Below are 113053 nucleotides of genomic sequence, written 5' to 3'. Positions count from 1 at the left end.
TCGTGCCCCCGCAGGCCGGGTCCGCGCATGACGTCTTTCACCTCAAGATGCGCAACTTTCACCCGGTGCCGAATTTTTACCGCGAGCGGGGAACCGATGGGCTGCGCCTGATGCCCTGGTACGGCGACAATTACCGCAACCGCGTCTCCGGATGGGTGGACCGGGTGCAACGCCGCTGGAAAATCTGGAAAAGGATGGCTTGGTAGATATGCAGGATGTTCCGGTTGAAATTCAGTCCCTGAGGCAGGAGCTCAAGCAGAGAATCCTGTTTCAGAACATGCTGCTGCAAGCTCTCCTCGTCCTGTTTTCAGCCTTTGCCATCGTAGTTGCGGTGATGCCGGAAGCGTCTTCCCTGCTCCATTTCGCGTTTCAGTGCGTTGTGCTGAGTGGGGCCAGCCAATGGTGCCACCACGGTGTGCGCACGGCTCAGATCAAGGCGTATCTTCAGGAAATCAACGCCGATGAGACGCATGGACACTGGGAGAGCTGGCTGCCCGCGCATCGCCCCAAAACCTTCCTTGGGTCGCGTTGGCAGATATCCACCAAAGGCGTGTTTCTCGGTCTCGGACTGGGCATGTTCCTGCTGGACGCTGTGTTCACGGGACCGCCGGAGCTGCTGCCCCTGCTGTGCTCCGCCGCTGTCTGGAGCTTTGCGGCCTATCTTCTGATCTCCAACCCGAAGGAATAGGGATGTCCGCGTCGCCGCCCCCCTTCGGTGTTGTGATGCCGATCCGAAACGAAACCGACGCTCTGCGCAGGACGTTGCCCCCGCTGCTGCGGCAACTGAGCGGACTGCCCGCCAAACTGGTCTGCGTTTGCAACGGGTGCCAGGACGACTCGGCCCAGACCATCCGAGAGCTGGGCGGGGATCGTGTGACCGTGATCGAGCTGCCGCGCCCGGGAAAGACGGGCGCGTTGCAGGCCGGCGATGTCGTCCTTGGCGATCTCTTTCCGCGCTTCTACCTCGACGCGGATGTCGTGCTGCAAGACGGAGCATTCCAAGCGCTTCTGCGCCCGCTATGCGACGGGGAAATGGACCTTGTGGGCGCGCGGCGTGTGCACCGCACCGAAGGGGTCTCCTGGCTCTCCGCCGCGATGGCGCAGACATGGGATGCGTTGCCCCATGCACACCATGCGGGGTTTTTGGGGGCTGTCGGTCTTTCTGAGGCAGGGCGCGGCCAGTGGGGCGCGTGGCCCGAGGTTTCCGGCGACGATATCTTCGCCGCGTCTCACATCCCCGCGGACCGGCGGCTGATCCTCTCGGAGGTGACGGCAAGCACATGTCCTCCGTCTGATTTTGCCGGATGGGTTCGAATGCGCGCCCGTTGGAAACGTGGCGAACGGGAGTTGCTCGCCATGGGGCTGGAGCTCCCGCGCCCGCCCGGCCAGCGCGAGGCGCTCCTGCAGCGTATGACGACCCCCGCCCACGCAGTCGGGGCCTGGGCCTTTGCGGCGGCACGCCTCTGCGCGTCGCTGGTGCCCGATGACAACCAGACCTCCTGGATCCCCGATCGGCAGGGTTGGCGTGAACGGCAATGACGAGACGCCCAAACAAGCCCACATGACTTCCGCTTGATCGACAGGTGAGAGGCACGTTCATCGGCCGGTGTGTTCGTCATGAACCGTCAAAATACCAATTCGGACCCTCCCCCGCCTGTCACCCCAGGGGTCCCAACCACCTTTTGCCCCTCTTCGCCTTGAAGGCGATAAATCCACAGCGCGTGGGCTCTGAACCCTGCGCGGCGCGCCCTCATCTGCTCTCCGGGCACGGGGACAAACCAGAGAGAGCATACAGCAGCCTTGCGACAGGCTTGCGGCACAAGTTTTGTCAAAGACTTCGGCAATCATGCTGCCACACTAGGGTCAGGATCCATTGATTTCTCTGGTGTGTGTCACGGTCGGAAAAACGAGCGGTGAGCATGTCTGATCTGTTCTGGCTCACCGACGCCCAGATGGCGCGTTTTGAGCCCTTCTTTCCCAAAGCACAAGGTAAGCCACGGGTCGATGAACGACGTTTGCTAGGTGGGATTACCTTCATCAATCGCAATGGCTTGCGGTGGCCGGATGCCCCCACCAACTACGGGCCATATAAGACGCTCTACAACCGTTGGACACGATGGAGCGACAAGGGCATCTTCGCGCGAATGATAGCCGGTCTGGCTGCCGAGCACGGTGAGACGAAGACCGTGAAGATCGACGCAGCGTATCTCAAGCCCCACCGAACAGCGACCGGCTTGGGCATGAAAAAGGGGGGCGTTGGCGCCTGCTTGGTCGAACGAAGGGCGGCATGAACCCTTGACCGGCAGGTGATTGGAACAATCACCGAGAGGGGCCAAACTGCACGCCATCTGCGACAGCCAGGGTCGATCGCTCAACCTCTTCGTCACCGCCGGACAAGTCAGCGACTACATCGGCGCACGGGCACTTTTCGGTAGCTTGCTGGATGTCGATTGGTTGCTCGGGAACCGCGGTTATGATGCCGACTGGTTCAGAGAAGCGTTGAAAGACAAGGACATACGCGCCCGCATCCCCGGCCGTAAGCAGTGCAAGAAGCCGGCGAAATACAACACGCGCCGATACAAACGCCGGAACCGGATCGCGATCATATTCGGCCGGCCAAAGGATTGACGACGCGTTGCGACACGATACGACAGATGTCCGAAGGTCTTCCTTTCTGCCATCGCCCTCGCAGCTACCGTCATCTATTGGGTATGTGTCCCGACCCTAGCACGCAAAACCTTCGCGTACTTCTTCTTTGGATGTTTTCGCGTCCTGATGGCGGCCAACGCCTTTCGCTTCGCGTTAGATAAGATGATCCTCCATAAGGGCTTGCCGGATATTTGGATTTTCCTGCCATTGATCGCAATGATTGGGGCGGCATGACCATGCCGCCAGATCACGTGGATTGGGATGAACAGACGGACGAAACCCGGCCGTTTTCGCGCCCTGCGCCCCTGCCCCGGCGCGCCAGAACTGCGACCTTAGCGAAGATCAGATGCGCGGAAACGGCGACGCAACCTCCGCTCCTGCGACCGAGACCGGATACGGGCCACCGGTGTTTGGAAAGCTTCGCGCGATACCCCGCACAGACCTCACTTCGGGTCTCTCGGCCACGCGCGCAGAACCCATGAGCTTTGCCGAACCGTTCCTCTTTGGTTGGATCGCATGGCACGGGCCGGATACGATTTCAGGATCTGATCCGTTTCGGAAGGCACCTTGTCGGTAACCGGCTCCGTACGACGACGTTAAATGCCGACTGTCATGGTGCTTCTTCAAACACCAACTCGGGAACAATCACCTCCCATACATCTCGCTTCAGAAGGTGCAGGAACGCCTCCTCGTTATCGTATCGGTATCGCCGCAGGATGGCGGCGACTTCGCCATGCGCGAAGACGGCCCTCTCCGGGGGCGCGAAGCTCTTCTTTGCCATGCGCCCGAGAATACGCCCCTTGATATCCGCCAGAACCCAGACACCGCTTTCCTGTCGCTCCAACGTGACGGGATCCCCGATCCGGGCCTCGCGAATTGCCGCAAGCGACGGGTTGGTGTTCGCAAGGCGACCGGCAAAGGAAAGGTCGACCATACGCGCCTCGGCAGATTGAAAGAAACGTCTTGGTTTCGGGAATGCATTGATGTCCGGGGCAACGGCCCGGCTCACAATGGCCGGTGACCGCGCCGGCAGGTATTCGTGATTGTCGTTGCTCATCACGATCAGGTTGCGGCGAGCGCGCGTCATGGCGACATAAAACAGGCGCCGCGGGGCATCTTGATCCTCGTTTTTGCCCGGGCGCTCCCAGCCGCCGTCAAGAATGATCACGTCGTCAAATTCGAGACCTTTGGCGCTGTGCGCTGTCACGAGCTTAAGCCCGCGCTGTTCCCCCCATGTCTCGTCCGCCCATTCCGCCAGCCATTCGATGATGTCCTCCGCCGGCAGGGCACGAGTGTTAATCTCCCTTGCAAGAAGTCCGAGGCCTTCTCCAATCCGGTCGGTCCATCGCGAAGACGGGATCTGGTTGAGCCGAGCTGTCAGATCGCCAATGCCGAGAAGCTCACCACGAGAGGCGCGCACCGCCGCGACGAAGTCTTGCATCTCTCGCATCCGCCACAGGCGAGGGAGCCGCTCGCTGGCCAGTTCCACCGGAATGCCCAGAGCCTCTGCATAGTCCCGCACGGGTGCAAGTTTGCGCCAATCGCGTGAGATGATCGCGGTCCGCGCCCAGTTCCAATCCGGAACAAGGGTCGAGAGCCGCCGCAACTCGTCTATGGCCGCCATCGCTTGCGCGTCATTGCCGGGCGGGCATTCCAGGATTTGCACGCGCCCCTGGGCCACGGGGTCGCGCCCGGTCATCTCGCCCCCATGCGGGGCTTGTTGGCGCGCGTCATTGATGACGATGGGATGATCCGCCTTCATGCGGTCAGAGCATTGTCCGATGACGGCATTGGCCGCCGTGATGATGTGTTGCGAAGACCGATAGTTGCTCGTGAGGTAGACCGGTTTCGCGGCGTAATCCTCTTCAAACTGGCGAATGTGGCGGACGGATGCGCCTGAGAAGGAATAGATGTTCTGATCATCATCCCCAACGGCGAAGAGACTGATCCTGAGGTCGGGATCGTCCAAGCTGCGCCCGGCCACTGCGGAGATGAGGGCATATTCCTCGGGACCGACATCCTGATACTCGTCGACCAACAGCCAGCGATATCCCTGCACGAGCGTTTCGCGCAGGGCTTCTGCCGTGCTTCGGTCTGGTCCATCGCCTCGGACGAGCTTGACCGCATCCAGAAGAAGCGTGTCGAAGTCTTGCCGATCGCCGCTGGCGCGACCGGCGAAGCTGGCGCCGACAAGGCGCATGGCGAGGGCATGGATGGTCGATACAGCGACGAAGCGCGCTTCATCGCCAATCAGCTGACGGAGTCGCTCCCGGATTTCCGCAACAGCATGTCGGTTATAGGCCAGAACCAAGATGCCCCTGGGATCCTCTCGCTTGATCTTTACAAGATATGCGATGCGGTGGACGAGAACACGGGTCTTCCCGGACCCCGGCCCCGCCAGAACAAGGACGTTTGTCTGTTCGCGGTTGTCCCTTACAATCTGCTCTTGCGTGGCGTTGTTCAGCGCCGCAACGATCCGGTTCCAGGTTTCGCCCGTCGCCTGCCGACGGAACTCGGTTCCGCGCCCGGGCATCCACCTGCGCATGAAGCGATCGCGGTCCAGATCGAAGTAGTCCAGTGCCAGCCGTTCTGCGTCCGGCATGTTCTCCAAGCCCTTTTCCGCGTAAGTGGCCATGACATGGGTCTGTATGGTCTGTTCCGCGTAGTGCTCTTCAAGCGGCGCGAAATCGTCGACCGTAAAGACACCACCATTCGGATTGAGATGCAGCGTGATTGCAGGGCGGAACACCGACAATCCTTTGCCAAGCGTTGCGACATGCTGCTCGTGAAGCCACAACAGGGCTCGGTCCATCAGCTTGTTGGGGTCATTGACCGAAGCGCGCAGGATCGCGTCGCCGCTGATACCGGCCAGTAGATCCCCCAGAGTGGTCTCGACCGAGACATCCTTTCCACGAACGCCTTTCGGCACCTTGTCGGTCAAATGCGCCAGCAGTCGAGACGCCGCCTGACGCCTCAGCTCCGCAGATTTCTCGACAACATCCCAGGTCCGCTGAAGGCGAACGAAGAGGCTGCCATGCGAAGCGCGACGCACATGGATATTGCCCCGTCCGCCATCCAGATCGCGCCCATCCTGCGCCATTCCATAAAGCAAACTCGACACGATGTCGGGGCGCACTGCTGTGTACCCCTTTTCGCGGAGCGCTTGACAGGTTGCTGCCAGGTTAAAGGGGTAGAGCGCGCCGCTATCCGCGTCCGGGGCCTCCTCCCGCAGGAGTGCGATCAACTCAGCTTCGAGACGCGACGTTGCTTCCAGACGCACGCTCGAGCGGCCCTCGACGCCCACATGCACGAAGACCGTGATATTGGTGTCATCGGTTGCAAGGCCCAGCGCTTCGAGATCGGTGAGCGCCTTGCGCAAAGCCGGGAGTGACAGCCCGCTCGCTCCGCCAAGCTCATCGGTCGAGATGCCTTCTTCCTTTGGCGCATTGATGATGTGGCTGGCGACCCGGAGAAGGTCTGCGCGTCGCGTCTCGGATATCTCTGCGTGGGCCAAAACAGCTTGCGCATCCTCGAGACCCCGAACCGTCAGGGAGGCCGGAAAGACCTGAACCCGGTTTTCCTCCCGCCGAAGAAGCTTTGCCTCTTCAAGCCAGGCAATGGCCGTTTTCATCCGCGTGTCATCAGTCGCGTCATCCCGCTGAAACTCGTGGTCTCGCTCTTCCTTGACGATCTCGCCGGGCGTCGCCACGACCTCTCCGCTGCGGCGTGTGCGGCTATCCAATCGGCGCACAGCCTTCAGAATGGCGCCGATCTCGTGGCACGCAAGCCGGGAACGCGTGCTTAGACTGAATTGACGGTCCACATCCTCGGCGTTGAACAGCAGAACGCAATGGGCAGGTGCTCTGTCACGTCCGGCTCGTCCCGCTTCTTGCAGGTAATTCCCAAGGGATCCGGGCACATCGCCATGAACGACAAGCCGAATATCCGGCTTATCGATCCCCATGCCGAAGGCATTCGTCGCAGCAATAACGCGAAGCTCCCCGATCCGAAACGCTTCTTGAATATCGGTCTTCTCTTCGGCGGTGCGCTTTGCATGGTAATAGTCAGCCGCAAGACCCTGGGCCTTCAGAAACGCGGCCACGTCCTCTGCATTGCTCCTTGTGGCGCCTCAGCCAAGGCAGCAAGCGCTGGCGATGCGGCCACAAGATGGGGCAGATCGTGGCGGAGGATGTTATGCCCAATAACGTGATCGAAATCTCCGCAAAACGCATCAAGGCGTGCGAGTGCTGTGGGGATATCCGCGCGCGCAACCAGTTTGGGACCGTTCGCGTCAAATGCGACCGCCGCGAGCGCAAAGATTTGCGCCGCTTCCGGGTTCACCTCGAGATCGATCGACACGGATCGACGCAAGAGGTTTGACACAGTGATACTCGCAACCGTGTTTATAGCGATGAGTATGATGGGGTCGGACTTAACCTCGCAAGAACAGAGGTTCTTTTGACTTCAACCTGGCGTATGCGGACACGCTGGCCCTTACAGAAGATGCGCGCCGGACCGGTTGCCGTAGCCCGGGTTAACCTGCCTGAAGTAAGATCTCCGGCTGCGGGTCTGTTTGGTCCTGTGCAGCGCCTTGCGGTGGCAACACTCCGAACGGGCCCCGGGATCCGTCCGCAGAGGCGACGCGCCTGCCCTCGGCTGCGAAGGCCGACCGAGAAAAAAGATCATTGTCGGTTGGGGCGGGCATAGGAGACGCGGCGTTGCGGCTATTTGGGGACGGGGCCCGTGCACTCGGGCGCCTCGGCCCCGCCCGCTAGTGCGAGAGCAGGATGGGGATCGGCGCGTCCACCAGGATCCGTGCGGTCACACCGCCAAAGAAATCCTCGCGGAACTTCGAATGCTCGTAGGCACCCATCACCAGGGTCCCGGGCTTATGCTTCCGGCAGTACGCGAGGATCGTCTCGGCGATGCTCTTTTCCACGGCGCGCTCCGCGTGGCTGGCCTCGATCCCGTGGCGCGACAGATGCTGCAGAACCTCATCGATCGGGCGCGCGAGGCTCGGGTTTCCCACCGTGAGCACGTCGATGCGCGTTTGCCCCGTCAGCATGTCCAGCGCATCGGCCATGGCCCGTGCCGCCGCACGGCCACCATCCCAGGCGAGCACTGAGTGGCCCGATTGCCGCTCGGCGCAGCCCTTGGGGATGACCAGCACCGGTCGCCCGCTCATCAGCGCGATGCGGTCATTATGGATCGACACATGGCTGTCCGTCTCGGCGGATTGATCCTGTCCAACGACCAGCACATCGTGAACCTGCGCGCAGTCCGACAGCACCGTATCGACCCTGCCCGGAACCCTGCGAAACTGCAGCCTGTCACCCAGCTCGAGGCCCGGGCGCAGCGCCTCGAACTGCGCCTCGATCCCGTCGAGGAACTCGGCGCTGGCATCGGCGATGATCCGGGTGGCCTCGCGGGGCACCCAGGCCGCATGGCTGTTGAGAGCGTCATGGGTGGCATAGGCCAAAAGCGCCGTCACATGGGCCCCGTGGCCGCGCGCGATTCCGGCGGCATATTGCAGCGCCGAGACGGCGCTTTCGGTGCCGTTGAAGGCGACGAGAATGTTCCTGAGGCTCATGGTTCAACTTCCAAATCCGGGCCAGATCGCGGCGGGGACATAGACATGGCCCTCCGCGAGTTTGCGGGCCGTGCGCACAAGCCCAGCCGCCTGCAGGTCAAAGCCGTCCTCGGCAGAGAATTCCACCAGCACATCAATCGTGCCCGAGGGATGCTCAAGGACAAGCTGCGCCGGACTGGTCTCTGGCGGGGCCATCATGCCATCGGCGATGGTGCCGGGTGTCAGCGCGCAAGAGGCCAGACATTGCGCGCCCGTAACGGCCATGGTCGGGTGGGTCTTCCATGGCATGAAATAGCGCGCGGCGATGGATCCGGACCCGGAGGGCGGCGCCAGCAGGCCGAATTTCGGCGTCACCGAGCTGGAAACATCGCCCATTCCCATGCGGGCCCCGGCCGCGATCCGGATCGCCTCCATCCGGGCGAAAAACGCAGCGTTGTCGTCAAGTTCCTGACAGCTCTCATAGCCGCTGAGCCCGAAATCCTCCGCCCGGGCGAGAACCATGGGCACGGCCACATCCATGCAGGTCACCTCGATCCCGTCGATCCGGTCACGCAGCTGCCCTGTGGGCAGGAAGGCCCCCGTGGCGGCCCCCACGACCCCCATGAAGGTCAGCTCGATCGGCGCGGCCTGCCCCGGTACCCCGGCAATCTTGGTCTCGCCCGCATAGATCAACCGCCCCTCGGGCGTCTGGATCCGCGCCTCGATCCGGGCACCGGTATTGACCGCGTTGATCCGGATCCGCGTGACATCCATGTCCGGCTCCAGGAGCCCCATCTCGATAGCCGCAGGCCCGACCCCCGACAGGATGTTCCCGCAGGTCGGCTTGAAATCCACCAGCTGATCCTCGACCGAGACCTGCGCGAAGAAGTAGTCGATATCCGCCCAGTTATCCTTGGATTTCGACAACATCGCCACCTTGGTGGTCACGGCGGTCCCCCCGCCGATCCCATCGATGTTGAGCGCATGTCCCGACCCCACGGCACTGACCAGCACCTGCGCGAGGGTCTCACGATCCTCGGGCAGATCCTCGCGCCGGAAATAGGGCCCGCGCGAGGTACCGCCGCGCATGAAGACGAAAGGGATCCCCGTCTGTGTCATGTCAGCGGCCAGAGCAGATCGACAAGGCTCTGCAACAGTCCCGGCGGGAAGTCGCGGTTCAGCGCGCCGGCCATGACCAGCATGAACCCGATCCCGCACGCCGCCAGCAGAACCGCCTTGGTCCAGGACACCTGCGCCCGCACCCGGAAGAAGGAGACCGGGAACAGCGCCAGCGCGATGATGAACCCAAAGAGCGCCGAGAGCGCGAGCAGCCCCGCGAACCATGCAAGCGTCGACCAGAGGCCATGGGGCGCATCCGCATCCTCGCCCTGCGCTTCCTTGTCCGCAAAGATCACATCGGCCTCGGGCTTCATCATCATCTGGAACACCAGGATCAGGCAGCAGACCAGCGCAACCGACCCGGCAAAGAGCGGAAAGACCTTGTCAGTAAAGGCGTAGTTCGGAATGAACGACGCGTTGATTACGGCCACGGCCAGATAGGCGGTCACGACCAGCAGGAAAGTGACCGGCGCCCGCTTGGAGCCCGATTTAACATCACCCTCCGCCTGCAGCATCTTGGCCTGACGCAGCCCGAAGAACACCGAGAGCGCGGTAACGATCAGCAGCACGATGACGATCGGGCTGAAGATGTAGTCGATGCCCTCCTCAAAGCTCTTGCGGAAGCGGCTGGCGGCGATCTGGTAGGCCTGGTTGGTGAAGGTCTCGGCCGGGTTGGACAGCACGAAGCCGATCAGGAAGGCCGGGCGCGACCAGTCGAACCGGCGCAGGAAGATCCCGATCAGCCCGATCACGAAGAGGAGCGTCGGCACGAGGCCCCCGCCCTCCTTGGCGTTGTTGGAGCTTTCCGGACCGACAATCCCCCGGATCTCTCCCTTGCCGAACTGGCTCTTGTCCTTGGTGGTCTGCACCGCGTGGCCATAGGAGATCCAGTCGACCACGGATCCGCCGAGGCCGGGGATCACACCGACCATCACCCCGATGATCGAACACCGCATGCTGAGCCAGATATTCCTGAACCAGTCGCGCACGCCCTCCATCCAGCCGCTGCCCAAGGTGGCGCTTTTCGAGATCGAGCTGTCCTGCCGCAGGAGCGAGACGATCTCGGGCACCGCGAAGATGCCGAGACCGACGATGACCAGCTTCAGCCCGTCCGTCAGATAGGGCAGATCGTAAGTGGCCATGCGCAGGCTGCCGCCCGCATCTGCCTCGCCGATGGTCCCCACCATCAGGCCCAACCCGGCCGCCGCAAGCCCTTTCCAGACCACCCGTCCGGCGAGGATCGCCACCATGGACAGGCCCAGAATGGTCACCATCAGCATCTCGGGCAGGCCAAAAGCCAGCACCAGTGGCCGCGCAATCAGGATGAAAACCGTCAGGAAGGTCGCGCCCACAAGTCCGCCAAAGAGTGACGAGGCGAAGGCCGCCGAGAGCGCCCGCGCCGCCTCGCCCTTCTTGGCCATGGGAAAGCCGTCCAGCACCGTCGCCTGCGACGCCGATGAACCCGGGATCCCCATCAGGACCGAGGCGAATGTGTCCGAGGTGGGCACGACGGCCACCATCCCGATCATCAGAGCGAGGCCCAGAACCGGGTCCATCCCGAACATGAACGGCAGCAGCAGGGACAGCCCGGCAATCCCGCCAAGCCCCGGAAAGACCCCGATGGACAGCCCCATCACTACCCCCAGAACGAGGTAGCCGAGCACAATCGGTTGCGAGATCAGTCCGATGGCCTCGCTCAATGCCGGCAACGCGATACTCAACGTCTCCATCCTGCCCCTCCCCTAGAGCTCAAGGATCGAACCCGGCGCGCATGGCGCCGGGCATAAGGATTTTCAAAGGGTTACTTGAGGCGGACGCCGTATTCCTCTTGCAACCAGTTGGTCACAAACGTCTTCGCGCTCTCCGGGACACCCGTGGCCGTGGCCAGTGCATCCTGGGCCCCGCCCCCGACAAAGACCGGGTACTTGCCCACGCGCTTGGTCGAGATCTCGGCGAAATCGGCGCGCTCGGTGACCGCCTCGAAGGCAGCGGTGTAGGTGTCGATCACCTCCTTAGGCGTGCCGGCTGGCAGGAAGGCGAGCTTTTGCACCGGGAACCCGGCAATGAAGAAGGCTTTCCACGCATCCCAGGAATCCCCCGAAGTCTCGCAGCCCTCCGTCGCTTCGCAGACCTCCTTGAAGGTCGGGAGATCCGGGAAGGTCGGGTCACGGACAATATTGCCCTCGGCATCCGGTGCGCCCCAGGACATCATCGGCACAGCGCTGCCATCCTCGACCAGCGGCGCCGATCCCGAGAGATAGCCCGACGAGGTCTGGTAATCGATATTGGCCTCGCCGCGCTCGAACATCAGGCGCCCGTCGCCGCGCCCCTTGATGCCAAAGACCGGCTCCACGGTCATACCCAGCATCTGCCAGGCCAGCAGCGGCACCAGATCAAGGCGTGTCGCGCCCTGGCTGCCATAGACGAAATCGATCTCCTTGAGCTTGTTGGCCGAGCCATCGAACATCGCACCGGCCTCGGCATTCAGATAGGCCACGCAGCCCGTGCCCGAGGCCATCACCGCATGCCAGTCGCCATATTCATAGCGCACCCGCGGATCGCCCAGCAGATAGGGAAACTGGGTCGAGCCGGATGTCCCGAACAGCAGCGTGCCATCCTCGTGCTCTTCGCGCTGGAACCAGTTCGCCCCTTGGTCGACCCCGCACCCGGCATGAATTTCACCACCACGGTCGGCGCGCCCGGCAGGGCCTCGGACAAAAGCGGGGCAAAGAAATTCGCCCATTTGGCGGAGCCGCCCGTTTCGGAAAAGGGGATCACCCATTCCACTGTCTTGCCGGAAAAATCGACCTCTGCCAGCGCGCTGGCAGCGGTCATTCCGGTCACACAAGAGGCGGCCGCAACAAGGCGCACCGCTTTCGCGATTGAATTCATGTTATCCTCCCAGGTCACGGCTTTTGCCGCTTGTTCGTAAATCTGTCGCAGTGCTCGGAGCCCGCGCATGGCGAGCTTACACCAAGTTCCTTTCATCAACTTTTCATGGAACGAACTTGTTGCCGGTTCAGCTTCCGGGCGAATTGCGCAGGGGCAGAGTGATGGCGAACCCGGCCCCGGTGTCGCTCAGCTCCCCGGTGGCGCGGATCTCGCCGCCATGGGCGCGCAGGATCTCGCGCGCGATGGCGAGCCCGAGCCCGCTGCCCCGGCCGAAATCGAGCTGGGTGAACCGCTCGAAGATGATCTCGCGATCGGCCTCCGGGATCCCGCGGCCATCATCGCGCACGGTGATCCGCGCCTCGCCCTCGGCACTGCCAAGGATCAGGGCAATCCCGCGCAGCCCGGGGCCCGCATGGGCCAGTGCATTGTCCAGAAGGTTCTCGATGGCCTCGCCGAAAAGCTCCGGATCCCCCACGAGCGGGGCGGGCTGGTCATCCTGGTCGAACCCGAACTCCACATTGCGGTCCAATGCCCGGTCGCTGAACCGCTGCGCCACATAGAGCAGGCTGTCCGCCGCATCGAAGGGCTCGCGCTTGAAGCTTTCGGGGGAATGACGCAACCGCTCGAGCATCAAAAGCTGCTCGGCCAGTTGCGAGGTATGGCGCGCCTCCGTCAGGGTCTTGGCGACGCGGCGGGTCATCTTGTCGGTGGTCTTCGCATTGAGCGCGGATTCCGCCAAGGCCTGCACCGCAGCGATGGGATTGCGCAGCTGATGGGCGGCGTTGCTGATGAACCGGTCCCGCGCATCGATGGAGTTCTGCACCTCCTGAAACAGATCATTGAGCGTACCCACGAGGGGCTGCACCTCCTCCGGGACGGCCTGGGCATTCGGGCGCAACTCCTGCGGATTGCGTCGGCCCACTGCGCTGCGCAACTGGTTGAGCGGGGCGAGCCCGGAACTGACCCCGAACCAGACAAAGGCGATCACCGCCCCCACCAGCAGCACGATGATCACCGCCGAGGACACCGCCTGTCGGATCGCGAATTGCTGACGGACGGCCTGCTCCTGCCAGACGGTGATGGTGGCGATCCCCTCCAGCCCGGCGGAATTGACCAGCTGCCCGAGGGCCACCGCGCGCACGGGCCGCCCGAGATGGGTCGAGTCGAACAGCTCCGGCGCCGTCGCCCCCGAGAGAGGGGTGACCGCGCTGCGGGGCGGATAGCCGAACCCCGCCACATAGGCGCCGTCGGGGCCGTGGACATGGTAGAAGATCTTGCCACCGCTGGCATCGGTCAGCAAAAGCAGCGTCTCCTGCGACAGAAGCTCCACCCCGGAGGAGGCCAGATCCCGCGCCACAGCCAGAGACACGGCCGTCAGGTTGCGGTCGAAGATCTCCTTGGCGGTCTCGAACACATACCAGGTCCGCCACCCGCCCAGCGCCAGCGCAACCGCAAAGAGCGGCAGCACGATCCGGATCAGCAGGCGCAGCTTGAGCGAGCGCACGGAGTTGCGCGGCGTCAGCACTCCAGACGGTATCCGATGCCACGCGCGGCCTTGATCGAGACCCCATGGGGTCCGATCCGACTGCGCAGGCGCGAGACATAGACCTCGATCGCCGAGGCGCTGACATCCGCGCCCGAGCCATAGACGAAGCTCAACAGCGCCTCCTTGGACACGAGGCGGCCCTTGCTGTTGGCGAGGCATTCGAACACGGCAAGCTCCTTGCGCGGCAGATCCAGAGGCGTGCCCGCCACGCTGAGCGAGCGGCTCTCGCGCTCGAAATCGATGGCGCCAAAGCGCTCGGTCTCGGTGAACTTCACGCTCCGGCGCAACGTCGCCGCCACCCGCGCGACCAGCTCGGCGATCTCGACCGGCTTGCCGATATAGTCGTCGGCCCCAGCATTCAGCCCGGCAATCGCGTCCTTCGTATCGCTCTGGGCCGTCAGGATGATCACCGGCGTGGAATCCCCCCGCGCCCGCATGCGGGTCAGAACCTCGAGCCCGGCAATGCCCGGCAGACCGAGATCAAGGATCACCAGATTGACATCCTCGCGGCTCAGGAACTGGTCCGCATCGTGCCCGTTATGGATCACGTCCACCCCGTGCCCGCCATCGGTGAGAACATCGGCAATCGCCTGCGCCAGCCCTTCATTGTCTTCGACGACCGAGATCAGCATGCCGTAGCCTCCCCCAGAGCACCCCTCTCTCATAGGATAGAGGCTTTCGCTTTCATAATCCTTTCAGGTCGCGCGCCCCCGCAGCGCCCCACGCGGACGGGCCAGATAAAGCGCAGGCGCTTTGGCCATCGCGCGCGGATGCAAGGGGATGTGGTCGTCAGAGCGCGCGCGCGGGCAGGACGCGTCCGCGACAGGGGCCGAACCCGATCTGATAGCCCGCGCCCCGGGCCGCCCCGCGCAGGGTCAGCGTATCACCATCCTCGAGAAAGCGCCGGCATTGGCCATCGGCCAAGGTGATCGGCTCCGCCCCGCCCCAGCTCATCTCAAGCAGCGATCCCCGCGCCTCCGGTCCCGCCCCGGAGATCGTGCCCGATCCCAAAAGGTCCCCGACCCGCATGGGACAGCCCGAGCTCGCATGATGGGCCAATTGCTGTGCGGCGGAATAGTAAAGCTCGCGCGCATTGGTCCGTGCGAGGATCGTTTCGACGCCGTCCTCGGGTGTCAGACCGACCTCCAGCGCGATGTCGTAGAGCATCGGCCCCGGCTCTTCGAGATAGGGCAAGAGCGGCACCTCGCGCGGCGGGGCGGCCACGCGAAACGGCGCGAGCGCGGCGGCGGTGACGATCCAGGGGCTGATCGTGGTCGCGGTTGCCTTGCCCTGAAACGGGCCGAGCGGCTGGTATTCCCAAGCCTGGATATCCCGCGCCGACCAATCATTCAGCAGGACATAGCCAAAGATCGCCGCAAACCCCTCGGCCACGCTGAGAGGCCCCGATGAGGGCTGACCGACAATCGCGCCCAGCTCCAGCTCCAGATCGAACCGGGCCGAGGGCGCAAAGCGTGGCAGCGCATCGTCCGGCCCCTTGATCTGACCATGGGGCCGGATCACATCCGTGCCCGAGACCACCACGGAGGAGGCCCGACCGTTATAGCCGATGGGGATATGCAGCCAGTTCGGCGGCAGGGCGTTGTTGGCGCCGCGAAACATGGTGCCGACATTGGTGGCATGGTGCCGGCTGGCGTAGAAATCCGTGTATTCGCGCACCTCGAAGGGCAGATGCAGCTTGGCGGCGTCCATGGGGACCAGATGGGGGGCAAGCGCTGCGCGCTGGTCCGATCCCTCGGCCAGGGCTGCGGTCAGCGCGGCGCGCAACCGCGCCCAGTCGGCCTGTCCCCGCGCCATGAACCGGTTCCAGCTTGCCTCCGCGAACACGCCGCCAAAGGCCAGCGCCCCCGCAGCCTCCAATCCGGCGAGATCCAGGATCCGGTCGCCGATGGCCACCCCGCAGCGCGGCGGCGTGTTTCCGGTCGAGAAGACCCCGTAGGGCAGATTGTTCAACGGAAAGGGCGTCGCCGCGCTATTCGCGCTCTCGACCCAGCTCCGGCGTAGCTCGCTCATGACATGGCCCCCTCTCCTGTCTCGCGGGGTCTGGCCCCGGGCCGAGCATCCCCCCTGCGCCGGGCTGTTGCAATGGGCGCGTGGATCTCTCGCGCGGATGCGGCTGCCGCTACGTCACCAGACGCATAGCAGCCTTGCCACGCCCCCTCTAACCGGGCCCGGCACACGTCCCCACGTCTGTGGGAAAAGGAGTAGACCGATGCTCGACACTTATGACATGCGCAAAACCGATATGCCCGACGAGATGCGGGTCCTGCTCGACCAGTACCCGCGCGACAGCTGGGCGGCCCATCCCGGCTTTGCCGAGAAAACCCGCCACTGGCTGGGGGCGCATCAGATGTTCCGCCAACTGGCCGAACGGGTCCGGCTGGATGCCGAGGCCTGTCTCGACCGCGACCTGTCCCCCGAGACCCATGCCGAGCGGCTGATGCAGTATGGCGGTGCGCTCGTGGGCAATCTGCATGGTCATCACGGCTGGGAGGATCGTAGCTACTTCCCCGAGCTCTCGGCGGCTGATCCCCGGTTTGATGCCGGGCTCGCAGTGCTGGAACAGGATCATGTGGATCTCGACAAGGTGCTGGCGGAGTTTACCCGACATGCCAACCGGGTCCTGCAGCTGAGCCATCTCGACCCGCCCCAAGCCCGCGAGGAAGTCGCGCAGGTGCACAGCACCAGCGCCGTGATCGAAGCCTTTCTGCAGCGCCATCTCGGCGATGAGGAGGATCTGGCCGTGCCGATCATCCTGCACCACCGCCTGCGCGGCTAAGCCCGCAGTCACAGCACAGGGCCCGCCCGGACACCCTCCGGGCGGGCCATTGCGGTTCAGGCCGTCTCGGCCTTCTCGATTGTCATATCGGGGTCGATCCGACGCGCTACGGCCAGCAGAGCCCGCAATGCAAAGGCCGTGGTGACCGTATCACTTTGCCATGTGATCCGACGCCGGACCCGACCCAGGGCGCGCCCGACCTCCATCTGGATCCACTGGGTGCCGGGCCAACTGCCATCGGGGTTCTGATAGCTCAGCAACAGCTCGACCGCGCGGGCCACGGCCTCTGGCGGCAGACTGTCCGCCAACAGGGCCAGCGCAATGGCGGTATCCAGCGGGACCGCCTCCCACATCCCCCAACCACCCGCTGGATGCACGGCCTTTGCGAGGGCTGCGCGGCCTGCCTCTGCGGCGCGTATATGGCCCGTGGCCACCATCAGCTCTGCACAAAGCGCGGTGCCATAGACCGGTCCGGCATACCACGTGGCCGGCCAAAGCCCGCCGGGCGCTTGCGCCGCGGCGATGGCTGCAGCCCCGCGGGCAATCTCGGGCGCAAACCGCACCGCGTCCATCGCATGCAGGCCGAGAAAGAACCGCGCGCAAACCTCCGGATCCACCGTATCGCCCCAATGCCAGCGCACCCCGCGCCTCATCCGCTTGCGCGCCTTGGGTGGCGCGTCAGGGGCGATGATCCAGGTGCGCGGCAGCCCGCTCGGCTCGGCCCCCGCAAGCGCTATTCTGATCGGATCCTCGATCAAAGGCAGGTGCTCCGGCGCGGCCCGGGCAAAGAGGCGGATCGCCGCCCCAAGGCTGTCGAGGTCCGGTGGCAGTTCTGGCAGGTCCGGGAAATAGCTCCAGCCGCCGGGCCGGTCGGTCAGCCGCGCCCGGGCCACCCGGTCTGCCTGCCTCCGGGCCACCGCGCGCCAGCGCGCCGCCGCGGCCCCTTCGCAAAGATCCGCCGCATCAACCAGCAGATCGGCGATCACCGCCGGGGCAAAGACTTCGGCCACATGCTCCACAGACCCGCCGACGATCCCGGCCCAGCGCGGGAACCTCATGCGGTGATGCGCTTCGGGAAACCCCGCCGCCCCTTCGGCCTCGAGAAACGCCCCAGCCCGGTCGATCGCCGGGCCGAGGGCCGCGCGCAGGCTCACCCGGTCACGGTCAGCGCGTTGACGAGCGTGTGGGACGTGGTGCCGTTGACCACGGTCACATCCCGCTGCCCGGTCGGCGCGGCATTACCCACATCGAAATTCGCCTGGATCTGGGTATCGTTCAGGATCACCACCGAGTTGGTCGATACCCCGATGCCCGAGACATTGACCTGCAGGATGGCCGCGCTTGGGTCAAAGCAGCTGCCGTCGATGTTCAGCACCCCGCTCTCCCCCCGAGCCACCGAATTCGGTGTGACAGCGGTGACCTCGAAACGACGCACCTCGATGGCATTGCCAAAGACCTCGTCCGAGGCGAGAGGCCGCGACAGGATCAGATCGCCCGGCCCGAGATCCGAGGTACCGAGAATATCCACCGAAAGCTTGAGCTCCGTATCCGTGCTCGTCGGCTGGATCGAGATGCTGACCCCGCCGAGCGTGGTGCTTACCGCTGTCACCTGGGCAAGGTTCTGGCCAAACAGGCTGACCGAGACATTGTTCGCCGGGCTTGCAAATCCCCGGCAGAGTACGGTGGGCTCGACCGTGTTGACCACAGGCTTCAGTGCCAGCCCATCGAGACAACCCGGATCGACCAGCGTCTCGAAGGTCAGCGAGCCCGCCGCCCCTGCCGCGCCGATCCCGCCTTCATTGGCGTTCGAGCCAGCGCCCAGGCCCGAGGGCGGGAAGCCGGGATTGCCCGTCTCGCCATTTGAGGCCGCGTCGCATTGGTTGGTCTTGAACCCCGCCTGACCGCCGCCGCCCGGCAGGCCGCCAAAGCCCCCCAGCCCCCCGCTGCCCTCGTTGCCGCCATCATTCACATAGGTGAACTTGCCGCCGACGAAGATGCCCGAGGCGATCACATCCGCGCCGGAGGCGATGGTGATGTTGCCCGCATTTCCGCCATCGCCGCCCTGACCGCCCTTGCCGCCATCGCCGCCGCTGCCACCGTCGCCGCCATGGCCGGGCTGCCGGTCGCAGCCCTCGCCGGGCCAGCTATTGTCGGACTGGCCCTGTCGGCCATTCATGCCCTTGCCGCCCTTGCCGCCATTCTGGCCACGCTGGCCACGGCCGCCGACCTGTCCGTCAAAGTCGATGATCAGGTGACCGTCCAGCCCCTCGAACACGACCTCCAGCGCGATCAGCGCGAAATTCGGCGCGAACCGGCCATTGTCCCCCTTGTTCCCGGGATTGCCATCGGTGCCCGCGCCGCCGGTGACGCCGCTATTGCCCTGACCCTGATCCTGCCAATTGCCGAAATCCTGGCCGTCCGGCGCCTTGAGAGGGTTGGGAATGGGCTGGTCATTCACGATCAGGCGCTGCCGCCATGTGATGACGTTCTTGTTGGTGTACTGGTTGCCTGGATCCTCGGGGCCGCAAGGGTTGAGGGTGATCGGCGCGCCGCCCCCCACCACGACCAGCCGACGGCACACGACCGTGTAATCCCGGCAGTAATCCCCTTCGTTATCGTCGCGCTTCTGGGGTTCGAAGATCAACCGCCCGTTGTTCAGAAAGCGGATCTCGTCGCGGATGAAGCAGCATTCATGGACCGGGAAGTCCCCGGTTATGACCTCTGACTGCCGTGGATCCGAACCGATCAGGGTCTCGATCTCCTGGCGACAGCGGTCGCAGACCAAATCAAGAATGGGCATTATGTGTCTCCTCCTTGTAAGTCTTGGGCGTATTGTGGGGGGATGGGGGTGCCCCGAAGGGCGCCCATGGGGGCAGCTCCGGCAGGCGCAGGCCGCGCGCGGCGAGCACGCCAAGGGTGCGGGCGCGAAACCCCTGCAGATGATCCAGCGCGGCATCGAGCTCGGGCCGCCCGACATCCGGCCCGGCAAGGAGCAGGGCCATGTCCTCGGCCAGATCCGGGCAGAGCCGCGCGAATTCCGGGCCGACCCGTTCGGAGGGCCGCAGGAAGTTCTCGTCCCCGCCCGCCGCGGCCCGCGCCGCCACCAGCGGCAAACGGGTCAGCGCATAGGCGTGAAACCGCAGGTAAAACATCGCCCCCATCAGGTCGCCCCCGGCGGCGAGTTCGCGCGCGATGGCGATGCGCCAGTCGAGCTCGTCGGGGGCCGCGAAATAGCGGTACTCCCATCGGGTCATCTGTCGCATCGCCTCGGGCCAGTCGGGTTCGGGGAAACGGGCATGGAGCTGACCGTGGAAGCGCCGCAGGCGCGCGATCATCCCTTCGAGATCGCCCTCAAGCCGCAACGCCCGGGCCATGCCCGCGCGCTCGTCGCGCCCCAGCACATCATCGACCCGCCGGAGTGTCTCGGTGGGCCGCGTATAGACATTCGGACAGAGCATGCCGAGCCCATCCGCCAGCGCCGCGAGGCAGGCCGAGTGGGCCATGTGCAACCAGAACAAGGCCACTGCCGGGCTGTCCCAGCTCACCCCGATCTCGCGCACCGTGGCGAAGCCCATCTCCAGCAGCCCCGCGACCCGCCGGGCGCGCAGCTCCGGGGTCTCGAACAACCTACCGAGCTCTGCAAGGGCCGGGGCGCAGGTTCCGTCCCGGTCATGCACGAGCCGTGAGCTCAGGATCCGGTGCGGGATCAGGCCCCGCACCGCCAGCGCCGGAAGGTCCTGCAGATCGCGTTGCGGCACCCACATCACATCGATGCGGCGTTCCCCCGGCAGCGTCAGCCGCTCGGGCAGAAAGTCTTCCGCAGCACCGATTGCCAGAAAATCGAGATCCGAGTTCTCGGGGACATCCCGGTCAATGGGCGGGTCCCGCAGAAGGAGTGCATCAGCACGATGGGAGAGACGGTCTTTTGCGGCCGCGACACAGGCACCTATTTGCCCAAACTCCGTGGACATTCCAATAAACATTCAAACCTCAAATCGCCGATCAAATAAGGCACCGCGACAAACACACAGCGTTCGGCAAATAGAAACAATAATTAGATTTATACCATGTTGGCCCTAATCCGACAAGGATCGGCCCGGCCCCATCGGCGCATCTTCGCCAATCTGCACCCAGTGCCGGGCTCTGCCCTTTGGGACATGCGCGCCGGGCCTGCCCCCCTTCTCGGGCCATCCGCGGCTGCCCGCAACGCCCGTCTGCACTGGGTGGTCTAAGCGTTTGAGACAATCTCATCAGGCTCGAATGTCTGCGGCATTGTCCCGAAACACACAACAATACGGCGCCCTGCGCGCGGCCGCGCCCCGAGCTCGCGAAGCCTTCCGAGCGCTGTCGTTCGCCCGGCTTGCCGCACATGCGCATGAATGTGGCACCTGCGGCATTTTCTCAATCCTGCCATGGGGTTTTCCCGAGCCTGTCCGGAACAAAACCATTTAACTACAGGGCTATATCCCGCAGCTTCCCGAATTAAACGAAGTGGGAAAAAGCCTTAATGACCCCTAAAGACCCGAATAAACATCTGCCCGGCTATAGCCAGCCTCCGGGGCCTGTGAATATACTGAAAGGGCAATGGAGAATTGCGTAACGATCAAATCATCCCAAAGGTATTGTTGAGTAGATGCGTGTGTTGGTGACCGGTGGTGCGGGATTTTTGGGCAGCCATTTATGTCGTGCCCTGCTGGGGCGGGGCCATCAGGTTCTCGCGATGGACAACCTGCTGACCGGGCGCATGGAAACGCTCCATGATCTGCTCGACCACAAGGGGTTTTCCTTCCGCAAATGGGATGTCTCGCTGCCCTACGAGGCGGAAGTAGACATCATTTTCAACATGGCATCGGCGGCCTCCCCCCCGAAATATCAGATCGACCCGGTCCACACATTGCGCACAAATGTGCTGGGCGCGGATCACGCGCTGCGCGTGGCGCAGACTTGCGGTGCGGTGATGATCCAGGCCTCCACCTCAGAGATCTACGGCGATCCGGACTGCCACCCGCAGCCCGAGAGCTATATCGGCCAGATCGATCCGCTCAGTCCGCGGGCCTGCTACAACGAGGGCAAGCGCGCGGCCGAGACCCTGTGTTTCGACTATCACCGACGCCACGGGGTGCGCGTCAAGATCATGCGCCTGTTCAACACCTATGGCCCGGCCATGGACATCGAGGATGGCCGGGTCGTCACCAATTTCCTTGCGGCTGCCCTGCGCGATGCGCCGCTCCAGCTCCATGGTGACGGGAGCCAGACGCGCAGTTTCTGCTATGTCAGCGATACGATCGCGGGCATGCTGGCGCTGATGGACAGCGACGATACCCAGACCGGACCCTACAATATCGGCAATCCCGGTGAGATCACCGTGCGCGCCCTGGCCGAGCAGATCAAAGCTCTGACCGGCTCGGACAGCCCGGTCGTGTCTGGTCCTGCGGCGACCGATGATCCGAGGCGGCGCTGCCCGGATATCACGCGCGCCAAGGCGGAGCTCAACTGGGCGCCGTCCGTCCCGCTCGCAGACGGATTGCGGAATACGCTGGACGACATCCGCGCCCGGCTCGCAGCCCGCGCCGCACAAGGGACGGCCGGATGATCTCGCTCATCATCCCCTGCCATAACGAGGAACTCGTGCTCGGGGCGCTCCTGAGCTCACTCGCCGCCCAGAAGGACCTTGCGGCGGATCACCGGATCGAAATTCTGGTGGTGGCCAATGCCTGCAAAGACCGGACCTGCGCCGTGGCCGAAGAGGCCCGCGTGGCGCTTGAGGCGGCCGGCTTCTCCCTTGGGGTCATCGATCTTCCCGAGCCCGGCAAGGCGGGCGCGCTCAACACGGCTGATGCGCGGGCGCAGTTTGCGCCGCGGCTCTACGTGGATGCCGATGTCACGCTCGCGCCCGAGGTCCTCGCGCAGCTCCTCCCCCTGCTTCTGAGCGATGAGGAGATCTATTGCAGTGCCACGATCCAGGTCGCCCCGGCCCGGAGCTGGGTCAGCCGGGCCTATGGCCGCTTCATGCTCGCCATGCCGTTCGTGCGCGACGGCGTGCCCGGCATGGGGCTCTACGGTGTCACGGCGACCGCACGCAGCCGCTGGGGAAGCTTTCCGCTGATCCATTCCGATGACCGCTTCGTGCGTCTGCAATTCGCCCCCGAAGAGCGTCGCAAGGTCCCCGCCCCCTATGTCTGGCCCGTGCCGGACGGTCTGGGCAATCTGATCAAGGTGCGCCTGCGCTGGAATGAGGGCAATCGCGAGTTCGCAGGTCTCTATCCCGAGTTGCTGGTCAATGACGGGGCGCGCAATGATCTGCGCGCCTCGCTGCGCACGCTGCTGGCCCATCCGCTGGACGGGATCGCCTATGTGACGGTCTTTGTCTCGACCGCACTCTGGGCGCGGCTGAAACGCAAGGATAGCGCCGTGGTCTGGCGGCGAGGGCGTCCCACCGCCTGAGCCGCCCGCCCCCAGCGCCTAGCTCTTCTCGCGCCGGGCCGAGGCATAGCGCTCGGAGGCGTCGTAATAGGCGTCAAACCCGATCCGGTCGCGCAGCTCGACGAAATCCATCAGGTCCGGCCGCGCATCGGAGCGCATGGATTTCAGCGTCGTGACCATGGCCTGCATCGCCGCCGCCATCAGGGACAGGGGATAGGCGGCAATGGCATAGCCGATCTCGTGCAGCTCGGCATTCGACAGGTCCGGCGTGTCCCCGCCCTCGACGATATTAGCCATCTTGGGGCCCGGCAGGTTGCGACAGACCTCGCGCATCTCCGCCGCGCTGCGCGGCGCCTCGACAAAGAGGATATCGGCACCGAGCTCGGCGAACCTGCCCGCCCGGTCGATGGCCTCGGCCAGCCCGTGTTCGTGGCGCGCGTCGGTGCGTGCAAGGATCAGGATGTCACCGCCTGCCGCACGCAGGGCCTCGCGCTCATCGACTGCGGCCCGGATCCGGTCAAAGGCCTCGTCGCGCCCGACCACCGCCTTGCCCGGCGTATGGCCGCAGCGCTTGGGCGCGAGCTGATCCTCGATCATCACCGCCGCGCAGCCCGCCTTGGCAAAGCCCGCCACGGTTCGGCGCACATTCATCGCGTTGCCATAGCCCGTATCGCCATCCCCGATGAGCGGGATCGAGATCGCATCGGTGATGTTGCGCGCCTGATCCACCACTTCGCCATAGCTCATCAGCCCCAGATCCGGCGCGCCGATCCGGCTGGCCGAGGCGGCAAAGCCCGACATGAAGGTCAGGTCATAGCCTTCCTGCGCAATCAGCTTGGCCGAGAGCGCATCGAAACAGCAGGGCATCACATGGCAGCGGTCCTGCGCCAGCAGGCTTCGCAAGGTCTGGGCGGGGGTCGTCATCGGGTCACCATTGGAAAGGGATGTAAAGGGCGAGGCCCGGGAACGCATAGAGGATCGCCACCGTCACCAGCATCAGCGCAAGGAAAGGCCAGACCCCGCGCGCCACATTGGACAAGGTGGTGCGCGCGACGGACTGGATCACATAGAGGTTGAGCCCCACGGGCGGCGTGATCAGGGCGCATTCCACCATGATCACCATATAGATCCCGAACCAGATCGGATCGAAGCCCAACCCCATGGCCGCCGGCAGCAGCACCGGTGTCATGATCAGGATCATCGAGAGCGCCTCGAAGACGAGCCCCATCAGCAAGAGCACCAGCGACACCACGATGATGAACATGATCGGTCCGTCGATGACTTGGGCGAGAAAGGCCGAGATATCCTGCGGGATCCGGTACAGCGCGATAGCCTTGCCGAACACCTTCGCCCCCGCGACGATCAGCAGGATCGCGGCGGTGGTGATCGCGCTTTCGCGGATCGCCTCCCAGAAGGTCGCCCAGGTGAGCGTGCGCAGCCAGAGCGTTGTGATCAGCAGGGCTGCGCCAAAGCCCACCGCGGCGGCCTCGGTCGGGGTGAAGGCCCCGGAATAGAGGCCAATGATCACCAGCGCGGCGAGGGCCACCGAGGGCAACGCCCGTTTCGACGCCGCGATCCGCTCGGCCGTGGTGGCTTTGGGCACCGGCGTGTAATGCCCCGAGAGCCGGGCATGGAGCATCGCGAAGAGGACAAAGAGCGTGACCAGCACGAGGCCCGGCCCGATCCCCGCGAGAAAGAGCGCAATCACCGACTGCTCGGTGACGAACCCGTAGACGATCATCGGGATCGAGGGCGGGATCAGGATCCCGAGGGTCCCCCCCGCCGCCAGAAGCCCGTAGACGAATTTCTTTTCATAGCCGCGATTGATCATCTCGGGAATGGCCACGGTCCCGATCGTCGCCGCCGTTGCGACCGACGAGCCCGAGATCGCCGCAAACAGCGCGCAGCTCAGAATTGTCGCCACCGCGAGCCCGCCGGGCCAATGCCCGACCCAGGCCTGCACGGCGGCAAAGAGATCGCGCCCCACGCCCCCTTTCAAGAGCAGGTTCGACATCAGCAGAAAGAGCGGCACCGCCAGCAGGATGAACCCGTCCAGCGTCGACAGGATCGATTGCGGCGCCATCAGGGGCGAGAAGCCTCCGAGGATCAGCATGGCCAGCCCCATGCCCCCCAGGGCAAAGGCCACTGGCACGCCCAGCAGCAAGAGCGCGAAGAGCGCCACGAGGATCAGGATGATGGTCATTCGTGGGTCGCTCCGAGACTGGCGGCATCCCCGTGGCGCATCCGGACCAGCTCGACCACCGCCTGCACCGTCAGCAGGCCAAAGCCCACAGGCACCGAGGCCTCCGCGATCCAGACCGGCAGGTTCAACAGCGAGCCCGTGGTCCGCCCGCGCTCGAAGCTGTCATAGAAGATATCGAACCCGTAAATGGCGACGATGGCCGAAAAGAGGATCACCACCACCAGGGCGACCATCGCGCAGAGCTTCTGCGCGGCGGGCGGCAACAGGCCGGTGACCGCGTTCACGGTGATATGGCGCCGCAAGGTCAGCAGGTGGGCCATGGCCAGAAGGCAGCCCCAGATCAGGCAGAGCTGGCTGAGCTCCGCCGCCCAGATCGTTGGTTTGACAAAGAAATAGCGCGCCACGACCTCATAGGTCAGCATCACGCCGGTGGCGGCCATCAGCACCGCGCCCAAAAGGCAGGCGAGCCGGGAAACAGAGCTTATCAGGGACATGGAGACACCGTTCGGACGGCCCCGAAGGACCGCCCGAGTTCAGGTTTGGCTGACGATCGGCGTCAGGAACCGGAGCCGACACCCAGCGCGTCGAGGATCTTCTGCCCCGCATCGCCGGTTGCCGCCAGATAGCCGTCATAGACCGGCTGGGCCACGGATTGCCACTTGGCAAGCTCCTCGTCGGTGAGCTCGACAATGGTCATGCCATTGGCCTCGGCGGCGGCATAGGCCTCGGCCTCGATGGCGGCCATCCGGTCGCGCACGTCATCCTGAGCCACCTTGGCAGCGGCGTTGATATGGCCCTGGGTCTCGGCATCGAGCCCGTCCCACCACTCGCTGTTCACCACAACGACGAATTCGATATTGGCGTGGTTGGTCTTGGTGATCGTGTCCATCACCTCCCAGAGCTTGCGGGATTTCACACCCGACACGCCCGTCATGCCCACATCGACCGTGCCGCGCTGATAGGCGAGGTACTGCTCGGAGCCCGAGATCAGCGTCGGCGCCCCCCCGGCGGCAGAGACGAAATCGCCCAGCGTCTTGCCGAAGACGCGGGCCTTCTTGCCTTCCATATCCGCAGGTGTGCGGATCGGATCATCCTGGCTGAGCAGGATCGCCCCGCCATAGGCCTGCCAGTAGAGAACCTCGCCGCCGGTCTTGGCGATCTCGGTTTCCAGCACCTCGCGCACGGGCGAGCCCTCGGCCACCGCCGCGCGGACCTTGTCCTCGGTGTTGAACAGGAAGGGCATGTAGAACACATCCACCACCGGCGCGTCGCCCACATAGCGGGTCAGCGATGCAACCCCGGCCTCGATCGCGCCGGAGCCCACCGCGGCGGGCACTTCCTTATCCTTGTAGAGCGTCGCACTGTCATAGATCTCGACATCGATCTTGCCGCCAGTGCGCTCCTCCACCTCTTTTTCAAACAGGGTCAGGTTCTCGCCCAGATGGCTGGTCAGCGGCAGCTGGAGCGAGATCCGCATCTTCTCGGCAGAGATCGCCGCCGAACCCAGTACGGACGCGCACGCGGCCAAGATCAGGGTATTCCTCAACATGACATTCCTCCCAGTCGTCATTTATGTGGGGCTGCCCATGACATTACGTCGCGGCAGGGAATTAGCAACCGCCCGTTTGCCCTAAAGCCACAGCCCCGCGAAACAGAGCGATCCTCCCAGCCCACCCAGGGCAAGCCGGCGCCACCAGGGTCCGCGCCCGATCAGCCCGCGCGAGATCCCGCCAAGCCCCAGTCCGACCATCGCCATGGCCAGCAAGGCCGCGACCGGCTCGGTCGAGACCCGGATCAGCGCGTCATTGGCAATCATCGCCAGCGGGATGATATACAGCCCGACGCCCAGCGCCATCGCCGTCAGCGCCACGCGCAGCCAGTTCTCCTGCACCATGCCCGAGGCGATGAAGACCGCCCCGCAGACCGGCGGGGTTATGGTCGACAAAAGCGCGAACCAGAAAACGAAGAGATGCGCCTGCAAGGGCTCCAGCCCCAGTTCGATCAGGGCGGGCCCGGCCACCGAGACGCAGATGACGTAGGCCGCCGTCGTCGGCACCTCCATCCCCAAAAGCAGGCAGGCCAGAGCTGTCAGCATGAGCGCGGGCCAGAGCGCCCCGCCCGAGCCCGACAGGATGACGGAGGTGATCTTGACCCCCAGCCCGGTGATCCCCAGCACCCCGATGATGATCGAGGCGCAGATGATGATCGAGGCGATCATCGCCACCTGACGCCCGGCATTCAGCATCGCGTCCCCCAGCCGCGCGAGCCCCTGGGCCGGGTTCGGGCGCAGGGACACGTCGATGAACAAGAGCGCGAGCCCGGTGAAGATCGCCAGAGCGGCGGCGTATTGCGGCGTGTAGCCCAGCGCAAACATCGCGATCAGCAGGGTCGAGAACGGCACCATGAAAAATGCCGAGGTGATCAGAACCTGACGGCGCGCGGGGCGGTCCTCTTCGGGGATAGGCTGCAGGTCAAAGCGCGAGGCGAACGCGTTCAACCCTTGCCAGACCGTCGCGAAATAGAGGATGGCGGGCAGAAGTGCCGCGAGCATGATCTCGGAATAGGGCACGCCGGTCAGCTCGACCATGACAAAGGCCCCGGCCCCCATCAGAGGCGGCATGATCTGCCCGCCCGAGGAGGCCACCGCCTCCGTCGCTGCCGCCAGTCGTTTGGGATAGCCAAGCTTGGTCATGGCCGGCAGGGTGATCGCCCCGGTGGAGGCGACATTGGCCGAGGCCGAGCCCGAGATCGACCCGAAGAGCGCCGAGGACAGGACCGAGACCTTGGCCGCACCACCCGTCAGCCGCCCGGCGGCCGCGGCGGCGACATTCATGAAGCCCTGCCCCGCCTCGCCCGCATTCAGCACCGCGCCGAAAATCACGAAGATCGCCACGACCCCCACCGAGACCCCGGTGAGGCTGCCCCAGAGCCCGCCTTCGGCCACGATCAGCGTGCCGAGAAAGCTCTGCAGCGGGGTTCCCGCATGGCCGAACTCGCCGGGAATATGCTGGCCGTGGAGGCCATAGAGCAGGGCGGCCAGCGCCACCAGCGGCAAGGGCCAGCCAATGGCGCGCCGCGCGCCTTCCATGGCGACGCCAAGCAGCAGGATGGCGAGCCCCACCTGAAACTGGTTTTCGAGAAAGCCGTACTGGTTGCGCAACATCTGGTGGTTCAGCGCGATCCAGAGGCAGCCCGCGACCCCGAGCCCGGCCAGGATCGCCCCGCTGGCTCGCAATACTGGTCCCGTGGCCGCGAACAGGAAGACCCAAGGCAGGGTCAGCGCCATATGCAACGGGCGGGCCGCCAGATTGGGGACCAGCCCGTAGAAGATCAGTCCGAGATGAAAGACCGCCGTCAGCGTGCCCAGCGCGATCCAGATCCGTCGCGCCGGGATCTCCCCGTCCGTGCCGATCATCCCGGTGCGCGCTTACATATGCGCGTCGCTGAGGGCTGCGCCGATTTCCTTGTAATAGCGCAGGGCGCCCGGGTGGATCTGACTGGTGATATTGGCCAGCATGTCCACCGAGACCCCGTCCCACCACTTGGCGTCACCCGCCATGTCGGCCTTGGTCTCCCAATAGGTCTTGGTCAGGGCATAGGCCGTGTCCTCATCCATCTTAGAGGTGGTGTAGGCCACCACTGGCAGGGAGGTCGTGGTGATATCCGCGTCCTGACCCGCATAGGTGCCCGCCGGGATCGTCAGCTCGGTCCGCTTGGAGGCCGCCACCTGATCCGGCGTGAGCGAGAGCACCTTGACCCCTGTGGAGGCCGCCGCCTCGATCACATTCGGGGCCGGATAGGACCCGGCGGTGACAAAGCCGTCGATCTGGCCGTTCTTGAGCGCGTTGACCGCGTTGGACAGCTCGCTATCGGCGATCTTCACCTGATCCTTGACGCCGAAAAGGTCGAGATACTTCGCCCCCTCGCGCGCGCCGAAGGACCCGCTGCCGAGCAGAATGGTCTTGCCCGCCATATCCTCGAAACTGTCGACACCGCTGTCGGCGGACATCACGAAATGCATGGTCAAAGACGGGATCGGGAACAGCGCGCGGATCTCGTCGAAGGCCGGGTTGCCCTTGCCCTCGAACATGGCGCGCCCACCCTGGGCCAGCCCTACGAGGGCCGGCGGCGTGGTGAAAACGTAATCGCCGCCCCGCGCGCGCACCTCCATCACGTTCTGGACCGAGCCCTGGCTTTCCTCGACCGTGACCGAGATCTCGCCGCCCGAGCCCTCTTTCATGGCCTCGGCGATCTGCACCGCCATCTGGAAATAGGATGAGCCCGCCTTGGCGGATTTGTAGGTGACCCGGGTCTCGGCCCAGGCCGCGCTGCTCAGCACGCAGGCCGCCGCGGCGGTCACGGTCAGTGTCTTCAGAAATGTCATGACGATCCTCCCAAACGCATTTGCCAGACTGTTGCGCGCCGCCGGGGGGAGTGCAAGTCGATCTGCGCCCACAGGCTCGTGATCCTGTCCCGAGGCATGGGGGCTGGGAGGGCGCGGCGCACGGACTATCTGGTCGCCGGGCGGCCCGTCGCGCCCGTTCGAGGAGACCGCGCCATGCAGATAACCGACCCCGGCCAGACCCGTCATCGCCCCGTTTGGGCCCTGCTGGGGATCGTCGCACTGATGCTCGGGGCCGCGCCGGAGGCCGTCGCGGCGGACCCGAAGATCCAGGTCGTGGGCGACAGTGTCATGACCTGGAATGGGCGCAACGCTATTCCCGAGGTGATCGCACGGGCACTCGGCGAGCCCGTGGACAACAACGCGCGCGCCGGTGCCCGTCTGACCCGCAGCAGCCTGATCGCCCGCTCGGTCGAGGCGCAGTTCCGGCGTGGGAGCTGGGATTGGGTGATCGTGAATGGCGGGGCCAATGACCTGAACCGGAGTTGCGGCTGCAACCGCTGTGACGCCGAGATCGCGGCCATGATCTCGGCCGATGGGCAGCGCGGCACCTGGCCGGACCTGGTGGCGGGCCTGCGGGCGGGCGGCGCGGAGCGGGTGATGATCGTCGGGTATTATGGCCCCACCGGGCGCGGCGGGCGCACGGACCGCTGTGCCGATGAGTTGGCCATCGTGGATGCGCGCCTGTCCCAGCTGGCCGCCGCGCGGGAGGGGGTGTTCTTCGTCGATGCGGATCCGGTGATGGGGCCGCGCACGCCGGAGCTCTTTTCCTCGGACCTGATCCACCCCAATGCGCGGGGCTCGGCGGTGATCGGGGCCCATGTGGCCGAGGCCCTCTCGCGGCTCGATCCGGCGCGCTAGACCGCTTAGGTAAACTTCCGAAAGAGCTTGGTCTGATCGAAGATCTCTTCGAGCTCCTGCATCCGGTCCTTGGTGTCTTCCCAGTTCAGGGTCTGCACCGCGGCGATCATGCTTTCGACGAGCAACATGCAGGTGGCCAGCGAATCCCAGGCCGAGGGCACGATGATCCGGCTCGACAGGCAGATATCCGAGAGCCGGTGCACCGGCGAGCGCCACTGATCCGTGAACAGGATGATCTGCGCCCCGCGATCCCGGGCGATCTCGGCCAGTTTGAGCGTGTTGTTCTCATACCGGCGCATGTCGAAGATCACGAAGACATCCCCCTCCCCCGCGTTGAGCAGGTCATGGGGCCAGGTGTTCGAGGTCGATTGCACATGGATCACATCCGGGCGGATCACCTGCATGTGCAGGAAGAGATACTCGGCCAGGGTATGTGTGATCCGCCCGCCGACGATATAAAGTGCACGGTCGCGATCCGCGACCAACGCGCAGGCCCGGTCGAACTCCGCCGGGTCGATCTGGGCCAGCGAGTTGCGGATATTGTCGATCACGGCTTCGGTGAAGCGGTTCAGGATATGGCCCGAGGGCGCAGCCCCCGCCCAGGTCTCGTGCTTGGCAATGGGGCCCTTGCCGATGGCGCCCAGTTCTTCGCGCAGCTCGGCCTGAAACTCCGGATAGCCCTTGTAGCCAAGCTTTTGCACCATGCGCGCGACGGTCGGGACCGAGACCCCGGCCCCCTTGGCCAAAGCCGCGAGCGGGCCAAGGCCCGAGGCCGGGTAATTCTCAAGCACCGACAGGGCGAGTTGGCGTTCGGCGCGGGTCAGCGTGTCGAGCTGGGCCTGAATGCGGTCCGCGATGGTCTGGGCCGGAGGGGTCATGCTGCCTCTTTCTTGTACAGAAATATCATAGCGCGTCATCGAGTGATAATTATTTCACAATTCTGTTGACAGAACGCAACGCTGGCAAGAGTTTTGTGACGCAGGAGCACAGATGAATCAGCAAGACCACACCAAGCCCGATCACCCGATCGCCGTGCGCAACGCGCCGGGCGACAGTGCCATCGTGGTGGTCTGCGAACATGCCAGCGCCCATATCCCGACGCGGTTTGCCGATCTCGGCCTCGCGCCCGAGGTCCGGCAGAGCCATGCGGTCTGGGATCCGGGGGCTCTGGCCGTGGCAGAAGGTCTGGCCGAGCGCCTGGGGGCGACGCTGGTGGCCGCGACGGTGTCGCGGCTGGTCTATGATTGCAACCGTCCGCCCGACGCCCCCGATGCCATGCCCGCCCGAAGCGAAGTGATCCGGGTGCCCGGCAACGAGGGCCTGAGCGACGCGGAGCGCGCCGAGCGCGCGCACCGCTATTACACCCCGTTCCGCGAGACCCTTCGGGAGGTTGTGGCAGGCAAATCCGCGCCGATCCTCGTCACCATGCACAGTTTCACCCCGATTTATCACGGCCAGACCCGCGCGGTGGAGATCGGGATCCTCCATGACGCGGACACGCGTCTGGCCGATGCCCTGCTGGAGGCGGCGGAGGGCACCACCGCCCTGCAGGTCGCGCGAAATGAACCTTACGGTCCCGAGCATGGCGTCACCCACACCCTGCGCGATCAGGCCCTGCCCCAGGGCCATCCGAATGTGATGATCGAGATCCGCAACGACCTGCTGACCACCCCCGAGGATCAGGACAAGATCGCCGAGCTGCTGGCAGGCTGGCTGCGCGTGGCCTGCGCCCGGATCGGAGAGAGCCCATGCACGGCGTGATGCGCGGCTATATCCGCGGCGTCGATGCCGTGAACTACCGGCTCGGCCGGGTGGTGATGTATGGCATCTTCGTGCTGATGGGGATCCTGCTGTGGTCCTCGGTGTCGAAGACCTTCTTTTTGCCCTCACTCTGGACGCTGGAAATGGCCCAGTTCGTGATGGTGGGCTACTACATCCTCGGCGGGCCCTACTCACTACAGCTCGGCTCGAATGTGCGGATGGATCTGCTCTATGGCGGCTGGTCCATGCGGCGCAAAGCGTGGTTCGACGCGGTCACGGTCCTGTTCCTGATCTTCTATCTCTGCGTGATGATCTATGGCGCGGTGGGCTCGACCGCCTATTCGCTGGGATATTGGAAGACCGAGCCGTTTTCCTATTTCCTCGGCCTCGTGACCGGCAGCGAGGAGGTCGGGCGGCTCGAACGCTCCTCCTCCGCGTGGCGGCCTTATATGTGGCCGGTCAAGGCGGTGATGATCCTCGGCTTCACGCTCATGCTGCTGCAATGCGTCTCGGAGCTCTGCAAGGATATCCTGCGGATCCGGGGTGAGGAGATCTGATGCCCTATGAGCTGATCGCCACCCTGATGTTCTCGACCATGATGCTGATGCTGTTGACCGGACAGCGCGTGTTCGGGGCCATCGGCTTTGTGGCCGTGATCGCCGCGCTTCTGCTCTGGGGGGACCGGGGCGGCTATGACCTGGGCTTCGCGGCGGCGATGAAGCTGATGAAATGGTATCCGCTCCTGACCCTGCCGATGTTCATTTTCATGGGCTACGTGCTGAGCGAGAGCAAGATCGCCGATGACCTCTACCGGATGTTCCATGTCTGGATGGGCGGCCTGCGCGGCGGGCTGGCGATCGGGACGATCGGGCTGATGGTGCTGATCTCGGCCATGAACGGGCTGTCGGTGGCGGGCATGGCCATCGGGGCGACCATCGCCCTGCCGGAGCTGCTCAAGCGCGGCTATGACAAGCGCATGGTCACGGGTGTGATCCAGGCGGGCTCGTCCCTGGGCATCCTCGTGCCGCCCTCGGTGGTGCTGGTGCTCTATGCGATGATCGCACGGCAACCGGTGGGCCAGCTCTGGCTCGCGGGCGTGGTGCCGGGGCTGATGATGGCGGCGATGTTCGTGGCCTATATCGTGATCCGCTGCCGGATGAACCCGAGCCTCGGGCCCGTGCTTGACGACGCGGATCGCGACATCCCGCGCGCCGAGAAACTGCGCCTTCTGCGCGCGGGACTGCTGCCGCTGGTGATCTTCGCGGTGATGATGGTGCCCTTCGTCAATGGCTGGACCTCGCTGGTCGAAAGCTCGGCCATCGGCGCACTTGCGGCCTTCGCGGCGGCGGTCCTGAAGGGGCGGATGACGAAAGAGGTCTTCGAGAACTCCGTGCGCAACACGCTCGGGATCACCTGCATGTTCATGTGGATCATCCTCGCGGCATTGGCCTTTGGCGCGGTGTTTGACGGGCTGGGCGCGGTGAAGGCCATCGAGAGCCTGTTCACCGAAAAGCTGAACCTGAACCCCTGGATGATCCTGATCCTGATGCAGCTGAGCTTCATCCTGATGGGGACCTTCCTCGACGACACGGCCATGCTTGTGATCGTCGCCCCGCTCTATGTGCCGCTGGTCGGCGCGCTCGGCTTTGACTTGATCTGGTACGGGATCCTCTACACGATCACGACGCAGATCGCCTATATGACGCCGCCCTTCGGCTATAACCTCTTCCTGATGCGCGCCATGGCCCCGAAAGAGATCAGCCTGCGCGACATCTACAGCTCGATCACCCCCTTTGTTCTGGTGATGGTGCTGGCCCTCGCGCTCGTCATGGTCTTCCCGGGCCTGGCGACATGGCTGCCCGATTATGTTTACGGAAAATGAAATCACGAAACCGGACCAACCGGTTCACTGCTTTGAAAACAAGGAGAAATGGGATGACCACAAGACGTAAGTTTATCGCCGGGGCCGCAACTGCCCCCGCCGCCCTCGCCGCGCCCGCGCTCGCCCAGAGCACGATCAAGTGGCGGATGCAGACCTATGCGGGGGCCGCCCTTGCCGCCGAGGTGGTGGATCCGGCCATTGCCATGTTCAACAAGATCGCCGGCGACCGGATGCAGATCGAGCTCTTTTACGCCGATCAGCTGGTGCCCACGGGCGAGCTGTTCCAGGCGATGCAGCGCGGCACGATCGATGCGGTGCAATCGGACGACGATTCCATGGCCTCGCCGACCGAGGTGACCGTGTTCGGCGGCTACTTCCCCTTCGGCTCGCGCTATTCGCTGGATGTGCCGGTGCTCTTCAACCGCTATGGCCTGAAAGAGATCTGGGACGAAGAATACAGTGCCGTGGGCGTCAAGCACGTCTCGGCCGGTGCCTGGGATCCGTGCCACTTCGCGACCAAGGACCCGATCCGCTCGCTCGAGGATCTCAAGGGCAAGCGCGTCTTCACCTTCCCCACTGCCGGGCGTTTCCTGAGCCAGTTCGGCGTTGTGCCGGTGAACCTGCCCTGGGAGGATATCGAGGTCGCGGTGCAGACCGGCGAGCTCGACGGGATCGCATGGTCCGGCATCACCGAGGATTACACCGTCGGCTGGGCGGATGTGACCAACTACTTCCTGACCAACAACATCTCGGGCGCGTGGATCGGCCATTTCTTCGCGAATATGGACCGCTGGAACGAGCTGCCGGATGACCTGAAGACGCTGTTCGAAGTGTGCTGTGAGCAGTCGCATTACTACCGTCAGCACTGGTATTGGGGCGGCGAGGCCGACCTGCGCGTCAACGGCACCAAGATGGAGCTGACCTCCATCCCGGACGAGGAATGGGCCACGGTCGAGGCCGCCGGGCGCGAGTTCTGGGAAGAGATCGCCGCCGAGAGCGAGACCAAGCGCAAGGTGGTCGAGATCTTCAAGAAGTATAACGCGGATATGGAAAAGGCCGGACGGCCCTACCGGTATACCTGATCCAACCGGAACGGGGCGCAGTCACGCGCCCCGTCCACATTTTGAGCGGGGACCGACATGGCGCAGTACAAAACACCAGGCGTCTATATCACCGAAAGAAACGCCTTCCCGAGCGCTGTGGTCGAAGTGCCCATGGCGGTCCCTGCCTTTCTTGGTTACACGGCTCAGGCCTCGCGCGGGTCCGAGGATGTCACCGGTGTTCCGGAGCGGATCGCAAGCTATGCCGAGTATCTCGAGGTCTTTGGCGAGGCCCCGGCGCGGCGTTTCGCGATGTCCCGAACAGAGGACGGGGACGTGTTCTTCACCCCCGTCGGGCAGCGCTTTTACCTCGATCTGGCCATGCGGATGTTCTTCGACAACGGCGGTAACGCCTGCTGGGTTATCTCCCTTGGCGGGTTTGAGGCCGAGAGCTATGGCGCGGCGGATGCCAGCGACGCGATCTGGGACGCACTGGCCAAAGAGCCCGAGCCCGCCGCCTATGTCATGCCCGACGCCGTGGCCCTGAGCCGTGACGATCATCGCAAGATCACCGAACGGATGATGCAGGAATGCCAGAAACTGCAAGACCGCATGGCGATCCTCGACATCTATGACGGGCGCGTGCCCGCGGGCATGTCCCCCGCCGAGTTCGACTGGCATGCCGAGGCGATCAACGGTCCCACCGGGTTCCGCGCGATCGATTTGGGCGACAAAGCGAGCTTTGGCGCGGCCTATTTCCCCTGGCTCAATTCAAGCTTGATCTCAGAGCACGAGGTCAGCTTTGCGATGCTCGATGCAGACAGCCGCGCCTCCCTCGCAGCTCAGATCACAGCGGAGCTGACCCCCAAGACAAGCCCCTTGCCCTCCGACACCGAGGCGCTCCTGACGCTCTTGACCAAGTCCGAGATCAGCGCGGAGGACTGCACCAGATGCCACAAAAATCTGTCTAGCGTCTCCAAAACCTACTGGTCGGTGATGTCCGCCCTTGCGGATGAGATCAATATCATTCCGCCGAGCGGCGCAATGGCCGGTGTCTGGAGCAGTACAGACATGGACATCGGCGTTTGGAAAGCCCCGGCCAATACCGCAGTCGCAGGCACGGTCGGTCCCGCGATTACGATCAACGACACCGAGCAGGAAGATCTGAACGTGCCGCTGGACGGGAAGGCCATCAACGCGATCCGCAGTTTCAGGGGCCGGGGAAATGTGGTCTGGGGCGCGCGCACACTCGACGGAAATTCCCAGGACTGGCGCTACGTGAACGTGCGTCGCACGATGATCATGCTGGAGCAGTCCATCGCGAACGCCGCGCAGGCCTGTGTATTCGAGCCCAATACGGCGGACACATGGGGGCTCGTGAGAACGGTGATCGAGAACTTCCTGACCAACCAATGGAAGGCCGGTGCGCTGGCCGGGGCCACCGCGGAGGAAGCCTATCGGGTCAGCGTCGGTCTGGGATCGACCATGACAGGCAACGATATCCTCGATGGCTATATGCGCATTGTGGTCCAGGTCGCGATCACCCGCCCTGCCGAGTTCATCGAGATCCCCTTCCAACTGAAAATGCAGACCTCCTGACATGTCCGGTGAAATCCAAGACACCAATTGGCCCCTGCCGAAATTCTATTTCTCGGTGAAAATCGGCGCGCGCGACGCGATCGCGTTCCAGGAGGTCTCGGGCCTCGACATCGAGACCCAGATCATCGAGTACCGCGCGGGCGGCTCCAAGGTGTTTTCCACCATCAAGACGCCGGGCCTGAGCCAGACGCGCAACGTCACGCTCAAGAAGGGCGTCTGTGTGAAGGATAACCGGTTCTGGGACTGGTTCCAGCAGATCAAGATGAACACGATCAAGCGCGAGCCCGTCGAGATCTCTTTGTTGGACGAAGAGGGGAAGCCCACGATGGTCTGGAAACTGATCAATGCCTGGCCGACGAAGATCACCAGTACAGACCTGAAATCCGACGGCAATGAAGTGGCCATCGAGACACTGGAAATCGCCCATGAGGGCCTGACGATAGAGAATGGATAAGGGACACCGATGACCTTTGAAGAGCTGAAAGAGGCCGTCGCCGCGGGCGAGATCGACACCGTGCTGACCTGCTTTCCCGACATGCAGGGGCGGTTGATGGGCAAGCGCTTCCACGCGGTGAATTTCGTGGAAACGTCGTTCAAGGAGACCCATTGCTGCAACTACCTGCTGGCCACGGATCTCGAGATGGCGACGCCCGATGGCTATGCCTCCAGCAGCTGGTCGCAAGGCTATGGCGATTACATCATGGCCCCGGATCTGAGCACGATCCGCGTGCTCCCCTGGCTGGAGGGGACGGCGATGGTGCTCTGCGATATTCTCGACCACCACACCCATGCGCCCGTGCCCCATGCCCCGCGGCAGGTCCTGAAGGCGCAGATCGCCCGGCTCGAGGCGATGGGTCTGACGGCAATGATGGCCACCGAGTTGGAGTTCTTTCTCTTCGAAAAATCCTTTGACGAGATCCGCAAGGGCGGCTTCCGCGATCTGACGCCGATCTCGGGCTATAACGAGGATTACCACATCCTCCAGACCACCAAGGAAGAGGGCGTGATGCGCCCGATCCGCAACCAGCTTTACGGTGCGGGCCTGCCGATCGAGAACTCCAAGGGCGAGGCCGAGACCGGTCAGGAAGAGCTGAACATTCGTTACGCCGAAGCGCTGGCCTGCGCCGATCACCACACCATCGCCAAGAACGGCATCAAGGAGATCGCATGGCAGCATGGTGTGGCGGCAAGCTTCCTGCCGAAATGGCACCACACGAAAGTGGGCTCGTCCTCCCATGTGCACCAGTCGCTCTGGCGCGATGGGGAGCCCGCGTTTTACGACGCAGACCGGCCCCTGGGCATGTCCGAGCTGATGGAGCATTACATGGCCGGCGTGATCGCCTATGCGCCGGACTATACCGCGTTTCTGGCCCCCTACATCAACAGCTACAAACGCTTCGCCAAGGGTACCTTCGCGCCCACCAAAACCGTCTGGTCCGTGGACAATCGCACGGCGGGCTTCCGGCTCTGTGGCGACGGAACCAAGGGCGTGCGGGTTGAGTGCCGGATCGGCGGCTCGGACCTGAACCCCTATCTCGCCCAGGCCGCCATGCTCGCCGCCGGGATCAAGGGCATCGAGGACAAGATGCAACTCGCCCCGGCCACCACGGGCGATGTCTATGACGCCGCCGAGGCGCAGGACATTCCCCAGACCTTGCGCGCGGCCACAGAGACCCTGCGCGGCTCGGCCATGCTCCGCGCGGCCATGGGGGACGGTGTGATCGACCACTACACCCGCGCCTGCGAATGGGAGCAGGAAGAGTTCGACCGCGTCGTCACCGACTGGGAAATCGCCCGCGGCTTTGAAAGGGCCTGACATGATCCGCTGTATCTCTCCAATCGATGGCTCGGTTTATGCCGAGCGCACGCCCCTGACCGCCGAGGCCGCTCATGCGCAGGTCGCGCAGGCCCGCGCTGCGCAGGCTGACTGGGCCGCCCGTCCGCTTGCCGAACGGATCGCGCTGGTGCGTGCGGGTGTCGCCAATGTGGGTGCGATGAATGACGAGATCGTGCCCGAGCTCGCCCATCAGATGGGTCGACCCATCCGCTATGGCGGCGAGTTCGGCGGGTTTGACGAGCGGGCAAGCTACATGGCCGAGATCGCTGAAGAGGCGCTGGCCGATATCGTCATCGAGGATAGCGATGCGTTTCGCCGGGTGATCAAGCGCGTGCCCCACGGCGTCGTGCTGGTCGTGGCGCCGTGGAACTACCCCTATATGACCGCGATCAACACGGTCGCGCCCGCGCTCATCGCCGGGAATGCGGTGGTGCTGAAACATGCCAGCCAGACCCCACTTGTGGGCGAACGCATGGCGCAGGCGTTTCATGCGGCGGGCGTGCCGGAGGACGTGTTCCAGAACGTGTTTCTCGACCACCAGACCACGTCCGAGCTGATCGCGGCGCGGAGCTTTGGCTTTGTGAACTTCACCGGCTCCGTCCCCGGCGGACAGGCGATGGAACGCGCGGCGGCGGGCACCTTCACCGGTGTCGGGCTGGAGCTGGGCGGCAAGGATCCGGGCTATGTCTGCGACGATGCGGATCTGGACGCGGCGGCCGAGACCCTGATCGATGGGGCGATGTTCAACTCGGGTCAGTGCTGCTGCGGGATCGAGCGGATCTATGTGGCCGAAGCGCTGTTCGAGGCCTTTGTCGAGAAGGCCGTGGCGATTGTCTCGGGCTACAAGCTGGGCAACCCGCTGGATCCGGAAACGACGCTGGGCCCCATGGCCCATGCCCGCTTTGCCGAGACCGTGCGCGGTCAGGTCGCCGAGGCGGTGGCCGCCGGGGCCACGGCCCATATCCCGACCTTTGCCGAGGATGATGGCGGCGCGTATCTCACCCCGCAGATCCTGACGGGGGTCACCCACGGGATGCGCGTGATGCGCGAGGAAAGCTTCGGCCCCGTGGTCGGGATCATGCCCGTCAAGAACGATGCCGAGGCGATTGCCATGATGAATGACAGCGATTTCGGGCTGACCGCCTCGGTCTGGACCCAGGATGCCGCCCGCGCCGAGACCATCGCCGATCAGATCGAGACCGGCACCGTCTTCATGAACCGCGCCGACTATCTGGACCCGGGCCTGTGCTGGACCGGCTGCAAGGATACCGGGCGCGGCGGGGGCCTGTCGCTCATCGGCTATCACAACCTGACCCGACCGAAATCCTACCACCTGAAGAAGGCCTGACGCCCATGTCGCTCACTGCCAACTGGTCCTACCCCACCGCCATCCGGTTCGGGGCGGGCCGTATTTCCGAGATTGCCGAGGCCTGCGCGGCGGCTGGCATCACCAAGCCACTGCTGATCACGGATCGCGGGCTCGCGGAGATGGAGATCACCACCCGTACGCTCGATCTGCTGGAGGCCGCAGGGCTGGGGCGCGCGCTCTTCTCGGATGTGGATCCGAACCCCAACGAGAAGAACGCCGAGGCCGGCGTGCGTGCCTTCAAGGAGGGCGGCCATGACGGGGTCGTGGCCTTTGGCGGCGGGTCCGGGCTCGACCTCGGCAAGCTGGTGGCGTTCTATGCGGGCCAGACGCGACCGCTCTGGGATTTCGAGGATATTGGCGACTGGTGGACCCGCGCGGACCCGGACGCCATCGCGCCCATCGTGGCCGTGCCCACCACCGCCGGGACCGGATCGGAAGTCGGGCGCGCCTCGGTCATCACCAATTCCGAGACCGAAGAGAAGAAGATCATCTTCCATCCGAAATTCCTGCCTGCGCAGGTGATCTGTGATCCCGAACTGACCGTGGGCATGCCGAAGATGATCACGGCGGGCACCGGGCTCGATGCCTTCGCCCATTGTGTCGAGGCGTTCAGCTCGCCCCATTACCACCCCATGTCCCAGGGCATGGCGCTGGAGGGGATGCGGCTGGTCAAGGACTACCTGCCCCGCGCCTATGCGGATGGCACGGATCTGGAGGCGCGGGCGCATATGATGTCGGCGGCGGCCATGGGGGCGACGGCCTTTCAAAAGGGGCTGGGGGCGATCCATGCCCTGTCCCATCCCATCGGCGCGATCTATCACACCCATCATGGCACCACGAATGCGGTCTGCATGCCCGCGGTCCTGCAGTTCAACCGGCCCGCGATCGCGGCGCGGTTCGACAATGCGGCGGCCTATCTCGGCATCGAGGGCGGGTTTGACGGGTTCTGCGCCTTTGTGGATGCGCTGAATGGCGGCCTCGGGATCCCGACCAGCCTGTCCGGGCTGGGGGTGGAAGATCTGGACATGGACCGGGTCGTGGCCGGGGCCCTCGCCGATCCGAGCACGGGCGGCAACCCGATCGAGATGACCGAAGAGAACACGCGCGCTCTGCTGGCGCAGATCCTCTAACGCGCGTTGCCCCGGTTTTCGGTGGCGCGGCCTCTGGCCGCGCGACCCGCACCGCGCTTGGCGTCGTGCGGGTCTTTTCACGTCCTGCCCTAACCTCCGTCCCCCCGTGACGGGCCATGTCTGGCCCGGCTCTGTGTCTGTGCAGAGAGGCGCTGGTGCGGAGGGATGCGACAGAAAATCTATTTCCGACAAAACTTGTCGGATTGACATTCCCTATCGTTTCACTCAAGTTTACGCCAAGTCCAGCCACCCCGGTTGCAGATCAGGGAAGCCCGACACACCCTGTTTGTGAGGACTTCCGCCATGTCTGCTGCCCCGACCCCGCCACCGCCGCCAGATCCGGACGATCTGCCCGCCTTTGACCGGGCCGAGGCGTTTGATCTGATCGAAGAGATCGCCAGCACAGAAGGCCTCCCCATGGAGTGGATGCTGGCCTATCGCGACATGCGCAAGGATCGGGACCAGTGAACCGCGTCCTGCAGAACCAGCCCGTCGCGGGCCCGCTCGGAGACGCGCAATGAGGCGGCAACCCCAGTATGTTCCCGGCGGCGCGCCGATCGGGCTTGTGGCCGATCTCGACCGCCCGGCAGCGACCGCCGTGTGCTATCTGCGGCTCTGGCGCGATGGCCCCGAGGCCCGCGCTCGACTCTGGAATGCCTTGGCCAGCGGCCTCGGTCTCGAGGACGGGCGCCGGGTCATGTCCACTTTCGAGGATCTGGTCAATCTCTGCGCGCGCCATGGTCGTCGCCCGCTGGCCTGCCACGGCGTGAATTGCCGCTGTCTGGGCGCGGACGAGGCCTGTTTCGCCCAGTTCATCACCACCGCCACCGAGGGCGACCGCGAGGACGCGATGCTGATCGCGATCCTCCTGGTGCGCCCGGATGTTGCCCCTCTCATCGCCGCTCTTGCGGCCGATTTCGGCCATGCGCTCAAGCGGATGCATCTCTGCGAGACGCCGGTCGCCCCACGACGCCCCGCCGTCTCTCCGACACTTCACTAACCCAAAGGACACCAGACCAGTGAAACGCCAGGCCCTTCTTTCAACGACCCTCATGTTCGGGTTCGCCGCCCCGGCCCTCGCCGTCGAACCCGGCGCAGTGGTTGCCAACTACGCCGATATTGCCGCTGCCAAATACGAAGACAGCCTGACCACCGCCCAGCGCCTGCTGACGGCTGTGGACGCGCTGGTCGAGACCCCCTCTGCGGAGGCGCTGGAAGCCGCCAAGGCCGCATGGATCGCCGCGCGCGTGCCCTATCAGCAGACCGAGGTCTATCGCTTCGGCAACGCCATCGTCGACGACTGGGAAGGCAAGGTGAATGCCTGGCCCCTCGACGAAGGCCTGATCGATTATGTGGATGCGGGCTATGGCGGCCCGACCGACGAGAACGAGCTCGCAGTGCTCAACGTGGTGGCAACCCCGATGTTCTCGGTCGCCGGAAGCGACGTGGATGCCACCGACATCACGCCCGCCCTGCTGTCAGAGACCCTGCACGAGGCGGACGGGGTCGAGGCGAACGTGGCCACCGGCTATCATGCCATCGAATTTCTCCTTTGGGGTCAGGACCTGAATGGTCACGGCCCCGGTGCAGGTGACCGTCCTTGGACGGATTACGCGGGGGGTGACACCTGCACAGGCGGGAACTGCGCCCGTCGCGCGGCTTATCTCCAGGCAGCAACGGCGTTGCTTGTTTCGGATCTCGAGTGGATGACCGCGCAATGGCAGGAAGGCGGAGCAGCCCGCAACCAACTCATCGCAGACGAAACCGCAGCGCTTTCGGCCATGCTGACAGGGATGGGCTCGCTCTCCTATGGGGAACAGGCGGGCGAACGGATGCGGCTCGGGCTGATGCTGAACGATCCCGAGGAAGAGCATGACTGCTTCTCCGACAACACCCATAACAGCCACTATTATGACGGGCTGGGCGTGCAGAACGTCTATCTGGGCGAGTATGTCCGTGTGGACGGCTCGCTGGTGGCAGGCCCCTCCCTGCAGGATCTCGTGGCCGCGGCGGATCCGGCGCTCGACACCGAGATGAGCCTGAAGCTGTCGACCACGATGATGGCGCTGGCGCGGATCAAGACCGCCGCCGAAGCCGGGTTCAGCTATGACATGATGCTGGAGCAGGGCAACGCCGCGGGCGAGGCGCTGGTCATGGGCGGTGTGAACGGGCTGGTGGACCAAACCCGTTCCATCGAACGTGTGGTCGCGGCCCTCGGTGTCAGCTCGATCGCGTTCGAAGGCTCCGACAGCCTCGACAATCCCGGCGCTGTCTTCGAGTAGACCGGCCCGCACCGGGGCCCCGGCCCCGCGCGCCCATGATATCCGGTCCGCCCCAAACGGGGCGGTTTTTCCCACATCCGACTGCCCCATACGCGCACGCCCTGTCGATCCGGAGCCTATTTGATGCCACGTTTCGTTCTGATCGCGACCGCGCTGCTCGGCTTGCCGTGCAGCGCCACCGGTCTCGAAACCACCCCGCTGCCCGCCCTTGCGGATCTGCATCTGAACCCCGCGCCCCGCAGCGCGGCAGAAACCGCGCGGATCGAGGCCGTGCTCGCCCCACCGACCCAGTTCGACACCCCGCACCGGTTCGAGGCGATGCCCGCAGGGGCCGCCACCGTGCCCCGTTCCCCCGGGGACGCGGCCTTCTCGCAGCCCTCGGCAAATCTTGCTCATGACGCCAAGATGACCTTCCATCTGGGCGACGCGATGTTTGCCAAGCTCTGGGTCTCGTCGCCCTCCTCGACCCTGGCCTCGGACGGGCTTGGCCCGCTCTACAATGCGCGCTCCTGCCAACGCTGCCATGTGAATGACGGGCGCGGACATGCACCCGAGGGCCCGGAGGATGATGCCACCTCCATGCTGCTGCGCCTGTCGGTCCCGGCCGCGCAGGACGACGCCCTGCCCCCGATCCCCGGGTTTCACGGGGACCAGCCGCACCCGGTCTATGGCGGGCAACTGCAGGATCTCGGCACGCCCGGCCAGGCGGGCGAGTACCGGCTCGAAGTCACCTATACCGAGCAGAGCGTGACCTTGCCCGATGGCGAGGTCGTGCAGCTGCGCCGCCCGGATTACGGTCTTGCGGACCTGCGCTACGGCCCTCTCGGACCCGAGGCGAGGATCAGCCCCCGGGTCGCGCCACAGATGATCGGGCTCGGCTTGCTGGAGGCGATCCCGGCTGCGGATATCCTTGCCCTTGCCGACCCGCAGGATGCCGATGGGGACGGCATCTCAGGGCGTCCGAACATCGTCTGGTCCACAGAATTCGACCAACCCATGCTGGGCCGCTTCGGCCTGAAAGCGGGCATGCCCAGCTTGCGCGCGCAGGTCGCGGACGCGTTCTCCGGCGATATCGGCATCTCCAGCCCCCTGCGGCCGGCCCCCTGGGGGGACTGCACCGCCGCACAGGCGGCCTGCCGTGACGCGCCGCATGGCGACGGGGATGTCCGCAGCTTCGAAATCGCCGCGGATGCGATGGATCTCGTGGTGTTCTACAGCCGCAATCTCGGGGTGCCCGCCCGCCCGGATGCCGGCGACCCGCAGGTGCTGCGCGGCAAGGGCGTGTTCCACGCCGCAGGATGCGCCGCCTGCCACCGCCCGAGTTTCGTCACCCACCGCCTGCCTGACCAACCGGCGCAAAGCTTCCAGCTGATCTGGCCTTATACGGACCTTTTGCTCCATGACATGGGTCCCGGCCTGGCCGACAACCGTCCCGAGGCCCGTGCGACAGGGCGCGAGTGGCGCACGCCGCCGCTTTGGGGTATCGGACTGACACGGCAGGTCAGCGGGCACAGCCAGTTCCTCCATGACGGACGGGCGCGCTCCCTTCCGGAGGCCATCCTGTGGCATGGTGGCGAAGCCGAGCGCGCCCGCGACAGGGTCGCCCGACTGCCCACCGAAGACCGCAACGCACTCATCGCGTTTCTGGAGAGTTTATGACACAGGCCCTGATCGCCGCCGCCCTGCTTGGCGCCACCTTTGCCCTGACCGGCCCCGCCCTGCACGCTGACACGCCCCCGGCCCCACCCGAAGCGCCCATGGCCTCGGTGATGATCGAGGACATCCTGACCGGACATATCCTGCCCCGGGTCGAAAGCCTCGCCACCACCGGCGCGGCGCTCGCCGAGACCGCATCGACCCACTGCGCGCCCGAGGAGCCAGAGCTGCGCGCGGTATTTGCCAGCGCCTTCGACGCCTGGATCGCCATGAGCCATCTGCGCTTTGGCCCCTCCGAGGCCGAGCAACGCGCCTTTGCCCTGGCCTTCTGGCCCGATCCGCGCAGCACCGGGCCGCGCATTTTGGCCGGGCTGCTCGCCGAGGCGGACCCGATCGCCGAGACGGTTACGGACTACGCGCAGGTCTCCATCGCGGCGCGTGGCTTTTATGCGCTGGAACTGTTGCTCTACGACCCGACGCTGATGACCGCCGGGGATCCGGCCTATCATTGCCAGCTGGTCCAGACCATTGCCGCCGATATCGCCGCGACCAGCGCCGCGATGGCCGCCGATTGGCGCGAGCGCTATGCGCAGGCCTTCACCCAGCCCGGCCCGGACGCGATCTATCGCAGCGAGACCGAAGTGCTGCAAGAGGGGTTCAAGGCCCTCTCGACCGGGTTGCAATTCACCTCCGAGACGCGGCTCAGACGGCCCATGGGCACCTTTGAACGCCCCCGCCCCGCGCGCGCCGAGGCGCGGCGCTCGGGCCGCTCAGCCCACCATGTGGCGGTCAGTCTGACCGCGCTTGCGGATCTGGCGGACCGGCTCTCGCGGAACGACCCAAAGCTCAATGCCGATCTCGCGGCCCATTTCGACCGCAGTCTCGCGCGGCTCGCGGCGCTGGAGGATCCGGTCTTTGCGACGGTGGCCGAGCCCTCGGGCCGGTTCCGGGTCGAGGCCCTGCAATACAGCATCGAGGAAATACGCGCCCTCGTCAGCGGATCGCTCGGCCCGACCCTCGGCGTGGCGGCCGGATTCAACGCGCTGGACGGGGACTGATGCCCGGGACGGGCCCGGGTCGCCGCGCCTTTCTGGGCGGGTTGCTCGCCGCAGGGGTGATGCCCGCGCCGAGCTGGTCTGACGCCGGAGCGCCAGCCTATCTCAGCGCGGCGGGTCGGTCCGATGGCCGCTCGGTGCTGTGCGGGTTGAGTGCCGAGCTCGAGATCCTGTTCGAACTGCCCCTGCCCGCCCGGGGCCACGCCGCGGCGGCACATCCGATGCGCCCCGAGGCCGTGGCTTTTGCCCGGCGGCCCGGGACTTTTGCCGAGGTGATCGATTGCCGCTCCGGCCGGGCCATCGCCCGGCTGGACGCGCCCGAGGGGCGGCATTTCTACGGGCACGGGGTGTTCTCCGGCTCAGGGGAGTGGCTTTTCACCACCGAGAATGACTTTGAGGCCGGAACCGGCGCCGTCGGCATCTGGGACGTGGCGGCGGGCTATCGCCGGGCCGGCAGTGTGGCCAGCGGCGGCGTAGGCCCCCATGACATCCGCCGTCTGCCCGGGACCGAGACGCTGGTGGTGGCCAATGGCGGGATCGAGACGCATCCCGACACCGGGCGCACCAAGCTGAACCTGCCGACCATGGCACCGAACCTCAGCTACCTGCGCGCGGGCGAAATCGTCGAAACGGTGACGCTGCCCCAGGAGATGCACCTGAACTCGATCCGCCACATGGCGGTTGCGCAGGACGGGACCGTGGCCTTTGGCATGCAATGGCAAGGGGATGGGCCGAGCCCGGCCCTCGTGGGTCTGCACCGGAGGGGCGCGCAAATCCGGCTCTGCCAGGCGGAGCGGGACGCCCTGCGTGACCTGCGCGGCTATATCGGCAGCATCGCGATCACACCGGACGCTGCGCGCATCGCGGCCACCTCACCGCGTGGGGGGCTGGTGCATGTCTATGATGGGGCCACGGGCCAGTTGGCGGGCACGCGCGCGCTCGCGGATGTCAGCGGGATCGACACCCACCCTGATGGCTTTGCCGTAACGTCGGGGACCGGCGCGTTGCGCACCCTGTCAGGGGGGGGCGTTGCCCAGAGCGCCAACGCCGACGGGCTCGCTTGGGACAATCATCTTATGAGGGTGTAGATCCGCGCGAGGACTAGTGGGTCCAGACCGTCCGGCGGTTGGTTGCGAAGTTATCGCCATAGCCGCCCGGGCGGATATTCACCTTGCGCTTCTTGGGCTCCGTCACCGTGACCTCGATCCCCTTCTCACGGGCATAATCCAGCGCGGCTTCCTTGGTGTCGAACCGCAGCTTCACCTGGCTCTGCGTGTCGTCCGAGCTCGTCCAGCCCATCAGAGGATCGATCTCGCGCGCGCTGTCCGGCGCATGCTCCAGCACCCATCCCTTGGTCTTCGCCTGACCCGAGGACATGGCGGTTTTGGCTGGCTGGTAAACTCGCGCGCGCATAGCGACCCTTTCTCTGCTTGGCCGCACTATCACCATTGGCCCGCTGCGATGCAAGCCACGCGTTCTGCGACGCAGAGCCGCGACAGCATCACTCGGATCCGGATTTGAGGGGGATTACAAGCGACTGCCGATCAGCCTCGAGGGAGCGAGGGGTGGGGTGGGTGGTGCGAGACCGACCGACAGCCATTTGCTGCTTGCAGTAGAAAGTTAGGCGCTCGGTACACTCAATACAATTGAATTTTCTCGCCTTGGTTGAGAGCCCAAACAAAGCCTCGCTCAGGACTCACCTTTAATTATTTGATTTTTTTGTTAAATTTATTCAATTGCGGCATTATGGCCCAAGACCTTGGTCTTAGAGGTTTTTTTCGATGCACGCCACGCATGGGCGATATTATTGATCGCAATCAATAACTCAACCCATAATCTTCGCATCTTGCAACGCGTTGACGCGTCGCGCCCCCTTGCAAGAGAACAAAAACAGATCACCTTAGAGGTCCAGAAAGGAATCGACCCATGGACCAGCCCGTTCTGAATGCCATTGCCGAAGACGTCCGCAGCCGCCCGAAACTCGAGGGCGGCCAGACCTTTCGCATGGAGACCAGCTTTTCCCCCGCGGGCGACCAGCCGACGGCGATTGTCGAGCTGAGCCAGGGCGTACGCGACGGAGAGCGCGATCAGGTTCTGCTGGGCGCCACGGGGACAGGCAAGACCTTCACCATGGCGAAGGTGATCGAAGAGACCCAGCGCCCGGCGATCATCCTTGCCCCCAACAAGACCTTGGCGGCGCAGCTCTATGGGGAGTTCAAGGGCTTCTTTCCCGACAACGCGGTCGAGTATTTCGTCAGCTATTACGACTACTACCAGCCCGAGGCCTATGTCGCCCGTTCGGACACCTATATCGAGAAGGAATCCCAGATCAACGAGCAGATCGACCGCATGCGCCACTCGGCGACGCGGGCGCTTCTGGAACGGGATGACGTGATCATCGTGGCCTCGGTCTCCTGCATCTATGGCATCGGTTCCGTCGAAACCTACGGCGCGATGACCCAAGACCTGATCGCCGGGAACGAATACGACCAGCGCCAGATCATGGCCGATCTCGTGGCCCAGCAATACCGCCGCAACGATGCCGCCTTCCAGCGGGGATCCTTCCGGGTGCGCGGCGACAGCCTCGAGGTCTGGCCTGCCCACCTGGAGGACCGCGCGCTGAAGTTTTCCTTCTTTGGCGAAGAGCTCGAGAGCATCACCGAATTCGACCCGCTCACCGGGGCCAAGGCCGACACGGTGGACCGGATCCGGATCTACGCCAACTCGCATTACGTGACCCCCCGCCCCACCATGCAGCAGGCGATCGTGTCGATCAAAAAGGAGCTGCGGATACGGCTCGACCAACTGGTCGCCGAGGGCAAGCTGCTGGAGGCGCAACGGCTCGAACAACGCACGAATTTCGATATCGAGATGCTGGAGGCCACAGGCGTTTGCAACGGCATCGAGAACTACTCGCGCTACCTGACGGGCCGCGCCCCGGGCGAGCCGCCCCCCACCCTGTTCGAATACATCCCCGACAACGCGATCGTCTTCGCCGATGAAAGCCATGTCTCGGTTCCGCAGATCGGCGGCATGTACAAGGGCGACTTCCGCCGCAAGATGACGCTGGCCGAGCACGGCTTCCGCCTGCCCTCCTGCATGGACAACCGCCCGCTGAAATTCGAGGAATGGGACGCCATGCGCCCGCAATCGGTCTTCGTCTCGGCCACCCCCGCAGCATGGGAGCTGGAACAGACCGGCGGAATATTCACCGAACAGGTGATCCGCCCCACCGGCCTGCTCGACCCTCAGGTCGAGATCCGCCCGGTCGAGATGCAAGTGGATGACCTGCTGGACGAAGTGCGCAAGGTCTCCGCCGACGGGTTCCGCACGCTGGTCACGACCCTGACGAAGCGTATGGCCGAGGACCTGACGGAGTACATGCATGAACAGGGGATCCGCGTCCGCTACATGCATTCCGATATCGACACGCTGGAGCGGATCGAGATCCTGCGCGACCTGCGGCTCGGGGCCTTCGACGTACTGATCGGGATCAACCTGCTGCGCGAGGGGCTCGACATCCCGGAATGCGGGCTGGTGGCGATCCTGGATGCGGATAAGGAAGGGTTCCTGCGCTCGGAAACCTCGCTGGTGCAGACCATCGGTCGTGCCGCGCGGAACGCCGAGGGCCGCGTGATCATGTATGCCGACCGGATCACCGGATCCATGGAGCGCGCGCTGGCCGAAACCAACCGCCGCCGCGCCAAGCAGATCGCCTATAACGAGGAACACGGCATCACCCCGGAGACGGTGAAGAAGAACGTCGAGGACGTGCTGGCCGGGCTCTACGAGGGCGATGTGGACATGAACCGCGTGACCGCCAAGGTCGACAAGCCGCTCCATGGCGGAAACCTGGAGGCCGTTCTGGACGGGCTGCGCACGGATATGCGCAAGGCCGCCGAGAACCTGGAGTTCGAAGAAGCCGCCCGCCTGCGCGACGAGGTCAAACGGCTCGAAGCCGTCGATCTGGCCATCGCCGATGATCCCCTCGCACGCCAGTCAGCCGTTGAGGCCGCCGTTGAAGAAAGCGCCAAGGCCTCGGGCCGAAGCACCGCCGGAAGGCCGGGTCAAAGGGGCGGGAATGTGAAGCGGCGGAAGCGACCCTGAAGACAGTCACGGTTCCAAAATGGACGCTCGGTTTAAAGAAATTGGACACTCAAAGGCATGCATACTGAGATGATAACGGGCTTGGGAGTTTTCCTAGGAATTGTGGCAGGAGTTTTTGTGCAACTACTGGCACATTTTATCATGCTTCACTTCCAGACAAAAAACGCAATTGAAATCTTGAGAAGTGAAGTAGAACTTAACACTAGCGAACTGGAAAACCTCAGAACCCAGCTCCGATTGCTGCGTGGAAGAATTTCAGCTGGTCAAGTTCAAGATTCGGAGCTTTTCATCTCAATGGATTCGTTCAATTACTCGGCGATGGATCCACTCATTCAATCGGGTCATTTCCACAAGTTATTGAAATCTGATGGCGTTCGCCAGTACTTCGGCGCAGTGAGATTCCTTAATACTGAGAACGCTATGCGCCTCGTAACCATGCTCAGGGACGAACACCAAGCAAATAAATCTCTGAACTTTTTGGACTGGCTAGACCATAAGATAGATTTGCATGAAGAAGCATTTAGGAAAACATTGTAACGGATTTAAACTAGTTCCGATATGGTATCTGACACAAACGCCGAAGCGATCACTCCGGGAAATTTTGGCCCACCTAGCCGAGAGATTTTTCCAGTTTCATTTTAGAAATTCGCGTTCGGGTTGAGGTTATTCACTGGTATGGAGATAGCCTCGCAGTACTCTAAGCGACGGTGCTGCTCCCGAAGTCTCTTCGGCAGCCTTTGCTCAATGCACATTCGTTTCTTAAGTCTCCAAATATCCCGGGTAGAGCGCGAGAGGGGCTGGCCCCTCTCGCCGGGGCGACGGGCGCAGCCCGGCGCAAAACCACCTCTCAGAAATCAAACAGCTCCATCAGGAAGCTCTCTTTCTTCTTCCGCCGGGGCGCCCGCCCCCCCGGGTAGTCGTCGTCGAAATCCCGCGTCGGTTTCGGGGCTGACGCCGGAACCGAGCGCTCGATGATCTTGTCGAGCTCGCCGCGATCCAGCCAGACGCCTCGGCAGCTCGGGCAGTAGTCGATCTCGACCCCGCTGCGGTCGGTCATCACAAGCTCGGTTCCGTCGATCGGGCATTTCATGGGCGTTTCTCCGTGTTGCTCCCTCTACAGATGGGGATCAAACGGCGGGTCGCAAGTTCAGGTGAACATCCCCATGATCTCGGCATAGAGCGCATCGACCTCTGCCACCGCCGCGCCCTTGCGGGCGGCTTCCGGCGCGCCGAGCCCTTGGCCCAGCGTCTCGGCATAGACGATCCGGTTCGCAAGCTGCGCCTCCGCCAGATCCGCGCTGGTCTCGGCCGCAGCCTCGGCCACCTCGGCCCCGAGACGCGTCCCCGCCCGCGTCCGGTTCAGAACCAAAAGCGTCGGCTTGCCCACCCGGTCCGCCAGATCGAGCACGCCTTCGGTCGCCCAGAGATCCACATGAGAGGTCGCCACGGGCACCACCACCAGATCCGCCGCCCGGAGCGCCGGTTTCAGGTCGCTATCCACCTTGGGCGGCGTGTCGATGATCACCAGATCGCAGGCCTTGGCGAGCTTGCCCACCTCGTAGCCGACCCCCCAGGCCGACGCGGTGGAAAACTCCATATCGGGTTCCCCGTCCAGAAGCTCGAGCCGGGTCATGAACCAGCGTCCCAGCGAGCCCTGCGGGTCGGTATCGATCACCGCGACGCTCTGCCCCGCGCGCAAACCGGCCACCGCCAGGTTGACCGCCAGCGTGGTCTTGCCCGATCCCCCCTTTTGTTGAGCAATCGTTAAGATTTTACCGGTCATTCTGCCCCCCATGCGCTCTTGCGGTCACAACTTGCGGTGATTCTGAGGGGGGTGCACGCGAAATATGGGGGCAGGCTGGACAGATGCGCTCAATTGTCGGGAATTTAGGCAAGAGATGATCCGACCGCTCCTTCGCCTTCTTGCACGATCCGGTTGCGCCGCGTTTTGCGCGTCTGCGGCCTTGGCGGGTCCGTGGCCGCAGGAGGACGGACTCCTTTTTGTCACCGCCGCGCAGGAAACCGCCGGGGAAGAGGAAGACTGGGTCGCCACGCTTTATGCGGAATACGGTCTGACCGAGAACCTGACCCTCGGCTTTGACGGCAGCGCCACCGCCTTCGTGGCCGAGGGATACGCCTTTGCCCGCTATCCGGTGTTTCAAAACGATGGCCCGCACCGCTTTGCGATCCTGGGCGGCGTCGGCGCGTCGGGCAATCTGGTGCGCCCGCCGAAGCCGCTCTGGGTGATCGGGGCGAGCTGGGGGCGCGGGCTGAGCTACCCTTTCGGCAATGGCTGGACGGCGGTGGATGCCAGCGCGCGTTTTCGGCACAAGGACAGTTTCGGCAGCAGGCGGTTGATCAAGGTCGACGCCACCATCGGCTGGCAGCGCGAGAACAAGCATCTGGTCTATCTGCAACTCCAGACTTCGCAGGAATACGATCAGGACCCGCTCGCCAAGCTTGTGCCGACCTATGTCTGGCACTTCTCGGACCTGTTTCAGGTGGAAACCGCCGTGACCCTGCCGATCCTCGGAGATGAGGACCCGCGGGTCAAATTCGGGATCTGGTCGCGCTTCTAGCGCTCAGTCGAATACCGCGGCCACGTCGTAAAGCACCGGCTCAAAACTCCGGCACAATGCGCTGATCTGGCGGTTGCGGTCGCGCATCTCCGCCGTGCGCAACATGGCCTGGAAGTCTTCGCGCCGGTTCCACTGGCTGTAATTGGCGATCCGGGTCTGGGCGTCATTCACGTGCAACCCGGCAGAGATGAAGCCGGGCTGTTGCGAGATGAAGCTTGCATAGGCATCGGTCAGCGCCTCGAGCAGGTCCTGGCAGGTGCCCGGCGTGACCTCGAACGTGGTCACAACGGTTTGCAGATCGGCGGACTTGGTAATCTGTGGCATGGCGGGGTCTCCTCCCCCGCCATTCTAGCACAGATCTGCCGATCAGGCCCGGCTATCGGATCACATGGACCGAGCACGGCGCATGACGCACCACGCGACCGGCGGTGGACCCCAGGAAGTAGTCCTGGATCCCCGGTTTATGCGAGGTGAGCACGATGCAATCAATCTCCTTGGAAATCGCGTAATCCACCAGTGTCGCGCCGGAATGGCCCGTGACCACCTTGACGGTGATGTCCTCGGGCATGCCCAGTTCGCCGGCCAGAGCGGTTTCGTATTCCTTGATCTGCGCCTTGCCATGATCATCCGGCAGGTATTGCGTCGCATAGCTCGGCAAGGCTTCCAGCACGTAGAGCGCCGTGATCTCCGCCCCTTCGGCGCAGATAGCCCGCGCCAAGGCCAGCGCGTCGCGTCCGGTTTCTGCGTGATCCACGTCGACGGCCACTAAAACGTTCTTGTACATGGGATCGCTCCTTGTCTCATCCTTGGGCTTTCGAGACTGTTCTAGCAAAGCTGACTCGTTCGCACCTTGATTGAAATCATGATCCGGAGACGCCCATGCCCGACAAGATCAATCCGATCCGACCGACCGATGACGACGCGCGCGCGCTTGCCCGCGGGCTGATCCGCGACGCACGGTTTGGCGCGCTGGGGACCGTGGATCCAGAGACCGGCGGCCCCATGGTGACCCGGGTCGCCGTGGGGACCGCGCCGGACGGGCGCCCCCTCACCCTGATCTCGGAGCTCTCCCTGCACACCAAGGCGCTGAGCGCGGATCCCCGTTGCTCGCTGCTCTTGGGGGAGCCGGGGGAGAAAGGCGACCCGCTCACCCATCCCCGCATCACGCTGCAGATGCGCGCGGGCTTCGTGGCCAATGGCACCGCCGATTACGCCGCCCTGCGGGATCACTACCTGACCACGCATCCCAAGGCGCAGCTCTATATCGATTTCACGGATTTCCACTTCGCCCTGTTCGAGGTGCAGGCGGCCGCGCTCAATGGCGGCTTCGGCAAGGCTTTCACGCTGACACCCGGCGATTTGCGCCTCGGCTAGGCGCTACCAGCCGCGCGTGCCTGGCGCGCCCTTGACCGTGCCGCGCAGGTTCGGCGTCACCCAGCCGCCATAGAAGGCACCGGGCTGCTCCGTGACCAGCAGATCGCCAACGAAACAGGCCTCCATCCGCTCAGGGTAGAAGGCCACGTAATCCTTGAGCTCGGCAAAGCGCGCGGTCGGGTCGGCATAGGCCCAAGCGGCCTTGTGGCTTACCATGCCATTCGCCGCGACATCGAAATACTGCGCGGTCCCCTTCCATTCGCAGAACGAGCGTCCCGGCGCGGGCTGCAGCACACCGGGGCGAATATCCGTCGGCGGGAAGTAATAGGTTGGCGCGTGATGGGTCTCAAGCACCCTCAACCCCGCCCGGGTCTCGGCCACCACCGTCCCCGACAGGATCACACGCAGCCGAACGCCCACCGGCTCAAGAGCAGGCGGGCGCGGGTAGTCCTGAACGTTCTCGACCGGTAGGACCGTCATGGACACAATCTCAATGGAGGGGCGCCGTCGAACAGGGCGCAGTGGCAGGGAGCCGATCGCAAAACGATATCAGACCCCCCGCCTCCGAACCAGCCCTCTCGCGGTGGCTCAGACCGGACGATCCGCGCGCACAGTCACATGGACCGTACCCTTGCATTCGTCGGGCCAGTTGAGCCGCACCTGATCCTTGTCCGGACCATGGTTGAAGTTCATGGTCGGCATCGCATAGACCAGTTGCCCGGTCGCCGTGGTGATGTTGCCCTCGGCAATCACCCCGGTGACAAAGCGCGCCCGCCCCTCGAAAGGCAGGTAGCCATCCGTGGACAGAACCCATTGCCGCGCCTCGGTATTCTGCTCCAGCGGCAGGGTCACCGGGTTCACCGTGATCCGATCCACGGCGTTATAGGCATTGGCATCAAAGGTCACGTTGCGCGTCCGGCTCACATCCAGCGGCGCGATGGAACTGTCGACCCCGTCCACCCGCTCGATCGTGCCGTTGATCGACTTGAACACATTGTCCGAGACGCTGAGCCCCTGGATGAAATGTCCCGCGCCATAGGGCTTGATCTGGATGAACCGGAACCACGCGCCCGCATCATTCACGGTGAAGATATTGCCCGTCACCGTCAGCCCGCCAAACGACAGCTCAACACCGAAATCCGGCTCCGCGTCATGCTCATTGGTCCATTCCAGCGTGCTGTTGTCCAGATAATTGCCCGTGAAGGTCGTCTTGACGTTGAGATTGGTCAGAACCACCCCCGCCGTGCGCGGCCCATCCGAAGTGCCATCGCCCTGGAACCAATGGTTCCCGGTGAAGATATGGCCCGCCCCGTGGACCACCATGAAGTGCTTGAACCGCACCGCCCGGTTGTCGCGGATTTTGGCATCATTGGCATTGATGTTGATCCCGATGGAGTTGCGCTCGGACACGTCCAGATCGATCTCCGGCGACAGGAACTGGCAGCGATCCACATGCAGGTTCTGACAACCGACCCCGTGCGAGGTGATGCCACGATCCTTGGGTTTGGTGAAATCGCATTCCTCGACCGCAAAGACATCCCCATCCGGGGCCAGCAGAATACCCGAAGCATGCTCGTTCAGCCGCAGATCGATGTTCTGCAGGGTGAATTTCGCCAACCGCGAGAAGCCGCTGAAATCCAGCGCATACTGGAACTTGCGGAAGGTGAAGGTCTGCGTGCCCTCAGCATCGTACAAGGGCTGGCTCAGGGTCACCCGGGCCGCTCCGACATTGACCTCACGCACATAGACCTCACGCCCGACACCATTGCCCTCCACGAGGCTGCCCGGCACGATCTGCGCGACATTGACCACGCCGCTCAGCTCCAGCGGATTCGAAGTGGCATAGGTCGCCTTCGACGTGGTCTCCACCGTGTCCCAGGCCGGGCTGGCCGAGCAGTTGAACTGCCCATTGCGGATCACGCGGCGGATGGTGAACGTGTCCTGATTGCCCACAGCCGCATGGATGTCGATTGGCTCGGTCAGCTCGATCGAGCGCCCGCAGAGATCCAGCGCGTCATGGTCGGAAAAGTTGAGGTAGCACTGCACAGCCTTCTTGAAGGCCAGAACCTCATCGCCAAACGCGTCGTAATAGGCGTTCAGGTCGAAATTCCGCGTCAGCGACAGCCGCTTGTCATCGGGCATCGACACCGTGCCTTCGAACCGCGTCTCGGCGGTCATGGTGACGTTGCTCGTGAGGCGATAGATCCCCTCGGGCACCAACACGCGACGGCCGTTCGCCGCCGCATCGGCGGCGCGGAAGGCCAGGGTGTCATCGGTGACGCCATCGCCCTTGGCGCCGTAATCCTTCACATCGACCCAATCCATCATCTTGCGCAGATAGACCGTGGTCACATCCTCGATCGTGATGTCATCAATGCGGATCAGACCCCCATTCGCGCCGGTGAAATCCACCCCGAAATGGCCATAGATCGGCGTGGTGCCCCAAACGAGGTCAACCCCGCCCCGGCTGCCACTGCCGACGATGGCGCTGATTTCGAACACCTCGCCATAGGCGTCGAGCGCGACCAGAGGGCCCTCCTCGACGATGCCGCCGACGCTCGAGCCGCCCGCGCCCCCGGCCCAGGAGCCGATCCGCGCATTCGGCAGCGCGCCCGACAGGACCTTCACCCGCGCGGTGATGCGCAGATAGCACCCCGGCAGGATCGGCGTCTCGCCCTTGTAGCGCACGCGCGTCAGGTCATTCTGCTTCTGGATTTCGAGACAGCTGCCGAAATCCGCATCCGCGGGAACAAGGGTGGCGTTGGAGGCACCCTCCCAGGTTGCGGTCGCCGGTGTGCCATTGCCCTGGGACCAGACCTCGAGCCCATCCGCAAATTGCGGCGGCATCAGGTCCAATCCATCCGTGATCGCCTTGTTCATCCGAACCCCTTTCACATGGCAGACAGGCGCAGCGGCCCAGCGCGCCCACGCGCCGGGATCATCAGGGCTGTGCTCTGTCGGAAAATTGCGCCGGATGAGACCGGCATTGCGCGCAGATTACGGGGCGCGTCTTAACGAGTTCGAAACCCTGCGCGCGCTCAGGCCCGGCGCAACACCAGCGATCCGAAGCCCGCCGAGATCAACAATCCGAGACCCAGAAGGGCCAGACCATCGGGCAGATCGCCGAAAAACAGCCAGCCCAGCGCGGTGGCCGCGATCAGCTGAAAATAGACAAAGGGCGCGAGCTGCCCGGCCTCGGCGCGCTGGAACGCCACCACCAGCAGCAGGTTGCCCAGCATCGAGCCTCCGGCGCTCCAGATCACCAGACCCGCCACCGGCGCGCTCAGCTCCGGGATCGTCGCAAGGCCCAGCGGCGCGAGCAAAAGCGCCGCGATCACCAGCTGCGACAAGAGCAGCGCGGGGGACGAGGCCACCCCCGCCACCCAGCGGCTCGCCACCAGAAACAGCCCGTAAAAGACGCCCGCCGCCACCGCAAAGGCCAGCCCCTGCGTCATCCCAAAACCGGGCTTGACGACCAGCAGCACACCAAGAAAACCGATCAGTAACAGAACGGTACGCGATAGGCTCAATCGCTCTCCAAGCAAGAGGCCAGAGAGGAAATAGGACAGGATCGGCCCGACAAAGAACGCGCCAAAGACATTGGCCAGAGGCTCCGTGCGCAGGGCCGACAGGATGCAGGCAACCCCGCCCGCGATCAGCGCGCCGCGCAGCCAGATCTTCGGGTTGCGGTAGAGCCGCAGGTCCAAAGAGCCCGCCAGAAACGGCAGCACCATCAGCGCGCCGAGGGCAAACCGGCTCCAACCGACGAAGAAGGGCGAGACCCCAGAGGCCACAAGGATCTTTCCCGCCGTGTCCCCGAACGGGATCAGGCTCATGGCCAGCAGCATGATGGCGACCGTGCGGGCCATGGCGAATCCAATCTGTCTGAGAGGGGGCGTCCGGGGTGAACCTGCCTTAGGACACAAAGAGTTAACGCATTCAAGCGGACGTCATGTCGCTTGCCCGAAGGGACAGGTTGCGCTTTAGTTGAACCATGACCGGCCCGCACACGTCCCTGACACGACGCGGCATGCTCGGTGGCCTCCTCGCCGCCGGCAGCACGCTCGCGCACCCGGCCCATGCCCTGACCTCCTCGCCCCATCCGGCCCCGCGCCCCACGGGCCTGTGGCGGCGCAGCCTGGCGGAACTTGGCACGCTGGTGCACCGCGCCGGGCTGGGTGGTGAAACCAGCCTGACCGTGATCGACATGGAGACCGGCCAGCCGCTCGAAGGATATGCCAGCGCCACCGCCCTGCCCCCGGCCAGTGTGGCCAAGGCTGCGACCGCGCTCTATGCCCTGCGGGTGCTGGGGCCGTCCCACCGCTTTGCCACCCGGGTGATGGCGGATGGCGTGATCTCCGGGGGGCGGCTCGACGGGGATCTCTACCTCATGGGCGGCGGTGATCCCGTGCTCGACACGGCCGCGCTCGGCGGGCTGGTTGCCCAGCTCCGAGCGGCGGGGATCACCGAAGTGACCGGAGCCCTGCGTGTGGTGGACAGCGCCCTGCCTGCGATCCGCACCATCGATCCCGGCCAACCGGATCACTTGGGCTATTCTCCCGCGATCTCTGGCCTGAACCTGAATTTCAACCGGGTCTATTTCGAATGGCGTCGTCTAGGCAGCGATTATGCCGTGACGATGGATGCCCGCGCGGGCGATCTGCGCCCGCAGGTCCGGGTCTCGTCCATGTCCGTGCAGCCGCGCGACGTCCCGATCTACACCTATGAGCAGCGCGGGACCGAGGACCACTGGACCGTCGCGCGCGGCGCCCTCGGGGTCGAGGGCGGGCGCTGGCTGCCCGTGCGCAACCCGGCGGGCTATGCAGCGGATGTGTTCCAAACCCTCGCAGGCGCACAGGGCCTGCGCCTGACCCTGGGCACCAGCAGCCCTACCCTCCCCGACGGCGCGCAAACCCTCGCCGAACATCTCAGCCCGCCCCTGACCGAGATCGCGCGGGGGATGCTGAAATACTCGACCAACCTGACGGCGGAATGCCTTGGCCTCGCGACCTCGCGCAGCCTCGGCGCGCGCCCCGATAGCCTCGCCGCCTCCGGCGCGCAGATGTCGGCCTGGCACCGCGCCCAACTCCCGATCAGCTCGGAGCTGGGCTTTGTCGACCATTCCGGCCTGGGGGAACAGTCGCGCATCTCCAGCGCGGATATGGCCCTGCTGCTCGCGACCCATGGCAGCGCGCCCGCCCTCGCGCCGCTCCTGAAACCCTATCTGACCCGTGACGCCAAGGGCACGCCGCATGGCCTGCAGCCGGCACGGGTCGTCGCCAAGACCGGCACGCTCAACTTCGTCTCGGGCCTGTCGGGCTATATCACCCCGCCCTCGGGCCGCCCCCTCGCCTTCGCGATCTTCTCTGCCGATCTCGCGCGCCGCGCCCGGCTGACCCGCGCGGAACGGGAGCGTCCGGATGGCGGTCGCGCCTGGGCCCGCCGCGCCCGCAAACTGCAGAACGACCTCGTGCTCCGCTGGAGCCGCCTCGCCAGCAGTTGAGCCTGCCACGACCGCCCGTGCTAGACAGGGGCCATGACGCGCTCGGCCCGCTACAGCTTTCGCACTCTGACCCTCGCGGATGCGCCCCTGCTCGCGCGGTGGCGTGCGCAGCCCCATATCCACCGCTGGTGGGGGGAGGAGCGCCCCTATGACGCCGACGCCCTCCGCGACCCGCGCGTCTCCCGCTGGATCGTGGCGCTGAACACCCGCCCCATGGCCTTTCTGCAGGATTACAGCGTCCATGGCTGGGACGAGGGGCATCATTTCGCCCATCTGCCCGCCGGTGCGCGCGGGATCGACCAGTATATCGGCCCGCCAGAGCTGCTGGGGCGCGGCCATGGACCGGCCTTCATCGCCACGCATCTGCGCAGCCTCCTCGCCCAGGGCGCTCCGCTCATCGCCACGGATCCGCATCCGGAAAACCGCCGCGCAATTGCGGCCTATGGCAAGCTCGGCTTCCGCCCCGCGGGTCCGGTGGAAGAGACAGGCTGGGGCCCGATCCTGCCCATGCACCTGCGCCCGCAGACGCTGCGCAGGCCCAACCCCGACGAGGATACCGACCATGATCACCCCGGATTACGCCCGCCTGATGGCCCGCTATGACCGCTGGCAGAACAGCGCCCTGATCGCCGCCGCCGACAGGCTGGACGATGCGGCACGCTGGCAGGATCGCGGCGCGTTCTTTCGCTCCATCGCCAAAACGCTCAATCATATCCTCTGGGATCACCGGGTCTGGCTGGCGCGCCAGCAAGGCGATGCCGACACCGCGCGCGCATTGAACCAGCGCCACCCCTATGCGGATGGGCCCCGCGACTGGGCGGCCTATAAGGACGCGCGCGCCGCACTGGATGACGAGATCCGCAGCTGGGTCGGCGGGCTGACCGCCACGGAGATCGCGCGCAACGTGACCTGGCAACGGGGGCCCGAGACGGTCGAGACCCCCTTCGCCCTCAACCTGATCCACATGTTCAATCATGCCACACACCACCGGGGGCAGGTCCATGCGATGCTCACCGCTGCCGGGGTGGATCCCGGCGCCACGGATCTGCCCATGCTTCCGGATGAGGTCTAGGCCGCACACGCGCCCGCAGGCGCACGGCTCTGGACCGGTCCGCCCTAGAGCGGTAGACTTCAGCCACCAAAGGAGCGCCCTGCCGATGATCCAGTAAATCCCACCCCACCGCCCATGCGGCATTTGGATTTACTGCAGGAGTGCACCATGCAACCCGTCATCTATGATGTGGCCGTTTCGCTGGTCGGCTTTATTTCCGGTCCCGATGGGGACATTTCTCGGTTCGCCCAAGCCGGCCCGGTGGTCGACGACTACGCCGCCCGGCTCGGCGGCTACGGCACTGCGATCATGGGGCGAAAGACCTATGAGTTTGGCTATGCCTATGGTCTGACCCCGGGCCAAACCCCCTATCCCCACATGGACACGCTGGTTTTCTCGCGGGGCCTCCGCCTCCCCGAAGGCAGCCCGGTCTCGGTGGTCTCAGGGCAGTGGGCCGAGGCCTTGCGCGCTCTGAAGTCCCGCGCAAATCGCCCGATCTATCTCTGCGGAGGCGGCGCTTTCGCGGGCTGGGCGCTGGATCACGGCCTGATCGATCGCCTGATCCTGAAACGCGCGCCGGTTTGCTATGGGGCCGGTGTGCCGCTCTTTGGCGGGGCGACGCAGCCCCGCGACGTCACCCGGCTCAGCGTCCGGACTTATGACAACGGCTACCTGCTCGAGACCTTCGCGCTCGCGTGACAAGCCCGCCAGCCGGGCGCCGGGTCCCGATCTGGCGCGTGGCCTGCCGCGCTTCAGGCCCCGATGCCAGGCATGCGCAGCAGCTGCACGCCGTTGATCCGCCAGTCGCCACCATTTTGCACCATCTGGTACTCCAGCAGGTGCAACCCGCCCTGCCCGTCGCGGATCATTACCTTCTGGTACAGCAATCCACCCCGATCCTCGAGCTCGAGATACTGCACCTCCGCCGGGCGCCAGACCATCGGATAGCCGTTGCGCACCATCATCCCGAACCGCTCGGAATTGCCGAACATGCCCTGAATGTTGGGCGAGGCATAGGAGAACGCCTGCGCGAAATCATCCGCACGGAACGCGTCGATCTGGCTCTGGATCGTGGCGGTGATGCCGTCGCGCTCCTGCGCGGCGGCGGGGCCGGTGCCCAAGAGGAACACCGCCAAAAGTACAGGGGCCAGCAGGCCGGCAAGGATGGGTCGCATTCGGTCTCTCCCGGGGTCTGATCCCGGCAAAACCTAGGCCCGGCCCTTATCCGGTCAACTCACCGGCCAGCGCCGCCTCGATCAGGGCGACGGTCTCGTCCACGCCGTAAAGCGCGATGAACCCGCCAAAGCGCGGCCCCTGCGACGCCCCCAGCAGCACCTCGTAAAGCGCCGTGAACCAGCCGCGCAGCGGATCGAACCGCTCGCGCCCGCAGGCAAAGACCTCCGATTGCAGGGCCTCGGCATCGAGCCCGCCATCCCAGGCCTTGAGCCGGTCGCGCAGATCCTCCAGTGCCTCGCGCTCCAGATCCGTGGGGGCGCGGTAGGATTTCGTGGGCTTCACGAAGTCATTGTAATAGCGCACCGCAAAGCCCGCCGCCGCATCCAGATCCGGATGGGTCTCGGCCGAAGCCTCCGGCGCATAGCGCTGGATGAAGCCCCAGAGCGTCCCCTTATCCTCCGCCGAGGCCACGCTCGCGAGGTTCAACAGCATCGCAAACGGCACATCGAGGTTCGAGGCCGGCACATCCGCGCCATGGATGTGAAACACCGGGTTGTTCAGCTGCGCCTTGGGCTCTTGGCCCGGATAGCCGCGCAATTGCTGGTGGTATTCATCCACCGCCTTGGGGATCACGTCGAAGTAAAGCCGCTTGGCGGTCTTCGGCTTCTGGTACATGAAATACTGCAGGCTCTCGGGGGCGGCATAGGTCAGCCACTCCTCCATGGAGAGCCCATTGCCCTTGGATTTCGAGATCTTCTGCCCCTGCTCGTCATTGAACAGCTCGTAAGACAAGCTCTCCGGCGGGCGCTTGCCCAGCGCGCGGCAGATCTTGCTCGATTGCGTGACACTGTCGATCAGGTCCTTGCCGGACATCTCGTAATCCACGCCCAAGGCGGCCCAGCGCATGGCCCAATCGGGCTTCCACTGCATCTTGACATTGCCGCCCGTCACCGGGATCTCGACCCGCTCGCCATCGGGTTCTTCATAGACGATGGTGCCCTTGGCCACATTCCGCTCCAGCGTCGGAACCTGCAACACATGGCCCGTCTTGGGCGAGACCGGCAGGAAACAGGAATAGGTTGCCTGACGATCCGCGCCCAGCGTCGGCAGCATGATCTTCTGGATGTCGTCAAACCGCTCCAGCGCGACCATCAGCATCTCATCGAACTTGCCGGCGGTGTAATACTCGGTGGCGCTGGCAAACTCGTACTCGAACCCGAAGCTGTCGAGAAACTCGCACAGCCGCGCATTGTTGTGCTGCGCGAACCCGGCATGGGTGCCGAACGGATCGCGCACCTTGGTCAGCGGCAGGTTCAGATCCTGCGCCAGTTCTTCCTGCATGGGCACATTGCCGGGTACCTTGCGGAACCCGTCCATGTCGTCCGAGAAACAGATCAGCTTTGTCGGGATGTCCGACAGCACCTCGAAGGCGCGGCGCACCATGGTCGTGCGCGCCACCTCGCCAAAGGTGCCGATATGCGGCAGACCGCTGGGCCCATACCCTGTCTGGAAAAGCACATAGCCCTTCTCCGGCGCGCCCTTGGCATAGCGTTTGAGCAGCCGCCGCGCCTCTTCGAACGGCCAGGCCTTGGAAGACATGGCAAGATCGCGGGTGTCAGAGGAGTGAGCGGACATGGGGATCGGGTTCCTTGCTTGGCGGGCATTCGAGCGCCCGGACCCGCGCTGCCTATTGCGGGCGCGGCCTCGGGTCAATATCTAGCCCCTAAGCTCTGCGAAAGGACACAGACAGATGACCGCGAACCCGCTTCTCAGCCCACAAGACGCCCTTGTCGCGCTCATGGTCGCCGCCTCCGCCTCGAATGAGGACATCCAGACCTCGGAACTGGTGAAGATCACCCAGATCATCAACCATCTGCCGATCTTTGCGGCCTTCGACGCCGATCGCACGCCGGTCCTGACCCGATTGGTCTTCGACCTCTTTGAGGAGGAGGATGGCCTCGACGCGCTGTTTGGCCTGCTGCGCGACGCGCTGCCCGCCGAGCTGAACGAGACCGCCTATGCCCTGGCCTGCGATGTGGCCGCCGCCGATGGCCAGCTTGACGAGCCCGAATTGCGCTTTCTCGAAGAGATCCGGTTCGAGCTGAATATCGACCGGCTCAGTGCCGCCGCGATCGAGCGGGGCGCCAGCGCGCGTCACCGCACCCTCGACTGACCGGGCCCGGCGACGAACCCCACGATCCGTCCGATGGAACCAATTCGGCCCTTGATGGTTGAGTGTCCAGAACAAGACACTTCGCATCAAAGGAATATGACATGGAATATGGTATCATCGGGCTTCTGATCCTGATCGCGGACATCTATGCGATCTACCGCGTGCTGACGAGCGGCGCATCGACGCTTGAAAAGGTCATCTGGACGGTCGTGATCGTGCTGCTGCCGGTTCTGGGCTTCATCGCCTGGCTGGTGGCCGGTCCCAAGGGCGGCGCTTCGGCCCGCATCTGACCGACACTCCCTTGACGAACCGGAAAACGCCGCGCCCTGTCGCGGCGTTTTTCTTGCGCGGGTCAGCGGCGCGCGGTCCAGTCGCCCGCGGCACGGATCGCGCTCGACGAGGCCCGCAGCATCGGGATCGTGGCAAAGGCCCAGGCCGGGGCCTCGGTCCGGCCCAGACGGTGCATCTCATTCCCGCGCAACCTGGCATGGGCCATGTACCGCGCCGCGGGCGAGGTCAGACCCGCCAGCCGCTGCCCGGGCCGCGCCAGAACCCCCACGGGGACCTGGGCCAGAATATCGCGCCAACGCTCCCAGCGGTGAAACTGCGCGAGATTATCCGCCCCCATCAGCCAGACGAACCGCTGCCCCGGCGCGTGCCGCCTCAGGGCGGTCAGCGTTTCGGCGGTGTAGCGCGTCCCCAGCTGCGCCTCGAGATCGGTGACCGTCACCGCCGGGTGATCCATGATCGCCCGCGCCCGGGCCATCCGCGCCTCAAGGGCCGCAGGCGCATCGGGCTTGAGCGGATTGCCCGGGCTCACCAGCCACCAGACCCGATCCAGCCCGAACCGCCGCAGCGCCTCTTCGGTGATATGCACATGACCCTCGTGCGCCGGGTCAAAGGATCCGCCCAGCAATCCCACGACCTGACCCCGCCCGGCCCAGGGCTGCCCTGACCGCATCTGGCTCTCCTTTTGCCGATGGGTTTCTTGCGGCCTGATCTCGGCGAAGTCAATTCAACTGTCTGGACCGCGCCGCAAGACAGCCTAAACTTGAAATCATGAATTGGTTAAGATCGGCCCTTGTCAGCAGCTTCGCCGCGCTCCTGCTCTGCGCGCCCGCCACAGCCCAGGTCCAGAATGACCGCGATACAGCCCTGCGCAATGCGGTGGTCTCGCTGGGCCGCTGCACGGGGACGCTGATCACGCCCCGGGTGATCCTCACCGCCGCCCATTGCATCCCCGCGGGTCTGCGGGCCGAGGCCCCGGCGACACCGCCCCGGGACCGCTGCCTCGCCCTGCCCCATCAGCACAGCCTCGCCAAATCCCCACACGAGAACCCGTTCGAATGGACCGCGTTCGAGGCCCGCGCCGCGCCCACCGCGCGCTTCGGTGCCGATAGCGGGGCGCGGCGGATCTCCATGCGCGCCGAGGCCTACAGCTTGCCGCGTTGCGCCGACATGGCGCTCTTGCGGCTCGCCCATGACGTGCCCGAGGCCGTGGCCCGCCCCCTGCCCGTGCTGATCCTCGCCCCGCACCGCCAGGTCGCCCCGCCCTGGCGCGACATGACCCTGCGCCATGCCGGCTGGGGCGCGCCCAAAGGCGGCCCCGAGGCAGGCGCCAAACGCCAGACCGGCCCGGTGCGCGGCTTCAGCAAGACCCGCTGCAACCTCGTGGCCCTCCCCCCGGTTCGCCCGAATGGCGAGCGGATCCTCACCGGCGACAGCGGCAGCCCCCTGCTGGCCAAGCTCGAAGGTCCGGACGGCCCCGAGGAGCATGTGATTGCCGTCCTGTTCGCAAGTGGCATCCCCGACCGCGCGGCCTGTGGCGCCCGAGACCTGCGCGTCCCGCGCCGCCACGGCACCTATACGCCCACATGGCGCAAACAGGTGCCGGACACGGATTCCACGGATCTGGGCCTCTGGATCTCCCACCATGCACCCGATGCCGTCCGGATCTGGCCCGAACTGACCCCGCTCGCAGCACCCCCGCAATAGCCCGGACCCACCGAATGTCGCGGACATCATAGCCTCTTGCAGACACTAAACTTTTATGAAATTTGCAAAAAGGCCCAGCCCGTTACTCAGGAGACCCCGGTGAAACCCGTCCTTCTCGCTACGACGACCTGTCTGCTCATGGCGGCAACCGCCGCATCAGCCGCAACACGCCAGATCAATTTCACCGCCGATCCCCTCGGCCAATCCGCACGCAGCGCGCCCTTCGGATTGTCCACCGGTGACAGCGTCAGCGGCAGTTTCACCTTCGACGATTCCAGCTTCTCGGGCGCCGGGACGTACGACCTGCAACCCGTTCTGCTGTCCTTTACCCTGACGACGGGCACCCAATCCTGGTCCCTCGCGGATGTGGAGCCGAACTCCCTTCTGGACAGAATCCAGATCGACGACGCCAATGAGGTGCTCGAATTCGGCTTCATCCTCTCCAGTGGCGCTGGCGAAGTCCGCGGCTCGACGAACAACACCTTCCTTGTGGCCAACCCCGGAAGCTCCCAGTTCATCTTCTGCAACGGATGCGTCAGCTTCGAAGAGGTCCCGGTCGAGGCCATCCCGCTGCCCGCGACCCTGCCTCTGGGCGTTCTGGCGCTCGGCGGGCTCGGCTGGGTCACCCGCAGGCGCGCGCAACGCGCCTGAGCGCGCGGCGGCCCCGGGGTCGGGCCGGGCTGAGCACCGGGCCTGAGGCGCAGGCCTCAGCCCGACTGGGCCGCAGGCACCACATCGACCCCGTCCCCAAGCGCAATCCGCCCCGGCGCCAGCACTTCGGCCACCATGCCGCCATGCCCGCGCACGGCCGCATAGCCGCCATGGCCGAACACCTCCTCCATCCGGGAACAGGGCGCGCAGATCCCCTTGATCCGCAGGACAACCGTCGCACCGATCCGCAGATCCCGATCCCGCAGCGAGAGCAGGTTCAAACCCGAAATCACCAGGTTCCGGCGCAGCAGGTCCGGCGGCACCGGAGCGCGCCCCAGATAGGCCCCAATCGCCGGCAGATGCTCGGCCTGAATGAGGGTCACCGCCCGCTTGCCGGGCTTCGCGCGGTCCCCGTCCAGACCGGAGCCCGTCACCTCGACCGCCTCCACCGGCACCATCCCGACCCGCCGCGCAGGTCGCAGACCGATCCAGTCCAACCGCCCCGCCTGCGCCCGCCGGGCCATCATGTCGCGAAGCTCAGACATGGCCGCCTCCCAGTCCGCTCTGGCGTCCCCGAGCAATGCAACCATGGAGCTGCGCGGGTCCGAGCACGTCCCGACCGGAAAGGAGCGGCCCAGCACCGCCGGTTCTGCGCCGATAGAGACCGATGACCCTGATACCCATGCGCGCCCCCTAAACTCTCTCGACCTTCTGAAACACCTGCCCGTTTACCTCATAGGCCCGCGCACGCACCGGAACGATCTCAAGCTCCGTGAGCCTGGTCCGATCCGACGTCTTTTGCACCGCAACCCTCAGAACCAGCGAGCGCGCGATGGCCTCATGCCCGAACCCCCAGAGCAGGCTGCCGAGCGAATAGGCGATCGGAACGATACGATCCCCGTCCCGTGTTCGGTAAAGCTGCACCGGCTGCGCCACATGCGGGTGGTGGCACACGATCAAATCGGCGCCGCAATCCGCCAGGTCCTGCGCGGCCTCCTGCTGCGCGCGCCGGGGAAACATCTCGAACTCGTATCCCCAATGGATCATCGCCACGATCACATCACAGCCCGATTGCTTCGCCTCGCGGATTTGCTGCTTAAGCAAGCCCGTGTCCGGCGCTTCGTGTTTGGAGGACAGGTTTGCGACCAACACGGCCCGCGCGCTGTCCTTTGGCAGGGAATGCCCGTTGGTCCCGAAGGTGCAGGTCGCAAATCCGACCCTGATGCCGTTCCGGTCCAATGTCTTGATACGCGTCGGATCCGCCCGGTCCTCCTGGATGCCGACCTGCAGAATGCCGCGCGCTTCAATGGCAGATAACGTGGTCTCTACCCCTTCGGCACCCATATCCAGAATGTGATTATTGGCAAGGTTCAGAACGTCGAATGGCCGCCCTCCATAGCTGGTCAGCGCATCGAACTGCGCCTCGGACGCACATTCCGTGGGCGGCCCCGCATCCCCGATGACCTCGTCCACCAAAGGCTGCGTTGTGACGGGCGACTCGTAATTGGCAATGCTGAGATCGCTCCGGAACCAAAGATCCGCCACCTCGGCATAGACCTCATCCCGCGCCACATCGGCCCGGTGACATCGCAGGATATCGCCGACGAAGCTCAGCGTGACGGTTTGCGCCCCATCGCCATCGGCCAATGAAATCTGCGCCTGATCGGAGGTCATGAATTCGGAGGTGTCCAGCTCCGGATCCGGGAGCCGCACGAGGTTCTTGCTCTTGAAGACCCAGTAGAGGTTATCCAACACCCCCATTTGGGTGATGTCACTGGCAGAGCCTGGTCTTGGGGTTTTCCAGAGCCCGAGCTTTTCCGCAGCCCAAAGCAAGACAGGCACGACCGGTTTCAAAACAGGGTTTGTAAATCGCAGGACCTCATAGGGCGTGTTCGGGATCAGCGACATATCGGAGTTTTTCCTCGTCCGGTTGATCAGGGCGGGCGCGCGCCCCTCGAAACGCTGGACCCCACGTCACCGCCCAGCATCCGGCGGATCGAAACACAGACGCAACCACAAAGCCAGACCACCGACCGGGCGCGCGGACCAAAGCCGCGGCACCACAAGGGGGCCGCCCGCGCTCAGGGCCGTTTCGCGCCCTTTCTGTTACGGCGCGGCCATGCGTGGTTCGGCTGAGGAACGCCCCCGCGATGGAGAGGGCCGCCCAGAGGCAAAGCCGCCCCCGATCACCGCGCAATCACCCTCCATTGCCCCGCCCGCCGAGACTGGATAGAACCCGGGAAAACCGGAACCTTCAGGGCGGAGTGACCCATGGCAGCCTATCAATACGTCTACCACATGGATGGCGTCTCCAAGACCTATCCCGGCGGCAAGAAATGCTTCGAGAACATCCGCTTGTCCTTCCTGCCGGGCGTCAAGATCGGCGTCGTGGGCGTCAATGGCGCGGGTAAATCCACCTTGATGAAGATCATGGCCGGGCTCGACAAGGACTTCTCCGGCGAGGCCTGGGCCGCCGAGGGCGCCAAGGTCGGCTATCTGCCCCAGGAGCCGCAGCTCGACGAGACCCTCACCGTCCGCGAGAACGTGATGCTCGGCGTGGCCGAGAAGAAGGCCATCCTCGACCGCTATAACGAGCTGGCCATGAACTATTCCGACGAGACCGCCGAAGAGATGGCGACCCTGCAGGACGAGATCGACGCCCAGAACCTCTGGGATCTCGACGCCCAGATCGACGTCTCCATGGAGGCCCTGCGTTGCCCCCCCGACGAGGCCATGCCCGAGAACCTGTCGGGCGGGGAACGCCGCCGCGTGGCCCTCTGCAAACTGCTGCTCGAAGCGCCCGACATGCTGCTGCTGGACGAACCGACCAACCACCTGGATGCCGAGACCATCGCCTGGCTGCAAAAGCACCTGATCGAGTACAAGGGCACCATCCTGATCGTCACCCACGACCGCTACTTCCTCGACGACATCACCGGCTGGATCCTCGAGCTCGACCGCGGCCGCGGCATCCCCTATGAGGGCAACTACTCCGCCTGGCTCGAACAGAAGGCCAAACGCCTCGAACGCGAAGCCAAGGAAGACAAATCCCGCCAGAAAACCCTCGAACGCGAACTCGAATGGATCCGCGCCGGCGCCAAGGCCCGCCAGGCCAAGCAGAAAGCCCGGATCAACGCCTATGAAGAACTCGCCGGCCAGTCCGAACGCGAGAAACTCAGCCGCGCCCAGATCATCATCCCCAACGGCCCCCGCCTCGGCCAGAAGGTGATCGAGATCGACGGCCTCTCCAAGGCCTATGGCGACAAGCTCCTGATCGAGGACCTCTCCTTCTCCCTCCCCCCCGGCGGCATCGTCGGCGTGATCGGCCCGAACGGGGCGGGCAAATCCACCCTCTTCCGCATGCTCACCGGCCAGGAAGAGCCCGATGGCGGCAGCCTCAGCTACGGCGACACGGTCGAGCTCTCCTATGTCGACCAGTCCCGCGACGCGCTCGACGCCGGCAAAACCGTCTGGGAGGAAATCTCCGACGGCGGCGAGATCATCCAGCTCGGCGACGCCCAGATGAACTCCCGCGCCTATTGCTCGGCCTTCAACTTCAAGGGCGGCGACCAGCAGAAAAAGGTCGGGCTCCTGTCGGGCGGCGAACGCAACCGCGTCCATATGGCGAAACTGCTGAAATCCGGCGGCAACGTGCTGCTCCTCGACGAGCCCACCAACGATCTCGACGTCGAAACCCTCCGCGCCCTCGAAGACGCGCTCGAGGATTTCGCCGGCTGCGCCGTGATCATCAGCCACGACCGCTTCTTCCTCGACCGCCTCTGCACGCATATTTTGGCTTTTGAGGGGGACGCCCATGTGGAATGGTTCGAGGGCAACTTCGAGGCCTATGAAGAGGACAAGGCCCGGAGGCTCGGGCCTGATGCTCTGGAGCCCAAGCGGGTGAAGTATAAGAAATTTACGAGGTGAAACATGATATACTCTGAGTTCGCCGTACAGTCGGAAAACTTCAAAGGAGTTCCAAACGGCTGGAAACTAATTCAACCCGTCAATTTTATAGTTGGTGAAAACTCTGCAGGGAAAACCAGCTTTCTGGATCTGCTCTCGGTACTGGACTCTGCGAATTTTGCACTCACAAATAAAATACTTGGCAGTGTGGACGGATTAGATGATCCGGAGGACATAATCACTCGCTATGGTAACAATAAAACCATTAAGGTTGGATATGTTGGAAAAGTTGAGACTGAGGACGATGGAATTCAGTTTGCTGGTAAGATTGCTTCTTACAAGAAAAAGAGTGACGAACTAGAACTGGAGACTGTTACTATCTTCGACCGAAGATCTGCGTTTAAAACACAACTTCGGGGAAGGACTTACTTCTCGAAAAGATTTGACTTAGACAGTGAGGATCCGAACCTAAGTGACGCATGTGCATTAGCCGATGAAGCACATCATGACTCGGGCAGAGGGTACACAAAGCTTTTGGAGCTTGGCCCTGAAGGCCCTGCACCAGACTATCAAGACTGGTTTCAGGCGACAATGCAATCGCGATTCCAACTTGCAAAAAACTATCAAGGCTCAAGAAAGTTGAGAGCGTTTGCCGCTGTGGAAGGGCAACCACTGAGAATTCTCCGATATGGACCAATCCGGGGAGAAGCAGAGCGACTATTCTTTGGATCAACTGAGAAAGATTTTGATCCGAGCGGAAGTCATTATCCTTTTAGGTTGAAAAGCCTTTCTGATAAGAAGGCCGCATCCCTCGATGCAATTAAAGCTTTTGGAAAGGCTAGTGGGCTGTTCGATGACATTAGGGTTCAACCGCTACGAGGTGGGAAGCAAGGATCTGCGTTCAGCATATTATATAAGAAATATAATACAGAGTTCTATTCTAACGAACTTGGGTATGGTCTAGGGCAGATCATTCCAATTGTAACAGATACAGTAAGCTCGAACGGTGATCGTACCTTTTTAATACAACAGCCTGAAGTACATCTTCATCCTAAAGCGCAAGCCGCTTTCGGAAGCCTCCTCCCGAAGATTTCAGAGAGAGGCGTGACGTTCGTTATCGAAACTCACAGCGACTTCATAATTGATCGATTTAGGATGGAGCGAGCTATCAACAAGTCTAATCACAAAGCTCAAATACTTTTCTTCTATAAGCCAGAAGGTGCCGACCGACCGATATTTGAGACGATCACGATTTCTCAGGATGGCTTGACGGAAGAAATGCCCGAAGAGTATCGCGAATTCTTTGTGAAGGAAGCACTTGCCAAGTTTGAGAGCTTGTAATGCCATCATTTGTTCTTGATGTTTGCATTGACGTGGTGGATGGACAGAAGGAATATATCACAAGTTTTTTTTAAGGATGTCTACAAGTTGAATGGTTGGGTGGTGATGTTCGGTGGCTCGACTATGAGTGGGCAAGTGATTAAGAAGGAGAGCTTTCTTGTGCTTCTCAATCAGCTAAAAGACCGTGGGCGCCTTAAAAGTATTGATAAAAGTGTAGTCGACAAGCGAGAAACTGAAATACGAGAGAGAACAATGGCGAGAATCGGCGCCATGCCAACTGAATGCGATGATCTGCATATTCTTGCGCTATGCGCGGTTACGAAGTGCTCGAACGTAATCACGAAGGATCATCGCCTGAGTTTATGCGCCGACCTGCTTAGGAAGGAGATTGGGCACAATTATTGCCCAAGTATCCGAGTTATTTCTGATGAGAAGACCTATCTCAGCTTAAAGAAGTCAAATAGTCTTTAGCCGTTAGCTGAAGATTAGCTCTTTCGGTTTAATCGCAATTCAAACGCTACCTCGCCAGTCGCTATCGTGTAATCCTTGGTTCGAAAGTGTAGTCAGCCCTTTTGCCGACCTCTGGCTGAACCCGCCCATGGAGCTCCGCGCGTTCGGACCTCGGAGCCTCCACTGGACGTTCCGCCAGCGATGGCTCGGCTTGCGCTCCGCGCGTTCGCGCCTTGAAAGGTCCACTGGACCTTTCACCGCCTCCGGCGGCTCGGCGCTCACTCCCCCGGCAACCTGATCCCGAGGGTTTCCTTGCGGCTCCGGGCGAAGCGCTCCTGTTTATAGACCTCCGCGATCCGCATCTGGGCATAGGTCGCCAGCAGCCGGTTGATCCGTGTCTGGTATCCCGGCCCCATGGCGCGGAAGAACTGCGCGACGCTCGTATCGAGCCGCAGGGTGATCTTCTCCTTTTTCTCGTAGACCGGCACATCCGCTTCCAGCGTGTGCCACGCCTCCGGCACCAGCCGCTGGATCTCGCCCAGCCAGTCATCATCCCGTGACAGCCCATAGAGCGACAGGGTCAGCCGTTCCCGCGCGAGGCGCTGGGTCCGGGTTTCGCCCTTGGCATCGTGCCAGAGCGGGTGGGGAGGCAGGGTCGGCATGGCGTGGTCTCCGGGCCGGATGGCAGGGATGCGGGGCGGGCGCCGCGGGGGATCTGGGCGAAAACCATGCCGCAGAGCGGTTAACAGGGCCTGAGACCACCGCGCGCCCGTGCCCGACACTTGCCCGACACATGTCCGACAGGGGGCCGACACCCCGCCGACAGGGGGGTCAGACCCTAGGGGCACCCGCAGCGCCCCAATGCTCAACGGCCAGCCCTTGCCCCTCCTGCAAAACCACGCCTAAATATGGCCAACACCAACTCGGAGAAGAATCCATGAAGATCAAACCCTTCCTCGCCATCCTGCTCACCGCACCCTTCCTTCTGGCCGCGTGCAACACCGTCGAGGGCGTGGGCGAAGACCTCTCCGACGCAGGCGACGCCATCGCCGAAGCCGCGCAGTAAACGCTCACACCAAACGCACGCACCCTCACATGCGCGCCAGCATCGCGACATAAACGGGCGCGGGGGACGCGCCCGCCCCATATGGGGTCCATCACCATGAAGGACCCTGATATGTCTCGCTTTTCTTCCGCCCTGATCGGGACTGCGCTGGCCGTGGCCCTGCTCGCCCTTGCCAATCAGATCGGCCTGCCCCGCACGCTTGGCGCGCATCCCTTCTGGGCCACGCAGGTGCTCTGGATCGGCGCACCGCTTGGCCTTGTCCTTGCTCTGCTGGCCACCCTGCGCGCCCGCCCCGGGATCGGCGCGCTGACCGGGCTGGCCCTGAGCGGGGCGGCGTTCTGGGCGGCCACCCATGGACGGATCGCCTTCGCCGCCTCCTATGCCGAGGACGCGCTGGCCGGTCAGATGTGGTATTTCGGCTGGATCGCCCTGGCCGCCGGAGCCGCCCTCACCCTCGCCACCCTCCCCGCCCTCCTGCGCCCCCACCGCCCTGCCCGCGCTTAACGCGGGTCAAAAACAGCCAAAAAGCCCAAAAATAGGTCGCCAAAAGCGTGAAATGCGCAGGAATTCGCCTTGCCTTTTGCCCCGCGCAGCCACACATGTCGTGGGCGAATGAGGCGCACTCGACCCACTGTCTCCCTACCGGCTTCAGTTTCGACCTGCACGACATGACGCCGAGGCTGCCGCAGATCCGCGGGCAGCATTCTTTGAGGAGACAAGCGGATGGCCACTGGCACCGTGAAATGGTTCAATGAAACGAAGGGCTACGGCTTTATCGCACCCGATGGGGCGAGCAAGGATGTGTTCGTGCATATCTCTGCAGTCGAGCGCGCCGGTCTGACCGGCCTGAAGGACAACCAGAAGGTGACCTTCGACATCGAAGCTGGCCGTGACGGCCGGGAGAGCGCGACGAACCTCGCTCTGGCGTAAGCCACCCCACACCAAGTTCCGGGCGCGCAGCAATGTCGCGCCCTTTTCTCCCGGGAGACCCGGGTCTATATCTCCCACATGTTTGCTGATCTGCTCAAACGTCTGACGACGCCCGCAACCGAGCCCTTTCCGGAACCGGATGCCAAGCTGGCCATGGCGGCCCTGCTGGTGCGCATCGCCCGGTCCGATGGTGATTATGCCGAGGCCGAGATCGCGCGGATCGACAAGATCCTCGCCACGCGCCACGGACTGTCACCCTTTGAGGCCGCAAAGATGCGCGGCGATGCGGAAACCCTCGAATCCCAGGCACCCGACACGGTCCGGTTCACCCGGGCCATAAAGGATGGCGTGATCTACGAAGAGCGGATCGAGGTGATCGAGGCGCTCTGGGGCGTGGTTCTCGCCGATGGCGTGCGCGATCCCGAAGAGAACTCGCTCCTGCGGCTGACTGCGAACCTGCTCGGGGTGAATGATCGCGACAGCGCGCTGGCGCGTCAGCGAGTCGAAGCCAAGAGCTAGCTCAGAGGCGCGGGCCAATCCCCGTGACCGGGCAGAATATTGCCCATGATCGAAGCATTCGCATCGAAATCCATCGCTTTCCCGTACGTCAGACCCCGCGCCCGCTTGCAATCCGGCGTGTTCTTCGCCCTACTTTTGCAAATTATGAAGAGAGGCGCGGCGTGACAGACACAACAGCCCCCGTGATTGAAATCCGGAACCTACACAAGGCCTATGGGGCGCTCGAAGTGCTCAAAGGGGTCAGCATCCGGGCGGAACGGGGGGATGTGGTGTCGCTGATCGGGTCTTCGGGCTCCGGTAAGTCCACTCTTTTGCGGTGTTGCAACCTGCTCGAACACAGCCAGCAGGGCGAGGTGCATTTCTGCGGCGAGCCCGTGAGCTGGGCCGGGACCGGGGGCGCGCGGGAGCCGGCGGACAAAAAACAGGTGATCCGCATCCGCACGAACCTCTCCATGGTGTTTCAGCAGTTCAACCTGTGGTCGCACATGACGATCCTGCAGAACGTGATGGAGGCCCCGGTCACCGTGCTGGGTCAGGACCCGGCCGAGGTCGAGGCCCGCGCCCGGATGCTGCTCGACAAGGTCGGGATCGGCGACAAATGCGAGGTCTATCCGGCCCAACTGTCGGGCGGGCAGCAACAGCGCGCCGCGATTGCGCGTGGCCTGGCGATGGAGCCCAAGGCGCTGCTCTTTGACGAGCCGACCTCGGCGCTCGACCCGGAACTGGAACAGGAAGTGGTCAAGGTCATCAAGGATCTGGCCGTCGAGGGCCGCACCATGCTCATCGTGACCCATGACATGCGGCTCGCGGCCGATGTCTCGGACCATGTGGTCTTTCTCCACCAGGGTCTGATCGAGGAAGAAGGGCCGCCCGATGCGCTCTTTGGCAATCCACAATCCGCGCGGCTCAAACAGTTTCTGAGCGCCACCGTTTCACACTGACACACCGGGTAAAAACCCATCCACCTAAGGGGAGACTTCACATGAGAAACCTGTTCCTCGGCACAGCTTTGCTGGCGATCACCGCAGGCGCGGCGTTCGCAGCAGGCCACGGCACGACCGTCCGCATGGGCACTGAGGGCGCCTATCCTCCGTATAACTTCATCAATGATGCCGGTGAGGTTGACGGTCTGGAACGCGAGGTTGGCGACGAGGTATGCGCACGGGCCGAGCTGACCTGCGAATGGGTCACCAATGACTGGGACTCGATCATCCCGAACCTCGTCTCGGGCAATTACGACACGATTATCGCGGGCATGTCGATCACGGCCGAGCGGGATGAAGTGATCGACTTCACCCAGAACTACGTGCCGCCCGTGTCCTCCGCCTATCTCGGCAGCTCCGAGGATCTCGACCTCTCGGGCGCTGTGATTGCCGCGCAGACCGGCACGATCCAGGCCGCTCATGTTGCGCAATCCGGTGCGACCCTGCTGGAATTTGCCACTCCGGACGAGACCATTGCCGCCGTCACCAACGGCGAAGTGGACGCGGTGCTGGCGGATAAGGACTTCCTCGTTCCCTTCGCAGAGGAATCCGATACGCTGATGTTCATTGGCGAGGACGTCCCCCTCGGCGGCGGCATCGGGATCGGGGTCCGCGAGAGCGACCCCGAGCTCAAGGCCAAGCTCGACGCGGCGATCCAGTCCATGAAGGAGGACGGATCCTTGAACGAACTGATCAAAAAATGGCTGCCGGGCTCACCGCTGTTCTGATCGGAAACAATCGAAACGGTTTCGGGGGCGCAACTTGACAGGTTGCGCCCCTTTTTGCTGATTTGGTTAACAGGAGTACGATTTTGAGGGAGAGAGATCATGAAAAAAGTCATTCTCAGCGTTCTGTTCGCCATCTTGGCCACGACCGGCCACGCCGCCACATTTTCGGCCACCGGCGCGAGCGCTTCGAGCGAATTCAGCTCGCAATATGTTGCTGAGAACACGATCGACGGCTCCGGGCTGTCTGCGCCGGGTGATCCGGGCGCGAGTCATGCGGATTACGCGGTCAACAATCACTGGACCACGGCGCGCAACACCGTAGCGGAAGATGCCTCGATCGAGTGGAGCTTCGCCGGGCCGTCCGATCTCGGCGGGATCTATATCTGGAACCACCGCTCCAACGTCATCTCCAGCAATGATGGTTACGAGCCGGTGCTGTTCGACCTGACGCTTCTGAACGGCACAACGGTGATCGAGAGCTTTGACGATGTCGCGCTGTCGCCGGATACGGACAAAGCCCAGGCCTTCACCTTCGATGCCGTGGTCAGCAACGTGACCAGTGTCCTCTTCGAGGTTGAGGCCGTGCAAAGCTCAAACAACTACACCGGTCTGGCCGAGGTGCTCTTCGACGACGCGTTGATCGCCGGGGCGACCCTGCTCAGCAATGCCCCCAGCCCGACACCGGTGCCCCTGCCCGCGGGCGGTCTGCTTCTACTCAGCGGAGTGGCAGGGATCGCAGCCATGCGGAGAAAACGGCGCTAGGCCTGCGGGATTTGTTGTAATCCCCCGCAAGCTGGAACATCGTGACAGACGGGGCGCGGCACCTTGCGCCCCGGAACAAACGGGGCCTGATGTTTTCCTACTGCACTGATCCGTCGACGCTCTCGGGACTGACCTGGCTGTCCTGCTACCTGACCACCGGAAAGCATATGGCCTTCTACGCCAGTTTCGGGACGGTCATGATCCTGTTGGCGGTGACGGCCCCGGCGGCCCTGCTGTTCGGGTTCGGCGGCGCGGTGGCGGCGCGGTCCACCCTCGCGCCCCTGCGCTGGATCGGGAAGGGCTACACCTCGATGGTGCGCGGCATCCCCGATATCGCGTTCTTCCTGTTCGTGCCGATCGCGCTGGATCAGGGGCTGGAATACCTGCGACACCACGCAAAATGCCCCGACTGGACCGAGGCCATCCGGCAAGGCAGCGATTTCGTGGTCTGTGCCGAGGCCAAGCTGCCGCTCTCGACCAGCCCGCAATGGGTGCATGAGGTCTATGGCTTCTCGCTGGCCGTGCTGGCCTTTGCGATCGTGTTCGGTGCCTTTGCGGCCAATGTGCTCTTTGGCGCGATGCAGGCCGTGCCCCGCGCTCAGATGGAGACCGCCGAAGCCTATGGCATGACCCGGCGCCAGAGCTTCTGGCGCGTCATGGTTCCGCAGATGTGGCTCTTTGCTCTGCCCGGCCTGTCGAACCTGTGGCAGATCCTGGTGAAGGCGACGCCGCTACTGTTCCTGCTGGGGGTTGAGGATATCGTCTATTGGGCGCGCGAGCTGGGCGGGTCCAAGACAGCGCGGTTCACCGACTACCCGCACGGGGATTGGCGGCTCTATTACTTCCTCGGCTTGCTGGTCTTCTACCTGTTCCTGACATCGATCTCGGAGCGTCTCTTTGGCAAGCTGATGCAGCGGCTCAGTCATGGACAGGCGACCATGGCCGGTGAGGCTCAGCGCAAGGCGGCCCCGGCATGAGCTGTTGGCAGACCATTCAGGACTACGCGTTTCGGTCCATCGGCTATGGGGAGCGTTTGCTGCCCCGCTCGGATTTCACCCTGTGCGAGCAGTTCACCCTGATCGGCTCAGGCCTGATCTGGAACATCTATTTCGGGGCCTGCGCGCTGGCGCTGGGGTTCTTCCTCGCCACACTGGTGGCCATGGGCAAGGCCTCGGACAAACCGTGGATCCAGCGCCCGGCGGATTGGTTCATCTTCGTGTTCCGGGGCTCTCCGCTCTTCATCCAGTTCTTTCTGGCCTATTTCTTCTTCATCCAACTCAAATCCGTCTCAGGTTTCTTTGACCCCTTCACATCCGCCTGGGCCGGAGCGCTGGTGGTGCTCTTTTTCAACACCTCCGCCTATGCGGGCGAGATCTTCTACGGCGCGTTGCGCTCGGTTCCCAAGGGCGATCTAGAGGCTGCGGATGCCTATGGCCTTGCCGGCTGGACAAAGTTCAGGCGGGTGACATGGCCGACCATGCTGCGGCTGGCATGGCCCTCTTATACGAACGAGGCGATCTTTCTGTTTCACGCCACGACGTTGGTCTTCTTCGCGGGCTTTCCCGCCTTTCAACAGCGGGGCGATGCGCTCTACTACGCGAATTATTTCGCCACCAAGACCTTCAACCCGTTCATCCCCTACCCGATCGTGGCCTTCTATTTCATCCTGCTGACCCTCGCGGTCATCATGGGCTTTGGCCTCGTGAACCGCCGTCTCAACCGGCATCTGGCCCCGCAACAGCGCCCAAAACTGAAATATCGGCCTCAGCTTATCCGTTAACCTTTCGACCACGCTTGCGGCACTAGGATTAATGCGACTAGGCTGACGCAGGGAAACACTAGGTCACGATGGATATCGGCATTCTGCAATGCGGTGAGCCTCCGGAGGAGGTGCGGTCTCGCCATGGCGGATACGAGACCCTTTACCCGCAGCTTCTCGCAGGGGCGGGCATGCGGTTCACGACCTATGATGTCGAGAATATGGCCTTCCCCAGCGCCCCCACCGATCAGCAGGGCTGGCTCGTCTCCGGCTCGCGCCATGGGGCCTATGAAAGCCACGATTTCATTCCGGCGCTGGAACGGTTCATCCGCGCCGCCTATGCCGCCCATATCCCGATGGTCGGGATCTGTTTCGGCCACCAGGTCATTGCCCAGGCCTTGGGCGGGCGGGTCGAACCCTTTGCCGGGGGCTGGGCCGTGGGGCGGCAGGGCTATTATTCCGAGACGCTCGGTACGCTCTATCTCAACGCCTGGCACCGCGATCAGGTGGTCGAGGCCCCGCCCAGCGCCGAGACCTTCGTCTCCAGCGCCTTCTGCGCCCATGCCGGGCTGGTCTATGACACCCGCGCCTGGAGCGTGCAGGCCCATCCGGAATTCACGCCGGAGGTGCTGAGCACGCTGATCACCTCGCGCCGGGCCATCGACAACGTGCCCGCCAGCCAGCTTGACACGGCGGCGCTCCAAGTGGATCAACCGGTGGACAATGCAAAGATCGCCGACGCGATTGCCGCCTTTTTCCATTTGGACAGGACCCCGGATCATGGCCGAAACGCCGCTTGAGCGGATGCTCACCGCCGTCCCCGAGACGGCACGGGACTACCTTGATGGCAGACGACTGGACGAGGTGGAGTGCATCGTCTCGGACCTCGCCGGTGTGGCGCGGGGCAAGGCGATGCCTGCGGGCAAGTTCGCGCGGCAGATGTCCTTCTTCCTGCCGAACTCGATCTTCTTTCAGACCATCACCGGCAGCTGGGCCGAGGCTGCGCTGGACGGGTTCACCGAGCCGGACATGGTGCTGAAACCGGATCTGAGCACGGCCATGCCCGCGCCCTGGACCGCGGATTGGACCCTGCAGATCATCCACGACATCGAGGATCAGACCGGTGCGCCCATGCCCGTCGCGCCGCGCAACGTGCTCAAGCGGGTGATCGGGCTCTATGAGGCGCGGGGCTGGACCCCGGTGGTCGCCCCCGAGATGGAATTCTACCTGACCGCGCGCAACGTCGACCCGGCCATTGCGATCCAGCCGCCCATGGGCCGCACGGGGCGCCGGGCCGCCGCCCGGCAGGCCTATTCCATGTCCGCCGTGGACGAATACGGCCCAGTGATCGACGACATCTATGATTTCGCCGAGGCGCAGGGGCTCGAGATTGATGGCATCACCCAAGAGGGCGGCGCCGGGCAAATCGAGATCAACCTGCGCCATGGCGACCCGCTGCGGCTGGCCGACGAGGTGTTCTATTTCAAACGGCTGATCCGCGAAGCCGCCCTGCGCCATGACTGTTTCGCGACCTTCATGGCCAAGCCGATCCAGGACGAGCCGGGCTCGGCCATGCATATCCACCATTCGGTGATCGACGCGGTCACTGGTGCGAATATCTTCACCGCCCAGGACGGCTCTGAAACCCCGGCCTTTCAGCATTTCATCGCCGGGCTGCAGCGGCATCTGGCCAGCGTGGTACCGCTTTATGCGCCTTATGTGAACAGCTACCGCCGCTATGTCCCGGACAATGCCGCACCGATCAATCTCGAATGGGCGCGCGACAACCGGACCGCCGGGCTGCGCGTGCCCGTGGCCACCCCCGCGGCGCGGCGGGTGGAGAACCGGCTGGCGGGCATGGATTGCAACCCCTATCTCGGGATCGCGGCCTCGCTGGCCTGCGGCTATCTCGGGCTTGTGGCCCAGACCGATCCCAAGCCGCAATATATCGGCGATGCCTATTCCGGCTCCGATGATTTGCCGCCCGAACTGGGCGCGGCTCTGGACCTCTTTGCCGAGGCCGGAGAGCTGCGCGAGGTGCTCGGGCCAGAGTTTTGCCGGGTCTACGAGATCGTCAAACGCCATGAATATGGCGAGTTCCTGCAGGTCATCTCACCATGGGAGCGGGAGCATCTGCTTCTGAACGTCTGAGGTGAACCTGCTCGACGTCAATGACAGCCCCGGGACCTACCCCCCGAGCTACTACGCCGAGACCACCCCGCCCCTCGCCCCCTTCCCCGGCGCGCAAGGCCACCTGCACACGGATGTCTGCGTGGTGGGCGGCGGCTATACGGGCCTATCGGCGGCGCTGCATCTGGCGCGGCGCGGCTATGATGTTCTGGTGCTCGAGGCGCAGCGCTTCGGTTTTGGCGCCTCGGGGCGCAATGGCGGTCAGGTGGGCTCGGGCCAACGGCTCGAACAGGAAGTGCTCGAAGCCCGCTACGGGGCGGAGCCTGCGCGGTTTCTCTGGGACAGCGCGCAGGAGGCACGCGCCTTGGTGGACAGCCTCGTGGCCGAAGGGATCGACTGCGATCTGACCCCCGGCGTGATCTATGCCACCGAACGGAGCGGCGATATCGGCCCGGCCCAAGACAGCGCCGCGCATCTGGCCGACCGCTATGGCTATGTCACCACCCCGCTGGATCGCTCCGAGGTTCAGGCCCTGACCGGCAGCCCGGCCTATTGCGGCGGCGTTCTGGATCCCGGTGCGGCCCATCTCAACCCATTCAAGCTGGTCCTTGGCCTTGCAAGGCAGGCGCAGAATGCGGGCGCGCAGCTTTGCGAGGGCAGTCGCGTTACCGGGATCGCCGATGACGGCCCCCATGTGCAGATCGCCACGGCGGAGGCCAATATCACCGCCGAGCATGTGGTCCTCGCCGGGAATGGCTATCTGGGGGAGCTGGACCCGCGCACCGCCGCCCATGTCATGCCGATCAACTCCTATATGATCGCGACCGCGCCACTGGGCGATCTGGCGGACGAGATCCTGCCGCAACGCCACGCGGTTGCCGACAGCCGCTTCGTGGTGAACTATTTCCGCCTGTCACCGGACCGCCGGCTGCTGTTTGGCGGTGGCGAGAGTTACAGCTACCGCTTTCCGAAGGATATCGCGGCGAAGGTGCGCCGTCCGCTGGCACAGATCTTTCCGCAACTGGCGCAGGTCGAGATCGACTACGCTTGGGGGGGCACGCTGGGCATCACCCGCAGCCGCCTGCCCTATGCCACCCGTCCCAGCCCGCGCGTGCTGAGCGCGGGGGGGTATTCCGGGCATGGCGTGGCCTTGTCGATCTGGCTCGGGCGCGCCATGGCGCAGGCCATCGATGGCGATGATCGACGGTTCGCGCGCTTCGCCGAGCTGCCGGTCCGGGCCTTTCCCGGGGGGCCTGCCCTGCGCGGTCCGCTCCTCTTTGGCGCGATGAGCGCGGCGGCCTTGAGCGATCGCCTGCCCCTCTGACGAAAAAAGCCGCGCCGGCCCACTGGGCAAACGCGGCCTGTTCGCATCGGGCAAAGCCCCTTGGATCAGCTCATGCCGGAGAGCTTCTTTTGCAGATCCGCGAGCTGGCGCTTGATATCGTCAATATCCGACGTCTCCTCGGTCGGAGCTTCCTCGCCCTCGGCGCCGGGCACGGTGCCGGGCGTTTTCCAGCCCCCCATCATGGTCTCCAGAAAGGCGCGTTGCTGCTTCTGCATCTGATCGAACCCGGGCACGGCGGCCATGGGATTGGGCATCCCTCCGAGGTTGTTGATCATCTTCTCCTGGCTGTCGCGCAGCATTTCGAAGGACGCGGCGAGGAACTGCGGCACCACGGATGTGGACTGCCCCGCATAGCTGCGGACCAGATCCGTCAGCACGGAGATCGGCAGCACATTCTCGCCGCGGCTCTCATGTTCCGCAATGATTTGAAGCAGGTACTGGCGGGTCAGGTTGTCACCACTCTTGAGGTCGACAATCTGGACCTCACGGCCATCCCGGATGAACCGCGCGATATCTTCCAATGTGACGTAGTCACTCGTCTCGGTGTTATAGAGACGCCGGCTCGCATAACGCTTGATCAGCAGCGGTTTATCAGTTTCTGCCACAAGACCCCTCCTTCTTTTGGCGGTGCAGCGAAGCTTAGGGCAGCGCTGCAGAAAAAGAAAGAGGGGGTGAGCCAATCCCGGGGCGCGATCGGTTCAGCGCCCCGGATCCGGAAACAATCGACCGTTTACTTGGTCTTCCGGCGCGGTGCGGCCTTTTTCTTGGCGGCCGGTTTCGGCGTGCTGACTGCGGAGGCGATCTCCTCCTGCATGTCCTTGGTCGCGCCCATCATCAGCTCGACCGTCTCCATCTGCACCTTCTTGGCGATTTCGGCATAGGCCGACATCATCTCGGCGGACATCTCTGCCTGCGCCGCGGCGAACTCGCTCATCGCCTTGGTGTAGTCGGCCGGATCCGACTTGGAGGTCGTCACGTCGCCCATCTTGCTGAGCGTGTCCTTGGCCCATTGCGCGGAGACTTCATTGGCGCGCTCCGCCGCTTCGAGAGCGACTTGGGACATCTTGTCGGCCAGCTCGGCGGAATTCTTGAACGCACCGGTCATGGCGCTGTTATCCATTTTATACGCCGCCAGCATGTCCGTGATGTATTTGGTGAAATCGTCGTTCTTGACCATGTTCTTTTCCTCAGATGTGTCCGTGCAGGACATTAACAGACCGCGCAACGACTGTACGGAAAGACCGCTTGGTCCTCCAACAGGATTCTTCTGCAGTGCAGCGTTATGCCCCAGCCTCCATAAAAAAAAAAGAGGTGAGCCTTGCGGCCCACCCCTTCTAACGGAACACCTGATTGGGAGGAGGAAGGTGTTCTGTTACAAGCGCTTACTTTGCAGCAGCGACTTTCTTGGCTGCGGAAGTGGCTTCAGCAGTTGCTTTCTTGACAGCGGCGGTGGTCTCTTCCTGGACTTCCTTGCCAGCGGCCAGCATCAGCTCGACGGTTTCCATCTGAACTTTCTTGGCAACTTCAGCGAAGGCAGCCATGTTCTCGGACGCCATTTCAGCCTGTGCGGAGGCGAAATCGGTCATCGCTTTGGTGTAGTCGGTCGGCTCGGTCTTGGCGGCGGTGACGTCGCCCAGCTTCGAGATGGTCTCTTTGGTCCACTTGGTGGAGATCTCGGTCGACTTGTCAGCGGCTTCCAGAGCCACTTTCGACAGCTTCTCGCTCAGAGCGGCGGAGTTCTTGAAGGCGTCCGTCATGGCGGATGTGTCCATCGGGAACGAAGCCATCAGGTCGGACATGTATTTGGTGAAGTCTTCAGCTTTAGCCATTGTTTCTCTCCTCGGCGCTTCCACCCGACCGCCGGGTGTCTTCTGCGTCTGGAAAGATATATACGTGCTGCACCGCAGCAAATCAAGTCCAGATTGCTGCGGTGCAGTATTTTTTAAATTGCGAATTATCAGTCGCTTGGCGTGGAAACCACGTAATTCCCTGGCGCCGCAGCGAGAACAGGGTGAGTCGCATCGCCCGGTTCACGCGCCGGGATCTGTGCCCCGGAGCGCCGCTTGAGCCAATCCGACCAGCGCGGCCACCAGGAGCCCTCGTGGAACTCGGCCTCTGCCAGCCAGGTCTCATCCTCGCCCATGGGGCCGTCATTGGTGTAGTGCCCGTATTTCATCTTGCTCGGCGGGTTCACGATCCCGGCGATATGGCCGGATTCCGAGACCACGAAGGTCTTGTCACGGCTGCCGAACTGCTTGAACCCGGCATAGGCCCCTTTCCAATGGGCGATATGATCGGTCTCGCAGGCGATGGAATAGGCCGGGGTTTTCACATCCGACAGGGACAGGGTTTCACCGCAGAGCTCGAACTCCCCCTTGGCGAGCTTGTTGCCTTGGCACAGGTCGCGCAGATACTGCACCACCATCTTGCCCGGAAGGTTCGTGCTATCGCCATTCCAATGCAGCAGGTCGAAGGCAGGCGGCGCCTCCCCCATCATGTAGCTGCGGATCGCGGGACCATAGACCAGGTCATTGGCCCGCAGATACGAGAAAGTCCGGGACATGAAGAAGGAGTGCAGGTAGCCCTTGTTGGCCACCTCGCGCTCGATCCCGTCCACGAAGTCATCGTCGAGGAACACGGCCATCTCGCCCGCATCCTCGAAATCCGTGAGCGTGGTAAAGAAGGTCGCCGAGCGCACGGATTTGTCGCCGCGCTTGTTCATCAGGGCCAGCACCGAGGTCAGCGTGGTCCCGGCGATGCAATACCCCACTGCATTGACCTGCTTCTCGCCGGTGATCTTCTTCACCTCCTCGATCGCCGTCAGGTAGCCCTCTTCGACATAGGTATCGAGGCTGACATCCGCATAGCGGTCATCCGGATTCACCCAGCTCACCACGAAAAGGGTATAGCCCTGCTCCACGATCCATTTGATCAGCGAGTTCTTGGGCTTCAGGTCGAGGATGTAGAACTTGTTGATCCAGGGCGGGAAGAGGATGAGCGGCGTCTTGCAGACCGTCTCCGTCTTGGGCGCGTACTGGATCAGTTCGAACATGCGGTTTCGGAAGACGACCGAACCTTCGGTGGTCGCGAGATCCTGACCCACATGGAACGCCTCCGGATCCGACAGGGTCACCAGATGCTCGCCGTGATTGGACTCTATGTCGCGGACCAGGTTCTCCATGCCCCGGACGAGGGACTCGCCATTGGTCTCGACCGCCTTCTCCAGCGCGTCCGGATTGGTCGACAGGAAGTTCGCCGGCGAGAACAGATCCACGATCTGCTTGGAGAAGAACTCCACCCGTTTCTTGTCGTTCGGCTCCAGATGATCAAGGTCCGCCACGGCCTTTTCGATGGTCTCGGCAGAGATCAGATACTGCTGTTTTACAAAGTTAAAATAAGGATGGGTGTCCCAGAGCGGGTTCTTGAACCGCCGGTCGCCCGTGTGCTCGTCATGGGGGGCGGCAAGCTTGCCCTTGGCCAGCATTTGCTGCGCCTCCACCACGTGTTTCAATGTCTTGCCCCAGTACTGGACCTGGTGCTCCATCAGCTTCGCCGGATTGTTCAGAACCTCCGTCACATAGGCCGATGCGGCCTTCATGTAGACGTCCGTTCCCGGCCCCTGAAGGCCGGTATCATGGGACTCACGCTGAGAGATGGCTCGGACCAATCGTTGCGAAAGATCTTCCATTCTCGCAACATTCGCATTCAATTTCTCTAAGTTTTCGCCCATATCTTCGCCTGCGACGCTGCGCTCCTTCGACTCGGTTGTCATACCACCACTTTCCCCGTATGTTCCGCGACCTGAGACTATCGTCGCCTGCACGGGGGGGCAAAGCGACGAATTGATCCGGGCAACCGGGAGTGAAGGAGACGTCGTGAAGTACCTCGTGACATACGATCTGATGGAAAGTGCGCGAAATACGAATGAGTGGCTGGGGGCGACCGCTCGTGCAATGGCCTCCTACCCGGCCACGGGCATGATCCCGAACCCGTTCTTCAAGGTGATGGCCGGCTGGGGCGAAGTGACCGAACGGACCTTCGCGCGCATGGTCGCGAAGCCCGACTGGGGCATCCGGTCCGTGGTGGCCGAGGACGGCCGCGACCACCTGGTCGAGACCGAGATCGTGGTGCCGCGGCCCTTCGGAGATCTCATTCGTTTCAATGTGTTGGGCCGTCCGAAGAAGCGCCGCAAGGTGCTGCTCGTGGCGCCCATGTCCGGGCATTACGCGACCCTGCTGCGCTCCACCGTGCTGAGCCTGCTGCCCGATTGCGAAGTCTATATCACAGACTGGCACAACGCCCGGGACATCCCGGTCTCCGAGGGCAAGTTCGATGTGGAGGATTACACCCTCTACCTCGTGGACTTCCTCAAGGAGATGGGCCCCGACACCCATGTCATCGCCGTCTGTCAGCCTGCCCCGCTGACCCTTGCAGCGACTGCATACCTGGCAGGCGAGGAGCCGGATGCTCAGCCCCGCTCCCTGACCCTGATCGGCGGTCCCATCGACCCGGACGCCACCCCGACCGAGGTGACCGATTTCGGCAACCGGGTGACCATGGGCCAGCTGGAACAGACGATGATCCAGCGGGTCGGCTTCAAATACGCGGGGGTGGGCCGGCTGGTCTATCCCGGCCTGCTGCAGCTGGCGTCCTTCATGTCGATGAATGCCGAGCGGCACTCCAAGGCCTTCACGGATCAGGTGGTCCGCGTTGCCAAGGGCGAGGCCACGGATCACGACGCCCATAACCGCTTCTATGACGAGTATCTGGCGGTCATGGACATGACGGCGGAATTCTACCTCTCGACGGTGGAGCGGGTCTTCAAGAACCGCGAGATTGCCAAGAATGTCTTCACCGTGAACGGCGTGCAGGTGGATCTGGGCAAGATCACCACCGTGGCCGTGAAGACGGTCGAAGGCATGGATGACGACATCTCGGCCCCGGGCCAATGCGTCGCGGCACTCGACCTCTGCACCGGCCTGCCGCAATCGAAAAAGGCAAGCCATCTGGAGCCGGGCGCAGGCCATTATGGCATCTTCGCGGGCCGCTCTTGGCGCAATAACATCCGGCCGCTGGTGCTGGAGTTCATCGACGCCAATAGCGATCTCGAGCCGAAGGCGGCCAACACCAATGCGGGCACGGCCGCCAACTGAGCGCCCCCAAATAATGACGCAAAATGCCGCCCCTTTGGGCGGCATTTTTCATTTTAACTCAGGCGACTGAAGACAGAAGCGAATGTAACGCTTCACCCCAGGCGATCCGACGCGCGCCGCGCACCTTCCGACAAGGCGGCAAGCTTGGCATAGGCGATATCCGGGTCCACAGCGCCGAACCCGGCAAAGGTCCCGAAACCGCAATCGGATCCCGCGATGACCCGCTCCGCCCCGACGATCCCGGCAAAGGTCTCGATCCGCTGCGCCACCAGTTCGGGGTGTTCAACGAAGTTCGTGGTGCTGTCCACCACGCCCGGCACCAGGATCTTGTCCTCGGGGATCTCTGCCTTGCGGTCGCGGAACACGGTCCATTCATGGGCATGCCGCGGGTTGGAGGTTTCAAACAAGATTTGTTGTGCCCCCACCCCCATCAGCGTGCTGAATACCTTGTCCATATCGATGTCGCAGACATGGGGACCCTCGTAATTGCCCCAGCAGATATGGACCCGCACCCGCGACGGATCGATCCCCGACAGCGCATGGTTCAGCGCCTCCACATGGCTGGCCGCGATCTTGAGGAATTCGTCATCGGACAGATCAGTGAAGAGCATGTGCCGCGACAGGGCCAGATCCGGGCAGTCGAGCTGCAGGTAGAGTCCGGCATCGACAATCGTGCGGTACTCCTCGGCCATCGCATCGGCCAGCGCCGCGAGATAGGCCTCGCGCGTCGGATAGAAGTCGTTTTGCAGAAAGAGCGAGATCACCCCCGGCGAGGCCGCGTTCATGAATCCCTCCGAGGCGCCCTCCGCCGCCATGGCCGCCTTGAGGTTGGCAATGTCGATCTCCAGCTCGCCCTGCCCCTTGGAGCGTACCTCGCCCACGCACATGGGCCGCGCATAGGTCGGGGTCCCGCCATCATCCTTCAGCCGTTCCAGAAAGGCCGGAAACATCTTCAGATCCGCAGGCGCGTTGCGTTTGCTGTCCCCGGCAAAGCCCGTGTAGCGGTCCTTCACATAGGTGGCATAGCTGATCTTCGAGGTCTCGCCATCGCTCACGATGTCGATCCCCGCCGCAACCTGCTTGGCCACCGTCTCGGCACTGCCCTTGGTCATGGCCGCCGCAAAGGCGTCGGCGTCATAGGCTGCCTCCTGCTCGCGGGCGAAGATGAAATCCACCACCTCCTGGCTGCGGGGCAGGCTGCCCACATGGGTTGTTCTGATAGCCACCGATGTTCCTCCTCACTCGGATCGTCTCCGCCGCCCCGATCGGCGCGGCGTGGTCGTCGGTCGCCCCGGGGGGCGTGGGCGCGGGCCCCTAGCCCGTCGCCAGCAGGATCTGTTTCCAGATCGCTGTCTCGTCATAGATCGTATAGTCGCGCCGGACCTTGGGTTCGGCGGCGCCAAGGCTGCCGAATTCCAAATGGGTGATCCCCAGGATATAGACCTCGGCCCCGGTCGGCGCCCCAAAGGCCCCCCAGCCATCGTGCCGCCCGTGGAGCGACCAGCGCAGGGCCGCGCGGGGCGGCATCAACGGGTCGTCGCGACCGATCAGGTGATCGATCTGGAACGTCGCCGAGGGAAAAGCCGCGCGCAACTGCATCCAGAACCGGTCCACCGCCTCGTGGGAATGCCCGGTCAGCCCGCCCGGGTACTCGACCTGACAGGCCCGGTCATAGGTCTCGGGGATGACGGCCATATCCGCCCCCATGATCCGGGTCAGGATCTCGGCAGCCCGGTCGCCCCAACGACTGGCATTGCCGCGCCCCTTATAGGGCCCCGGTCGATCCACTGCCGGGCTGAGCGGACGCGGACAGAGCTCTGGCCCGCCCTCACGGGCGATCTGATCCGCGGCAAAGGCTTTGGGATCCCAGCCCATCTGCCGCACGATGGCGCCCTGATCGCGGATCAGCCATTCATCATCGATCCGGTTCTCGCGCGCATGGCAATCGGCCATGATCCGATAGGTCAGCCGCTTGCCCGTGGCCGCCCCATACGCCCCGTCGCCCAGATGGGTCGCGGTGCTCAGCAACCGGTGCGAGCTGAGCATCCCGGTCTCCGGTGTCCCGGACCAGATGACGTCTTCGCCCAGCAGCGTGCGATCGGGGAACTCCGCCAGGGTCGCCATCGTCGCCGCGATCACCCCCTCATTCCCGATCACCACCGAGGTCGGCGAGCGCACGACGATATCCGGCGCATAGTATTGGTGGAGGGTCGCGATCCCGCGATCCTCCCAGATCTCCTTGGTGATCCCGATGATATAGTCGGGGAAATCCTGAAACTTGGGGTCAAAGCCCTGCATCTGGCCATCCTTCCGGCACGCGTGCGGAGGCGCGCAGAACGAGCCTCCCGGTGATTTCTTTCTTCTCGGGCGGGCGGTCCGGGTCTTCGATCAGGCCGAGCATCAGCTCCACCGCCTCCGATACCATGCGGTTCGAGGGTTGCCGCCAAGTGGTCAGCTGATAAGCGCCCCATTCCGCAAGCGGGACGTCATCATATCCCACGACCGAGACATCCTCGGGGACGCGCAGGCCGAGCGGCCCCCGCAACGCGTCGAGCACGGAAAACGCCATATGGTCATTGCCGACAAAGATCGCATCCGGCGGATCGTCCGTCGCGAACAGAGCTTTGGCGGCCTCCGCAGCCTCATGGCGTCGGTAGTGGCCGTCGAGCACGGCACAGGGCGCGCGGCCCAGATCCGCCAGCCCCGCGAGGAAGCCCGTCTCGCGGTCCCGACCCGTGCTGGAGCCGGTCCAGCCGGTGATATGGGCAATCCGCCCATGCCCCCCCGCCACCAGAAAGCGCGCCACTTCGCGCGCGCCGTTGAAATTGTCCGAGGTGACAGAGGACAGGCGCGGATCATCCTGCCCGCGATTGAACAGCACGACCGGAATCCCCGCCGCCTCGCAGCGCGCGGTGATCTCGTCGGACATGCCCACCGAGGCGGTGATGATCCCGTCCACCTGATAATCCAGCAGCTCGCCAATCACCTTGTCCACCTGCGCGCCGGTGCCCGAGGCCATGAAGATCAGGATGTGATAGCCCTTGTCCTGCAGGGCGGTGGACAGACGCTCCAGAGCATCGGGATAGAACTGGTTGTCGAGATAGGCGACCACGAGGCCGATGATCTTGGACCGCCCGGTGATCAGCGACCGCGCGAGGACGTTGGGCCGGTAGCCCAGTTGATCCGCCGCATCCCGCACCTTGCGCGCCGTCTTGGGCGAGACCGAGGCCCCCGGCGTGAAGACCCGGCTCACCGCCGACTGGCTGACGCCCGCCGCGCGCGCCACATCGGTCGAGGTGATCCTGTCGCGGGCCATGGTCAGCCGCTGGTCCAGCCGCCATCGACCAAGAGGCCGGTGCCCGTCACCATGGCGCTGGCCGGCGCGCAGAGGAACACGACCGCGCCCATGATATCCTCGACCTGGGCCACCCGGGGCAGCTTGATCTTGCTCATGATCCAGGCGCGTTTCTCCGGGTCGGCAAAGGTCGGCTCCGTCAGGGGGGTGCGGATGAAGGTCGGGCAGAGCGTGTTGACGCGGATGCCGCGCGGTCCGAACTCCTGCGCCATGGCCTTGGTCATCCCCTCGACCCCGTGCTTGGAGGCACAATAGACCGCCCGGTCGAGCCCGCCCACATGGCCCATCTGACTGCTGATCTGCACGATGCTGCCGCCCTCGGGCATGTCCCGGGCCGCATTGGTCGCAAGGAAATAGGCCGCGCGCAGGTTCACGGACATCACCGCGTCGAAATCCGCCGGATCCGTGTCGAGCGCCGCCGAATGGCGCGCCAGCCCTGCCGAATTCACGAGGCAATCAAAGGGCGCCTGCGCGTCAAAGAACGCGCTCTGCGCCGCCAGATCGGTGACGTCCAGCGCCTTGGCCTCAACCGACCAGCCTTCGGCCTGCATCTCGGCCACCACGTCATTGAGTGTCTCGGCACCGCGCGCGGCAAGCACCACATGGGCCCCGGCCTCGGCCAGCGCCACGGCGCAGCCCAGTCCGATCCCGCGCGAGGCACCGGTGACGAGGGCCCGGCGGCCATCGAGACGAAAGGAAGGAGTACGGGGAAGGGTCATCGGGGCTCTGCGTTCTTGCAATCCTATGCAAGCCCAAGTGCTAGCCTGCCATCTGTACCCTGTCGAGGCTCAGTCCGGATATTTTATGGCGCGAAACGGCGGAAAATCCCCGTAGCGTTCGGCCCGGTCCGGGGGTGGCGGATGCCGGGCCGAGGCCAGCAGCCCCTTGGGGCGGATATAGGACAGGATCCGTTTGCGCGGTGCCTCGCGCCAGGTCAGGTTGAAGGCCGCCGTCTTGGGAAAGAAGTACACCTCGTGGAAATCCAGGTGATCCCAGAGCCACCAGGCCAGATCGCGCCAATCGCGCCCCTCGGCATAGCGCCGCGCGAACCACGGGATCGAGAGGCTGGTGCAGGCCCCCATCCGCCCCTTGGCATCCCGCCGGTCCCAGATATGGCCCGCGTAGTTCTTCGGGTTGGCCGCGCATTTCTGCGGGCGCACCGAGCTGGCCCCGAAATGGTTCAGCTCCGGCGCGCGATAGGCCGAGCGGATATCGATCGGCCCGAAGGTTTCGACAAGCGGATCCAGCAAATTTACCGCCAAGGCCCGGCCAGCCGCGATCGCCAGGGCCGGATCGTCAGGAATATTCGATATCTGATAGAAATTCCCGATTTCAGAGCCCAGAAAGTCGCGAAATGCGAAATATCTGCTGAGGCGCACGCGACCCAAATCCTCCAATCCGACATAGGTGCCGGGCTTTTTGCGGGGGATGCGGGTCGGATCCCGGCTCATCGCAAGGCGATCCCGCCCCGGGGTGGCAGCTCCCGCATCCGCGCCATCACATCGACGCCGATCTGGCGGTAAAGGTCGAGCAGATCGACCAGCACCCAGTTTTCCCGGATCAGCCCGTCCTCGAGCCGCCAGAAATCGAGCGAGCGGAGGGTGACCTCCTGCCCCGCGGGCGCGATCCCAAGCCAGCCATCGCCGGTGATCGTCTGGGCCATGTTGGGCCAACCGGTCACGCCGACAAACGCGCCCTCGCCGAAGAAGTGATGCGTGACCCGTTCCGGATAGGCACCGCGATCGGGCATGGCCTTGAGGAACGGGATCTGGTGGTGTTGGCGAAATCCGACAGTCCCGCGCCCGGTGCCGATCCCGGCCGGGCCGTACCACATCATCTTCGGGTGCCAGAACCGGTCGAGTTCCATCACTTCGGGGCCGCCTTGCCCGGGATGCCGGATCATCGCCTCCAGCATGGCCACCACATGGGCGCAGGAGGCCGCCCCCTCATCCCCATGTGGCCCCTGCCCGCTGCCATCGGCTGGGCCGGGGATGCACCAGTCGCGCCCGAGGCTCGGCGCCATGGGCCAGGCGCCCGCCTGCATCATCAGCTCCGGCAGGTCCCAGATCGCCTGCATCTCGACGATCCGGCCTGCCTCGACGCGAAAGAACTCGTGGAAGCGCATATGGGCGACGCGGTGGGTCGGCGGAATGTCGAGGAAGGGCGCGATGAAGCTGCCGAGATAGAGACCAGCGCTGCCGATCCAGAGGGCCCCGTCATGATCCTCTCCGGCGATCCGGATGTAGTCCCGCCGCTCCGCATCGGGCATGGCCGCGGCCAGCGGGGCGAGCGCCCCGGACCAGAGCCCATCCCAGCCGGTCAGATCCCCCAGCGGGTGACAGAGACGGATCGCGGCCCCCTCGGCAAAGGCCGCGCGCCCGGCCTCGGCCCCGCCTGCCAGATCATGGTAGAGCGCTTGCTGGAGCCCGGCGATGGCCCCGGTCGGGTCATGGGATTGGTGCATGCCTGCCCTCCGTCAGGCGGCTGCGGCTTGCGCCAACACGTCCTCGACCGTGTCCGCGATCAGCGCCAGACAGCGGTCTTCGGAAAACCGGTGATCCGCCCCATCCACGAGGGTCAGGCGCATATCAGGCCCCTGCGCATGATCGAGCAGCCGCAGGGCCAGCCGCGTGGACACGGTCTCGTCCCCGGTCCCATGGAGGAACCGCGTCACCATCGGCAAGGGCAGCGGGTCGCGCAGCACGAGGTTCTGACGGCCATCCTCGATGAACTTGCGGGTGATGATATAGTCGCTGTCCTCGTAATCCGACGGCCGGGCAATGAAGCCATCCCGGTCCATCTGCGCCTTTTCGGCCTCGGACATGCCCTCCCACCATTCATCCTCGGTGAAATCCGGCGCGGCGGCGACGGTCACGAGCCCGACCACCCGCTCGGGCAGCGCGCGCGCCATCCGCAAGGAAATCCAGCCGCCCATCGAGGACCCGACCAGCACGAGCGGCCCTTCGGTGCGCGCTGCGAGCATTTCAGCGGCGTCCTCGCTCCACTCGCCGATGCAGCCCTCGGCGAAGACGCCGCTGCTCTGGCCGTGGCCGGAATAGTCGAACCGCAGAAAGGCGCGCCCAGTCCGTTGCGCCCAGTCCTCAAGATGGAGCGCCTTGGAGCCGTCCATGTCGGATTTCAGCCCGCCGAGAAAGACCACCATGGGCCCCTGCCCCTCGGTGGCATGATAGGCGAGGCGGCGGCCCTGCGAGGTCTCGAGATAGGATGGGCTGGGGGCGGACATGGGCAGCTATGCTCCTTGGACAGGTCTCGTCACAGGGTTAGACAGCGATCCGGCAACGCGCAACCACCCTCACGCCAGCGCCAGTTCCGGGTCCCGGGCCAGATGCAGGCGCAGAGCCGCCGTGCGCGCGAACCGTCGGGTCAACGCAGTGCGCCTCGCCCCGGCCAGCTTGTGCTCGGCGGGCATGCGCTGGATCTCGGCGTCATAGGCATCGGCCAGAATCAGCCCGGTATCCTCGGGCAAGAGATCACAGGGAAAGGCCCCGTCCACAGCCCAGAAATAGCGGTCGCACCAATCGAGATAGCCGCCCCATTTCGCATCCGAGGTAAAATCCGCGCGGCTCGACTTGCATTCCACCACCCAAAGCTCGCCCTTGGGGCCGAGCGCCATGACATCCACGCGCAGCCCGCGTTCGGGCACGAATTCCTCGAGACAGGCGAAATCGAGGCTGCGCAGATGGCGGCTGACACCGCGGGCCAGTTTCTGGCCGGGCTGGAGGTCGTTGGGCATACTAGAAAATATGAACAAGTCATGAACATCTGTCCAGACGTTTCGCGCTTGTTCGGGGCAGGTGCAGGCCCTATGTACCCAAGAAGGCGGGTACTGCCGTACTCGACATGGGCCAAATTCCGGTGGCCTTAAGCAACTCCGAGGGAGCTGGCTCTGTTTGGACCGTGGTCCACTTACCTGGCGCCCACCTGTATATACAGGTCCTCGGGAATTCAACGCCTCCCCGGTACAGGGTGGTCCCGCCGCTTGCCCGTCAGACCAGATGCCGCTCTTGCAGATCCGGACCGCGCTTACGCGGACGGCGCACGACCGGAATCGGGCTGGGCTGCAGGCGCGGCGTGCGCGCACGGGTCCCGCCACGGGGCGTGTCCTTATCCTCGGGCTCGGCCATGCGCATGATGGCGATGGCAAACTGCACCCCGCAGAAGACCACCGCATTCGAGATGACGAGCATCGCGGTGACGAGCACCGCCTCATCCGAATGGGACACCAGCGACCAGAGCCCGCCGATATCGAAGGCATAGAGCATGCCGACAAAGGCGATCGCGATGCCAAAGCCGATGAAGCACTGGCGGATATAAAGACGAATGAGTTCGGGCATTGGGGCACTCCCTTTCCCTGCTAGAAATAGCATCCCCAACGCGCTTTGCCAGAGCCACCGACCGGGGGCGCGCGCGCATTGGCCCCTCTGCCGAAGAAATGGGCCGAATACCGCCCGGATGCGGGATTTGCGCCAATATGGACGCGGCCGGAGCGCGCACTAGCTGTCCCTCAGCCATAGGAGACACAGTATGCCCTTTCCCCGATCCGCCCGCATCCCCGCCCTCGGCCTCGCCGCGCTCAGCCTGTCCGGCAGCCTTGCCCTGGCGGATGTCTCGATCGCCTTTGACGAGGGCGCGCCCAAGGACCGGTTCATGATCGTCTATACCGGCGAATGCCCGCTGGGCCCGACGGATGTGATCGTCGATCTCGAAGGCTCGGACGGGGCTTTGATCTTTGATGTGGCCGAAGGCGGCGCCGGGGTCGAAGTCTTTCAACCCATTGATGTCATTCTGGGTGCCGAAGACATCGCCGGGGTCAGCGAGTTGCGCGACGGGGATCGCAGCGTCACCATCCGCTTCGACCGGATGATGCCGATGCAGCACGCCGCCTTCACCGTCGATGTGGATGACAGCGCAGGCAGCCGTCCCACCGTGGTCTCGGGCGCCGAGATCCGTGGCGCCAAGGCGCGTGTGGCACAATCCGGGGCCGGCGTGCTCGAAGGGACCTTCGATGACAGCGCCCGCGCGCTGGTCCGCGTTCCGGGCTGCATGAGCTGAGCACAGCCCCCGAAACGACCCCATCTTGCCCGCGTTTCCGGCGCGACTATTTCGCGGGCAAGGTGCATTCTGCTTGCGCAATCAGGGTTTTTCTATAGGTCGGGTCTGCGAGGTAATGCGGATGGACAATGACCTTTCAGACAACACTGGCATCGCCAGCCCCCGTAGAGCGTAGCGCACAGGACTGGGTCCGTGTTCTGGCCGCGTATCGAACCCCCAACACAGCCCGGAGCGTCTTTGAGCTCCTTGTGACCCTGGCCGGGTTTCTCGGCATGTGGGCGCTGGCGGTCTGGGCCCTGCAGAGCAGCGTGCTCGCCGCGGTGGCCATTGCGATGATAAACGGGATCTTTCTGGTCCGGCTGTTCATCATCCAGCATGATTGCGGACATGGATCCTACCTGCAGAACCGCAAGGTCGCGGACTGGCTCGGGCGCAGCATCGGTGTTCTGACCCTGACGCCCTATGATTACTGGCGCCGGACCCATGCGATCCATCACAACTCTTCGGGCAACCTGGATGCGCGCGGGCTGGGCGATGTGACGACCCTGACGGTGGCGGAATACAATGCCCGCGACTGGCTCGGGAAGCTGCGCTACCGCGCTTACCGGCATCCGCTGACCCTGTTCGCGATCGGTCCGGTCTATCAGTTCTTCATCCAGCACCGCCTGCCCATCGGCCTGATGCGGGCTGGTGCGCGCTACTGGATCAGCGCCATGGGCACGAACCTGGCGCTCGCCTGCCTGATCGCGACGATCTGGTATCTCGGCGGCTCCTCGGTCGTGCTGGCGATCTATGTGCCCACCGGAGCGGCCGCGGCAGCCATGGGCGTCTGGCTCTTCTACGTCCAGCACCAGTTCGAAACGACCCATTGGGACGAGGCCGAGGACTGGCAACTGCATGAAGCCGCGCTGGCCGGCAGCTCCCATTACGATCTGCCCAAGCCCCTGCGCTGGCTGACCGGGAATATCGGGATCCACCATGTGCACCACCTCTATAGCCGGATCCCGTTCTATCGGTTGACCGAGGTCTTGCGGGATCACGGATCGCTGGTGGAGATCAGCCGCCTGACCCTGTGGGAAAGCTTTGCCTGCGCCCGCTTGCATCTGTGGGACGAAGGCAGCCGACGGCTGGTATCCTTCCGTCAGGCACGTGCGCTCTAGGCCGCGCATCAGCGGCCACAGATGGACAGGGATGTCCGCGACGACATGGGCCCCACGCGGGGCCCATTTGCGTTAGGCGAAGTCTTCGGGGCGCGCTTCGCGTGCCATATGGTCGAGCACGGCGTTGACGAAACGCGGCTCTTTGCCTTCGGGAAAGAAGGCGCGCGCCACATCCACATACTCGGTGATCACCACCTTGGGCGGTGTCCCCGCATCCGACAGCTCGGCCCCCGCCGCGCGAAAGAGCGCGCGCAAGGTCGGGTCGATCCGGTCGATGGGCCAGGCCGAGGCCAGCGCCCGGTCGGTCATCTGGTCGATCTTCGCCTGCAGGTTCACCGCATCGCGCACGATCCGGCGAAAGAGGTCCACATGGCCCTCGACCATCTCGACCTCGTCATAGGTCGCACCGAACCGGTGATCTTCGAACTCGCGGATCACGTCATCGGTCATCTGCCCCGAGACTTCCATCTGGAACAGGGCCTGCACACCGTAGAGGCGCGCGGCGGATTTCGCCTGCCGCTTGGCGGCGAGTTTGGCCGGTACCTTGCTCATGCGGTGGTCGTTCCTTCGCCACGGCCCGCCACCAGAATGGTCTCGGATTTGGGCTTGAAGCCGACGCCCTTGGTCTCGCTGGCATAAGAGCGCGACAGGGCGATCAGATGCAGCGCCGCCGCCGCGGCCCCGCCGCCCTTGTTCTGCCCCTCGGGATCGGCGCGCACGAGGGCTTGCTGCGCATTCTCCACCGTCAGGATACCATTGCCGAGGCAGGCCCCCTGCAGACCGAGCAGCATCAGCCCGTGCGAGCTGTCATTGCAGACGGTCTCGTAATGGGTGGTCTCGCCCCGGATCACGCAGCCCAGCGCCACATAGCCATCATAGTTCGACTGCACATGGGCGATCCGGATCGCGGGCGGGATCTCCAGCGCGCCGGGCATCTGGACCACGTCATAGCTGGCCCCGGCCGCGTCGAGCACGGCCTTGGCGCCGGTCAGAAGCCCCTCGGCGATCTCCTTGTAATAGGGCGATTGCACGATGAGCAGCTTCACCGGCTTGTCAAACTGCGGCGTCGGCAGCTCGGTATGAGCGTCTGTCTGGGCCATGATTATCTCTGCATCGGTATTTTGCGGGTGCCCAGGATCGTGAGGCCATAAGCCTCGAGGCCGATCACCTTGGGCGACGGGGAATTGGTCAGAAGGATAAGCTCCGACAGGCCGAGCGAGGACAGGATCTGTGCCCCCAGCCCGTATTGGCGCAGGGTCTGCGGCGAGACCTCTTCATCGGCGACCAGCTTCATGGTCGTATCACGCAGCAGGACCACGACACCGCGCCCCTCTTCGGCGACACAGCGCATGGCATCGCCGAACTCACCGGCGCGCCCGGCCCCGCCGGTGCCCACGATGTCGAGCATCGGGTCGAGCGCGTGCATCCGCACCAGCACCGGCTCCGGCGTGGTGATATCGCCCTTGATCAGCGCGATATGCTCGGCGCCCTGGGTCTCGTCGGTGTAGATCTTCAGCGACCACTCGCCGCCAAATTCCGAGGTGAGCGTGCTTTCCTTGGTCACCTTCACGAGATTGTCGTTGCGGCGGCGATAGGCGATCAGGTCCGAGATCGTCCCGATCTTGAGGTTGTGCCGCTGGGCGAAGGCCACAAGATCCGGCAGCCGCGCCATGGAGCCGTCATCATTCATGATCTCGCAGATCACGCCCGACGGGTTCAAACCGGCCAGACGGCTCACATCGACCGCGGCCTCGGTATGGCCCGCACGCACGAGCACACCGCCATCGCGGGCGCGCAGCGGGAAGACGTGGCCCGGGGTTGCGATATCCGAGGCGCCCTTGGAGCCGTCGATCGCCACGGCGACGGTCAAGGCCCGGTCAGCCGCCGAGATCCCCGTCGAGACGCCCTCGCGGGCTTCGATCGAGACGGTGAAGGCGGTCTCGTGGCGCGAAGAGTTATGCGACGCCATCAGCGGCAGACCCAGCTGGTCGATCCGCTCGCCGGTCAGGGTCAGGCAAATCAGGCCCCGGCCATAGGTCGCCATGAAGTTGACCGCATCCGGTGTCGCCATCTGGGCCGGGATCACCAGATCCCCTTCATTCTCGCGGTCCTCATGGTCCACAAGGATGAACATCCGGCCATTGCGCGCGTCTTCGATGATCTCATCAACGCTGGAAATCGCGTCAGAGAAGTCCGTCTCAAGTGTCTCGGCCATCGTCGCTCCTATCGTGCTGCGCGCCAGATACCTCAGCCATTCGGGAAGCGCCAGAGCGACCGGACGTCTCTTGGCGGGCGCGCGGCCTCTGGTTCGCGGGTCAGCCCCAGTCCTTGAGCCGCGCGACATAGCGCGCGAGGGTATCGATCTCGAGATTGATGCGGTCGCCGACGGCGACATCACCCCAGGTCGTGGCGGATTTGGTATGCGGGATGAAGTTGATCCCGAACTCCGCGCCCTCGACCTCGTTCACGGTCAGCGAGGTGCCATCCAGCGCGACCGAGCCCTTGGGCGCCACGAATTTGGCCAGCGCATCGGGCGCACGGAAAGTGACGCGGGTGCTGTCGCCCTCGTCGCGCATCCGGGTGACCACGGCGACCCCGTCCACATGGCCCGACACGATATGCCCGCCCAGCTCGTCCCCGACCTTGAGCGCGCGTTCCAGGTTCAGCCTGTGACCGAGGGTCCAGTCGCCGATATTGGTCTTGTCCACACTCTCGGCGCTGATCTGCACATCAAACCATGGGCCGGTCTCGGGATCTGCGCCCGTTTCGATCACCGTCAGGCAGACGCCATTGCAGGCAATCGACGCGCCCAGATCGATCCCCGCCGGGTCGTAGGAGCACCCGATGCGCGCACGCAGATCGCCCGCCTGTTCCAGCGCGCGGATGGTGCCGATATCCGTGATGATTCCCGTGAACATGAACCCAAGTCTCCCGATGGTCTGCGCGTAGGGCACAGCTAGCGGGCCGGGCGAGCCCCGGCAAGACTTCGCTGCAAACCGGCAGAGCATCGGGCGGTAGTTTACTTAATGGAAACCATTCTATTCCTTCTTGGATACGGTAACCACGCTCAGAGCAGTCACGGACAATCCCCGGTGCACCCGACCGAGATCACATCGCCAAGCCAGCGGCGCTTCCTGTTCCTGCAGGGGCCCCATGGCCCGTTCTTTGCGCAGCTCGCCAGTCTGCTGACCCAATCGGGCGCGCGCTGCTGGCGCGTGGGGTTCAACGCAGGGGATGCCCGGTTCTGGACCGATCGCAGCAGCTATCTGCCCTATGACGGGCGGCCCGAAGACTGGCCCGCCGCCTGTGCCCGGATCCTGACCGAACACGCGATCACCGATCTGGTGCTTTACGGCGATGTGCGGGGCATCCACCGGGCCGCGATCCGCGCGGCGGAGCGTCGGGGCCTGCGGATCCATGTCTTTGAAGAGGGCTATCTCCGGCCCTCCTGGGTGACCTATGAACGGGATGGCACGAATGGTCATTCGCGGCTGATGTCTCTCGGCATCGACGAGATGACGCAGACCCTCAACGGCCACATGCCCGAGCTGCCCGCAGCGCCCGCGCGCTGGGGCGACATGCGCCAGCACATGTTCTATGGCGCGCTCTATCATTTTCACGTGCTGTTCCGGAATGCGGATTACGCCGCTTTCAAGCCCCATCGCGCCCTGAGCGTGCGGCGGGAGTTTCTGTTATACCTCAAGCTGTTGCTGAGGCTTCCTGCCACCATGGTCGAGCGCTGGCTGGCCACGCGCCGCGTGCGGGTTGGCGGATACCCCTATCACCTCTTCCTGCTGCAGCTCGACCATGACAGCGCCTTTCAGGCCCATAGTGACTACGACACGATGACCGAAGTGCTGGTCGAGGTGATGGCGGCCTTCGCCAGCGCGGCGCCGCGCCACCATCACCTCGTGTTCAAGGCCCACCCGCTGGAGGATGGCCGCGCCCATATCCGCGCGCAGATCCGGCGCATTGCCCGGCGCTACAAGGTGTCGGACCGGGTGCATTACGTACCGGGTGGCAAGTTGGCGCGGATCCTCGATCAGGCGCGTTCGGTCCTGACGGTGAATTCCACCGCCGCGCAGCAGGCGCTCTGGCGCGGCCTGCCGGTGAAATGTCTCGGCCAGGCGATTTACGGCAAGCCGGAGCTTGTCTCGTCGCAGACCCTGCCCGCGTTTTTCCGCGACCCGTCCCCGCCGGATATGCGCGCCTATCGCGATTTCCGGCACTTCCTGCTCGAAAGCAGCCAGGTGACCGGGGGGTTCTATTCGGCCGAGGGTCGGCGTCACCTGCTGCGGCAGGTCACGGATATGATCCTGTCGGCCAAAGACCCCTATGAGGCGCTCGAAACCGGGTCGCCGCGCCGTCGCCACCCCCTACGCGTTGTCAAATAACCACGGTTCTGCTGCTGTTTGGCGCAGGGGCGGCGTTCCTGCTTTTCAAAGCCAGACCAGATACCTAGGGTTTTGGGAAAAATGTACGCAATGCGTCTCGAGGAGCAGAAACATCATGTTCGGCAGAACAAGTCTCATTGCCCGCATCAGCCGGGCAAGCATGGTGCTGGTCATCGCTGGAGCGGTCGCAGCCTGTGGGCTACCGCGCAGCGGCCCGGTCAAAAACGAACTGTTTGACGCATCCGTCACGGAGTTGGGCGACGCCTATATCGTCCCCGTGAATGATGCGGTGGCACAGCAGACGGTGCTCCGGGACCAGCTCGGCTTTTCGAGCAACTTCCTGAGTGCTGGCACCGTAAGCCCCGACGCGATCCGTCCCGGTGACACGCTGGGACTGACCATCTGGGAAAACGTGGTCGAGGGTCTTCTGGCCCGCGGCGGGGCCGCCGCCTCGGTGATCGACGAGGTCCAGGTGGACAGTGCCGGGTTCATCTTCGTGCCCTATGCGGGCCGGATCATGGCCGCGGGCAACACCCCCGAAGCCCTGCGCGGGATCATCACACGCCAGCTTGAAACCCAGACGCCGGACCCGCAGGTCAGCGTGCGCCGCATCGCCGGCGACGGCGCGACCGTCACCGTGGTGGGCAATGTCAACGGTCAGGGCGTCTACACGATTGAGCGTCCGACCCGGACCCTGTCCTCGATGATCGCACGCGCCGGTGGCGTGAATGCCGAGTTCGCCGATTACGAGCAGGTTCTCGTCCGCGTGATCCGCCAGGGTCAGATGGGCACGATCTGGCTCACCGATCTCTACAGCAACCCCGAGCTCGACATCGCCCTGCGGGGCGGCGACCGCATCGTGATCGAGCAGGATCCGCGCAGCTTCATCGCTCTTGGTGCGACGCGCGGCCAGACACGGGTGCGCTTCGACTCCCAAGACCTGACGGCGCTGGAAGCCCTGGCGCAGGTCGGTGGTCTGGACCCCAATCTCGCGGACCCCACCGGCGTATTCATCCTGCGGGATGAAAACGAGGAAGTGGCCCGCCGCGTTCTGGGTCGCCCCGAGTTGCAGGGCGAACAGCGCGTCGTCTACATCCTCGACCTGACCCAACCGACCGGGCTCTTCGTGGCCGAGGACTTCCTCGTGAAGGACAGCGACACGCTCTACGTGACCGAAGCGCCGATCGCCCGTTGGAACAAGACTGTCAGCCTGCTGCTGGGTGCTGTGGTTCAGCCCGCAGCCAATATCGAAACGCTGACAAGCAACTGACGCGGGACAGCGACAGACAGGAGGGCGTGCGCGGAGACCCGCGCGCGCCCTTTTTGCGTCCCGGAACCCCGGTCTACCTGTCTTCGCTCAGTCACCTGACCGACCGAAACCTGCGCCGGATCCTCGCGCTCAAGGGTTTGGAGCCGCGTCTGGGCTGGCCCAAGCCCGGCGGGCATGTGGCGATCTGGGGGCGCTCTGCGCGCACTGGGGCCCGGGGCGAGACCCTCGCCCGTCGCAGCGGTGCCAAACCGCTCTATCTCGAGGATGCGTTTCTGCGTTCAGTGCTGCCGGGCAAGGCAGGTGGGCCGCGCCACGGGATCACCCTCGATCGGCAACGGCCCTATTACGACGCGACGGGTCCCAGCGATCTTGAGGATCTGCTCGCCACCCACCCGCTGCAGGACATAGCCCGCGGAGAAGCCCTGATCGTCGCACTGCAGGAGGCAGGGCTCAGCAAGTACAACGCCACCACGGCCCCGCCCCCCGCAATCGCCCCGGGCTATGTGCTGGTGGTCGACCAGCTCCGCGATGACGCGTCGATCCGCTATGGCGGCGCAGATGCCGCCCGGTTTGACGCCATGCTGCAGGCCGCGCGCGACGAGAACCCCGGGCGCGAAATCCTGATCAAGGGGCACCCGGCGGCGCGGTCGGACCGTCCCGGACATCTGGGGCCCGATGGCTGCGGCCCTTGTGCGATCTGGCCCCTGCTCGCGGGTGCTGCGCGGGTCTACACCGTCAGCTCGCAGGTTGGGTTCGAGGCCATCCTTTCTGGCCACCGGCCCCATGTCTTTGGCCAGCCATTCTATGCCGGATGGGGCCTCAGCGAGGATCGCGCGCCCCTGCCCCGACGCCAGCGCGTGCTGAGCGCGGCGCAGCTGGCCCTCGGCGCCCTCGCGCTCTACCCGGTCTGGTACGACCCCTTTCGCGACCGGCTCTGCGAGGTCGAAGAGGTCATCGCCCAACTCGCCAGCCGCGCGCGGGCCTGGCGGGAGGATCACCAGGGCTATGTCGCCCATGGCATGCGCCTGTGGAAGCGCCCGACGATCCGCAAGGTCTTTGGCAGTGGCGGGCTGAGTTTCCCGCGCGATCCGGGCCGCGCAGCGCAGGCGACCGGGCGCCCCATCCTGAGCTGGGCACAGGCAGTACGTCCCGAGATGGCCGAAGGACGCGCGCCGCTTTACCGGGTGGAGGACGGCTTCCTGCGCTCCAAAGGGCTGGGCGCAGCGCTCGTGCCCCCCCTGTCTTTGGTGCGCGATGGCACGGGGATCTACTACGATCCGTCGGGCCCCAGCGATCTGGAGGATTGTATCACCCGCGCCGCTGCGCGCGGGGCCTCGCCCCGGGGTCGCGCGCTGCTTGCGCGGCTGCGCGCGGGCGGGCTGACGAAGTATAATATGGGTGGGCGGGCGCCCGACCCCGCACCCGTCGGCGCGAGGAAACTTCTCGTTATCGGACAGGTTGCGGATGATGCCTCGGTCACGCTCGGCCACGAGGGCGAGATCCGGGACATGGAGGCCTTGCTCACAGCCGCCCGCGCCGCCAATCCCGCCGCACATATCCTCTACAAGCCCCACCCGGATGTGGAGGCGGGCCTACGCCCCGGCCTCACGGAGACCCCGCTGGCCGACAGTATCGCGCGCGGGGCGGATCCGGTGGCCTGTGTGATGGCGGCGGATGAGGTCTGGACGCTGTCCTCTCTTCTCGGGTTCGAAGCACTGATCCGGGGCCGCCCGGTGACCTGTGCCGGACTGCCATTCTATGCGGGCTGGGGGCTGACCCGGGATCTGGCTCAGGATCTGAGCTTGCCCCCTCATCCCGCCTTTGCGCGACGGGCGGCACGTCCGGATCTGGCCGCACTGGTCGAGGCGGTCTTGATCGACTACCCGCGCTACCACGATCCGGTGACGGACCTGCCCTGCCCTGTCGAGGTTATCCTCGACCGGTTGGAGAGCGGCCCGCCGACCCCGGCCCCGCCCCTGCGGCTATTGTCCAAACTGCAAGGGGTGCTTGCATCGCAGAGCTGGCTCTGGCGCTAGCGGCGGCGCCATTCCGTCAAGACATCCGCCCCCAGAACCGCGCTCCGCACCCTGTCGAAACGCGGCGCCTCCGCCAGCCGGTCGAGCCCCATGGGACCGAGCCCGGCACGGCCATCCGCACCGATCGCGCAACCGGCGTGGAACACGGCGAGCCGGTCCACCAGTCCCGCGCGCATGAGCGCTGCGCCGAGCGCACCACCGCCTTCGCAGTAGACGCGGGTCACGCCTTGCGCGCCGAGGACCTGCAACAACCCCTCCGGGTCGAGCCCATCCGGGCCCTCCAGCGTTTCGAGGCAGGTCAGGCCATGCGCCTCTGCCGCGGCAATCCGCGCCGCGGGCGCATCCTCGCCATGGCAGATCCAGACTGGTGCTGCGTCGCTGGCCGTTTCGCTGAGCCGTGAGGGCAAGGGAATATCAAGGCCCCGCGCCGCCACGATCCGCACCGGTTGCTGCGCAACCCCCATGTCCCGGACGGTCAGCGTCGGGTCATCCGCCCGGGCCGTGCCTGCGCCGATCAGCACCGCATCATGGCGCGCCCGCATCGCGTGCCCCGCACGGCGTGCCTCGGGCCCGGTGATCCACTGGCTTTCCCCGCGCGCGGTGGCAAGCCGTCCGTCCAGTGTCAGCGCGAGCTTCAGTGTCAGCATGGGGCGACCCAGGGTCGCCCTGATCAGAAAGCCCTCGTGATCGCTCCGGGCCTGATCCGCGCCGACCCCTTCGGTGACCGCAATCCCCCCCTTGCGCAGGATGTCATGTCCGCCGCCGGAGACGCGGGGATCGGGGTCTTGCAAGGCGGAGACGACCCGGGCGATCCCGGCCCGGCTCAGGGCTTCGGCGCAGGGGCCGGTCTTGCCGTGATGGGCGCAAGGTTCCAGCGTGACATAGGCCGTCGCCCCTCGGGCCGCATCCCCGGCCTGCCGCAGGGCCATCACTTCGGCATGGGGACGCCCACCAAGTTGGGTCCAGCCGCGCCCGACCACGCGCCCTTCGGGGCTGACAATCACGCAGCCCACCGCCGGGTTGGGCCAGGTCCGGCCCATCCCGCGGCGTCCGAGGGTCAGCGCAACCTGCATCCAGCGCAGGTCTGCGGTCATGGCTCAGTTGTCCGGGCTGGTCGGGGGACGCAGTTCGCTGACGAACTTGTCGAAGTCATCCGCCGCCTGGAAGTTCTTGTAAACGCTTGCGAAACGCACATAGCCGACCGTGTCGATCCGGGCCAGCGCCTCCATCACGATCTCGCCGATCGTGGCCGAGGGAATATCCGTCTCCCCCATGCTTTCGAGCCGCCGGACAATCCCCGAGATCATCTGATCCAGACGGTCCGGCTCCACCGGGCGTTTCTGCATCGCGATACGGATCGAACGCTCCAGCTTGTCGCGGTCGAAATCCTCGCGCTTGCCCGAGGATTTGATGACGATCAGATCCCTGAGCTGCACCCGTTCATAAGTGGTGAACCGCCCGCCGCAAGCCGGACAGAACCGACGCCGCCGGATGGCGACATGGTCTTCCGCCGGGCGCGAGTCTTTCACCTGCGTATCGACATTTCCGCAAAATGGGCAGCGCATGGTTGCTCCCTCGTGTTCCTGCTCTTGGGGTTGGCCCCCAGTTATCCACAGGCACTATAGGTAGCTCTCTATGGCTTGGGTAGAGGGCAATTGGACAGGGCTTATCTTGGGGCGGAACCTGAGTCCGGAATGCCGCACTCACCGGGCAAGGCTCAGCGCAAAAGCGCCACAACCCGCCGATCATGGGGGCGATCCCGATGTTCCACCAGATAGATCCCCTGCCAGGTGCCCAGCGCCATCCGCCCCGCCATCACCGGGATCTGGAGCGATGTGGGCAGCAAGGCCGCCTTGATATGGCCCGGCATGTCATCGGGCCCTTCATAGGTATGGGTGAGATAGGCCATGGTCGGGTCGGTGGTGGGCGGCACCAGCCGGTGAAAGAAGGCCTGCAGGTCCGTCTGCACCTCGGGATCCGCGTTTTCCTGAATCAGCAGAGACGCCGAAGTATGCTGGATATGCAGGGTCAGCAGCGCCTCGTCCGGGCCCTGTTCCGCGACCCAGCGGGATACGTCTCGGGTCATCTCCGTAAGGCCCGGCCCGCGTGTCGCGACTGTGAAGATCCTATGCGCCATGGGGCGAAGTGTTCTCCGCCGACACTGTCAGGGCAAGTCGAAACTGCGCGCATGTCTTAGCGCCCGGCCCCCGGGCCGGACGCAAGAGGGGTCACAAGTGCCGTTGGATCAGGCCGCCGCCCGTTTGCGGCGCAGGACCACGAGACCACCGAGCCCCCCCAGCAGCAGAAGACCCGCCGCCGGAAGCGGAACCGGGGCAACCGAGGCGGTCAGACGGACATTGTCGATTATCACCCCCTGATTATCGGTCCCCTCATGGGAGAAGATGATCGCGGCGTTTAACGTGCTCTGCCCGGTGAAGGTCGCACTGGCCGAGGCATAGGGGTTCGACGGTCCTGTGACCACCAGCGTCTCGCTGAGCGTGGCCAGCCCCCAGTTCAGCGTGTTCGTGCCGTTGCCATTGTTCGTATAATCAAAGGACAGCGTGTAGGTCGTCTGCGCGTCCAGATCGAACGTCGCCAGCGAGTTGATAGCGCCCGCCGCGTTCGAGGATCCGTCCAGATCAACGCAATTCGTACCGTTGCTGCAAAAGCCCCCGAAAACCCCGCCGCCGAGCACATCCACTGTGCCGCTGATCAGGGCCCAGTTTGACGGCGTTGTATTCAGACCCTGCGCAGAGCTCTCGAAATCATCGAAGAACAAAGTGGTATCCGCGCTGGCCGCGCTGGTCAGCCCGAGAGCGGTGAAAAGGCAGACGACGAATTTACGCATGATGAGGCCCCATCCTCTGGTTGCGCCCAGAGTAACGAGGGGCAGCCCGGTGGTCTGTGAACCAGTTACGGTCTGCGTCGCAAAAGAGCCGCGCGCGTCCCTCAGCCTCGGAACAGGCCATCGCCGATCTGGTCTATGAGCATCCTGGCCTTGGTGAGCGCAGCCGCATTGGCCTCATCCGCGCTGGCGAAATGGTCGGCGCGGATCAACTCGTGCGACTTGCCATCCTTCTCGATCAGCGCCGTCAGCCGGTATTGCCCACCCTCCTTCACGCTTTGCGGCGTGATGGTGAAGCCCTTATGGGTTTCCGATGGGGCCCCGGCGGGCTCGGATTTGCCAAAGAGTTTTGAAAGAAATGGCATCGCGCCCCCCTGTGATCTGACCCTCATGTCATGGCGGGCGCGCAACGGCGATGCGTCCTGCCCTGCACCTTATCTAGTCGTCATCGCGACGGCGATCCACGGGCCTGCAAAAGGATTTGCCGGAATTGACGCTTCTGTTCTCGCCCACGCGCCGTGGGCTAAGGGTGACGCCCCCCGATGGCAGGCCCTGCGCCTCGGCGCGCGGGACGATGTCGAACAAGACGCTGGTGGCCCCATTCCGCGTCGTGCTGGGCCCCTCGGCGCGTGTGATGACAAGCCGGTCGCTGGGCTGGGCCCGCAGGAAGCGTTGCGCGAATTCCGCTGCCGCGCAGAAATACTTCATCCCGGAGGCGCTCGGCTTGGCATAAACCTCAAGCACGGCGCCCTCCTCGGCGCTGAGGATCACCCCGAACTCGTTGAGCGCACGATAGGGAGATGTCGGCGTATACCGCTCCGACAGGCTGCGCGCCTCGGCGGATACGGTCGTGAGGATCATGAGACCGGCCACCAGACAGGCGGAGGTCATGCGGGTGAGCCCATGAAAGCCGGGTCGAGACATCATGAAACACGCTCCTGTGGATTTGCGGATAAGGGCCGACACTGCGGATGGTCGGGGTCGCAGCAGCCTACGCCCGGATCGAGCGGCTGCACAATAACGGTCCCGTGTGTCGCCCGTGGCGGGTCTAGGGAAAGACAACCGCGGCGGCCATTAAAACCATACAGGCACCCAGAAGGCAAAGCAGTCGAACAGATTGTGTCATGGTCACTCCCCCAAGTGTGCCTCTCCTACGGAGCCTAGCCAGCTGACCGGTGGATGCCAGCGAGAAGCCAAAACAATCCTGACACAAACGGTGAGATTAGGCGCAAAACCGCCGAGATACGAGGATAGACCGGGACTCTCCGGGCTGGTCTATGACCGGTGCCCGATTATTGGGCGCTGTTGAATCGCCCAGCTCAGTGGCGCCGACCAACTCGAAGCCCACGGCGCGGCGATTGTCCCGCACCTGGCTCGGACCGAAGGCTGTGGTCACCCGGAGATGATCCGTGGGCTCGGCCCGCAGAACCGCCTCGGCATATTTCGCAGCGGCACAGAAATAGTCCCGCCCGATGGCGCCGGGGCGGTCCCACACCTCGAACTGCTCGGACCCTTGTTCCAGCGGCGCGACCTTGTGGCCATTCGGCGCGGAATAGGGTCGCTTGGCGCTGACAGTCGGGCTCGGGATGCGATCGCGGAAGACATAGGCGCAGAACACCACCAGCGCGACGCCGAGGACGAAAATGATAAACTTGCTGCTCATGCGGGGAACGGGCGGTCCGGGCGCGCCGAGACGGCACGCCCGAGGCGCTTACTGGTCCAGGAAACTGCGCAGCTTGCGGCTGCGGCTCGGGTGCTTGAGCTTACGCAGCGCCTTGGCTTCGATCTGACGGATCCGCTCGCGGGTCACGCTGAACTGCTGACCCACCTCTTCGAGCGTGTGGTCGGTGTTCATCCCGATCCCGAAGCGCATGCGCAGCACGCGTTCCTCGCGCGGCGTGAGCGAGGCCAGAACCCGGGTCGTGGTTTCCTTGAGGTTCTCCTGGATCGCGCTGTCGAGGGGCAGAACGGCGTTCTTGTCCTCGATGAAATCGCCCAGCTGGCTGTCTTCCTCGTCGCCAATCGGCGTCTCGAGCGAGATCGGCTCCTTGGCGATCTTCATCACCTTGCGCACCTTCTCGAGCGGCATCTGGAGCTTCTCGGCCAACTCTTCCGGTGTCGGCTCGCGGCCGATCTCGTGCAGCATCTGCCGCCCGGTCCGCACCAGCTTGTTGATCGTCTCGATCATGTGCACCGGGATCCGGATCGTGCGCGCCTGATCCGCGATGGAGCGGGTGATCGCCTGCCGGATCCACCAGGTCGCATAGGTCGAGAACTTGTAGCCGCGGCGGTATTCGAACTTATCGACCGCCTTCATCAGGCCGATATTGCCTTCCTGGATCAGGTCGAGGAATTGCAGCCCGCGATTGGTGTATTTCTTGGCGATCGAGATCACGAGGCGCAGGTTGGCCTCGACCATCTCTTTCTTGGCCTGCCGGGCTTCTTTCTCGCCCTTCTGGACCTGCTGCACGATGCGGCGGAACTCGGTGATATCGACGCCCACATAGGTGCCGACCTGCGCCATGTCGGCGCGCAGTTCCTCGATCTTCGTGCTGGAACGCTCGATGAAAGCCTGCCAGCCGCGTCCGGGCTTTGCGGACATCCGCTCGACCCAGGTCGGGTCAAGCTCGTAACCGCGATAGGCCTCGACGAATTCGCGCCGGTTGATCCGCGCCTGATCCGCCAGCTTCACCATGTTCGAGTCGATGGACATGATGCGCCGGTTGATCCCGTAGAGCTGGTCGATCAGCGCCTCGATCCGGTTGTTGTGCAGATGCAGCTCATTGACCAGCAGCACGATCTCGGCGCGCAGTTTCTGGTAATTCGCCTCATCCTCGATCGAGAAGCTTTCATCCTCGTTCAGGGTCGCGGAAATCCGCAGATCCTGCATATCGCTGAGCTGGGTGTAATCCCGCGCGATCAGGTCCAGCGTCTCAAGCACCTTGGGCTTGAGCGCGGCCTCCATCGCGGCCAGCGACATGTTGGCCTGATCGTCCTCGTCATCCTCGTCCTCGGTCTTGGCAATTGGGTTGCCATCGGCGTCGAGCTCGGGCTCGGCGGTCTTTTCCGAGGGGGCGGTCGGGCTGTTCGCGGCCATCTCGACGACCGAGGAGCTTTCCTCGTCATCTTCCATCGCCCCGCCCATGGTCGCCTCGAGGTCGATCACGTCGCGCAGCAGGATGTCCTCGGACAGAAGTTCGTCGCGCCAGATCGTGATCGCCTGAAAGGTCAGCGGGCTCTCGCAAAGACCGGCAATCATCGTGTTGCGCCCGGCTTCGATCCGCTTGGCGATGGCGATCTCGCCCTCGCGGCTCAGCAATTCGACCGAGCCCATTTCGCGCAGATACATCCGCACCGGGTCATCGGTGCGGTCCAACGCCTCCGACGACGTGGTAGACACAGCCACTTCGCGCGAGCCGGAGGCCTCCACCACCTGCGTGGAATTGGAGGCGGACGACTCGCCCTCTTCGGCCTCGTCTTCCTCGATGATGTTGATCCCCATCTCGGACAGCATCGACATCACGTCTTCGATCTGTTCGGAGCTGACCTGGTCCGGGGGAAGGACCTGGTTGAGCTGATCGTAGGTGATGTAGCCGCGCGCACGCGCCTCGGCGATCATCTTCTTGACCGCCGCTTGGCTCATGTCGAGCATGGCTTCGGCTTCTTGGTCGTCGGTCTTGCGGTCGTCAGTGTCTTTGGCGGCCATTCAGGTTTCCTTGATTAAAGGGGAGCGTGCCGGTTCATCGTCGTGTTCCACCCCGTATGCGAATCAGGTCGTAAGTGATTCGCGCTTCCCGCTTTTATCCGTGTTTACTTAACTTTCCGTGCGGGGTCAGCCCCCGTTTGTCTGTCCTTTGCCAAAGCTGATGCCGTTGAGCAAGTCGTCAAAGGCGCTGCGTTCGTCCCGACTGATTCGCGCACCGTTATCGGCAATGTCGTATTCGGTCTTGTCATCCTGGGCGACACGGCCCGCGGAATTGCGGGCTTCGGCGGCCTGCCCCAGCCGCCAGGTGAGTTCTTCGTTCGAGGCCGAGGCGAAATCTTCGATGGCCTCTTCCAGTTCCCGCTGCCATCCCACCTGCGCCGAAAGCTTGGCAAACGCCGCCGCGACCGAGAGCCGGGCGACCTCCTCGTCGCAGCCCGGGCGCAGGGATGGGGCAATCTGCACATGGCGTTCGCGCAGGATGAGATCAAGGGTCTCGCTGCAATCCCTGTCCTCGAAGGTGATCGGTGTGCTGCGGGCCTCCGGGTCCGTGGCCGTCAGGGCCAGGGCGATCTGCCCGTAGCCCGTCGACCCGAACCGGTGATCCAGCAGGGCGGTTTCGAACTCGTCGATCAGGGCCGGATGGGTACAGAGCGTGGCGAGGATCAACGCCTCCTGCAGCTGCTCATCCGCCTCCGAGGTGACCAGTGCCGAGGCCTTGAGGTTCGCCGTCGGGCGTTCGGGCCCCTTGGATTTCCAGCCTCCCCCGCCCCGGCCCGGCCCGCGCCCGCCCGAGGGGCCGGACCGAACCGCCTCGCCACCGCCATAGCCGAACAGCGTATCGAGCCGGGCTTTGATCTCCTGCCCGTAATGCTGCTTGATCGAGGGATCCTTGATCTTCGCCACCGACATCCGCAGCGCCTTGCCCAGGGCGGCCTTGCGCTCAGGGCTGTCAAAGGCGCGCCCCTCGGTCTCGCGCTGCCAGATCAGGGTCAGCATGGGCTGGGCGTCCCGCAACAGCGCGCCCATCGCCTCGGCCCCGTCCTGTCGGATGACGTCATCGGGGTCCTTCTTTTCCGGCAGGATGCAGAAGCGCAGAGATTTGCCCGCCTCGATCAACGGCAGGGCCAGATCGACGACCCGCTGCCCGGCCTGCAGGCCCGCACGGTCCCCATCCAGCGCAAAGATCGGCTCGGGCGAAATCCGCCAGAGCAGCTCCAGCTGTGGCTCGGTGACAGCCGTGCCCAGAGGCGCGACCGCCGCCGGGAACCCCGCCTCCGAGAGCGCGATCACATCCATATAGCCCTCGGCCACGACCAGCATATCGGACTTGCCCGCCGCCTCACGCGCGCGCGCATGGTTGAACAGCACCCGCGACTTGTCGAAGAGCTCGGTCTCGGGCGAGTTGAGGTATTTCGCGCCATCCTCCGGGTCCATGGCCCGCCCGCCAAACGCAATCGCCCG

112 protein-coding genes, 1 other RNA gene and 3 pseudogenes (2 of these 116 cut by a window edge) are annotated in these 113053 nt (G+C 64.3%); 57 read left to right on the top strand and 59 right to left on the bottom strand.

Features of this window, described 5'->3' with window-relative positions; all coding sequences use genetic code 11:
- The 4 genes and pseudogenes from ACP150_RS07770 to ACP150_RS07755 all read left to right on the top strand — a co-directional run.
- Positions 1-206 carry the 3' portion of a nitric oxide synthase oxygenase gene (locus tag ACP150_RS07770; RefSeq protein ID WP_424966005.1) on the top strand. It extends 1057 nt beyond the left edge of the window, so 206 of the gene's 1263 nt are visible here — the last part of the coding sequence; the start codon falls outside the window, past its left edge; it ends in the stop codon at positions 204-206.
- Between the two features lie 2 nt (positions 207-208).
- On the top strand, positions 209-688 hold the full coding sequence (locus tag ACP150_RS07765) for a hypothetical protein (protein WP_424966004.1): 480 nt from the start codon (positions 209-211) through the stop codon (positions 686-688).
- Positions 689-690: 2 nt separating this feature from the next.
- The gene (locus ACP150_RS07760; RefSeq protein ID WP_424966003.1) at positions 691-1539 is read left to right on the top strand and encodes a glycosyltransferase; all 849 of its coding nucleotides are present in this window, start codon (positions 691-693) and stop codon (positions 1537-1539) included.
- A gap of 380 nt (positions 1540-1919) precedes the next feature.
- Positions 1920-2712, top strand: a pseudogene (locus ACP150_RS07755) (IS5 family transposase); the annotation flags it as partial.
- A gap of 547 nt (positions 2713-3259) precedes the next feature.
- Here the strand turns inward: ACP150_RS07755 and ACP150_RS07750 are convergent.
- The 9 genes and pseudogenes from ACP150_RS07750 to fahA all read right to left on the bottom strand — a co-directional run.
- Positions 3260-6775, bottom strand: a pseudogene (locus ACP150_RS07750) (UvrD-helicase domain-containing protein); the annotation flags it as partial.
- The gene (locus ACP150_RS07745) at positions 6736-7008 is read right to left on the bottom strand and encodes a hypothetical protein (protein WP_424966002.1); all 273 of its coding nucleotides are present in this window, start codon (positions 7006-7008) and stop codon (positions 6736-6738) included. The pseudogene ACP150_RS07750 and the gene ACP150_RS07745, both read right to left, overlap by 40 nt.
- 412 nt (positions 7009-7420) lie before the next feature.
- The gene (locus ACP150_RS07740) at positions 7421-8239 is read right to left on the bottom strand and encodes a universal stress protein (RefSeq protein WP_424966001.1); all 819 of its coding nucleotides are present in this window, start codon (positions 8237-8239) and stop codon (positions 7421-7423) included.
- Between the two features lie 3 nt (positions 8240-8242).
- Positions 8243-9337 (bottom strand): 4-oxalomesaconate tautomerase, encoded by a 1095-nt coding sequence (locus ACP150_RS07735; protein ID WP_424966000.1) that lies wholly within the window; start codon positions 9335-9337, stop codon positions 8243-8245.
- The gene (locus ACP150_RS07730) at positions 9334-11067 is read right to left on the bottom strand and encodes a tripartite tricarboxylate transporter permease (RefSeq protein WP_424965999.1); all 1734 of its coding nucleotides are present in this window, start codon (positions 11065-11067) and stop codon (positions 9334-9336) included. The genes ACP150_RS07735 and ACP150_RS07730 overlap by 4 nt, the downstream gene beginning before the upstream one ends.
- A gap of 71 nt (positions 11068-11138) precedes the next feature.
- A pseudogene (locus ACP150_RS07725) lies at positions 11139-12172 on the bottom strand (tricarboxylate transporter).
- 184 nt (positions 12173-12356) lie between these two features.
- Complete coding sequence (locus ACP150_RS07720) at positions 12357-13754, bottom strand: ATP-binding protein (RefSeq protein ID WP_424965998.1); 1398 nt, start codon at positions 13752-13754, stop codon at positions 12357-12359.
- Entirely contained in the window at positions 13748-14407 is a 660-nt protein-coding gene (locus tag ACP150_RS07715) for a response regulator transcription factor (protein ID WP_424965997.1), read from the bottom strand. Before ACP150_RS07715 ends, ACP150_RS07720 begins: the two co-directional genes overlap by 7 nt.
- 157 nt (positions 14408-14564) lie before the next feature.
- On the bottom strand, positions 14565-15806 hold the full coding sequence (gene fahA / locus ACP150_RS07710; protein WP_424965996.1) for a fumarylacetoacetase: 1242 nt from the start codon (positions 15804-15806) through the stop codon (positions 14565-14567).
- A gap of 199 nt (positions 15807-16005) precedes the next feature.
- Here fahA and ACP150_RS07705 point away from each other — a divergent pair, with 199 nt between their 5' ends.
- Positions 16006-16572: a hemerythrin domain-containing protein gene (locus ACP150_RS07705; protein ID WP_424965995.1), complete on the top strand. Its 567-nt coding sequence runs from the start codon at positions 16006-16008 to the stop codon at positions 16570-16572.
- Between the two features lie 56 nt (positions 16573-16628).
- Here the strand turns inward: ACP150_RS07705 and ACP150_RS07700 are convergent, their stop codons facing one another.
- The 3 genes from ACP150_RS07700 to ACP150_RS07690 are packed head-to-tail and all read right to left on the bottom strand — an operon-like array spanning position 16629 to position 20543.
- The gene (locus ACP150_RS07700) at positions 16629-17726 is read right to left on the bottom strand and encodes a hypothetical protein (protein WP_424965994.1); all 1098 of its coding nucleotides are present in this window, start codon (positions 17724-17726) and stop codon (positions 16629-16631) included.
- Positions 17723-19372: a hypothetical protein gene (locus ACP150_RS07695; RefSeq protein ID WP_424965993.1), complete on the bottom strand. Its 1650-nt coding sequence runs from the start codon at positions 19370-19372 to the stop codon at positions 17723-17725. The genes ACP150_RS07700 and ACP150_RS07695 overlap by 4 nt, the downstream gene beginning before the upstream one ends.
- Positions 19359-20543: a hypothetical protein gene (locus ACP150_RS07690; protein ID WP_424965992.1), complete on the bottom strand. Its 1185-nt coding sequence runs from the start codon at positions 20541-20543 to the stop codon at positions 19359-19361. Before ACP150_RS07690 ends, ACP150_RS07695 begins: the two co-directional genes overlap by 14 nt.
- A 662-nt stretch (positions 20544-21205) precedes the next feature.
- Here ACP150_RS07690 and ACP150_RS07685 point away from each other — a divergent pair.
- Both ACP150_RS07685 and ACP150_RS07680 read left to right on the top strand, forming a co-directional pair.
- Complete coding sequence (locus ACP150_RS07685) at positions 21206-22165, top strand: UDP-glucuronic acid decarboxylase family protein (RefSeq protein ID WP_424965991.1); 960 nt, start codon at positions 21206-21208, stop codon at positions 22163-22165.
- The gene (locus tag ACP150_RS07680) at positions 22162-23016 is read left to right on the top strand and encodes a glycosyltransferase (RefSeq protein WP_424965990.1); all 855 of its coding nucleotides are present in this window, start codon (positions 22162-22164) and stop codon (positions 23014-23016) included. The genes ACP150_RS07685 and ACP150_RS07680 overlap by 4 nt, the downstream gene beginning before the upstream one ends.
- Before the next feature lie 18 nt (positions 23017-23034).
- Here the strand turns inward: ACP150_RS07680 and ACP150_RS07675 are convergent, their stop codons facing one another.
- The 6 genes from ACP150_RS07675 to ACP150_RS07650 form a co-directional block, all read right to left on the bottom strand.
- Positions 23035-23919 carry an isocitrate lyase/PEP mutase family protein gene (locus ACP150_RS07675; protein WP_424965989.1) on the bottom strand — a complete coding sequence of 295 codons (885 nt, stop codon included), beginning with the start codon at positions 23917-23919 and terminating at the stop codon, positions 23035-23037.
- A 4-nt stretch (positions 23920-23923) separates the two neighbouring features.
- A complete protein-coding gene (locus tag ACP150_RS07670; protein ID WP_424965988.1) occupies positions 23924-25198 on the bottom strand; it encodes a TRAP transporter large permease in 1275 nt (424 codons plus the stop codon).
- Complete coding sequence (locus tag ACP150_RS07665; RefSeq protein WP_424965987.1) at positions 25195-25692, bottom strand: TRAP transporter small permease; 498 nt, start codon at positions 25690-25692, stop codon at positions 25195-25197. The genes ACP150_RS07670 and ACP150_RS07665 overlap by 4 nt, the downstream gene beginning before the upstream one ends.
- Positions 25693-25754: 62 nt before the next feature.
- Entirely contained in the window at positions 25755-26747 is a 993-nt protein-coding gene (dctP, locus tag ACP150_RS07660) for a TRAP transporter substrate-binding protein DctP (protein ID WP_424965986.1), read from the bottom strand.
- 81 nt (positions 26748-26828) lie between these two features.
- On the bottom strand, positions 26829-28613 hold the full coding sequence (locus ACP150_RS07655; RefSeq protein ID WP_424965985.1) for a TRAP transporter permease: 1785 nt from the start codon (positions 28611-28613) through the stop codon (positions 26829-26831).
- Between the two features lie 12 nt (positions 28614-28625).
- The gene (locus ACP150_RS07650; protein WP_424965984.1) at positions 28626-29582 is read right to left on the bottom strand and encodes a TAXI family TRAP transporter solute-binding subunit; all 957 of its coding nucleotides are present in this window, start codon (positions 29580-29582) and stop codon (positions 28626-28628) included.
- A 174-nt stretch (positions 29583-29756) separates the two neighbouring features.
- On the opposite strand from ACP150_RS07650, the gene ACP150_RS07645 reads away from it, so the two are divergent.
- Positions 29757-30461, top strand: coding sequence for an SGNH/GDSL hydrolase family protein (locus ACP150_RS07645; RefSeq protein WP_424965983.1), 705 nt, complete (start codon positions 29757-29759; stop codon positions 30459-30461).
- A 5-nt stretch (positions 30462-30466) separates the two neighbouring features.
- Here ACP150_RS07645 and ACP150_RS07640 read toward each other — a convergent pair whose 3' ends face one another.
- Positions 30467-31339 (bottom strand): MurR/RpiR family transcriptional regulator, encoded by an 873-nt coding sequence (locus ACP150_RS07640; protein ID WP_424965982.1) that lies wholly within the window; start codon positions 31337-31339, stop codon positions 30467-30469.
- Positions 31340-31451: 112 nt separating this feature from the next.
- On the opposite strand from ACP150_RS07640, the gene ACP150_RS07635 reads away from it, so the two are divergent.
- The 15 genes from ACP150_RS07635 (at position 31452) to ACP150_RS07565 (ending at position 47160) form a co-directional block, all read left to right on the top strand.
- Positions 31452-32222: an N-formylglutamate amidohydrolase gene (locus ACP150_RS07635; RefSeq protein WP_424965981.1), complete on the top strand. Its 771-nt coding sequence runs from the start codon at positions 31452-31454 to the stop codon at positions 32220-32222.
- Entirely contained in the window at positions 32210-32779 is a 570-nt protein-coding gene (locus tag ACP150_RS07630; RefSeq protein ID WP_424965979.1) for a TRAP transporter small permease subunit, read from the top strand. The genes ACP150_RS07635 and ACP150_RS07630 overlap by 13 nt, the downstream gene beginning before the upstream one ends.
- The gene (locus ACP150_RS07625; protein ID WP_424965978.1) at positions 32779-34104 is read left to right on the top strand and encodes a TRAP transporter large permease; all 1326 of its coding nucleotides are present in this window, start codon (positions 32779-32781) and stop codon (positions 34102-34104) included. Before ACP150_RS07630 ends, ACP150_RS07625 begins: the two co-directional genes overlap by 1 nt.
- Before the next feature lie 53 nt (positions 34105-34157).
- On the top strand, positions 34158-35186 hold the full coding sequence (locus ACP150_RS07620) for a TRAP transporter substrate-binding protein (protein ID WP_424965977.1): 1029 nt from the start codon (positions 34158-34160) through the stop codon (positions 35184-35186).
- A 57-nt stretch (positions 35187-35243) separates the two neighbouring features.
- A complete protein-coding gene (locus ACP150_RS07615) occupies positions 35244-36743 on the top strand; it encodes a phage tail sheath family protein (protein ID WP_424965976.1) in 1500 nt (499 codons plus the stop codon).
- Position 36744: 1 nt separating this feature from the next.
- Entirely contained in the window at positions 36745-37197 is a 453-nt protein-coding gene (locus ACP150_RS07610) for a phage tail protein (protein ID WP_424965974.1), read from the top strand.
- A 9-nt stretch (positions 37198-37206) separates the two neighbouring features.
- Positions 37207-38559, top strand: coding sequence for a glutamine synthetase family protein (locus ACP150_RS07605; protein ID WP_424965972.1), 1353 nt, complete (start codon positions 37207-37209; stop codon positions 38557-38559).
- 1 nt (position 38560) lies between these two features.
- Complete coding sequence (locus ACP150_RS07600) at positions 38561-39928, top strand: aldehyde dehydrogenase family protein (protein ID WP_424965971.1); 1368 nt, start codon at positions 38561-38563, stop codon at positions 39926-39928.
- A gap of 5 nt (positions 39929-39933) precedes the next feature.
- The gene (locus tag ACP150_RS07595) at positions 39934-41079 is read left to right on the top strand and encodes an iron-containing alcohol dehydrogenase (RefSeq protein WP_424965970.1); all 1146 of its coding nucleotides are present in this window, start codon (positions 39934-39936) and stop codon (positions 41077-41079) included.
- A gap of 303 nt (positions 41080-41382) precedes the next feature.
- Complete coding sequence (locus tag ACP150_RS07590; protein WP_424965969.1) at positions 41383-41547, top strand: hypothetical protein; 165 nt, start codon at positions 41383-41385, stop codon at positions 41545-41547.
- 49 nt (positions 41548-41596) lie between these two features.
- Positions 41597-42079, top strand: a complete 483-nt coding sequence (locus tag ACP150_RS07585) for a hypothetical protein (protein ID WP_424965968.1) — start codon at positions 41597-41599, stop codon at positions 42077-42079.
- Between the two features lie 52 nt (positions 42080-42131).
- Positions 42132-43361: an imelysin family protein gene (locus ACP150_RS07580; protein ID WP_424965967.1), complete on the top strand. Its 1230-nt coding sequence runs from the start codon at positions 42132-42134 to the stop codon at positions 43359-43361.
- 123 nt (positions 43362-43484) lie between these two features.
- Complete coding sequence (locus tag ACP150_RS07575) at positions 43485-45020, top strand: di-heme oxidoredictase family protein (protein WP_424965966.1); 1536 nt, start codon at positions 43485-43487, stop codon at positions 45018-45020.
- Positions 45017-46075, top strand: coding sequence for an imelysin family protein (locus ACP150_RS07570; RefSeq protein ID WP_424965965.1), 1059 nt, complete (start codon positions 45017-45019; stop codon positions 46073-46075). The genes ACP150_RS07575 and ACP150_RS07570 overlap by 4 nt, the downstream gene beginning before the upstream one ends.
- Positions 46075-47160, top strand: a complete 1086-nt coding sequence (locus tag ACP150_RS07565; RefSeq protein ID WP_424965964.1) for a DUF1513 domain-containing protein — start codon at positions 46075-46077, stop codon at positions 47158-47160. The genes ACP150_RS07570 and ACP150_RS07565 overlap by 1 nt, the downstream gene beginning before the upstream one ends.
- Before the next feature lie 13 nt (positions 47161-47173).
- On the opposite strand, the gene ACP150_RS07560 is transcribed toward ACP150_RS07565, so the two are convergent.
- Positions 47174-47485 (bottom strand): ETC complex I subunit, encoded by a 312-nt coding sequence (locus tag ACP150_RS07560; RefSeq protein ID WP_424965963.1) that lies wholly within the window; start codon positions 47483-47485, stop codon positions 47174-47176.
- Between the two features lie 513 nt (positions 47486-47998).
- Here ACP150_RS07560 and uvrB point away from each other — a divergent pair.
- On the top strand, positions 47999-50179 hold the full coding sequence (gene uvrB, locus ACP150_RS07555) for an excinuclease ABC subunit UvrB (RefSeq protein ID WP_424965962.1): 2181 nt from the start codon (positions 47999-48001) through the stop codon (positions 50177-50179).
- Between the two features lie 57 nt (positions 50180-50236).
- Positions 50237-50716, top strand: a complete 480-nt coding sequence (locus ACP150_RS07550; protein ID WP_424965961.1) for a hypothetical protein — start codon at positions 50237-50239, stop codon at positions 50714-50716.
- A 310-nt stretch (positions 50717-51026) separates the two neighbouring features.
- On the opposite strand, the gene ACP150_RS07545 is transcribed toward ACP150_RS07550, so the two are convergent.
- Complete coding sequence (locus ACP150_RS07545; RefSeq protein WP_424965960.1) at positions 51027-51269, bottom strand: zf-TFIIB domain-containing protein; 243 nt, start codon at positions 51267-51269, stop codon at positions 51027-51029.
- Positions 51270-51326: 57 nt separating this feature from the next.
- On the bottom strand, positions 51327-51962 hold the full coding sequence (gene parA / locus ACP150_RS07540) for a ParA family partition ATPase (RefSeq protein ID WP_424965959.1): 636 nt from the start codon (positions 51960-51962) through the stop codon (positions 51327-51329).
- Positions 51963-52143: 181 nt separating this feature from the next.
- Between parA and ACP150_RS07535 the strand changes: the two genes are divergently transcribed.
- Positions 52144-52758 carry a hypothetical protein gene (locus tag ACP150_RS07535; protein WP_424965958.1) on the top strand — a complete coding sequence of 205 codons (615 nt, stop codon included), beginning with the start codon at positions 52144-52146 and terminating at the stop codon, positions 52756-52758.
- Positions 52759-52761: 3 nt separating this feature from the next.
- Here the strand turns inward: ACP150_RS07535 and ACP150_RS07530 are convergent, their stop codons facing one another.
- Positions 52762-53082, bottom strand: coding sequence for an antibiotic biosynthesis monooxygenase family protein (locus ACP150_RS07530; RefSeq protein WP_424965957.1), 321 nt, complete (start codon positions 53080-53082; stop codon positions 52762-52764).
- Between the two features lie 52 nt (positions 53083-53134).
- Positions 53135-53542, bottom strand: a complete 408-nt coding sequence (locus ACP150_RS07525; protein WP_424965956.1) for a universal stress protein — start codon at positions 53540-53542, stop codon at positions 53135-53137.
- A gap of 95 nt (positions 53543-53637) precedes the next feature.
- Between ACP150_RS07525 and ACP150_RS07520 the strand changes: the two genes are divergently transcribed.
- Positions 53638-54132 (top strand): HugZ family protein, encoded by a 495-nt coding sequence (locus ACP150_RS07520; RefSeq protein ID WP_424965955.1) that lies wholly within the window; start codon positions 53638-53640, stop codon positions 54130-54132.
- 3 nt (positions 54133-54135) lie between these two features.
- On the opposite strand, the gene ACP150_RS07515 is transcribed toward ACP150_RS07520, so the two are convergent.
- The 3 genes from ACP150_RS07515 to ACP150_RS07505 all read right to left on the bottom strand — a co-directional run bounded on the left by ACP150_RS07515 (position 54136) and on the right by ACP150_RS07505 (position 58001).
- Positions 54136-54612: a DUF427 domain-containing protein gene (locus ACP150_RS07515; RefSeq protein WP_424965954.1), complete on the bottom strand. Its 477-nt coding sequence runs from the start codon at positions 54610-54612 to the stop codon at positions 54136-54138.
- Positions 54613-54720: 108 nt separating this feature from the next.
- Positions 54721-57012: a glycosyl hydrolase family 28-related protein gene (locus ACP150_RS07510; protein ID WP_424965953.1), complete on the bottom strand. Its 2292-nt coding sequence runs from the start codon at positions 57010-57012 to the stop codon at positions 54721-54723.
- Between the two features lie 158 nt (positions 57013-57170).
- On the bottom strand, positions 57171-58001 hold the full coding sequence (locus tag ACP150_RS07505) for a DMT family transporter (protein ID WP_424965952.1): 831 nt from the start codon (positions 57999-58001) through the stop codon (positions 57171-57173).
- Positions 58002-58126: 125 nt separating this feature from the next.
- Between ACP150_RS07505 and dacB the strand changes: the two genes are divergently transcribed.
- From dacB to ACP150_RS07485, 4 genes are all read left to right on the top strand, one after another.
- Positions 58127-59635, top strand: a complete 1509-nt coding sequence (dacB, locus tag ACP150_RS07500; protein ID WP_424965951.1) for a D-alanyl-D-alanine carboxypeptidase/D-alanyl-D-alanine endopeptidase — start codon at positions 58127-58129, stop codon at positions 59633-59635.
- A gap of 33 nt (positions 59636-59668) precedes the next feature.
- Positions 59669-60238, top strand: a complete 570-nt coding sequence (locus ACP150_RS07495; protein ID WP_424965950.1) for a GNAT family N-acetyltransferase — start codon at positions 59669-59671, stop codon at positions 60236-60238.
- Positions 60198-60707, top strand: a complete 510-nt coding sequence (locus tag ACP150_RS07490; RefSeq protein ID WP_424965949.1) for a DinB family protein — start codon at positions 60198-60200, stop codon at positions 60705-60707. The genes ACP150_RS07495 and ACP150_RS07490 overlap by 41 nt, the downstream gene beginning before the upstream one ends.
- Positions 60708-60854: 147 nt before the next feature.
- Entirely contained in the window at positions 60855-61385 is a 531-nt protein-coding gene (locus tag ACP150_RS07485; RefSeq protein WP_424965948.1) for a dihydrofolate reductase family protein, read from the top strand.
- A 53-nt stretch (positions 61386-61438) separates the two neighbouring features.
- Here ACP150_RS07485 and ACP150_RS07480 read toward each other — a convergent pair whose 3' ends face one another.
- Positions 61439-61861 carry a DUF4864 domain-containing protein gene (locus ACP150_RS07480; protein WP_424965947.1) on the bottom strand — a complete coding sequence of 141 codons (423 nt, stop codon included), beginning with the start codon at positions 61859-61861 and terminating at the stop codon, positions 61439-61441.
- 46 nt (positions 61862-61907) lie between these two features.
- On the bottom strand, positions 61908-63497 hold the full coding sequence (locus ACP150_RS07475; protein ID WP_424965946.1) for a lysine--tRNA ligase: 1590 nt from the start codon (positions 63495-63497) through the stop codon (positions 61908-61910).
- Between the two features lie 115 nt (positions 63498-63612).
- On the opposite strand from ACP150_RS07475, the gene ACP150_RS07470 reads away from it, so the two are divergent.
- Both ACP150_RS07470 and ACP150_RS07465 read left to right on the top strand, forming a co-directional pair.
- Entirely contained in the window at positions 63613-64035 is a 423-nt protein-coding gene (locus ACP150_RS07470) for a tellurite resistance TerB family protein (RefSeq protein ID WP_424965945.1), read from the top strand.
- Between the two features lie 101 nt (positions 64036-64136).
- Positions 64137-64325: a PLD nuclease N-terminal domain-containing protein gene (locus tag ACP150_RS07465; RefSeq protein WP_424965944.1), complete on the top strand. Its 189-nt coding sequence runs from the start codon at positions 64137-64139 to the stop codon at positions 64323-64325.
- A 62-nt stretch (positions 64326-64387) separates the two neighbouring features.
- Here ACP150_RS07465 and ACP150_RS07460 read toward each other — a convergent pair whose 3' ends face one another.
- Positions 64388-64996, bottom strand: a complete 609-nt coding sequence (locus tag ACP150_RS07460) for a nicotinate-nucleotide adenylyltransferase (RefSeq protein WP_424965943.1) — start codon at positions 64994-64996, stop codon at positions 64388-64390.
- A 98-nt stretch (positions 64997-65094) separates the two neighbouring features.
- Here ACP150_RS07460 and ACP150_RS07455 point away from each other — a divergent pair, with 98 nt between their 5' ends.
- Both ACP150_RS07455 and ACP150_RS07450 read left to right on the top strand, forming a co-directional pair.
- Positions 65095-66030, top strand: a complete 936-nt coding sequence (locus ACP150_RS07455; RefSeq protein ID WP_424965942.1) for a trypsin-like serine peptidase — start codon at positions 65095-65097, stop codon at positions 66028-66030.
- A gap of 99 nt (positions 66031-66129) precedes the next feature.
- Positions 66130-66681 carry a hypothetical protein gene (locus tag ACP150_RS07450; protein ID WP_424965941.1) on the top strand — a complete coding sequence of 184 codons (552 nt, stop codon included), beginning with the start codon at positions 66130-66132 and terminating at the stop codon, positions 66679-66681.
- Between the two features lie 56 nt (positions 66682-66737).
- Here the strand turns inward: ACP150_RS07450 and ACP150_RS07445 are convergent, their stop codons facing one another.
- Positions 66738-67226 carry an MOSC domain-containing protein gene (locus ACP150_RS07445; protein WP_424965940.1) on the bottom strand — a complete coding sequence of 163 codons (489 nt, stop codon included), beginning with the start codon at positions 67224-67226 and terminating at the stop codon, positions 66738-66740.
- Positions 67227-67374: 148 nt separating this feature from the next.
- Complete coding sequence (locus tag ACP150_RS07440; RefSeq protein ID WP_424965939.1) at positions 67375-68589, bottom strand: CapA family protein; 1215 nt, start codon at positions 68587-68589, stop codon at positions 67375-67377.
- A 363-nt stretch (positions 68590-68952) separates the two neighbouring features.
- Between ACP150_RS07440 and ettA the strand changes: the two genes are divergently transcribed.
- From ettA to ACP150_RS07425, 3 genes are read left to right on the top strand one after another with little or no spacing between them, the layout of a single operon-like run.
- A complete protein-coding gene (gene ettA / locus ACP150_RS07435) occupies positions 68953-70608 on the top strand; it encodes an energy-dependent translational throttle protein EttA (protein ID WP_424965938.1) in 1656 nt (551 codons plus the stop codon).
- 3 nt (positions 70609-70611) lie between these two features.
- Positions 70612-71928, top strand: a complete 1317-nt coding sequence (locus tag ACP150_RS07430) for an AAA family ATPase (RefSeq protein ID WP_424965937.1) — start codon at positions 70612-70614, stop codon at positions 71926-71928.
- Positions 71929-71946: 18 nt separating this feature from the next.
- A complete protein-coding gene (locus ACP150_RS07425; protein ID WP_424965936.1) occupies positions 71947-72399 on the top strand; it encodes a hypothetical protein in 453 nt (150 codons plus the stop codon).
- A 257-nt stretch (positions 72400-72656) separates the two neighbouring features.
- On the opposite strand, the gene ACP150_RS07420 is transcribed toward ACP150_RS07425, so the two are convergent.
- The gene (locus ACP150_RS07420; protein WP_424965935.1) at positions 72657-73040 is read right to left on the bottom strand and encodes a BrnA antitoxin family protein; all 384 of its coding nucleotides are present in this window, start codon (positions 73038-73040) and stop codon (positions 72657-72659) included.
- 275 nt (positions 73041-73315) lie between these two features.
- Here ACP150_RS07420 and ACP150_RS07415 point away from each other — a divergent pair, with 275 nt between their 5' ends.
- From ACP150_RS07415 to ACP150_RS07360, 12 genes are all read left to right on the top strand, one after another.
- Positions 73316-73444 (top strand): entericidin A/B family lipoprotein, encoded by a 129-nt coding sequence (locus ACP150_RS07415; RefSeq protein ID WP_424965934.1) that lies wholly within the window; start codon positions 73316-73318, stop codon positions 73442-73444.
- Positions 73445-73555: 111 nt separating this feature from the next.
- Entirely contained in the window at positions 73556-73948 is a 393-nt protein-coding gene (locus tag ACP150_RS07410; protein WP_424965933.1) for a hypothetical protein, read from the top strand.
- 219 nt (positions 73949-74167) lie between these two features.
- Positions 74168-74374 (top strand): cold-shock protein, encoded by a 207-nt coding sequence (locus tag ACP150_RS07405; RefSeq protein ID WP_424965932.1) that lies wholly within the window; start codon positions 74168-74170, stop codon positions 74372-74374.
- A gap of 78 nt (positions 74375-74452) precedes the next feature.
- Positions 74453-74893, top strand: a complete 441-nt coding sequence (locus ACP150_RS07400; RefSeq protein ID WP_424965931.1) for a TerB family tellurite resistance protein — start codon at positions 74453-74455, stop codon at positions 74891-74893.
- Positions 74894-75054: 161 nt separating this feature from the next.
- A complete protein-coding gene (locus tag ACP150_RS07395) occupies positions 75055-75834 on the top strand; it encodes an ABC transporter ATP-binding protein (RefSeq protein WP_424965930.1) in 780 nt (259 codons plus the stop codon).
- A gap of 41 nt (positions 75835-75875) precedes the next feature.
- Positions 75876-76604, top strand: coding sequence for a transporter substrate-binding domain-containing protein (locus ACP150_RS07390; RefSeq protein WP_424965929.1), 729 nt, complete (start codon positions 75876-75878; stop codon positions 76602-76604).
- A gap of 99 nt (positions 76605-76703) precedes the next feature.
- Positions 76704-77366 carry a VPLPA-CTERM sorting domain-containing protein gene (locus tag ACP150_RS07385; RefSeq protein WP_424965928.1) on the top strand — a complete coding sequence of 221 codons (663 nt, stop codon included), beginning with the start codon at positions 76704-76706 and terminating at the stop codon, positions 77364-77366.
- A gap of 89 nt (positions 77367-77455) precedes the next feature.
- The gene (locus ACP150_RS07380; RefSeq protein ID WP_424965927.1) at positions 77456-78343 is read left to right on the top strand and encodes an ABC transporter permease; all 888 of its coding nucleotides are present in this window, start codon (positions 77456-77458) and stop codon (positions 78341-78343) included.
- A complete protein-coding gene (locus tag ACP150_RS07375; protein ID WP_424965926.1) occupies positions 78340-79146 on the top strand; it encodes an ABC transporter permease in 807 nt (268 codons plus the stop codon). The genes ACP150_RS07380 and ACP150_RS07375 overlap by 4 nt, the downstream gene beginning before the upstream one ends.
- Before the next feature lie 68 nt (positions 79147-79214).
- Complete coding sequence (locus ACP150_RS07370; protein WP_424965925.1) at positions 79215-79925, top strand: type 1 glutamine amidotransferase; 711 nt, start codon at positions 79215-79217, stop codon at positions 79923-79925.
- Entirely contained in the window at positions 79906-81276 is a 1371-nt protein-coding gene (locus ACP150_RS07365; protein WP_424965924.1) for a glutamine synthetase family protein, read from the top strand. Before ACP150_RS07370 ends, ACP150_RS07365 begins: the two co-directional genes overlap by 20 nt.
- Position 81277: 1 nt before the next feature.
- Complete coding sequence (locus ACP150_RS07360) at positions 81278-82579, top strand: FAD-binding oxidoreductase (protein ID WP_424965923.1); 1302 nt, start codon at positions 81278-81280, stop codon at positions 82577-82579.
- Between the two features lie 65 nt (positions 82580-82644).
- Here the strand turns inward: ACP150_RS07360 and phaR are convergent, their stop codons facing one another.
- The 4 genes from phaR to ACP150_RS07340 all read right to left on the bottom strand — a co-directional run bounded on the left by phaR (position 82645) and on the right by ACP150_RS07340 (position 86372).
- The gene (gene phaR / locus ACP150_RS07355; RefSeq protein WP_424965922.1) at positions 82645-83205 is read right to left on the bottom strand and encodes a polyhydroxyalkanoate synthesis repressor PhaR; all 561 of its coding nucleotides are present in this window, start codon (positions 83203-83205) and stop codon (positions 82645-82647) included.
- Between the two features lie 125 nt (positions 83206-83330).
- On the bottom strand, positions 83331-83777 hold the full coding sequence (locus tag ACP150_RS07350) for a phasin, PhaP (RefSeq protein ID WP_424965921.1): 447 nt from the start codon (positions 83775-83777) through the stop codon (positions 83331-83333).
- Positions 83778-83982: 205 nt separating this feature from the next.
- Positions 83983-84429 carry a Phasin gene (locus tag ACP150_RS07345; protein WP_424965920.1) on the bottom strand — a complete coding sequence of 149 codons (447 nt, stop codon included), beginning with the start codon at positions 84427-84429 and terminating at the stop codon, positions 83983-83985.
- Positions 84430-84557: 128 nt separating this feature from the next.
- On the bottom strand, positions 84558-86372 hold the full coding sequence (locus ACP150_RS07340) for a PHA/PHB synthase family protein (RefSeq protein WP_424965919.1): 1815 nt from the start codon (positions 86370-86372) through the stop codon (positions 84558-84560).
- 103 nt (positions 86373-86475) lie between these two features.
- Here ACP150_RS07340 and phaZ point away from each other — a divergent pair, with 103 nt between their 5' ends.
- The gene (gene phaZ / locus ACP150_RS07335) at positions 86476-87753 is read left to right on the top strand and encodes a polyhydroxyalkanoate depolymerase (RefSeq protein WP_424965918.1); all 1278 of its coding nucleotides are present in this window, start codon (positions 86476-86478) and stop codon (positions 87751-87753) included.
- Positions 87754-87845: 92 nt separating this feature from the next.
- On the opposite strand, the gene ACP150_RS07330 is transcribed toward phaZ, so the two are convergent.
- The 8 genes from ACP150_RS07330 to ACP150_RS07295 all read right to left on the bottom strand — a co-directional run bounded on the left by ACP150_RS07330 (position 87846) and on the right by ACP150_RS07295 (position 94862).
- Complete coding sequence (locus ACP150_RS07330; protein ID WP_424965917.1) at positions 87846-88979, bottom strand: cobalamin-independent methionine synthase II family protein; 1134 nt, start codon at positions 88977-88979, stop codon at positions 87846-87848.
- An 88-nt stretch (positions 88980-89067) separates the two neighbouring features.
- A complete protein-coding gene (locus ACP150_RS07325) occupies positions 89068-90051 on the bottom strand; it encodes an ester cyclase (RefSeq protein WP_424965916.1) in 984 nt (327 codons plus the stop codon).
- Entirely contained in the window at positions 90038-91069 is a 1032-nt protein-coding gene (locus tag ACP150_RS07320) for a LacI family DNA-binding transcriptional regulator (protein ID WP_424965915.1), read from the bottom strand. Before ACP150_RS07320 ends, ACP150_RS07325 begins: the two co-directional genes overlap by 14 nt.
- A gap of 2 nt (positions 91070-91071) precedes the next feature.
- Positions 91072-91827 (bottom strand): SDR family NAD(P)-dependent oxidoreductase, encoded by a 756-nt coding sequence (locus ACP150_RS07315; protein WP_424965914.1) that lies wholly within the window; start codon positions 91825-91827, stop codon positions 91072-91074.
- A 69-nt stretch (positions 91828-91896) separates the two neighbouring features.
- A complete protein-coding gene (locus ACP150_RS07310) occupies positions 91897-92559 on the bottom strand; it encodes a hypothetical protein (protein ID WP_424965913.1) in 663 nt (220 codons plus the stop codon).
- The gene (locus tag ACP150_RS07305) at positions 92556-93572 is read right to left on the bottom strand and encodes an ester cyclase (RefSeq protein WP_424965912.1); all 1017 of its coding nucleotides are present in this window, start codon (positions 93570-93572) and stop codon (positions 92556-92558) included. The genes ACP150_RS07310 and ACP150_RS07305 overlap by 4 nt, the downstream gene beginning before the upstream one ends.
- A gap of 12 nt (positions 93573-93584) precedes the next feature.
- Positions 93585-94352, bottom strand: a complete 768-nt coding sequence (locus ACP150_RS07300; RefSeq protein WP_424965911.1) for an alpha/beta fold hydrolase — start codon at positions 94350-94352, stop codon at positions 93585-93587.
- A gap of 69 nt (positions 94353-94421) precedes the next feature.
- On the bottom strand, positions 94422-94862 hold the full coding sequence (locus tag ACP150_RS07295; protein WP_424965910.1) for an MmcB family DNA repair protein: 441 nt from the start codon (positions 94860-94862) through the stop codon (positions 94422-94424).
- An 87-nt stretch (positions 94863-94949) separates the two neighbouring features.
- On the opposite strand from ACP150_RS07295, the gene ssrS reads away from it, so the two are divergent.
- Positions 94950-95106: non-coding RNA, 6S RNA (gene ssrS / locus ACP150_RS07290), on the top strand.
- 9 nt (positions 95107-95115) lie between these two features.
- Here the strand turns inward: ssrS and ACP150_RS07285 are convergent.
- Complete coding sequence (locus ACP150_RS07285; RefSeq protein WP_424965909.1) at positions 95116-95463, bottom strand: hypothetical protein; 348 nt, start codon at positions 95461-95463, stop codon at positions 95116-95118.
- 190 nt (positions 95464-95653) lie between these two features.
- On the opposite strand from ACP150_RS07285, the gene ACP150_RS07280 reads away from it, so the two are divergent.
- Complete coding sequence (locus tag ACP150_RS07280) at positions 95654-96181, top strand: aggregation factor core (RefSeq protein WP_424965908.1); 528 nt, start codon at positions 95654-95656, stop codon at positions 96179-96181.
- A gap of 128 nt (positions 96182-96309) precedes the next feature.
- Positions 96310-97341, top strand: a complete 1032-nt coding sequence (locus tag ACP150_RS07275; protein WP_424965907.1) for a fatty acid desaturase — start codon at positions 96310-96312, stop codon at positions 97339-97341.
- A gap of 72 nt (positions 97342-97413) precedes the next feature.
- On the opposite strand, the gene nusB is transcribed toward ACP150_RS07275, so the two are convergent.
- The 4 genes from nusB to ACP150_RS07255 all read right to left on the bottom strand — a co-directional run bounded on the left by nusB (position 97414) and on the right by ACP150_RS07255 (position 100259).
- Positions 97414-97893 (bottom strand): transcription antitermination factor NusB, encoded by a 480-nt coding sequence (gene nusB, locus ACP150_RS07270; protein WP_424965906.1) that lies wholly within the window; start codon positions 97891-97893, stop codon positions 97414-97416.
- A complete protein-coding gene (locus tag ACP150_RS07265; protein WP_424965905.1) occupies positions 97890-98441 on the bottom strand; it encodes a 6,7-dimethyl-8-ribityllumazine synthase in 552 nt (183 codons plus the stop codon). Before ACP150_RS07265 ends, nusB begins: the two co-directional genes overlap by 4 nt.
- Before the next feature lie 2 nt (positions 98442-98443).
- Positions 98444-99556: a 3,4-dihydroxy-2-butanone-4-phosphate synthase gene (ribB, locus tag ACP150_RS07260; RefSeq protein ID WP_424965904.1), complete on the bottom strand. Its 1113-nt coding sequence runs from the start codon at positions 99554-99556 to the stop codon at positions 98444-98446.
- A gap of 100 nt (positions 99557-99656) precedes the next feature.
- Entirely contained in the window at positions 99657-100259 is a 603-nt protein-coding gene (locus tag ACP150_RS07255; RefSeq protein ID WP_424965903.1) for a riboflavin synthase, read from the bottom strand.
- A gap of 108 nt (positions 100260-100367) precedes the next feature.
- Between ACP150_RS07255 and ACP150_RS07250 the strand changes: the two genes are divergently transcribed.
- From ACP150_RS07250 to ACP150_RS07240, 3 genes are all read left to right on the top strand, one after another.
- Positions 100368-101735, top strand: a complete 1368-nt coding sequence (locus tag ACP150_RS07250; protein ID WP_424965902.1) for a capsule biosynthesis protein — start codon at positions 100368-100370, stop codon at positions 101733-101735.
- A gap of 115 nt (positions 101736-101850) precedes the next feature.
- Entirely contained in the window at positions 101851-103005 is a 1155-nt protein-coding gene (locus ACP150_RS07245; protein ID WP_424965901.1) for a polysaccharide biosynthesis/export family protein, read from the top strand.
- 26 nt (positions 103006-103031) lie between these two features.
- Complete coding sequence (locus ACP150_RS07240; RefSeq protein ID WP_424965900.1) at positions 103032-105041, top strand: capsular polysaccharide biosynthesis protein; 2010 nt, start codon at positions 103032-103034, stop codon at positions 105039-105041.
- On the opposite strand, the gene ribD is transcribed toward ACP150_RS07240, so the two are convergent.
- The 9 genes from ribD to dnaG all read right to left on the bottom strand — a co-directional run.
- The gene (ribD, locus tag ACP150_RS07235) at positions 105038-106135 is read right to left on the bottom strand and encodes a bifunctional diaminohydroxyphosphoribosylaminopyrimidine deaminase/5-amino-6-(5-phosphoribosylamino)uracil reductase RibD (RefSeq protein WP_424965899.1); all 1098 of its coding nucleotides are present in this window, start codon (positions 106133-106135) and stop codon (positions 105038-105040) included. The genes ACP150_RS07240 and ribD overlap by 4 nt on opposite strands.
- Positions 106136-106138: 3 nt before the next feature.
- Positions 106139-106606, bottom strand: a complete 468-nt coding sequence (gene nrdR, locus ACP150_RS07230; RefSeq protein ID WP_424965898.1) for a transcriptional regulator NrdR — start codon at positions 106604-106606, stop codon at positions 106139-106141.
- Positions 106607-106758: 152 nt separating this feature from the next.
- A complete protein-coding gene (locus tag ACP150_RS07225; protein WP_424965897.1) occupies positions 106759-107178 on the bottom strand; it encodes a secondary thiamine-phosphate synthase enzyme YjbQ in 420 nt (139 codons plus the stop codon).
- A gap of 108 nt (positions 107179-107286) precedes the next feature.
- Entirely contained in the window at positions 107287-107889 is a 603-nt protein-coding gene (locus ACP150_RS07220) for a VPLPA-CTERM sorting domain-containing protein (RefSeq protein ID WP_424965896.1), read from the bottom strand.
- 101 nt (positions 107890-107990) lie between these two features.
- A complete protein-coding gene (locus ACP150_RS07215) occupies positions 107991-108251 on the bottom strand; it encodes an HlyU family transcriptional regulator (RefSeq protein WP_424965895.1) in 261 nt (86 codons plus the stop codon).
- Positions 108252-108324: 73 nt separating this feature from the next.
- The gene (locus tag ACP150_RS07210) at positions 108325-108813 is read right to left on the bottom strand and encodes a hypothetical protein (RefSeq protein ID WP_424965894.1); all 489 of its coding nucleotides are present in this window, start codon (positions 108811-108813) and stop codon (positions 108325-108327) included.
- Positions 108814-109108: 295 nt separating this feature from the next.
- Complete coding sequence (locus ACP150_RS07205) at positions 109109-109549, bottom strand: hypothetical protein (RefSeq protein WP_424965893.1); 441 nt, start codon at positions 109547-109549, stop codon at positions 109109-109111.
- A gap of 48 nt (positions 109550-109597) precedes the next feature.
- A complete protein-coding gene (rpoD, locus tag ACP150_RS07200; protein ID WP_424965891.1) occupies positions 109598-111592 on the bottom strand; it encodes an RNA polymerase sigma factor RpoD in 1995 nt (664 codons plus the stop codon).
- Positions 111593-111718: 126 nt separating this feature from the next.
- Positions 111719-113053 carry the 3' portion of a DNA primase gene (dnaG, locus tag ACP150_RS07195; RefSeq protein WP_424965889.1) on the bottom strand. Its footprint extends 648 nt past the window's final position, so 1335 of the gene's 1983 nt are visible here — the last part of the coding sequence; its start codon lies off the right edge, out of view; the stop codon is at positions 111719-111721.

It is taken from the genome of Dinoroseobacter sp. S375 (assembly GCF_049800775.1).
GTDB lineage: Bacteria > Pseudomonadota > Alphaproteobacteria > Rhodobacterales > Rhodobacteraceae > Dinoroseobacter.
Note: the sequence above shows the minus strand (reverse complement) of the source record. Positions and strands in the feature narration are given on the sequence as shown.

Coding starts and splice junctions, on each gene's coding strand:
- ACP150_RS07765 (WP_424966004.1), top strand. CDS start 209: ATGCAGGATGTTCCGGTTGAAATTCAGTCCCTGAGGCAGGAGCTCAAG.
- ACP150_RS07760 (WP_424966003.1), top strand. CDS start 691: ATGTCCGCGTCGCCGCCCCCCTTCGGTGTTGTGATGCCGATCCGAAAC.
- ACP150_RS07740 (WP_424966001.1), bottom strand. CDS start 8,239: ATGAGCCTCAGGAACATTCTCGTCGCCTTCAACGGCACCGAAAGCGCC.
- ACP150_RS07735 (WP_424966000.1), bottom strand. CDS start 9,337: ATGACACAGACGGGGATCCCTTTCGTCTTCATGCGCGGCGGTACCTCG.
- ACP150_RS07730 (WP_424965999.1), bottom strand. CDS start 11,067: ATGGAGACGTTGAGTATCGCGTTGCCGGCATTGAGCGAGGCCATCGGA.
- ACP150_RS07715 (WP_424965997.1), bottom strand. CDS start 14,407: ATGCTGATCTCGGTCGTCGAAGACAATGAAGGGCTGGCGCAGGCGATT.
- fahA (WP_424965996.1), bottom strand. CDS start 15,806: ATGAGCGAGCTACGCCGGAGCTGGGTCGAGAGCGCGAATAGCGCGGCG.
- ACP150_RS07705 (WP_424965995.1), top strand. CDS start 16,006: ATGCTCGACACTTATGACATGCGCAAAACCGATATGCCCGACGAGATG.
- ACP150_RS07695 (WP_424965993.1), bottom strand. CDS start 19,372: ATGCCCATTCTTGATTTGGTCTGCGACCGCTGTCGCCAGGAGATCGAG.
- ACP150_RS07690 (WP_424965992.1), bottom strand. CDS start 20,543: ATGTCCACGGAGTTTGGGCAAATAGGTGCCTGTGTCGCGGCCGCAAAA.
- ACP150_RS07685 (WP_424965991.1), top strand. CDS start 21,206: ATGCGTGTGTTGGTGACCGGTGGTGCGGGATTTTTGGGCAGCCATTTA.
- ACP150_RS07680 (WP_424965990.1), top strand. CDS start 22,162: ATGATCTCGCTCATCATCCCCTGCCATAACGAGGAACTCGTGCTCGGG.
- ACP150_RS07675 (WP_424965989.1), bottom strand. CDS start 23,919: ATGACGACCCCCGCCCAGACCTTGCGAAGCCTGCTGGCGCAGGACCGC.
- ACP150_RS07670 (WP_424965988.1), bottom strand. CDS start 25,198: ATGACCATCATCCTGATCCTCGTGGCGCTCTTCGCGCTCTTGCTGCTG.
- ACP150_RS07665 (WP_424965987.1), bottom strand. CDS start 25,692: ATGTCCCTGATAAGCTCTGTTTCCCGGCTCGCCTGCCTTTTGGGCGCG.
- dctP (WP_424965986.1), bottom strand. CDS start 26,747: ATGTTGAGGAATACCCTGATCTTGGCCGCGTGCGCGTCCGTACTGGGT.
- ACP150_RS07655 (WP_424965985.1), bottom strand. CDS start 28,613: ATGATCGGCACGGACGGGGAGATCCCGGCGCGACGGATCTGGATCGCG.
- ACP150_RS07650 (WP_424965984.1), bottom strand. CDS start 29,582: ATGACATTTCTGAAGACACTGACCGTGACCGCCGCGGCGGCCTGCGTG.
- ACP150_RS07645 (WP_424965983.1), top strand. CDS start 29,757: ATGCAGATAACCGACCCCGGCCAGACCCGTCATCGCCCCGTTTGGGCC.
- ACP150_RS07640 (WP_424965982.1), bottom strand. CDS start 31,339: ATGACCCCTCCGGCCCAGACCATCGCGGACCGCATTCAGGCCCAGCTC.
- ACP150_RS07635 (WP_424965981.1), top strand. CDS start 31,452: ATGAATCAGCAAGACCACACCAAGCCCGATCACCCGATCGCCGTGCGC.
- ACP150_RS07630 (WP_424965979.1), top strand. CDS start 32,210: ATGCACGGCGTGATGCGCGGCTATATCCGCGGCGTCGATGCCGTGAAC.
- ACP150_RS07625 (WP_424965978.1), top strand. CDS start 32,779: ATGCCCTATGAGCTGATCGCCACCCTGATGTTCTCGACCATGATGCTG.
- ACP150_RS07620 (WP_424965977.1), top strand. CDS start 34,158: ATGACCACAAGACGTAAGTTTATCGCCGGGGCCGCAACTGCCCCCGCC.
- ACP150_RS07615 (WP_424965976.1), top strand. CDS start 35,244: ATGGCGCAGTACAAAACACCAGGCGTCTATATCACCGAAAGAAACGCC.
- ACP150_RS07610 (WP_424965974.1), top strand. CDS start 36,745: ATGTCCGGTGAAATCCAAGACACCAATTGGCCCCTGCCGAAATTCTAT.
- ACP150_RS07605 (WP_424965972.1), top strand. CDS start 37,207: ATGACCTTTGAAGAGCTGAAAGAGGCCGTCGCCGCGGGCGAGATCGAC.
- ACP150_RS07600 (WP_424965971.1), top strand. CDS start 38,561: ATGATCCGCTGTATCTCTCCAATCGATGGCTCGGTTTATGCCGAGCGC.
- ACP150_RS07595 (WP_424965970.1), top strand. CDS start 39,934: ATGTCGCTCACTGCCAACTGGTCCTACCCCACCGCCATCCGGTTCGGG.
- ACP150_RS07590 (WP_424965969.1), top strand. CDS start 41,383: ATGTCTGCTGCCCCGACCCCGCCACCGCCGCCAGATCCGGACGATCTG.
- ACP150_RS07585 (WP_424965968.1), top strand. CDS start 41,597: ATGAGGCGGCAACCCCAGTATGTTCCCGGCGGCGCGCCGATCGGGCTT.
- ACP150_RS07580 (WP_424965967.1), top strand. CDS start 42,132: ATGTTCGGGTTCGCCGCCCCGGCCCTCGCCGTCGAACCCGGCGCAGTG.
- ACP150_RS07575 (WP_424965966.1), top strand. CDS start 43,485: ATGCCACGTTTCGTTCTGATCGCGACCGCGCTGCTCGGCTTGCCGTGC.
- ACP150_RS07570 (WP_424965965.1), top strand. CDS start 45,017: ATGACACAGGCCCTGATCGCCGCCGCCCTGCTTGGCGCCACCTTTGCC.
- ACP150_RS07565 (WP_424965964.1), top strand. CDS start 46,075: ATGCCCGGGACGGGCCCGGGTCGCCGCGCCTTTCTGGGCGGGTTGCTC.
- ACP150_RS07560 (WP_424965963.1), bottom strand. CDS start 47,485: ATGCGCGCGCGAGTTTACCAGCCAGCCAAAACCGCCATGTCCTCGGGT.
- uvrB (WP_424965962.1), top strand. CDS start 47,999: ATGGACCAGCCCGTTCTGAATGCCATTGCCGAAGACGTCCGCAGCCGC.
- ACP150_RS07550 (WP_424965961.1), top strand. CDS start 50,237: ATGCATACTGAGATGATAACGGGCTTGGGAGTTTTCCTAGGAATTGTG.
- ACP150_RS07545 (WP_424965960.1), bottom strand. CDS start 51,269: ATGAAATGCCCGATCGACGGAACCGAGCTTGTGATGACCGACCGCAGC.
- parA (WP_424965959.1), bottom strand. CDS start 51,962: ATGACCGGTAAAATCTTAACGATTGCTCAACAAAAGGGGGGATCGGGC.
- ACP150_RS07530 (WP_424965957.1), bottom strand. CDS start 53,082: ATGCCACAGATTACCAAGTCCGCCGATCTGCAAACCGTTGTGACCACG.
- ACP150_RS07525 (WP_424965956.1), bottom strand. CDS start 53,542: ATGTACAAGAACGTTTTAGTGGCCGTCGACGTGGATCACGCAGAAACC.
- ACP150_RS07520 (WP_424965955.1), top strand. CDS start 53,638: ATGCCCGACAAGATCAATCCGATCCGACCGACCGATGACGACGCGCGC.
- ACP150_RS07515 (WP_424965954.1), bottom strand. CDS start 54,612: ATGACGGTCCTACCGGTCGAGAACGTTCAGGACTACCCGCGCCCGCCT.
- ACP150_RS07510 (WP_424965953.1), bottom strand. CDS start 57,012: ATGAACAAGGCGATCACGGATGGATTGGACCTGATGCCGCCGCAATTT.
- ACP150_RS07505 (WP_424965952.1), bottom strand. CDS start 58,001: ATGGCCCGCACGGTCGCCATCATGCTGCTGGCCATGAGCCTGATCCCG.
- dacB (WP_424965951.1), top strand. CDS start 58,127: ATGACCGGCCCGCACACGTCCCTGACACGACGCGGCATGCTCGGTGGC.
- ACP150_RS07495 (WP_424965950.1), top strand. CDS start 59,669: ATGACGCGCTCGGCCCGCTACAGCTTTCGCACTCTGACCCTCGCGGAT.
- ACP150_RS07490 (WP_424965949.1), top strand. CDS start 60,198: ATGATCACCCCGGATTACGCCCGCCTGATGGCCCGCTATGACCGCTGG.
- ACP150_RS07485 (WP_424965948.1), top strand. CDS start 60,855: ATGCAACCCGTCATCTATGATGTGGCCGTTTCGCTGGTCGGCTTTATT.
- ACP150_RS07480 (WP_424965947.1), bottom strand. CDS start 61,861: ATGCGACCCATCCTTGCCGGCCTGCTGGCCCCTGTACTTTTGGCGGTG.
- ACP150_RS07475 (WP_424965946.1), bottom strand. CDS start 63,497: ATGTCCGCTCACTCCTCTGACACCCGCGATCTTGCCATGTCTTCCAAG.
- ACP150_RS07470 (WP_424965945.1), top strand. CDS start 63,613: ATGACCGCGAACCCGCTTCTCAGCCCACAAGACGCCCTTGTCGCGCTC.
- ACP150_RS07465 (WP_424965944.1), top strand. CDS start 64,137: ATGGAATATGGTATCATCGGGCTTCTGATCCTGATCGCGGACATCTAT.
- ACP150_RS07460 (WP_424965943.1), bottom strand. CDS start 64,996: ATGCGGTCAGGGCAGCCCTGGGCCGGGCGGGGTCAGGTCGTGGGATTG.
- ACP150_RS07455 (WP_424965942.1), top strand. CDS start 65,095: ATGAATTGGTTAAGATCGGCCCTTGTCAGCAGCTTCGCCGCGCTCCTG.
- ACP150_RS07445 (WP_424965940.1), bottom strand. CDS start 67,226: ATGTCTGAGCTTCGCGACATGATGGCCCGGCGGGCGCAGGCGGGGCGG.
- ACP150_RS07440 (WP_424965939.1), bottom strand. CDS start 68,589: ATGTCGCTGATCCCGAACACGCCCTATGAGGTCCTGCGATTTACAAAC.
- ettA (WP_424965938.1), top strand. CDS start 68,953: ATGGCAGCCTATCAATACGTCTACCACATGGATGGCGTCTCCAAGACC.
- ACP150_RS07430 (WP_424965937.1), top strand. CDS start 70,612: ATGATATACTCTGAGTTCGCCGTACAGTCGGAAAACTTCAAAGGAGTT.
- ACP150_RS07425 (WP_424965936.1), top strand. CDS start 71,947: ATGTTTGCATTGACGTGGTGGATGGACAGAAGGAATATATCACAAGTT.
- ACP150_RS07420 (WP_424965935.1), bottom strand. CDS start 73,040: ATGCCGACCCTGCCTCCCCACCCGCTCTGGCACGATGCCAAGGGCGAA.
- ACP150_RS07415 (WP_424965934.1), top strand. CDS start 73,316: ATGAAGATCAAACCCTTCCTCGCCATCCTGCTCACCGCACCCTTCCTT.
- ACP150_RS07410 (WP_424965933.1), top strand. CDS start 73,556: ATGTCTCGCTTTTCTTCCGCCCTGATCGGGACTGCGCTGGCCGTGGCC.
- ACP150_RS07405 (WP_424965932.1), top strand. CDS start 74,168: ATGGCCACTGGCACCGTGAAATGGTTCAATGAAACGAAGGGCTACGGC.
- ACP150_RS07400 (WP_424965931.1), top strand. CDS start 74,453: ATGTTTGCTGATCTGCTCAAACGTCTGACGACGCCCGCAACCGAGCCC.
- ACP150_RS07390 (WP_424965929.1), top strand. CDS start 75,876: ATGAGAAACCTGTTCCTCGGCACAGCTTTGCTGGCGATCACCGCAGGC.
- ACP150_RS07385 (WP_424965928.1), top strand. CDS start 76,704: ATGAAAAAAGTCATTCTCAGCGTTCTGTTCGCCATCTTGGCCACGACC.
- ACP150_RS07380 (WP_424965927.1), top strand. CDS start 77,456: ATGTTTTCCTACTGCACTGATCCGTCGACGCTCTCGGGACTGACCTGG.
- ACP150_RS07375 (WP_424965926.1), top strand. CDS start 78,340: ATGAGCTGTTGGCAGACCATTCAGGACTACGCGTTTCGGTCCATCGGC.
- ACP150_RS07370 (WP_424965925.1), top strand. CDS start 79,215: ATGGATATCGGCATTCTGCAATGCGGTGAGCCTCCGGAGGAGGTGCGG.
- ACP150_RS07365 (WP_424965924.1), top strand. CDS start 79,906: ATGGCCGAAACGCCGCTTGAGCGGATGCTCACCGCCGTCCCCGAGACG.
- ACP150_RS07350 (WP_424965921.1), bottom strand. CDS start 83,777: ATGGTCAAGAACGACGATTTCACCAAATACATCACGGACATGCTGGCG.
- ACP150_RS07345 (WP_424965920.1), bottom strand. CDS start 84,429: ATGGCTAAAGCTGAAGACTTCACCAAATACATGTCCGACCTGATGGCT.
- ACP150_RS07340 (WP_424965919.1), bottom strand. CDS start 86,372: ATGACAACCGAGTCGAAGGAGCGCAGCGTCGCAGGCGAAGATATGGGC.
- ACP150_RS07325 (WP_424965916.1), bottom strand. CDS start 90,051: ATGCAGGGCTTTGACCCCAAGTTTCAGGATTTCCCCGACTATATCATC.
- ACP150_RS07320 (WP_424965915.1), bottom strand. CDS start 91,069: ATGGCCCGCGACAGGATCACCTCGACCGATGTGGCGCGCGCGGCGGGC.
- ACP150_RS07315 (WP_424965914.1), bottom strand. CDS start 91,827: ATGACCCTTCCCCGTACTCCTTCCTTTCGTCTCGATGGCCGCCGGGCC.
- ACP150_RS07310 (WP_424965913.1), bottom strand. CDS start 92,559: ATGAGCCGGGATCCGACCCGCATCCCCCGCAAAAAGCCCGGCACCTAT.
- ACP150_RS07305 (WP_424965912.1), bottom strand. CDS start 93,572: ATGCACCAATCCCATGACCCGACCGGGGCCATCGCCGGGCTCCAGCAA.
- ACP150_RS07300 (WP_424965911.1), bottom strand. CDS start 94,352: ATGTCCGCCCCCAGCCCATCCTATCTCGAGACCTCGCAGGGCCGCCGC.
- ACP150_RS07295 (WP_424965910.1), bottom strand. CDS start 94,862: ATGCCCAACGACCTCCAGCCCGGCCAGAAACTGGCCCGCGGTGTCAGC.
- ACP150_RS07285 (WP_424965909.1), bottom strand. CDS start 95,463: ATGCCCGAACTCATTCGTCTTTATATCCGCCAGTGCTTCATCGGCTTT.
- ACP150_RS07280 (WP_424965908.1), top strand. CDS start 95,654: ATGCCCTTTCCCCGATCCGCCCGCATCCCCGCCCTCGGCCTCGCCGCG.
- ACP150_RS07275 (WP_424965907.1), top strand. CDS start 96,310: ATGACCTTTCAGACAACACTGGCATCGCCAGCCCCCGTAGAGCGTAGC.
- nusB (WP_424965906.1), bottom strand. CDS start 97,893: ATGAGCAAGGTACCGGCCAAACTCGCCGCCAAGCGGCAGGCGAAATCC.
- ACP150_RS07265 (WP_424965905.1), bottom strand. CDS start 98,441: ATGGCCCAGACAGACGCTCATACCGAGCTGCCGACGCCGCAGTTTGAC.
- ribB (WP_424965904.1), bottom strand. CDS start 99,556: ATGGCCGAGACACTTGAGACGGACTTCTCTGACGCGATTTCCAGCGTT.
- ACP150_RS07255 (WP_424965903.1), bottom strand. CDS start 100,259: ATGTTCACGGGAATCATCACGGATATCGGCACCATCCGCGCGCTGGAA.
- ACP150_RS07250 (WP_424965902.1), top strand. CDS start 100,368: ATGGAAACCATTCTATTCCTTCTTGGATACGGTAACCACGCTCAGAGC.
- ACP150_RS07245 (WP_424965901.1), top strand. CDS start 101,851: ATGTTCGGCAGAACAAGTCTCATTGCCCGCATCAGCCGGGCAAGCATG.
- ribD (WP_424965899.1), bottom strand. CDS start 106,135: ATGACCGCAGACCTGCGCTGGATGCAGGTTGCGCTGACCCTCGGACGC.
- nrdR (WP_424965898.1), bottom strand. CDS start 106,606: ATGCGCTGCCCATTTTGCGGAAATGTCGATACGCAGGTGAAAGACTCG.
- ACP150_RS07225 (WP_424965897.1), bottom strand. CDS start 107,178: ATGGCGCATAGGATCTTCACAGTCGCGACACGCGGGCCGGGCCTTACG.
- ACP150_RS07220 (WP_424965896.1), bottom strand. CDS start 107,889: ATGCGTAAATTCGTCGTCTGCCTTTTCACCGCTCTCGGGCTGACCAGC.
- ACP150_RS07215 (WP_424965895.1), bottom strand. CDS start 108,251: ATGCCATTTCTTTCAAAACTCTTTGGCAAATCCGAGCCCGCCGGGGCC.
- ACP150_RS07210 (WP_424965894.1), bottom strand. CDS start 108,813: ATGATGTCTCGACCCGGCTTTCATGGGCTCACCCGCATGACCTCCGCC.
- ACP150_RS07205 (WP_424965893.1), bottom strand. CDS start 109,549: ATGAGCAGCAAGTTTATCATTTTCGTCCTCGGCGTCGCGCTGGTGGTG.
- rpoD (WP_424965891.1), bottom strand. CDS start 111,592: ATGGCCGCCAAAGACACTGACGACCGCAAGACCGACGACCAAGAAGCC.